Source organism: Paenibacillus sp. NPDC101420, from assembly GCF_050277435.1.
GTDB lineage: Bacteria > Bacillota > Bacilli > Paenibacillales > Paenibacillaceae > Paenibacillus_AQ.
On the sequence record NZ_JBNNSE010000006.1, the window covers coordinates 207895 to 323237 of the forward strand.

Consider the following 115343-nt stretch of genomic DNA (forward strand, 5'->3'; position numbering starts at 1 on the left):
GCCTATTGACATCATTTGGAGCTAACGAGTATAATCAGTTCAATTATACAAGGAAACGCGATGAGCGGAAGTAGTAAGGATACTCTGGGATAAGAGAGCTGCGGGTAGGTGCGACGCAGTCGAAGGGGACCTGAACTCGTCTGGGAGCGGAACGGTGGAAGCATTACCGGCAATTGTCGCCGGAACGTTCGTACACCGTCTACGGGTAACCTCCGTGAAAGGGTGGTCGAGTATCTAACATACTTGACCGTAGAGTGGATGTTCAATTGGAATCGGCAGTAACTTAACCGGTACAGAGCATCAACAAGAGTGGTACCGCGAAGGTTAACAGCCTGTCGTCTCTTGAATGAGATGGCAGGCTTTTTTGTATGGATTTTGAGTAGTGAGAATGTATATAATACACGCTAAGAACGGGAGTAGTAGGGAATGACGGTGAACAGAGAGCTGCGGGGTGGTGCGACGCAGTCACCGAAAGTCTTGAATCTCGCCCGGGAGCGGAGCGGCGGAAATAAGAGTACGCTGCCTACGGCTGTCCCCGTTATCGGACCTTTCCAGATATCCTGACTCCCTCAGGATGGACCGGGAAGAAGAGCTGGACGCAGCTTAACGGCTTGATTATATGAATAGCCTATGCGTCAAAAAGAGTGGTACCGCGGAGGGGTAACCCGCCGTCTCTTTATTAGAGACGGCGGGTTTTTGCGTTCTTATTGAAGCAACTCGGGTTATGGACTCAGGCGCTATATAAGACGCCAAGAGTGAACCTTCTGCACATTCCAAATTGTGCAGAGGATTCATTCGTATCAGCTGCCGGCAGCAGTGGGTGGGGAATTTAGCAGGGCCACAAGTCGACGTGTGGATCTGCGCTGAAGCATAGGTTAGGGTAAGGAATCCAATAAGAGGAAAACAGGAGGAATTCAGATGATTATTCCAGTAAAGAAACGTATACAAATTTTCGATACGACGCTGCGAGATGGTGAACAGGCTCCGGGTGCAAGTCTAACCCCAGAGCAAAAAATACTGCTGGCCTATAAGCTTGCGGATCTGGGTGTTGATGTGATGGAGCCTGGATTTCCGATATCGAGCCCTGGTGATTTTGCAGCAGTACAGACGATTTCTCGTAAGGTGCGAAATGTGGAAATTTGTGGTTTTGCACGGGCGGTTAAAGGGGATATTGACGCGGCAGTCCGGGCAACCCAAGATGCTGAACGCCGGCGGATTCACCTGTTCATCTCCTCTTCTGATATTCATTTGCAGCATCAATTGCGTATGAGCAGAGCTGAAGTCGTAGCCAAAGCCCGCGAGATGACGGCTTATGCGCGTCAATTCTCTGATGTCGTTGAATTCACGGCGATGGATGCTGCGCGAACAGGAATCGATGATCTGATTGAAATGATTGAAGCGGTTATTGAGGAAGGCGCTTCTATTATCAATCTGCCCGATACGGTCGGTTACGCATTGCCACATGAATATGGGGAAATGTTCCGGCGTGTGCGGCTAGGAGCAAGAGGTGGAGAAACGGTAAGCTACAGTGCCCACTGTCACAATGATTTGGGGCTGGCTGTAGCCAACAGTCTGGCAGCAATTGATGGAGGTGCGACGCAGATCGAAGTCACTGTGAACGGAGTCGGCGAGCGTACCGGGAACTGCGCACTGGAAGAGCTTGTGATGGCGCTCGAAACCCGCGGAGATGCGATTGGAGCAGAAACAGGCATTGTGCTTGATAAGCTGTATGATACTTCGCGGCTGATCAGCGGAGCGATGCATTTTCCGATCGCCTATAACAAACCAGTCGTCGGAAGAAATGCCTTCCAGCATGAGTCAGGGATTCATCAGGATGGTTTGCTGAAGGATCGTAGCACCTATGAGATTATGGACCCAGAGCGGCTGGGTATCCCGCGTAGCATGATCATTCTGGGCAAGCATTCTGGCAGACATGCGCTGAAGGACCGGGCGGCGAAGTATGGTATTACGCTGGAGCCTGCGGAGCTGGATGCACTTTATGAATCGTTTAAAGAGACCGCTGACCGCCAAAAGGTAGTGAGTGATGACCAGTTGCTGCAAATGGTGAGCAGTACAACTGGACAGCAAGCTCAGGTCTATGAACTGGGTGAGGTTCAGGTATTGGCAGGCAGTGCCCAGCGCCGGGTGGCCGCGGTTACGGTTCGCCATTTGAAGTCTGGACAGGAAACTTCTCATACTAGTACTGGAGATGGTCCGCTTGAAGCTATTATCGCTGCTATTGGGCAAGGCATCTCAGAGGATATCGATTTTGCGGGACTTGAGCTGCATTCACTTGGAAGTGGAGAGAACGCCCAGGCGGAGGCGGCTGTGATGGTAGAGTGGGAAGGTCTTAAATTTAGAGGCACAGCTACGCATCAAGATATTATCATGGCAGCAGGGATTGCCTATATTGCAGCCTGTAACGCTGCCCTGCTCTCTACACAAATCGTTTAATATACATCGACCCGCTGTCTGATTTAGAGATAGCGGGTTCTTTTTTAGCTTTTGATGACAGGTTTTAGGTGGGGTTATGTCTTTTGTCAAGTTGTGGACAACGTTATCCACATATTCTCTACGAATTGTGTAAAAAGTGCGTAAAATCAGCAATGTCAGCTCTTTTTAAAATGGCCTTATAACCATTTTTGTTAGCAATGAAACCTTGTGAGAATTGTGGATAATGTGGATAATTCGGTGGATAATAATTCCTGTAATTCGAAAATACCGATTTAACGCATAAAAAAAGCCCCTAAGGGGCTTTTTTTATAGGGAGTTATACACGAAACCTGTGCATAGAGCTGTGGATAACTCTTTATGAACAAAATAAGAAATATGAAAAAATATTTATGAAGCGGATTTTACATTATTCGTCAGCAAGGATTTCCCATTCGTTAAATAAATCGGTAAGCTGAGTTTTTTTGTTCTTCAGATCCTCTTCATGACCTTGAAGTGCTAAATAATCCTGATAAACTTCAGGTTTAGTCATTTCATTCTCTATAAAAGCGATCGACTCTTCTAGTGAGGCAATGCCTTCCTCTAGCTCAGCAATACGCCGCTTCCGGTTACGCTCTTCACGCTTGGCTTGCTTGTCCGCTTCGAAGGAGGAAACAGCGTTTTTTTCAGGAACTGCAGCATCCTTGTTGACGTTTTTGGCGGCTAATTCGGCGGCATCTTTCGCAATCTCTTCTAATTCTCGTTTTTTCTCGATATAGTCATCGTAGTTGCCAAGGTATTGATCGATCCCCTCGGGATGAAGCTCAAGCACCCGTTCAGCCATTTTATTGAGGAAATAACGGTCATGAGAAATGAAGAGCAATGTGCCCTCGAAATCAATTAAAGCTGATTCTAAAACCTCACGACTGACTAAATCCAAATGGTTGGTTGGCTCATCTAGGATGAGCATATTTGCGCCGCGCAGCATGAGCTTTGATAATGCAACGCGTGCTTTTTCGCCGCCGCTCAGCGCGGATATCTTCTTAAGAACATCTTCACCGCTGAAGAGGAAGTTGCCAAGGATCGTACGGATTCTGGCTTCCTCAATCATTGGATATTCACTCCATAGCTCTTCCATTACTGTGTTCTTTGGATTGAGGCGGGTCTGTTCCTGATCATAATAAGCGACCTTTACCTTAGTCCCCCAATTCACAGTTCCAGTTGAAGGCTCGCGGGTTCCGGTCATACACTGCAGCAGTGTAGATTTGCCAATACCATTGGGACCGATGAGTGCAGCAGTTTCTCCCCGGCGCAGTTCGAAAGAAGCGTCCTTGAACAAAGGTGGACCATCATTAAAGGCAACTGCAACATTACGTACTTGCAGCACTTCTTTACCAGACATGAAGTCAGGCTCGAAGGAGAAGCTGGCTTTCTTCAGATCGCCCATCGGTCGATCAATACGGTCCATCTTCTCAAGCGCTTTGCGTCTGCTCTGCGCACGTTTCGTGGTAGATGCTCGCACAATATTTTTCTGAACGAAATCTTCCATTCTTGAGATTTCATCTTGCTGTTTCTCATACTGCTTCATCCGTGTTTCATATTCGGCAGCCTTCAAATCTACATATCGGCTGTAATTGCCTGTATAACGCCGAGATTGATGACGCTCGATCTCTACAATAGTAGTTACAAGCCGATCAAGGAAATAACGGTCATGAGATACGACCAGAATTCCGCCAGCATAACTGCGAAGATAATCCTCAAGCCATGTTAATGTTTCGATATCCAGATGGTTCGTCGGCTCATCCAGCATTAAAAGATCGGGAGCCTGAAGCAAAATGCGGGCTAATGCGAGTCTAGTCTTCTGGCCACCACTAAGTGTGGAGATAGGTGTATCCGGTGGGAACTCGCCGAAGCCCATGCCGTGCAGTACACTGCGGATTCGTGTATTCATTTCATAACCGCCGTGATCCTTGAACCAATCTGATCGGCGGGCATATCTTTCGAGCAGTTCTTCGTACCGTTTTGAGTCCTCTGCCAGCTTAGGATCGGCAATGCTTACTTCCATCTCTCTTAGCTCAGCCTCGGCTTCGATCAGCGGTGCGAAAACTGCCATCATTTCTTCATGGATGGTTTTGTCAGATTGAAGTCCGCTATTTTGGGCTAAATACCCGATAGTAGTTTCTTTTGATTTATGAATTTGACCGCTGTCATAGGACATTTCACCAGCCAGAATTTGCAGAAAAGTTGATTTGCCGGCACCATTAACACCCACGAGTCCGACACGTTCCTTTTCATTTACCTGAAGGCTTATGCCGTCTAGTACGTTCTGTATACCATATGATTTTGTAATTCCTGTCGCTTGAAGAAGCATAACGATGAAACCTCCACCCTTGCATATTTCGCCTTGGCATTTATACCTCAGCCGTATGAACAACATATTCTATAGTTTACATGAAAAGCGTTTCCCAAGCGAGAGCTCGATATATCGGAAGCAGAGAATAACGACCTGGCCCAGAAACACAGTCCTATCCACCTTGGCGAACCGGGGAGAAGAGTGGTAAACTGGATTTACAAACAAGGATAAGCTTGGGATAAATATATGGGGGTGGCCGACGATGTCAAGCAAGGAGTCGGTGATCTCCAAAGCAAAGCAACAACTAAGAACTGAGAAGACCATCGCCCGAAACGAGCTCTCCTCGGACCAGAGAAGGGAATTGTCTTTTCTGGTCTGCAAGCATGCATCAGAGTGGCTGAAGACGAAAGACATAGCCTCACTGATGGCCTATGTATCTTTCCGTTCTGAACTCGATACCAACGCGCTTCTTACACAGGCGTGGAAGGACCAGCGCAGGGTACTGCTGCCGCGTGTCATTCCGGCAAGTGGTGCAATGAGTGTTCATATGGTAAACGCTTGGAGTGAGCTTGAGCCGGGGGCGTATGGTATCCATGAACCTATTGTATCCGGCAAAGATTCACAAGAGATTGAAGTTGTTACACTACCGGATGTTGTGTTTGTTCCGGGGCTGGCTTTTGATCTTCAGGGAGGCAGGCTTGGTTACGGCCGAGGATACTATGATCGATTGCGTGCGTCATGGGAGATGGAAGAGTATGCCGCTGCGAAGCCCCCTGTCTGGATCGGGCTAGCCTTTGGTATGCAACTGGTTCCGAAAGTGCCCATGGATGAGCATGATGCCTTTATGGACATGCTGATTACTGAAAATGGCATAGTGCACTGCCGAAAAGGAGAGTGAGCCGTGGAATTGACCCATTTTAACGAGCAGGGAAGAGCTCGTATGGTGGATGTGAGCGAAAAGGAGATTACGAAGCGGACAGCTGTCGCGCGGAGTAAGATCAAGATGGCAACTGAGACGCTTAGTGCCATCAAGGAAGGCAAGATCAGTAAAGGAGACGTACTTGCCGTTGCGCAGATCGCTGGAATTATGGCGGCTAAGAAGACGTCTGACTGGATTCCGATGTGCCATCCGCTCCCACTTACCGGTATTGACATCCGCTTCTCCGATAACAGCGAAGATGAACTTTATATAGAAGCAACAGTCCATACTACCGGAAAGACCGGAGTTGAAATGGAGGCATTGACCGCTGTTTCTGCCTCAGCACTAACGGTGTACGACATGTGCAAGGCTCTTCAGAAGGACATGATTATCGGACCAACGCTCTTAGTGTCTAAAAGTGGGGGCAAGAATGGAGATTACGCGCTTAAACCATGATCAGAGCTGACGTTCGATGCGCTGAAGCAAGTGGGCTGCACTGTACAGCCAATTATACATAGAGAGGGAGGACAAACCTATGGCGTGGAAAACAGCAATCCTAACGGCCAGCGATAAAGGGGCCAGGGGCGAACGGGAAGACACGAGCGCCCAGGTTATTCGGGAGCTGGTGGAAGAGGAACTTGGAGGCGAGATCGTTGAATATCGGATCGTGCCCGATGAACAAGATGAGATTATCGCAGCTTTGATAGAACTTACAGATTATTTTCAAGCAGATCTGGTATTGACTACCGGAGGTACGGATTTAGCGATACGCGATGTGACTCCAGAGGCAACCCGGCGTGTAATCGAACGGGAGGTGCCTGGACTTTCTGAAGCGATGCGAAGTACGGTGATGCAAAAAAACCGTGCGGTGATGCTGTTCCGCGGGATATGCGGCATTCGTGGACGCACGTTGATTGTCAACTTACCGGGCACACCGAAGGGTGTTCATGAGAATTTAGCAGCCATTATGGATCAACTACCTGAAGCGTTACTCATGGTAACTGGCCAATACCGCCAATAACATTGTCATATTCTTGTCACGTCACAAGGATAAACTATTTATAGAAGATAGTGGATGTAACTGTGACATAAGTTATGGTATTATTAGATTATCGTAATCGATACCATGATCGGATAGACGGACAAGGAGGAATAATAATGTTTAGTGGAATTGGTACTCCGGGTATTATCTTGTTGGTTATACTGGCACTGCTCCTCTTTGGACCGAATAAACTGCCAGAGTTAGGCCGCGCAGTTGGACGAACCTTCCGTGAATTTAAGGAAGGCGCACGTGAAATCATTGGTGATGGTGATCCGGTGAAGAAGAGCGAAGCTCCTGTGCCGACGGCCCCGCAGACGGTCGCTGCAGATATTCCTCAGGACAAACGCCTGCCGGAATAATAAATGATTTAACAATGGGGCAATCTCTCAAGTCTAATAGACTTAGGAGATGTCCCTTTTTCAATTTGGTTGCTGCTTTCTGCAGAAACGGGCACAGCTATACATAAAGTCGGTGTGGCGTTTCTATTCTTGTCATGGGATGGTGTCAGGATGTCTCTCGAATCGGAAGAAATGTCGGTGGTGGATCATCTCACCGAGCTGCGTAAACGGATTATTTATGTGCTGATTGTATTTATTTTGGGATTGGTAGGGGGGCTGTTCTGTGCCAAGCCAATCTACGATTATTTAATTAGTACAGATCTAGCGCAAGGTTTTGTTCTGCATGCTTTCTCATTCTGGGATGGTATCGGAATGTATATGAAGATCGCAATGGCGGTTTCATTAGTCATTTCAGTTCCTTTTATTGCTTACCAGCTGTGGGCGTTTATTAGTCCGGGCTTACGACCGGAAGAGCGTAGTGCAACACTACGTTATGTACCCTATGTTTTTGTTCTTTTTCTAATCGGTCTTTCTTTTGCTTATTATGTTGTATTTCCAATGGCGCTTTCGTTCACAATCTCTATCACCCGGAGTATGGGACTGGAAGAGACCTACGGAATTGCGCAATATTTCAACTTCATGTTCAGTCTGGTGCTACCTTTAGCGCTGCTGTTTGAGCTACCACTGCTGGTGATGTTTCTGACCAAACTGAGGGTTCTTAACCCGATACGCTTGCGTAAAATGCGTCGATACGCATATTTCACGCTTGTCTTTATTGCTGTAGTCATCACTCCTCCGGACTTCATCTCAGACTTTCTGGTGACGATCCCACTGCTTGTGTTGTATGAGTTTAGCGTATTCCTGTCCGCCTTCGTCTATCGCAAACAGCTTGCTGCGGATGCGGCAAGGGAAGCTCAGTACACCAAGAGTGAGGAATGATGATAAGAGGGCTGTCACTAAGTAGATTTTTCTACGAAAGAGACAGTTCTTTTGTTTTAAACCCCCGTTTTTTGAAATGTTCGGGCGTAGGTGGTACAGTTGAGACTACTGAAATCATACGCATATTTTCACACCCTGTGGATAGAATGTATAGAGTGTGTGCCTAGGACAACCAGTGAAACGTTATTTTTTACGAAAACAAATGCGAATTTGTGTAAAAGGACTTGAAATCCGGGCTCAAGTTGAGTATCATAAAAATTGTTGTTAGCACTACAAGCTGTCGAGTGCTAATGCTTATGGAAAATATGAGATGGACCAGATATTCATAGCGTCCAATTGATATTTTTCATAAACACCAGAGATTTTGAAGTAAGACAGGTAAGTTCTAAACTATGTTTTGAAGCAAAATAACATAATTTTAAAGGAGGCTATTTTTTCATGATCAAACCTTTAGGTGAACGCGTATTGGTGCTACCGAGCGAGCAGGAGGAAACCACTTCATTCGGGATTGTGCTTCCGGACTCCTCGAAAGAAAAGCCACAAGAAGGAACTATTATTGCAGTAGGTAGCGGAGCTTTGAAGGATGGAGTACGTGTAGCACTCGAAGTAAAAGAAGGCGACCGTGTTCTTTTCTCTAAATATGCAGGAACAGAAATCAAATACGAAGGTAAAGAATATTTGATTATGAAAGAAAGCGACATTCACGCGATTCTTGACTAAGCGAGAGTCGATTATAAGCTAAATCTAAACTACTTAAAGTAACGTGATATACAAAAAAATCTAGGAGGTAATTACACAATGGCTAAAGAAATTAAATTTAGTGAAGAAGCACGCCGCTCTATGTTGCGCGGTGTAGATGCTTTGGCAAATGCGGTAAAAGTTACACTTGGACCAAAAGGTCGCAACGTGGTACTTGAGAAGAAATTTGGTAGCCCGCTTATCACTAACGATGGTGTAACTATCGCTAAAGAAATCGAACTTGAAGATGCATTCGAGAACATGGGTGCTCAACTGGTTAAAGAAGTTGCTACTAAGACTAACGATGTAGCCGGTGACGGTACTACAACTGCAACGGTTCTGGCACAAGCTATGATCCGTGAAGGTCTGAAGAACGTAACTGCAGGCGCTAACCCAATGGTTATTCGCAAAGGGATCGACAAAGCAGTTCGTGCAGCAGTTGAAGAATTGCAAAAAATCGCTAAGCCAATCGAAGATTCCCAAGCTATCGCTCAAGTAGCTGCTATCTCTGCTGCTGACGAAGAAGTGGGCCAATTGATTGCTGAAGCTATGGAAAAAGTAGGTAAAGACGGTGTTATCACTGTTGAAGAATCCCGTGGATTCGCTACTGAACTTGAAGTCGTAGAAGGTATGCAGTTCGACCGCGGTTACATTTCCCCGTACATGATTACTGATACGGACAAAATGGAAGCTGTTCTGGAGAACCCATACATCTTGATCACTGATAAAAAAATCAGCAGCACTCAAGAAATCCTTCCATTGCTTGAAAAAATCGTTCAACAAGCTAGACCGCTTGTTATTATCGCTGAAGATATCGAAGGCGAAGCACAAGCCATGTTGATCGTGAACAAACTGCGTGGAACATTCAACGCTGTTGCTGTTAAAGCTCCTGGCTTTGGCGACCGCCGCGAAGCTATGCTGCAAGATATCGCTGCCCTGACTGGTGGTCAAGTGATCACTGAGAAGCTCGGACTTGATCTGAAGAGCACTTCCATTGAACAACTGGGTAACGCACGTCAAGTACGCGTAACTAAAGAAAACACAACAATCGTAGACGGAAGCGGCGACAAAGCGGACATCAATGCTCGCGTAAGCCAAATTCGTGCTCAACTGGAAGAAACAACTTCCGAGTTCGACAAAGAAAAATTGCAAGAGCGTTTGGCTAAATTGGCTGGCGGCGTAGCCGTTGTCAAAGTTGGCGCTGCAACTGAAACTGAATTGAAAGAGCGTAAACTTCGCATCGAAGACGCCCTGAACGCAACTCGCGCTGCGGTTGAAGAAGGTATCGTTTCTGGTGGTGGTACAGCTCTTGTGAACGTATATAATGCTGTTGCTGCTGTAGATGTAACTGGCGACGAGAAAACAGGCGTTAACATCGTGCTTCGCGCGCTCGAAGAACCAGTTCGTACCATTGCAGCTAACGCTGGTCAAGAAGGTTCCGTTATCGTGGATCGCTTGAAAAAAGAAGCTATCGGCATCGGCTACAATGCTGCTACTGGCGAGTGGGTGAACATGTTCGAAGCGGGTATCGTTGACCCTGCTAAAGTAACTCGTTCCGCGCTTCAAAATGCTGCATCCGTAGCTGCTATGTTCTTGACTACTGAAGCAGTAATTGCTGACAAGCCAGAACCAGAAAAACCAGGTATGCCTGATATGGGCGGCATGGGTGGAATGGGCGGCATGATGTAATAAGGCTGATTAAGCCTTGAAATAGGATTGATTAGAAGCCTTTCGTGAGTTCATTGAACTCATGAGAGGCTTCTTTTTGTGGTGTACCCAAATGCATGCACTAGCTGGTGGTATTAAGATACAGAACAGATAAATTTAAGGAAGTTAAATAAATACACTTGAACGTTCACTACAGTGAATATATAATAAATTCAAGAGGTCAGTGCTGAGCTGATTTTTTTGATTAATTATTTAACTTCATTTATTAATTATATTAATAATATAACGAGGAGGACATATGAAATCATTTTTGCCCAATGATATTAAAGATGAGAACAGGAAAATAGTTTTTGATATTTTGCTTCAACATCCTGAACTAGCGAAAGTCGAGATTACAGAAAAAACGGCAATGAGCTTTGTTACTGTGAGCAAGATTGTTACCTTTTTTGAACAGATTGGTTTATTGACTGTTACTGGTGAAAGTCGTGAAGGATCTGGCGGCTTAGGAAGAAAACGTACGGTTTACAGATTTAATGAAAACAGCTATACGACCATCGGAATACAGATTATTTGCAATACGATAACGGCATTACTCATTAATCTGCACAACAAGATATTAGAAACGTATTCGATTGAAACAGACATTCCTTTCTATAGCCAGCAGTTCACTTCGATATTCGTAGAGATCGTGGAACATTTGAAGAATAAAGCGAAGGAAATGAGTAGTGTTGTCTTGGGGATTGGTATTGGCGTAGATGGCGCGATCAATACAAGAAAGAAAACAATTCGGATGAGAACTCTTCCAAATAAAGAAAACGACTTTAAGTATGAAGAGATTATTGAAAATCTCAAGCGTGAAGTGAAATTGCCCATTCTGCTGGAGAATGATGTGAACGCAGCGACTGTGGCGGAATTTCGGAATCTTGAAAACTCAGATCAAGCACCGACAAGTCTCATTCATGTTGCGGCAGGTGATGGGGTCGGGGGCGGCTTAATCATTAACAAAGAGCTACATCGCGGTGTTCATGCAAGTGCGGGCGAGCTGGAGTATATGTGTTTTGATTCAGAATATAAGCGGACGCCATCTTCAGTCGGTTGGCTGGAAAGCAAATTAGCTATTAAGTATTTGTTAAGCACATATGATTTGAATTCAACGAATGACGTAGAAGCTTGCATTGATTATGTTTCGAAGAATCTGGCATTAACGATTACCAATATGATCAGCATCTTGGATATTGATCAGGTCATTATTAGTGGTAAAACAGTAGCGCTCTTCCCGGAACGTATATTGGACCGCACCAAAAGTTATGTCGAGCAATATACGGAGTGGACTCCTCAAATTTCAGTGAGTAAGTTAGAGCAATCAACAGCGATCGGATCAGCGATACTTATCCTTCAGCAAGAGATGATTAATGTTATTTCGGAATAAACAACAAGGAAGTGAACAACATGATCAAAATCTTTGATTGTGAAGAGGAAATAGCAAGTGAAATTGCTAGAGAGATGAAAGATCATTTAATGAACGATCAGCACCCCGTGTTCTGCTTAGCTTCAGGGAGTACTCCACAAAAAAGCTATCAGAAATTTTCCAATGATGCGGACCTCCAATTGAAAATCAAGAGGCTTAACATCGTTAGCTTGGATGAGTGGGTTGGCATTGACAAAAGCTCTGAAGGAAGCTGCTATCAGATGTTGAATCAAGATCTGTTCTCGCAGATTTCACTGGATAGCAGACAGATTGTGTTTTTTGATGGAACATCGCCGGATATGAAGCAGGAATGCTTGCGAATTGATCACTTTATCGAGCAACACCCAATTACATTCAGCTTGATGGGCGTAGGTATGAATGGGCATATCGGATTAAATGAACCGGGTAGCCCAGTATTAAATTACAGCAGTGTTGTGGAGCTGTCGGAAACAACAAAGACTGTCGCTCAAAAATATTTTCATGAGCAGACTGAATTAAAGCAAGGCATTACATTAGGTTTGGAACAGATTGCAAGTAGTAAAAGAGTGGTTGTCGTCATAACTGGAGAGCGCAAAGCTGAAATCGTGAAGGAGATTTTCACAAACTCTGACGCCCGGCTGCCTGCTCAGCAATTGCTCGGCTATGATCATATAGATTTCTTTTTAGATGCTGCAGCCGCCAAATATATGGATCAGTCATCATAGTTGAGGAGCGTAATATGGGTAACTTCGTTATTGGTGTTGATATTGGAGGTACAAATATAAGGGTTGGATTAGTGAATGAGCACCTTGAACTTGTTCGGAAGGAGTCGGCATTAACAAGAGATTTCCAAAATGCTGACGAAATTTTCAAAACCGTCAAGGAAATGACAGCGAAAGTCGATCATGAACAGCTAGCAAGCAAGATAGGTATTGTATTGCCGATTCCTTGGAATGATCAAACACAGTTTATTCGAGATATAACCAATATCCCTTGCCTAGAGAATGTTAGTATCGAAACTATCAGGAAGTTCTTTCCGAATTATGAAGTGTTTTTTGAGAATGATGTAAACGTGATCACAGTGCTTGAATCGGATCATGGAGCTGCCAAGCCGTATAATCAATCCATTTATATAACGGTTAGTTCAGGAATTGGATGCGGTATCATACTTGATAAGAAAATTATTCAAGGAGCTCATGGATATGCGGGCGAGATCGGAAGCATGATTATTTCCGACAGCAAAAGAAACCATTCAACGTTGTATAACGGCACTTTGGAATCCCTATGCAGCGGCATTGCTCTTGAAGCGGAAAGTAAGTTTTTATATGGCATTGATGCCACGTCGAGTTTGTTGTTTGAAAGATATCATATGGGAGATCGGCAAGCGATTGAAGTGATCGACAGGTGGGTTGAGTACTTTTCCAACGCAATTGTTTCTTTGATGCAAACAATTGATCCAAATATTTTTGTTATCGGAGGAGCGGTCATTCATCACAACCAGTGGCTGATTGATAGAGTGATAGAAAGCGCTAAAAAGAAAGTCCTTCCACATTTAAAAGAGAACATTAAAATCGTGTTGACTGAATTTGGACCTGACGCCGGAATTATTGGTGCTGGCTATAACGTATATAAAAAGGAAAAAGGAGCTTGAAGACAATGAAAAGGTTGAAGGTTGCGTTAATCGGAGCAGGAAGTGTTTCCTTTGGGCTAGGAGCACTTCAAGATATGGTGTTGTCAGAACGTTTAAAAAATCAAGTAGAGCTGGAAATCGCGCTTATGGACATTGTAGAAGAAAATGTGAATAGAACATACAAGTATGCAACCGAAATGTTCACGGCATTTTCTCATCCTGCGAAGATTTGGCAAACGACGAATTTGGAAGATGCATTAAGAGATGCTGACTTCTCCATCGTTGCGATTGAGGTAGAGAGATATCACTACTGGTCACAAGACTTCCATATCCCGCGGCGTTACGGCAGTAAGCAGCTATATGGTGAGAACGGCGGTCCAGGATCTATGTTCCATACATTGAGAAATCTAGGTCCAATGCTGGAAATTGCAAAGACGATGGAAAAGGTCTGTTCAAATGCCTGGCTAATTAACTATACAAATCCGGAAGCAAAGCTAGTGGAAGCCATTTCCAAATTAACTTCAATCAAAGTGGTGGGCTTGTGCCATGGTTTAGACATGGGTATTCATCAGCTAGCTGAATTTCTGGAGATGGATAGTAAAGATATTGCGGTTGAAGGCGGCGGATTGAACCACTTTGGCTTCTTTACGAAGATATGGAACAAGAACACGGGAGAAGATTTATATCCTCTATTCCACGAGAAAGAAAAGCTAGCTAACCGTTTGGCACATTTCGATCATATTGGATTATCCAGAACGTTGTACCATACGTACGGATACTATCCTTACCCAGGTACTAACCATTGCGGTGAGTATATCTCATGGGCTGAAGATTTCTATGCTGGACTACCCTTGCAGTTCCGTTACGACCCAATGAGTGAGCAACTGTGGAAGAAGGACTCCAGAACACCTGAATTTGTATACTGTGCAAGTGGCAGTACTTTGGATAAAGGCTTATTTGAGAATACGCTGAATCAAGAGCAGTGGTCTGAGCAGGCTTATCTATTTAATAAAGATAAGGTTCAAATCAGTAATGAATATGCAGTGCCAATTATCGAAGCGATCTTCTTCGACGATGAAATCGAGCTGAATGCTGTTAATATGCCAAACCATGGTGCGATTAAAGGACTTCCAGATGATATGGTCGTTGAAACACAAGCGATCGTTAACAAAAATGGTATCGAATTTAAGCCAATGACGGTTGAACTGCCAACTGCCATTATCGGAACGATCCATATCCAAGGTACAATCCATAAGCTGTTACTTGAGGCGTTTGTTGAAGAGTCGAGAACAAAATTGCTGCAAGCGATTCTGCTTGATCCGCAAGCTCCAACCTATTATCAAGCTTGTGCGATGATCGATGAGATGTGTGAGCTGCAAAAAGAATTGCTGCCAAAGCTTGAGTGGAATTAGGTTAACTTTAATAAAAAAGGCCTCCGTCTGATGAAATTCAGAACTGAGGCCATTATTTTTTATTACGAATTACTCTAATTCTTTATCTAAGAAAGGTTGCACCAATCGCCGCACCTCATCGGTTGAATTCGTCTCCATCAATTGATTTCTTAGTTCGTCGGCACCGTCAAATCCACGAATATAGATTTTGAAGAAGCTCCGAAGTGGATTAAATAGACGTGGTTCATGTTCTTTTGAATATTTATCGTGAAGATCTAAATGAAAAAGTAGTAAATGAAGAAGTTCCTCCACACTATGTTCTTTAGATTCTAGTTCAAAAGCGTATGGATTCTTGAAAATACCTCGGCCAATCATGACACCATCCACGCCGTATTGTTCGACTAATTTTAAGCCTGTTGCACGGTCAGGAATATCTCCGTTAATCGTTAACAACGTATTTGGAGCAATTTCATCGCGTAATTGTTTGATTTCAGGGATAAGCTCCCAGTGTGCATCTACTTTACTCATCTCTTTTTTTGTACGAAGGTGAATGGAAAGATTCGCAATATCTTGTTTGAATATATGTGTTAGCCACTCGCGCCACTCATCAATTTCACTATAACCCAATCTTGTTTTGACACTAACTGGTAAGCCACCTGCTTTAGTCGCTTTAATAATTTCTGCTGCCACTTCAGGATGTCGAATTAATCCAGCACCTTTTCCATTGGTTGCGACGTTTTTTACTGGGCATCCCATGTTTATATCGATACCACGAAAACCAAGCTTTTTCATATCCATGCTCATTCGTTCAAAATACTCTGGGTTATTGCCCCAAATATGAGCGACCATCGGTTGTTCATCTTCCGTGAACTTTAATCGAGTAAGCACACTTTCTTTTACTTTTACTTTAGGGTGACAGTAATATTCTGTATTTGCGAATTCCGTGAAAAACACATCCGGTTTTGCAGCTGCACTAACCACGTGACGAAATACAACATCTGTGACATCTTCCATAGGTGCCAATATAAAAAACGGCTTTGGTAAATCAAGCCAAAAATTTTGTTCGTTACTCATTAAGTTCTCCTTCTTTTACAACATTTTGCCCATCATACATAGTATCATTTTTTTTCGCTTGCTGCACAAAATTGTAGAGGGTCTCTTTTTTTTCTATAATCGCTCGGGGTTATACCAGTACTATTCTTAAATAAACGATAAAAATACGAACTACTAGTAAATCCAGTTTTTTCTGCGATATCAACAATGGTACATTCAGAGGTCTTCAGTAGCTCTTTGGCTTTATTCAACCGCATTTCACTAATTATATCGGGTAGTGCTTTTGTAGTTAATTGTTTATATAACCGGCTCAAATAGATTGGAGACATCGAGAGCTCGTCTGCAATTGAATTTATGCACAGGTTGGAATTGCTATAATCTCGCTCAATAATTTGATGTACTTTTCTAATGAGATCTTCTTGTTTTGTACTTCTTTTCTCTTCGAGTTTTTCACTTATTTCTTCAAATATCTTGAAATATGGAGTGTTGATTTCTTCCATGGTTTCAACATGATTTGGTAGTAAGAACGTTGTATCGAATTCGGGTAATGTTAAAATCGCATTGTTCTTTTTTAATGTTCGCAAGACGTTATTAACAGTAAGTGCTAAATGCGATACGACAAGTTGAACAACGGTAAAAGAATATTCTGATATTTCTCCTACGATATCAATATAGATGCTCCGTGCCTTTTCCGCATTTCCTGACATCAAGGATTCAATGAACTGTTTTTCTTTGTGAACTGGAAACATATATTCTTTGGTTTTTAAGTTCATAATGTCAACCGAAAAGAGGATGCTACCGTATCCTTTGAATAATCGATGGTAAGAAGCCTCAAGTACTTGCTTGTAGACTAAGATGCATTGCTCAATGGATTCCTTCACAGGACTAAAGGTAATCGTGATGGATAATTTTAAATGTTTGGCGATTGACAATTGCATAAGCTCTGCCATTTCAATCAGCGAATCCCGTTCCGTTATATAAAGCGGATCATGAAAGTTTAGCAAAAGTAAAAGACTATCATCCCCCATATCAATGGCTTCGACTTGAAAGATCGGTGAGGAAATTTCTGTACAAATGTTCATTATGGCATATTTGAGCAATTTTATATCTTCTTTGTATTTCTCGAGGACTGTGGGGAATTGATCGATCCTTATCAAAACAATCAGTGATTTATTATTAACCATAAGCTCTGAATTGAAGTAATGTAATTTCTGTTGTAATACCTCAGCATTATTCGTTTCTCTACCTAAAATCGTATTTCTAAGGAAATCCTGCTTGAGAATATGCTGATGGTTACGTCTTTCTGTTTCCAGGGTTTTGAACTTGCGTATGACTTTGTCAATCGGGCGATATACGCTATGGGATAAAGTTAACGAAATCAACAATCCTAAGAGAAGAATGCCAATACAGATAAATAATATTCGATACCTCATTTCATTTATTTCTTGAGTGATATTGCTATAAGGGGTAATCCGAACATATTTCCAGCCTAATGAATCGGGTGTAGTAAACGTTATTAAAGATTTAACTCCATCCACAGTGTCTACAAAATATGTAGATTCTGAAGTGTCCTGAATAATTTTCTGTATATAGGTTTTATCAGATATATCAGTTAGCATCTCTTGCTTATCACTACTGGAATATAATATTCCATCCTGATTAATGATAAACGTGTTATTCTCCGAGATCTCTTTCTCCGACTGATCCATTCGCAGGCCTAACCATGATGCCGAGATATTGACAACAACAGCTGTATTTAAATCTTTATTATCATCAATGACGCTATAACATAAGTAAGTGTAGCTTGATACTGGAGTGGTCTGAACCGAACCAATGTTATAGGTTCTGGGAATCGGTTGAAAGGGGCGATGTTCTTTGAATTTCATAAAAAGGTCTAGAATTCCATCATCATCCAGTTCGGACTTCGGTTGAATTCCGCTTCGTGAATTATTGGAACTAATATAGAACTGATTGGATTTCGCATTATATACATAAATGGATTCAATGAATGGTAAGGATGCGCGATAGTTATCAAGTTGTTGCTGTGCAAAAATGACATCATAGATATTCAAGTCCGCATAATACAACAACTTAGATACCGCAGAATCATAGTAAATCTGGGAGGACAGTGAGGTAACAGTCTCTGTCATAGTAGATAATTGTGTTTTAATTTGATTTAGACTATTTGAATCGGAACGATAAACTTGTTTAAGTGCGATGCTTGTAAAGTTCATATAAAGAATAGTTGAAGTTATTAAAAGGGTAATAACAACACATCCAATAGAGCCAAGGAGTATTCGGCTGTAAGCTTTTTTATGCTCTTTAGACCAATGTTTTATCATTTGTTGAAACCCCTTTCATCGCTGGTCTGAGTATAAATCATCAGTCTTGTGCTTTCAATCAAATTTATAAATCCAGCAGCCGAAATTAGGTTAAATGTAGTGAATATTCACAAAAGTACAGAAATTTCATACTTCACAAATACCGAGATTACAGCAATGTGTGTCATTGTACAGTATATTATCGAATCCGCTTCTTCTATGATTTGGAAGTAAGATTCACGAGCAATTCTATTCAGGAGGAGGTCAGTCATGTTTAAGAAGAAAGGTTTTTTTTATGAATTAAATAAGAATAAAATCATGTTTTTGATGATAGCACCGACACTGCTTTTTTTCTTAATAAATTCTTATGCTCCAATGGTCGGCATCTATTATGCATTCACAAGTTATGATTTTGCAGGTGGTTTATTTGGAAGTCCGTTTGTAGGATTAGACAATTTTAAATTTTTAACGCAATCTGGAATTCTGTTGAAGTTGACAATCAATACGCTTGGATACAACGTGGTTTTTATCATATTAGGTAACGCGGTATCTATAGGGGCAGCAATCCTATTAAGTGAAGTCCGAGGGAAGCTATTTAAAAAGTTATCACAATCCATTATGTTTCTACCCTACTTCGTTTCGTTTGTTCTGATTAGTGTTTTAGCGTTTAACATGTTTAATGCTGATTCTGGTTTTGTTAATCAGTTACTCAAATCGTTCGGATTGGATCCAGTAGACATATACAATACACCATGGCTCTGGCCATTTCTGATTACAGCATTTTATTTATGGAAGAACCTGGGTTATTCCATGGTCATTTATCTTGCATCCATCATGGGGATTAGCGATGAGTATTACGAAGCTGCCAAAATTGATGGTGCAAATATTTTTCAGCGAATCTGGTATATTACCATACCTATGCTGAAGTCAACATTTATCATTCTGCTCTTATTTGCACTCGGAAGCATTATGAAAGGTCAATTCGATCTGTTTTATCAGCTTGTCGGGAACAACGGAGTGCTCTTCAACGTTACGGATATTGTAGATACTTACGTTTATCGATCTTTGAAAGTTAATTTTGATATTGGTATGGCAACTGCTGCTGGTTTGTATCAGTCTATCTTCGGATTTGTAATGATTATGACAGTGAATTATATCATCAAGAAAATTAATGATGACTACGCATTGTTCTAAAGTAGGGAGGAGGGATTACATTGGATGACAACATTTTAAGTTCTAGAGTTTTCCGCATGATGGCTTACCTGATTATTATGATTTTTTCTTTGCTCTGTCTCTTTCCTTTCCTTCTGATCATTTCAGGCTCATTGACAGCCAATGAATCCATTATTCGCGACGGTTTTCACTTGATTCCTAAAGTGTTCTCGCTGGAAGGTTATGAAATGGTATTTATCTTTCCAACTCAGCTAATCAAGGCTTATGGTGTAACGATTTTTGTAACTGTGATTGGAACGTTGGTGGGATTGTTTCTTATTACGATGGCGGGTTACGTTCTGCAGAGGAAAGATTTCAAGTATCGCAATCATTTGTCCTTCTTCATTTATTTCACAACGCTGTTTGGAGGGGGGCTTGTGCCCTGGTACATCATGCTGACTACATACTTTGGGCTGGCAGACACCTATGCCGTACTGATATTACCTGGTCTTATGACACCTTTTCTCATTATTTTAATGAAAAACTTTATCAAATCTGCGATTCCGGAAGAATTATTCGAATCGGCCAAAATCGATGGCGCGAACGACTTTAGGATCTACTACAGTATCGTGCTGAAGCTTGCTATGCCTGGCATAGCGACTGTCGGTCTGTTCCTTGCTCTGACGTACTGGAACGACTGGTTCATGTCTTCTTTGTTCATTAATGACGTTAGCATGTATCAGCTTCAATACTACTTGTATAACACGATCAATACTATGATGTTCGTTTCTCAAATGGCCACTGGAACCGGTGTAACCCTAGGGCGTGACATTCCGACAGAGTCGACCAAGATGGCAATGGCGATCGTCGTTACTGGACCCATTATTTTCTTATATCCGTTTGTGCAGCGATATTTTGTGAAGGGATTAACGATTGGTGCAGTGAAGGGTTAGTACCGAAAGCAAACGAAAGGAACTCGTATGCGATCGGCTGACATAGATCATTTAATTAAGGGGAGGGTTAGTATGAGAAAAGGAAAAAAGAAATTGTTAACGATCGGCACTTCTTTATTCTTAACTGCAAGTTTGTTTGCTGGCTGCAGTAGTAATAGCACGAATACTAAGGAGGCATCGTCAGAATCAACAACGAATTCGAATTCGAATACCAGTACTCCAGCACCAGAAGCATCAGAAGCGACTGGAATCGACACATCCAAGAAAGTAGAGCTTCAGTTCTATATGCTGGGCGATGCCCCAAAGGATTTAAAGCTCATTCAGGATGAAGTTAACAAAATGGCATTAGAAGATTTGAATGCAACCGTCAAATTCAACTTCACAACCTGGACAGACTGGGAGTCGAAGTATAAGCTTCTGTTGTCCTCAGGGCAGCCGATTGACCTGATCTTTACGGCAGAATGGACAAATTACCAGTCATATGCGGTGAAAGGGGCTTTCCTTCCGCTAGATGATCTCCTACCGAAGGCTGCACCTAAGCTACAAGCATATGTACCACAGGATTTCTGGGAAGCAGTCAAGGTTGACAAGAAAATTTACACCGTTCCAGCTATCTGGAAGGAGTATGTAAATGATGGTATTGCCTATCGGGAAGATTTGCGTAAAAAGTATAATTTGCCAAAGCCGGAATCACTCGAAACGCTAGAGCAGTATTTGGATGGCATACGCAAGAATGAACCGGATATGCTACCTCTGGCGGATACTGAGGTTAGTCATGTAGATTCCATCCGTCAAATGACTACTAAAACTGTGAATACCAACGATAAAGTTCCATATGGACTTAGCATCATGTATGACACTCCAAGAGACGTAACCAGCTATTGGGGCTCTCCGCAGCATTTGGAAGATTTAAAAATGTTCAGGAGTTGGCAAGAAAAAGGGTACTTTATGAAGAATATGCTGAACATTAAAGATAGTGGTAGTGATATATTTGCTGCCGGTAAAGCCGCAGCAATTTTGGGAAGTGAGAATCCTAACCGCTTTGGTGATGCTGTTGTCAAAGTGAAATCACTGCATCCGGATTGGGAGCTAGGCTATTCCCCGTATCCGAACATGAAAGGATTCTCTTCACCCGTTCACCCGATTCATAATGGCTTTGCAGTTCCACGCAGCAGCAAAAACCCAGAGAGAGCTCTTGCTTTCTATGAGAAATTGGTCACGGATAAACGCTACAATTGGCTGACGCAATACGGTATTGAAGGCAAGCATTTTGAAATTGAAGATGGGAAATATTATAAAATGCTTGGTGATGCCCAATCAAATGGATTCACAAGAGAAGGTATGAATGGATGGGCATGGAGAAATCCGGAGTTCATGTTGTTTGATAAGAGCTATCAAGCTGTGCTAGACATGTTCGATGAAATGGATAAGATAGCAAAACCGAATATTTTCCAAGGTTTTGGAGAGGATTGGACGTCTTATCAAGCAGAGAAGGCGGCCCTTCTACAAGTTGAAAAGCAATACTTATATCCTTTGAATGATGGTATGGTTAAGGATGTTGAAGCCGGCTTGAAGTTATTTATGGAAAAGGCGAAAAAAGCTGGTCTCGATAAAATTCAAGCGGAATACACGAAGCAATGGTTGCAGTATTTGGATGATGCAAATATTAAGTGAGTGAGCCAGTTTAGAGTGTTACTCGTAGAGAACAACAGGATTAACCTCCTGTTGTTCTCTACTACAAGGGTGGTATATTTATGAAGGTTCTTTTTCATGGAACGGCTGCATTTGAAGGGATTCCCTCGTTATTCTGTCATTGCGAGACTTGCAAGCATGCCAAAGTACGTGGTGGAAAAAATATTCGTACACGCACTTCGGTCTTGATTGATGAAATACTTAAGATTGATTTTCCGGCGGACACCTTACATCATTCCATTCGTGATTCTGTAGATATGGATAAGGTTCGCGATTTATTGTTTACACATTCACATTCCGATCATTTGTATCCTGAAGATTTACTGATTCGTGCGCTTGGTTATGCTCAATTTAATGAAGAGGAAGAACTTCATCTATACGGTCATGATTTGCCTATTAAGCACTGTAGTCAATTGCTTGCCACGGAAAGGCATCGCTTCCAACTTCACAACTTGAAGCCCTTTGAAACCGTACAAACACAAACAGCTACGATTACGCCATTGCTTGCCAATCATGATTCTAAAGAAACTTGTTTATTGTATTACATAGAAAAGGATGAAAAAGCCATTTTCTATGGTCACGACAGCGGTTGGTTTCCCAAACAGACTTGGGACTGGTTGAAAGGAAAAAAACTGGATCTTGCTATTCTAGAATGTACGACTGGGAATGCCCCAAATTGTGAAGTTCACATGAATGTTGAAGATACTCTAAAAACACGGAAATGGTTAATCGAGAATTTTGTTATGAAAGCAGAAGGGCGAATCGTAGTCACTCATTTCTCTCATAATGCTCATCTGTTGCATGAAGATTTGGTTCATATTTTTGAGCCGAATGGGATTACAGTAGCATTTGATGGGATGCAACTGGACATATGAGTTAGCGCATAAGTGAAATGAGGATATTTCTATGATTTCAATGGCATTCTTTTTAGTTTTATTTTCAGGTATTACCCATGCGGTATGGAACCTATTTACAAAGAGAAGTTTGAATAAATACGTATTTCTCTGGTCGATTCATATTGTTGGTACACTTGCTCTATTACCTTATTTTATTATTGAGCTGCTCCAAGTTGAGCTTCATGCGGAGACACTTTGCTATATGGCGATATCTGCTTTATTTCAAGGGTCGTACTTCATTTTCCTCTCTAAATCGTATTCCTATGGTGATTTATCGCAGACCTATCCAATCATGCGAGGGACTGGTGTCATGCTAGTGACCTTGTTAAGTGTTGTGTTATTCGGGGATTCCTTAACTCTAGTAGGCTGGATAGGCTTTTGTTGTATCATAGTAGGGCTCTTTATTATTAGTGGAATCGTTAATCGTCATGTAAATCAAGGGGAAACGACTCATTCTATATCCATTTTTTATGCAATTGTAGTAGGGATGTGTGTTGCAGGCTATACATTAATGGACAAACTAATTGTCCAGCAATTATCTCCACTATCAACGCTTGAATTATCCAATATTAATTATGTAATCGTCGCTTTCTTCATGGTTATAAGAGCCGGTCGTGCACAAATTATAAGGGAATGGCAACAAAACTGGAAAATGATCTTGATTGGTTGCATTTGCTCGCCAGCTTCTTATTTTATGTTTCTGATGGCGATGAAGCTTGCTCCACTAGCTTCAATTGCGCCAATACGAGAAATTGGAACGGTTGTAGGTACGATTCTTGGCATACTTGTACTAAAAGAGAAGCAAGGAGTACGAAGAATTATCATGTCGGCTGTGATTACCTGTGGGATCATCTCCATTGCCATATGGGGATAAGTTGATTTACTAGAATTGAGGACTACGTTCTGACCGTATAGGGTAAAAATGAAAGGCCTCTCGTAGGAATACGAGAGGCCTTTCATTCTGTTAAGCATTAGATAGTTTTATACTGTCTAATTAACGGGGCAATTCACAGGTGAATATGCCTCATTCTAATTCTTGTTCTAAAACAGTTTTTACTAAACGACGTACTTCATCTGTTGATCTTGTATCCATTAATTGGTTTCTTAATTCGCTTGCACCTCTAAATCCACGAACATAGATTTTGAAAAAGCGAAGAAGTGGTTTAAATGAACGTGGCTCAAGTTCATTTGAATATTTATCGTGAAGATCCAACTGTAATAGAAGTAAATTGAGAAAATCCTTTGGACTATGTTCTTTAGGTTCTTTTTCAAAAGCAAATGGATTGGTGAAGATGCCGCGGCCAATCATGACACCATCAACGCCGTATTGCTCAACTAACTTTAATCCTGTTGCGCGGTCCGGGATATCTCCATTTATAGTTAATAACGTATTTGGAGCAATTTCATCGCGTAATTTTTTTATTTCAGGGATTAACTCCCAGTGTGCATCTACTTTACTCATTTCTTCTTTTGTACGAAGGTGAATGGAAAGATTCGCAATATCTTGCTTTAATATATGTGTTAACCAATCTCGCCACTCATCAATCTCAGAGTAACCCAATCTTGTTTTAACACTAACTGGCAATCCACCGGCTTTTGTTGCTTGAATAATTTCTGCTGCAACCTCAGGATGTAGTATTAATCCAGCACCTTTACCATTGGCTGCGACGTTTTGTGCGGGGCATCCCATGTTTAAATCGATACCGCGAAAACCAAGTTTTTTCATATCAATACTCATCTGTTCAAAAAATACAGGTTTATCACCCCAAATATGAGCGACAATTGGTTGCTCATCTTCTGTGAACGTTAATCGACCACGTACACTGTCTTTTCCTACAGGGTGACAATAGCTTTCTGTATTAGTGAATTCTGTGAAAAACACGTCAGGTTTGGCAGCTTCACTAATGACGTGACGAAATACAACATCTGTTACATCTTCCATTGGTGCTAATATAAAAAACGGCTTCGGTAAATCAAGCCAAAAGTTTTGTTCGTTACTCATATTATCTCCTCTTGTTGCGATATATAAAAACATATAAGTTATAGCAAAGACCTTTTACCCAACATACATATTATCATTTTTTTTCGTTTGATGCACAGAATCAATGATGTGAGCGACAGCCATGTTTGTGGTGGTAGTATCCACCAGCATATAAGGCCATGGCTTATTTGTTTATAATCTGTTTATTGATCCTTGTTATAATCCTGTAGACAAACGACATAACGCATCCAATGAACAGGGGGACAAGCAAGTGAACAAAAAGCAATGGATAAGCTCTATATTGGCTGCTGCTGTATTATCAAGCCCTATCCTTATGCCGACCAAAGGATCGGCTGCCGCTTCCTTTATTGATATTGATGGCTCATATGCAAAGAAAGCGATTTTTGAGCTATTCGATCAGGGGATAGTGACCGGTGTTGAAGAGAGTAAGTTCTATCCTACGTCGAATATTACACGGCAGGATTTTGCAATTATTTTAGCAAAAACATTGAAACTGGATGTTTCGAACCCTCCTGCGCTGCCAACCTTTCTGGACGTTCCCGCAAGCAACTACGCATACAGCTATGTAGAGGCAGCTGTCAAAGCCGGATTGATCAAGGGTACAGGCAGTAATCTTTTCGGTACGGGGCAAAATTTATCACGTCAGGATATGGTCGTCATGTTCGTGAGAGCATTGGGGGTCAATCCTACGGGTAAAGCTGGAACTTTGCAATTTGCTGATAGTAGCCAAATTGCTGATTATTCCAAAGATTTTATAGCTACCGCTGTAGAATATGGATTGATTACTGGATATAATAATTTTTTTAATCCTGATGCCAAAGTAGATCGTCAGGCTGTAGCTCTAGTAGCCTCCAAGTTTTTGAAGTTTAAGGAGAACGGGAATACTGAGCAGCCAAGCTCCACCCCAACTCCTCAGCCGGGTAAAGAAGTGGTAACAGTACCTACTCCTGTTGTTGGAGGGTCCTCCTCTTCACAAAGTGGGCATAGCAGCAATTCAGATATCAATGCACCTATGGTTGATAGCACCAAGTTCGAGGCGATCGATAACTACAACGGGACTCAAGATCAGCTTCGCGGTTTAGCGGGAGCCATTGGCGAGCAAGGAGCAGCAGTACAAGCCTTCCAGTGGACGGATGCGAATGAGAACGGTGAAGTAGATGCCGATGAATTAGGAACAGCCATCGCATTAGGCACCAGCGAAGCAGACGGATCTGTGAGTGCGGCCAATATTGGTGATCTGCGCGCAGGAACGTATCATTTTGTGATTACCGCTAAGGATTCATCAAATAATGAATCGGCGAAGGATGCTGCACATGCCGTTACGGTGACCTTAAGCAAGAACGAAGTTCCCGATACGACTGCACCGGTAGTGGACGCAGCCAAGTTCGAGGCGATCGACAGCTACAACGGAACACAAGATCAGCTTCGCGGGTTAGCGGGAGCAATAGGTGAGCAAGGAGCAGCAGTACAAGCCTACCAGTGGACGGATGCGAATGAGAACGGTGGAGTAGATGCCGATGAATTAGGAACAGCCATCGCATTAGGCACCAGTGAAGCAGATGGATCTGTGAGTGCGGCCAATATCGGTGATCTGCACGCAGGAACATATCGATTCGTGATTACCGCTAAGGATTCATCAAATAATGAATCGGCGAAGGATGGTGCACATGCCGTTACGGTGACCTTGAGCAAGAACGAAGTTCCGGATACGACTGCACCGGTAGTGGACGCAGCCAAGTTCGAGGCGATCGACAACTACAACGGAACACAAGATCAGCTTCGCGGGTTAGCGGAAGCCATTGGTGAGCAAGGAGCAGCAGTACAAGCCTACCTGTGGACGGATGTAAATGAGAACGGTGAAGTAGATGCCGATGAATTAGGAACAGCCATCGCATTAGGCACCAGTGAAGCAGATGGATCTGTGAGTGCGGCCAATATTGGTGATCTGCACGCAGGAACGTATCATTTCGTGATCACCGCTAAGGATTCATCAAATAATGAATCGTCGAAGGACGCTGCACATGCCGTTACGATTGAGCTTATTAATGGTGTTCTGATCACACCTACGGTTACTAGCTCCATATATGGCTTTGACGGAGGTATTTCAAAAACAAAACAGCTGGTAACTGGTTCTACGCAACGGACCATTCGCTTTGACTTTTTTTCCGGAGAAACCTTTACGAATGCTGAAGTTCAGGTAACGATAGAAGGCATGACCTTTACCACGAATGACTACTATAACATTAGTGGGTGGTTAAATCTTACGAGTGATCAAATTAGCAATGATGGGCATACGCTGACTTTCACAGGAAGCAACAGAGGTGTTTCGGATATCGCGTTTCAACTTGAAAATAAAAAGATGCCGGCCCCTGGGACCTACCTCATTAAGTTCAAAGCAGATGCGGATGGACCCGGAACAGCCAGATCTTATTCCGAAGAACAAGTCATTACCTTAATTATTTTGCCTCCGGCCTAAACTAGAAGCTTCTCATGAGTTCTTTGAACTTGTGTGAAGCTTCTTTTTTTATGAAAAATAGGATTGCTCAATATAGTCTAAATGAGTATTATGAGTAGGTATGTTCTTATAAAAATAGAGACAAATAGGATGGAGAGCACCATGACAACATCACGACAGAACGCATTGATTTTCTCGTTTACTTTTATGGCGTTTATTCTGGGTACGACGGAGTATATTATCGTTGGTTTACTCTCGGAAATATCCTCGAGCCTCGGAGTAACGTTAGCGACAGCCGGGGGCTTGGTATCTGGTTTCGCGATCGCTTATGCCATTGGCACACCCATTATGATGTCTTTGTTCAGCCGTATCCCGAAACGGATTACGATTCTTGTATCGCTTGTATTGATTCTGCTGCTGAATTTGTGGAGTGCTATAACTGGAACCTACAGTATGCTGCTAGTGACTAGAATAGTTACTGCCGTACTATGTGGTTTTGTTCTTTCTGTAGCCATTACAGTAGCGAATGAAGCGGTGGACCCGGAGAAAAGAGGCAAAGCGATCGCTACAATTTTGAGCGGTTTCGCTGTTGCGAATGTATTTGGTGTACCGATCGGCACTTTTGTAGGGCAGTATTTCAACTGGCCTGCAGCATTTGTACTAAATGGGGTATTAGCCGGAATTGCCGTAGCGCTAAATTATGCCTATATTCCACGCAAACTACCGAAGCCTGTGCCTAGCTCACTTAAGGATCAGATCGAACTGCTCACGAATGGACGCATTATTCTTGCGTTTCTCATTCCAGTTACGGCAGTGGGAGCGGTGTTTGTGATGTACACGTACATTACACCATTGCTGGAGCAAGTGATGAATATTCCTAAGAGCTCGGTTAGTGGCGTACTGTTTGTATACGGGATTGCCACGATTGTCAGCAACTGGATTGGAGGCAAGGTTGCAACCGGAAATGCGGTAAGTAAGCTTAGATTCGTATTTCTTATCCAAGCTGTGGTCTATATCATCTTTAGTTTGACCGCATCGATCTCGATTCTAGGAATGATCGTACTAATGATGCTAGCCGTAATGTCGAGTATTGTTAGCGCACCAGCCCAGCTCTATTTGATAGATTTGGCCAAGCAGTATTCACCAAGATCGAAGGACCTAGCTGCATCGTTGAATCCAGTAGCGTCTAACCTGGGAATCGCAGGAGGATCCGCAATTGGTGGAGTGGTTGCCCAGCATGGAGGATTAATCTCCCTTCCTATAGCTGCTTCCATCCTGGCGATATCAGCATGTGTGATTGCTTTGATATGTTATAAGTTGGATCAGCAAACTCAAGAAGGGGTTATTGCTCAGCATCATAACTTAACCTGAAGAGAAGTTATAGAGGTCGTCGGAAATCATCCGGCGGCCTTTTCGTATATCAACTAGTAATCTAGTAAAACAACACAAAAAATCCGTCGGAAGGAAAAATTCCATAGACGGATCGTGAGTTATTATATGCAAATCCAACCAAGGCCGGGGATTTCTTTCCAACTGCAGTTACCAGGGCCGCTGCCAGAACCACTACCAGAACCACTACCGGAACCACTACCAGGAGTAGCTGGCATTGTGGGAAACGGTCCTTCAGCCATGGATATCATTTTTACGTCAATGACAGCACTTTTGCCATCTGCAAATAGCACACTAATTGAATCAGTATTAACTGTATTGACATAGGCTACAACCTTTTGACCACTACTTAAGGTGAAAATCCCCCATTTTCCGAGGAAAGGTTGAATATCAGTGATGGTTAGATATGCAAATACTGGGCCACCACTAGAATGCGTCTGCATTCCTGGTTGTTGGGTGCCGCTTCCAGAATATATGGGCATGGGTCCGCCTGATTGCATGCCACCTGGAGTCATTGGTTGGAATGGGGGGAAACTACGACCTGGGCACACATAGTACGGATTTCTGAAGTAAAAATATCCCACTTATTAACCTCCTTAGATACCTCTAATTAACAGATACCTAAAGTCTATGCTCCTGCCTATGTATTGGTGTATGACACGAATAAGGGCTTCAACTTTACTATAATTGACTATATTCATAATTGTGTTATAATTCAAACATATGTTATTAATGTAACAATATATATTGGTAATGTAACAAATGAAATATCCTGGAGTTATTAGAAGGAGGAGTGTGATTCAGAACAGTAGTTGTTCCTGTGAGTTATTGGGGGAAAACCTGATTTGTAGCGGAAACTGAGGAATTGCAACTTAAACCGATACATATTAGGAGCACTTATTAGTTGCAGTTGCACGCACCCAGAGCTCGGTTCTTCACCTTCAATGGCTATGGAAAAAATAGTTACATGTAGTGCAATAACAATTGTTAGAATATTAACATTTTAAACGTTTTATAATTAATTATTAAGGGAGAAGTGAACAGAATGGACGTTAAAGATATATTAGGAAAAGTAGATCATACCCTCCTTGATGTTACTGCTACATGGGATGATATAAAGAATTTATGTGATGATGCGATGAAATACCAGACGGCCAGTGTTTGCATCCCAAGTGCTTATGTTAGAGAAGCTGCAAATTATGTAGAGGGCAAAATAGCAATATGTACAGTTATCGGATTTCCGAATGGTTATAGTACACAAGCCGTTAAAGTATTTGAAGCAACAGATGCAATTACAAATGGAGCATCGGAAATTGATATGGTAATCAATGTGGGCTTCTTAAAAAGTGGACGTTATGAGGAAGTTTGCGACGAAATACGTGCCATTAAAAATGCATGTGGAAGTAGAGTATTAAAGGTTATTGTTGAAACCTGTTTGCTCACCCAAGAGGAAAAAGTGAAAGTATGTGAGCTTGTTAAAAAAGCTGGTGCTGATTATATCAAAACATCCACTGGATTTTCAAAAGCTGGAGCAACTAAAGAGGATGTCAGCCTGTTTGCACAGAACATAGGTGAGAACGTGAAGATTAAAGCAGCTGGAGGCATTCGCTCTTTGGATGATGCTAAAGCATTTATCGATTTGGGTGCAGACCGTTTAGGAACTAGTGCCATAGTTAAAATTGTAAAAGGGCAGGAAGTATTGGGGTATTAGATATGGTATAATTCTGATAATTATACTTTATTATTAGTAGTTAGGATGAACCGGCATGGATAAGCAAGAGAGAGTAAATACAATTGTATCAATCCTAAAAAATAAAAGTGGCGCATCCATCAAAGAACTTTCACATCAACTTGATGTCACAGAAATGACTGTTCGCCGAGATATTAAATATCTAAAAGAAAATAAAATCGTTCAAGTTGTTTCAGGTGCGGTTATTTATAATGGTTCTGACCCTAATGAGAATAAACAAGATGAATATGATTTGACAACTCAAAAAAATAATCGAGCATCAGAAAAATATAATATAGGTAAGTTAGCAGCTTCACTAATCGAGCCTAACGATATTATTTTTATTGATATTGGTACAACAACTGCTCAAATCATCGAACATATTCCGTCAAATCATTCTGTGGAAATTGTTTGCTGTACTATGAACGCATTAATTGAGATTCATAAAAAAGGATTTAAGGATTTTATTCTTATTGGTGGTCATTACCGTCCAGAACTTCAAATGTTTGAAAGCAGAGAAGGGTTGGATTTAATAAGTAGAACACGAACAACAAAAGCATTTATTTCTGCTGCTGGAGTTAATGCTAAATTAGGCATTACTTGCACGAACAGTTGTGAAGTGGATACAAAGAATGCGGCAATTAATTGTGCTCTTGAGAAAATTTTAGTGATTGATTCCTCTAAGTTTGATATGGTTAAATCCACTTACTTTGCTTCGTTAAATGATTTTGATGCGATTGTAACCGATAGAGGTTTATCAGAAGAGTGGATTGAGAAAATCAAACAATTAAATATTTCTCTTTATCTAGCTTAGAAATTCAGCGCGTGCCGATACTCAATCGGTGCGCGCTGTTTGTTTTTATACTTTTAAACTACTTTCTTATATGTTATAACTAATGCTACATTCTGAAGATCATTTGGCATTTGATTAGTTGAGGGGAGATTTAGTTTTTGCATTCACCACAGACACAAGACAACAAGAATTCGTTATATATCATTTTACTCATTTCGGGGATTGTTCTGGTAGCCTTTAATTTACGCCCTGCAATTACATCGGTAGGCCCATTAGTGGGCATTATCCAAGAAGATGTGGGGCTTGCACACTGGAGTGCAGGTTTATTAATGAGTATACCTTTGATATCCTTCGCTGTTATGTCGTCTCTCGTTCCTAGAATCGCTGCTCGTTTATCCAACGAGAAGACGCTATTGTTAGGTTTGGTTATTCTTTTGGTCGGTATTTCAATTCGTTCCATTTCAATGACACTCTTTATTTTCGTTGGTACGCTATTGATTGGAGTAGGTATAGCCATCGGAAATGTTCTATTGCCGGTAGTTGTGAAGGAGAAATTTCCACAAAAGTTCGGTCTAATGACAAGTATCTATTCCACTTCAATGGGATTGTTCGCATCGTTAGCATCAGGTATTAGTATTCCTCTAGCCCATGGTCTGAAGCTTGGGTGGGACGGAGCCTTAATCGTATGGGGAATTCCGACAATCATAGCGATCGTGGTATGGATCCTTCTAATTAGATTAAATCCAGCCAAAGATAATGCAGTAAAAAGTGTAAGGATCAGTGCTAAGCAAATCTGGCGTTCACCACTCGCTTGGAAAATAGCGCTATTCATGGGATTTCAGTCTTCATTATTTTATATAACGATGTCTTGGTTACCTGAAATCTTATATAACTATGGCATAAGTAGGGGTACAGCAGGCTGGTTATTATCCTTCACACAAATTGTTGGCGTACCTGTTAGTTTTCTTGTTCCTATTCTTGCAGGACGACTACGCTCTCAAGTATGGATTGCATTCGCATTAGGCATGTGCTCCATTGTTGGTTATGGTGGCCTATGGATGGGCTCATCTTACCCCATAATGATCCTAAGTATTATCTTAATTGGTATCGCTTTGGGAGGGAATTTCCCATTGGCGCTAAGTTATATCGGAATTCGTGCCCGAAACGGAAATCAAGCTGCAGAATTATCTGGAATGGCTCAATCCATGGGATATATGCTTGCAGCCATAGGACCTATATTGATCGGTTATTTATACGATATGACCCAAGTGTGGACGATTCCACTGATCACACTGATCGTTATCTCTGGAGTAGTTACAACGTTTGGAATGTTGTCTGGCCGAGATAAGTATGTATAAAAAGACTCCCCATGTAGTAGACAGGTGTAATAATGAACCCTGCTGCTGTATGGGGAGTTTTTTTAAATCGTTTTATTTAAAATACTAAATATCTTTAGCGCTATTTGAATTCGTAGTAATTCTTCTGAATGCTTTAAGTCCAGATTTAGGATTTCCTTTATTTTCTCAATGCGATAGATAAGTGTGTTTCTGTGTAAAAACATAGCCTTTGAAGTTTCGGTGACATTCAGATTGTTAATAAAGTAATTTTCTAAAGTTAACATGTAGCTTGTGCCATGTAATTGATCATGATCATAGATTTTACCTAGACACTTCCGAAAAAATTCTTCTAAGGCAACGACTTTGATATTTGCTTCCAACAGATGGTAAACCGAATAATCTTCGAAATGTGAGACCTTGTTTTGAAGGTTTTTTTGTTGCATCAATTTAATCATTTCGTTCGCCTCAGAAAAGCTATTATGCAGCGAGCTGATTGTACTGTATTGCTGACCAATGCCTATTAAGAGTGTTTCCTTCGTTCTTTCAATAAGTACCTCAAGCAGTTCATTTGCATATAACTTGGCATCACTAATCGCAACAGGAGGTCTTTCTTCATTTTGCCCTACTAGAATGATGACTCTATTATTTCTATAAAAGCACTTTATTTCTCCAATCGCTTTATGCGACAAGTCATAAATGATGTCCACACATTTTTTTGCAATAGACTCCATTTTATACTTTCCGATAATCATATCTTCAAACTTGTCTGCTTCATTCATTTCAATATTTATCACCATACTGTAATACATATAACTTGGATTTAATCCATGTAAATAACATAAGGTTTGCAGCGCTTCATGGGATGATATTTTCCCCGAAAGTAAATCATCAATGGAGTCCTGCTTAATTCTTATTTCAAGTTCGCTAATTTCCTTTGCTTTGATCAGCTCGAGTGCCATGATGGTGGAGGCTTGCTGCAAAATAATGTAATCAAATTCTGATAGCTCTTGCACTGTCTGCCAAATCACAATATAGCCATAAATATAGTTTGAAGCAGCGACAGGAATCACTCGACATTTTATTTCTGCACCTTCTGAATGATAGGTCCTCTTAATAGACTTTTTCATTTCATTTAGATTGGTAGGAATAGTATCGATGAACGCTTTATTAAAAACAGGCTGTCGATTTGAAAAATCAAGATAATACTCAAGAGGACTGTTGTTCTTCGCATGTTCAGTGTGATGCAATAATCGCCAATCCTTGTCTACGACAATAATAGGATTACTAATCGTTTCGGATAACATGGAAGTTATTTTGGCAATACCACCGCCTTCGAGGGTGATTTTGAAGAACAAGTTATGTATATCTAAAGTCTTTCTATTGAGCAAATCATATCTTCCGGAAACCTTCTCATTAATGATCGAGATCATGTTAGAGAGTGTGTATTCAAAGGGCAGTTCTAAAAGGGGCAACCCATACTTATTGGCTTCATCAATCATGTTCTGAGGAAGCTTGTCAAAGTACCGTTTCATTTTTACAACCAATCCTGAACAGTTCAGCTCCGCAAGTTCCTTAATAATTCGATTTTGTAGTTCTGCATTATTTTTAAAGATGTAGCCTGTTGATAAGAGTAGTTCGTTAGGTGAAAGCCAGTCAAAGGCGTCAGGATTCTCAATAATGTTAACGATGGATATGGATTTATCAATGCCTTGTTCTCCAGCAACAATTTTTATTCCCTCTATAGCCTTGATCTTCATTAAGTCTTTAACAGTTAGCAATTTTTGGCACGCTCCTCAGACACACTTTTAACACATTCGCTTGTATAACATGCACAAATAGGATGCACTCTTTTTGGTTCGCTTAAACGATGACGATCCCTACCAGTATATTATATATTAAGTGCGTAAGGTAGTTACGCTCGTCGTTACCTTTGTATGATGTAACCAAATCATATTATTCAATGCATTCATCCATCTGTTGAAGTGAAAAGGAGGTCAATCACCTTTTTTTAAAATATAAGGAATTAAAACAGAGGTGAATCTAGTGAGATTTGCGAAATCCGGTGATGGAGAATTTATTCAACGAATCATTCATCATAAGTTTCATGGTTTTGTTCATAGCATGTTTAATCGCACAATCAATATTCAATGTTTGGATCGTGGAGATTTGTATACTATTGCGTGTAAGGGAATCGATAATGCTCCTAATACACTTATTATTGACTTAGAACACTTTGAAGAAGCAGATATCAGGGTGAATGACATTGTAAGTTCGGATCATTCCGTTTTATCAATTGCTAATAAGATGTCTATCACAATGAATGGTGTTAAGAAATGGAATTGTAAACTGCCTAAATATCCTTCAGAAGCTGATGTCTTAATAATGAATGTATCCACCATGAAGCAATATATCAAACTTCACGGAAATAACAGCAGAATTGAAAGGGCTTTCAAGAGTAGCAATCCTTTTGACGATGAAATGTCTAGAATGCTTCATGAACGGACGCAATTACTTGTATCGGATTTGCAAAACAAGCGAATCTCTACTGCAATCACACATGCAACTTCACTCATAGGCCTTGGACCAGGCTTAACGCCAGCCGGTGATGATTTCTTGGTGGGATTGTTTACCGTCATGGGCATCGAGAATCATCAATACTTTTCACACCAATCGTTTTGTGAAGAAGTCGTCTTACATGCGAAGGCTTTAACCAATGATATCAGCTATATGGCATTAGCTAAAGCAGCAGGTGGCCAGGTAAGAGAGTCTATAAGTGACTTAATGGAAGCTTTATTTAGAGGTAGCGAAGAGGAATTGCTATTGGCTTTAGATAGGGTACTGGCTATAGGGTCCACTTCGGGTACTGATATAGCTCTAGGAATTGTTGCAGGGCTGGAAATGAACATGTAAATGGGAGGTAAAAGTATGACTGTTAAAGTTTTAGTAAAACCAAACACGTATATCGATTCCGTATCTTTGATGTCACTTTCAACAAAAGCGAATCAGATCGAAATCGTAGAACAAGCCATTATTGCAATGGGTACTGAAATGAATAAAGAGGTCATTAGAAATGTGGGCTTGATGACACCTGAAGTAGAAAGTGCCAAAACAAGTGATTTAGTGATTATTGTGAAGGCTGCCTCTGAAGAACTATGTGAGGGTGCTTTCGAAAGCATCAATGATTTGTTAACGAAAAAGAAAGATTCCTCTAAAGGAAAGAGTGAGGTTAAATACTCAACCATTACCTCAGCTGTAAACGGTACTCCTGAAGCTAACTTAGCGATTATTGCCGTAAATGGGAGCTACGCTCCTAGAGAAGCAAGAAAAGCTCTTGAAAATAATCTTCACGTCATGCTGTTTAGCGACAATGTAAGTATTGAAGATGAAATTGAATTAAAGACTTTAGCCCAAGAAAAAGGCTTGCTAATGATGGGGCCAGACTGTGGAACTGCGATTATTGGTAATGTCGCTTTGTGCTTTGCGAATGCCGTGAGAAAAGGCAATATAGGGATCGTTGGCGCATCAGGAACAGGTAGCCAAGAGGTAACGGTTCGTATTCATGAATTTGGCGGTGGAATCACACAGTTGATCGGTACAGGCGGTAGAGATCTAAGTGAAGAGGTTGGCGGCATTATGATGCTGGCCGGAATTAAAGCGTTAGAAGAGGACGATGCAACAAAGGTTATTGTTCTCGTATCTAAACCACCAGCACCAAGTGTAGAAGAGAAAGTACTAGCACAAATTAAACAATGTAAGAAACCAGTCGTGGTTTGGTTTGTGGGTGGGAATGAAGAAAAGGTTACCCAAGCTGGCGGTCATTTTGCAAAAATGTCAAAAGAAGCGGCACTTAAAGCGGTACTTTTAGCTGGAGCAGACGAATCGAAGCTTAACAAACGTGCGTTAAATCTTCCGCTTATTGAAGAAGTGCGTGCGAAGTTAAATCCTCAGCAAAAATATATCCGTGGACTATTTAGTGGCGGTACGCTCTGTGATGAAGCGATGCACATTGCTATGGAGAAATTCGATAATGTCTACAGTAACATTCAGAGAGATCCTGAATATCGCTTAAAAGATGTTAGAGTAAGCCAAGATCATACCTTTATTGACTTCGGAGACGACCAATTTACACAAGGTAAGCCACATCCAATGATAGATCCATCCACTCGGATTGAAAGATTTATTCAAGAAGCAAAAGATCCTTCTGTCGGTGTTATTGTGATGGACTTTGTTCTAGGCTTCGGAGCGCACGAAGATCCTGTAGGCGCAATGCTTCCAGCGATTATCGAAGCGAAGCAAGCTGCTGAAGATGAAGGAAGACATCTAGAGATTATTGGATACATTCTTGGAACAGAGCTAGATAGTCAAAATATCGAAGGTCAAATTAATAAATTGTTAGCTTCTGGTGCTACACATGCTAGCAGCAGTCAGAACGCAGGTCTACTAGCAAGAGAATTCGTTGTGAAAGGAGAATAGTCATGAGTAAAATCAATGAACTTTTTACGAATAAACTAAATGTCATAAATGTAGGCATTGCGAACTTTAGAGATGATTTGTTAAAACAAAACGCGAATGTAACTCACTTGGAGTGGACGCCGCCAGGCAGAGGGAATCCAGAATTAATTGCTGCGCTGGATAAGCTTGAAGACCCAAGTGTTACAGATAAGATTGAAGCTGCTAACAAAGAGGCTGTTGAGCGAATTATTAACTCGCAACCGGTATTGATTGGCTTTGACCAAGCGATCAATGTGGTTCCTGGTATGACGAAAAATACGATTTTACATGCTGGCCCGCCAATCACTTGGGAACGAATGAATGGTCCGATGAAAGGTGCGATAACAGGGGCTATTGTATTTGAAGGACTTGCCCCCAATATTGACGAAGCAGCTGTACTAGCCGCGTCCGGAGAGATTATTTTCTCGCCATGTCATGAACATAACTGTGTTGGTTCCATGGCTGGTGTAACATCGGCTTCCATGTTTATGCATATTGTTGAGAATAAAACTTATGGAAATATTGCCTATACAAATTTAAGTGAACAAATGTCCAAAATCCTTCGCATGGGTGCCAATGACGAGAGTGTTATCCAGCGTTTGATTTGGATGCGAGATGTATTGGGTCCTATTTTAAGAGATGCGATGAAACTTAATCCAAATGGGATTGACTTGCGCCTAATGCTCTCACAAGCCCTTCATATGGGGGACGAGTGTCATAACCGAAATGTAGCTGGAACAACCCTGCTCATTCAAGCACTAACGCCTTATATTATCCAAACCGATTTCACGGTTGAACAGAAAAAAGAAGTATTTGAATTCGTTAGCAGCAGCGATTATTTCTCGGGTCCGACATGGATGGCGCTATGTAAATGTGCCCTTGATGCTGCGCATGGCATTGAGAATAGTACGATTGTTACCACAATGGCTCGTAACGGAGTGGAATTCGGTATTCGTGTGAGCGGAATAGCTGGAAACGTGTGGTTTACAGGTCCTGCACAACAAGTAATTGGTCCTATGTTTGCCGGTTACAAACCGGAAGATTCTGGTCTTGATATAGGAGACAGTGCGATCACAGAGACCTATGGAATTGGCGGATTTGCTATGGCAACTGCACCCGCTATTGTTTCGCTTGTGGGGGGTACCGTTGATGATGCAATCAGCTACACCACAAAAATGGCAGAAATCACAACCACTGAAAATCCTAATGTAACGATTCCAATGCTTGACTTTATAGGGATTCCAACAGGTATTGATATTCAAAAAGTCATCCAAACAGGAATTATGCCGATTATCAATACAGCCATTGCACATAAAGATGCGGGGATTGGAATGATTGGTGCAGGTATCGTTAACCCTCCAATCGAAGCATTTGAACAAGCATTACTTGCATTAAGTGAAAATATTAAATAAGAAGAGGGCTAACTTGCTTAGCCCACCATTCTTATTTCGAACTAGACGAACATCTTCGTGCTAGGCTGTGAAGGAGTGAACAATTTTGGATAGTCTATCCTTGAATACAAAACTTATTGAGGCGAGTGAACAGGGAGAACTGGCTTCTGTTGAGAAACTATTAGGCGAAGGTGCCAGTGTTGATTATAAAGATGCTGCAGGGCGAACAGCGTTAATGGCGGCAACTCAAAACAATCAAATCGCGATTGTTAAAAGATTAATAGAAGCAGGAAGTGACGTGAACACTAGAGATATTACACAACTCTCACCGTTTATTTGCTCAGCAGCAAATGGGTTTTATGAAATCCTGCGTCTCATGATTGCTGGTGGAGCTGATTTGAAGAGCGTGAATCGATTTGGAGGAACAGCGCTGTTACCATCGAGCGAAAAGGGCTATTTAAAAACAGTAGAGGTGTGTATTGATGCTGGGGTTCCAGTGAATCATGTCAACGACTTAGGCTGGTCAGCCCTACTTGAAGCAGTCATATTGGGGAATGGCGGACGACTATATTCTGACATTATTGAAGCGCTTGTTCATGCAGGGGCAGATATGCATTTGCCTGATCGAGATGGGCTCTCATCCCTACAACGTGCCGAAGAGAACGGTCAGCATAATGTCGTGAAGATTCTAGAACAAAGCTTCCAAGAAAATAATGAATATGTGAAGCAGGCAAAGGCTCTCGCTAACAACGATCAATATGAAGAAGCTATATCCATCATCAATAGAGCGCTAGAAATGGATGCTGACAACCTGGATTTCATCTATTATAAAGGGTATTTCTTGCAAGAACTAAAGAGATATGAAGAGGCACTTCGATGCTATGAAAGCGCTATCTCTATTGATTCAGCTAATTTAGAATTTTATTTCTACACAGCGAATTGTTTGAGACTGTGGAAAAAACCGGAGGAAGCTCTTCAGGAATATGATAGAGCCTGTGAGCTGGCGCCTAATGAAACGTTCTATCGCTACCACAAATCCAATTATTTAAGAGAGCTTGGGCGACACCAAGAAGCAGTTATCGAGATGGATAAGCTGCTAGCGCTTCAGCCGAATAGATATGACTTCTCCTTCCATAAGGCGAACAGTCTAAGATCGCTTGGTAAGCATAAAGAGGCCATTGAGGCTATCGAGAACGCAATTAAGAATGATCCAACAAATCCGTTATACCACTCACACAAAAAGCAATCTCTTGAGTTACTCGGTTAGCGCATAAAAATTGCAACATAGGAGGCATCAGATGAAAGAGACTGTAATCGTTGCTATTGGAGGGAACTCATTGGTCAAGGAAAATGGCCTGGATTCAATTCATGACCAATCTGAAGCAGTAAAAGAAGTTGTCGTTAATATTGTTGATATGGTGCAAGAGGGCTACAATGTCGTCGTTACACACGGTAATGGACCACAGGTAGGATTTGGGCTAAGAAGATCTGAGATTGCACATGAAATTGCCGGCATGTCTCCTGTTCCACTAGTGAATTGTGGAGCTGATACACAAGGTGGAATCGGTTATTTAATTCAACAAGCTTTAATTAATGAATTTGCAGTTAGAGGGATCCACAAGAATGTAGCTACGGTGATTACACAAGTCGAAGTAAGCTCAGAAGACCCTAATTTCAAGAATCCAACGAAACCAGTAGGATCCTTCTTTTCCAAAGAGCAAGCGGAAGAAATGAAAAAAGAACATCCGGAATGGAGCTTTGTAGAAGACTCTGGCAGAGGATACCGTAGAGTAGTTCCATCCCCAAGACCTATAGATATTGTGGAGAAAGACGCGATTAAGTCATTAATCGACGGGGGCTTTGTCGTTGTCGCTGCAGGTGGTGGAGGTATCGCAGTCGTGAAGTCTGATGATAACACGTACAAAGGTGTTGATGCAGTCATCGATAAGGATTTTGCAACGAGTCTTTTAGCAGAGCAAATTCATGCGGAGACCTTAATTATTACAACGGGAGTGTCTAGAGTATGCATCAACTATGGTAAGCCGAATCAAAAAGAGCTTTCCAAAATGACGGTTAATGAGACTAAACAATATGTGCTAGAAAATCACTTCCCAGCAGGAAGTATGCTGCCTAAAATTGAGGCGAGTTTAAGCTTCTTAGAGAACAACGGAACGCGAGTTATTATTACGAATCCGGAAAGCTTAAAAGATGCGATCAATGAACAGGCAGGCACTCATATCGTGAAGTAATTTAAGCGAGGGGAAGTGTAGATATGGATCAAGCAAAATTGGAACAAAATTATGATAGGTACAAATCATACGGTTACGGTGAGGAATTACTGCCCAAGAAGCCTGAGCAAAGAGACTGGGGAATGTCCAACTATATAACCCTTTGGATGGGTGCTGTTCATAATATTATGTCGTATATGACAGTCGCAGGTTTCTTCGTCTTAGGGTTGGATACAACACAGGTACTCTTTGCCGTTATGCTCTCGGCCATTATTGTCTCCGCATTTTATGCTTTAAACGGATATTCTGCCTCCAAATATGGGCTGCCATTCGCGATGTTGCTTCGTGATTCATTTGGGGTAAAAGGAGCAATTATACCGGCATTGATACGAGGACTTGTTGCCGGATTAGTATTCTTTGGAACCACTACCGTTGTTGGTGCAGAATCATTAAATGTTATATTTGCTAGATTTATTCCGAATTATATGGATTTAGGCGGTGGCTTCACACTCTTCGGGTTAGCATTCCCGACAATGATCTCCTATGCGATTCTTTGGACAGCAACGGTTCTGTTGTTCTTAGGTGGAATGAAAACATTAGGTAAGTTCGGTAACTGGTCTTCCCCAGTAGTGTATGTGTTTATTATTGGTGCTGCTGTTTGGGCGATCAAGATTGCCGGAGGGTTTGGACCGATTTTAGAGTATGTACCAGCGAACCCAAGCTCAAGTCCATTAGTCTTTATTGCTTGCGTGAGTGCATTGGTATCTAACTGGGCGGGTCCTGTTGTGAATATGTCGGACTTCACACATCGTGCGAAATCACCAAAAGCGGCTATGATTGGGTTGCCGGTAGGGTTTATCTTATCTTATATTCTTTTTGCCATCACTTGTGTGGCTTTAATCGCGGGTACTGAAATTGCGTTTGGTGAGCCGATTTTCAATATCGTTCATGCCATTGATAAAATTGAAAACACTTTCGCTGTTGTTGTATTGATTCTAGCGCTAAACGTAGGAGCAATCGCCTTCGTAGTGTTTGCAAACCTATTGCCAGCTGGCTTGCAAATGTCATCTCTTTTCCCGAAAAAATTCACTATAAAAACTGCAGGTGTCTTAACAGCCGTTGTTGGAACTTTGATTTTGCCATGGAAGCTGGTAGAAAGTACAACGACTTTATTCTACTTCTATAGCTTTATTGGGTCCATCTTTGGTCCAATTGCGGGTATTATGCTTTCAAGCTTCTTTATTCATCGGAAAAGAGTATTAAATCTTGATAATATCTATGTCCCAGCAGGTAGCAATGGTGAATATAAGAATGGTTACAATCCTGTTGCGATGGCTGTTTTAGCAGTCAGCTTCATCCTTCCTATGTCAGGTGCATTTCTTAAGGGTATCCCCTTCCTAGTTAGAATGAATGATTTTGCTTTCTTTAGTGGCTTAATTGTTTCGTTTGTTCTATACACCATCTTTAGCAAAACACTAAAATCATCCCAATTAAACTAGAGGAGGAATTTGAAATGGATTACATGAAATTGGCTGTAGACGCAACGATTGAGGGTATGAACAAGAAATTTGGAGGCCCGTTTGGTGCAACGATTGTCCGAGGCGATGAGGTAATTGCAGCGGTTAGCAATACAATGATGAGAGACACGGATCCTTCCGCACATGCGGAAATGGTAGCTATCCGAGAAGCTTGCAAAAAGCTAGACACGATGGACTTATCGGATTGTGTAATTTATGCCACCTGTGAACCGTGTCCGATGTGTATGGGCGCTATTATTTGGTCAGGTGTTAAGGAAGTTCATTATTGCAGCACAAGAGATGATGCGAAAGAGCATGGCTTCTCTGACATTCACCTTCGCGAATATTTTGTGGGTCATGATGAGAGTGTTGTTAATATGATTAAAGTGGAAGCTAGAGAAGATTGCGATCATTTATGGACGCATTTCCACGAATTAAACAAGAAATAATTCATGCGGTCTCCTATATTTTCCGGCACTATTTTAGTGCCGGATTTTCCTGTTCTTCTACAGACCTACTCAGCAAGATGAAGCTGAAGGAAATCAATCACCTGATGAAGAGCTTTTTGCACAACAGGGTTATCGAAATCTTTTTCAAATACATGCTCTCCGTTTGGAATAGTAATAAGCTTTGCCGGTACTCCTTCTTTCACTAGCGCAGCTCTCATGAATACCGATTGTTCATACGGCACATCTACATCGTTCGTTCCGTGCAGTAACAATGTAGGGGGGAATTCCTTAGTTACATGATGAATAGGACAGAATTTGAGGAGTTCTTCCTTATGTAGAGAAGGATTCAAGCCCGTCACTTCTTCGATCCAACGACCGGATTGTCTTGCATATAAATAGAGAAGAAAACGCTCGTCAACGCTTGCGCTCGTAATGATTTGATCGGACACTGTACCTTTTGCAATCTCCATGGAGACGATATCCTTTTCACAATAGAATTTACTTGGTTCGAGTGCCCATGGAGCGCTAATATCGCCATATCCATAGAAGGAGACAATCGCACGTGGCTTATAGGTAAACATTCCTGTGCTTAGTGCAAGGAAACCACCTGCTGAGCTTCCCACTACAGCAATCCTCGAGGGGTCAATGGAGAATTGTTTTGGTCCTTCATTCACTAACCAAAGAAGGCCATCTTGGACATCTTCAAGGATGTCAGATAGGGTTGACCTAGGAGCTAATCTATAATCAATTGAAAATAGCGCAAAGCCATTCTTGGTGTAAAGTTGTATCATTTCCTCGGATAGATCTTCTCGATCACCCCAAAGTAGGCCGCCTCCGTGAATGTACACAATAGCAGGGGCTTGGGGACGGTTTGTTTCATAAAAATCAGCTTTAATTGTAAATGAGTCATTTTCTTTAAAAATAATGGTCTTCTTCATAGCTATCCATTACACCTCATCAAGTAAGTAATTTTTAAAGACTAGCACTACCTCTATTGTATATCATTCACGAATTTTGATGAAACCATAATCATGAATACCCAGGATTGGAGATATTAGCATGGATAGAAAGAGAAGATATCAGGCTTTATTTGATAATATTAATCAATATAACTCGGGTGAGAAGGGCATCACTAGAATTGCCTATACAAATGAAGAGCAGACATGTACGAGTGCTTTTATGCGGATGTGTAAGGCTGAAAATTTAGATATCCGGATGGATCATTGCGGGAATGTGATTGCTAGAAGGAATGGGAAGATAGAAGGGCTCCCACCCGTTGTAATGGGCTCTCACTTGGATACGGTATATCAAGGTGGGAAGTACGATGGGGTAGTAGGTGTAACGGCTGCTTTGGAAGTGATCAAACGTCTAAACGAAAAAGGGATTGAAACGGATCATCCGATCGAAATTATCTCATTTGCCTGTGAAGAATCCTCGCGTTTTGGTATTTCTACAGTAGGCAGCAAAATAATGTCAGGGTTATTTCAGAAGGAGAAATATAGATCTTTGAAGGACAAAGACGGTATTACCATGGAAAAGGCATTTTCGCTATGTGCACTGGATTATAACAGTATTGATCAGGCGAGTAGAGAGAATGAAGAATTAAAAGCGTTTTTTGAATTACATATTGAGCAAGGTCCTGTCTTAATAAACAATAATAAAAGAATTGGAATTGTGACTGGAATTGCTGCACCCGTGAGGCTTCATATTCAAATATCAGGGAAGGCATCCCACTCTGGAACGACACCTATGAATATGAGAAAAGATGCTTTTCTGGGTGCCTCAGAAATAGCACTTGAGCTTGAGAAAGCAGCCAAACTCGAACAAGAATTTGGAACGGTTGCAACGCTAGGGGTGATAGATATCTTGAATGGCGCTATGAACGTGGTTCCGGGAGAGGTAGAAATTAAAATTGATATCAGATCTACTTCAGTGGCATCCAGGCACCGTGTGTTAGACCATTTGTATCAAACAATATCCTTAGTACAAGAAAATAGACAACTTGTAATTGAGAGTACGGAAATTATTTCGGAGGAACCCGTCCTATTATCTGATGAGATCAGTCAGGTTCTAGAATCCATTTGTGAAGAAAAAGGGATATCGAGTCAACGGATGATTAGTGGGGCAGGGCATGATGCCATGAACATGAACAAACTTTGCCCAGTAGGGCTTATCTTTGTTCCTTCTATAGATGGACTTAGTCATCATCCCAATGAATATACAGACTTGGATGATATCATTATGGGGATTGATATTTTAGAAGAAGCTGTTCTTCGTTATGCGTGTGTAAGACAAACATAGATTTTTTCACAGCCTTGTTCATTATTCTTTACATACTGAACAAGGCTGTTATCTTTTATAGTGTTTTGTTGACAACAACAAAGGAGTGTGCTAAATTTATCTTAAGTTAAAGATAATTAATGTAAAGATAATTTGTGAGATACATGTAATCGAATGTTGGAAAGATATTTTTTTTGGTGGATATCTTAACATTAAGATAATTCAATTAATCTTTCTTAAACTAGGGAATTATATTACAAAATCAAACTAAACTTTAGGAGTGTATAATCATGAGAAATTTAAAAGGGATTCACCACGTAACAGCCATCACAAGCAGCGCAGAGAAAAACTACGAGTTTTTTACTTACGTATTGGGAATGCGTCTAGTGAAGAAAACCGTCAATCAAGACGATATTCAAACGTATCACTTGTTTTTTGCAGATGATAAGGGCAGTGCCGGAACGGATATGACGTTCTTTGACTTCCCTAACATTCCTAAAGGTGTTCACGGAACCAATGAGATCGCCAAGACATCCTTCCGGGTACCAACAGATGCTGCATTAGACTACTGGGTAAAGCGTTTTGATCGCCTTAATGTGAAGCATAATGGAATTAAAGAGCAATTCGGCAAAAAGACTTTATCCTTCGTAGATTTTGATGACCAGCAATATCAACTTATCTCCGATGAATTTAATGAAGGGGTCGCATCAGGTACACCATGGCAAAAAGGACCGATTCCTTTAGAGTTTGCGATCACTGGTTTGGGGCCGATCTTTGTACGCATTGCTGACTTCAGCTATTTTAAAGAAATGTTGGAAAGAGTCATGCTGTTTAAAGAAATCGGACAGGAAGAGGCTTATCATTTGTTTGAAGTCGGCGAAGGCGGAAACGGGGCGCAAATTATTGTTGAGCATAACGAGGACTTACCGAATTCGCGTCAAGGCTTTGGTACGGTTCACCATGCGGCTTTCCGAGTAGAAGACCGTGCGATGCTGGATGAGTGGACTAAGCATTTTGAAGACTTTGGATTCCGTACTTCAGGTTATGTGGATCGTCATTTCTTCGAGTCGCTGTATACACGTGTTGCTCCACAAATCCTGTTTGAGCTTGCGACAGATGGACCTGGATTTATGGGAGACGAGGAATACGAAACGGTTGGAGAAAAGCTTTCATTGCCACCATTCTTAGAACCTAAACGTGAGCAAATTGAGAAGTTAGTACGCCCTATTGATACCGTTAGAAGTACGATTGATTTCGTGAAAGAGTGAAGAAGGAGCTGGGGAGATTGATTTCGATTGATCCGAAGCAAAATAGTGAGCGGGAAAATTATAAGTTATTAATTGGTACTGTTATTCCTAGGCCCATTGCTTTTGTCACTACACAATCAGAAGATGGCATTTTGAACGGTGCGCCGTTTAGCTATTTTAATATCGTCTCGTCTAACCCTCCGATGGTTTCACTGTCTATTCAAAGACCAGCGGGGCGATTAAAAGATACAGCCCGTAATATCTATAACAATCATCAGTTTGTTGTGCATATTGTAGATGATGAGAATGTTGGGAAAATCAATCAAACCGCTGCTTCATTGCCAAGAGCAGAAAGTGAAATTGAACTTGCCAATCTTACACCGGTCCCAAGTAAAAATATAGCTGTACCTGGTGTATTGGAAGCAAAGGTTCGAATGGAATGTAAGCTTGTACAAGCGATACCTCTAGGGGAAGAAGAACCTGGAAGTGATCTATTCATTGGCGAGATTGTTCAGTTTCATATCGATGAATCGATTTATCAGGAGGGGCGGATTGACCCTAGAGCCTTAAATGCAGTAAGTCGTTTAGCGGGAGCTAATTACGCTACGATTGGTGAGATTTTTGAAATTGAGAGACCGGAATAATAAACTAAGACCTGTTCGTAAGCGATGAAGCCTACCGAACAGGTCTTTTTGTGGGCTAATTATAGTTCATCAGCTATGCCAAGCAAACCGTAAGGTTTTCTCTCTAAATTTATCTGGACTGATCGTTCCAGATATGTTATATTGCCATTACGGGAGGTGTTACTCATGGCAAGGACAAGAGAGTTTAACGAGGATCAAGCACTACATCAAGCGATGCTGTTGTTTTGGAAAAAGGGTTATGAGGCAACAAGCATACCGGACTTGCTGCAGGTTATGGGCATTAGCCGATCTAGTCTGTACGATACTTTTTCTGACAAGCAAACGTTGTACATTGCCGCACTGGAACATTACAAAAAGGTAAGCTTCAATAGACAGGTCATTCTTGAACAGGCGTCAAGCGTTAGAGCAGGGATTCAACAATTTTTTGAGCAACATATTACTTCAGCGTACGATACGAGCTTACCCGGCGGGTGTTTTGTAACGAATGCAGCTACAACACTAGAGTCGCGGGATGAAAAAATAAATGAATTGATAAAGACTAGTTTTTTGAATTTAGAACAGGCTTTTTGCGAGCTTTTGGAAAAAGGCCGACAATCAGGCGAACTTGATAAAACCACTGATGTCAAAGCGTGGTCTTATTTATTGCTGAATTTACATCAAAGCATAAATATTATGGCAAAAGCAGATCAAGATCAGCAGCGTGCCAAAGAGATGATAAGCTTTGTAATTGCAGCAATATAAATTTTTTTTGGTTATTCTGGAACGATCGTTCCGTTATTGTAAATCATCCTTAATGCGGAGAAGAGACTTATGAAAATATCATTTATCGGGCTTGGGAAAATGGGCTTTCCAATGGCCCGAAATTTGTTGAAAGCTGGTAATGAATTAATCGTTTTTAATCGTACTCGTGAAAAAGCGCAACCCCTAATAGATCAAGGAGCGCATTATGCCGAGACACCATTGGAGGCAGCACAAAAGAGCGATATGGTCATAACCATGCTTTCTGACGATGCCGCTTTGGAGGAGATTGTTGAGGGTCCGAATGGAATTTTGAATGGATTATCAGAAAAAGGAATTCACATATCTGCCAGTACGATCAGTGTAGATCTGGCTCGGAAATTATCCGCGGCGCATGCGGAGAGAAAGCAATACTTTGTGTCTGCCACAGTGCTGGGGCGTCCGGATGCCGCTAAAGCAGCTAAATTGCGCATCATTTTGGCAGGTCCGGAGCAAGCCAGACGACAGTTAATTCCTGTTTTAGAACAATTAGGTCAGGAAATATTCGAGATTGGGGATTATAGTGAAGCAGGAAATGTTGTGAAAATAGGCGTAAACTTTTTAATTGCTTCTATGCTGGAAGCTTTATCAGAAACGCAGCTGATGGTAGAAAAGTATGGCATAGAGCCAGCCCGTTTTATGGATGTGGTGAATGCTCTTTTTCAATCTCCCTTATATCAGAACTATGGGGCGATAATGACAGAGCAGCGGTTTGAACCAGCTGGTTTTAAAATGAAGCTAGGGCTGAAGGATGTTGCACTGGCTATAGAGGCAGCGCAGTCCGTCCAAGCTCCTCTACCTTTGGGCCAACTTATCCATCATCATTTATCTGAAGGAATAGCCCATGGTTATGGTGAGATGGATTGGACCGCTTTAATCCGTTGTCTAGAGCATTCTTCTTAAAAAAATAGGGTTGCCCCAAATATCTGTTGGTTGTAGTGCAGGAGAAAAATTAAAAGAGGTGTGATAAATCATGGAAATAGGTGTTACTTCGTTCGTAGAAACAAAGCCTGATATTGAGACTGGAATTGTAATGAGTCATGCACAGCGATTACGAGAAGTAGTCGAAGAAATCGTCCTTGCGGATCAGGTGGGACTTGATGTTTTTGGTATCGGTGAGCATCATCGTGAAGATTATGCAGCTTCTTCACCAGCAATCGTGTTGTCCGCTGCTGCGTCCTTAACTAAACGGATTCGCCTGACTAGTGCTGTGACGGTCCTTTCATCTGCTGATCCTGTACGTGTGTTTCAGGATTTCGCTATGCTTGATGGCATCTCCAATGGACGAGCCGAGATTATAGCGGGCCGGGGTTCATTCGTTGAATCCTTTCCGTTGTTTGGTTATGGCTTACATGACTATGATGAGCTATTTAATGAAAATATCGAACTGCTTATGAAAATACGGGAATCCGAGAAAGTAACATGGAAGGGAGGCCATCGGCCAGCAATTCATAATTTGGGCGTATACCCCCGGCCCGTCCAGAACTCTTTACCTATATGGATTGGCAGCGGAGGTACGCAAAGCTCCGCCGTTCGTGCAGGACTTTTGGGTCTGCCATTGATGTTGGCGATCATTGGCGGGAATCCAATGAATTTTGCTCCGCTTGTAGAGCTGTACAAGAAGGCGGCGGCCCGCGCTGGACATGATGTATCGCAGCTTCAGGTGGGATCTCATTCGATTGGATTCGTCGCAGAAGATACGGAACGGGCAGCAGATATCTTTTTTCCATCTACCCAGTACGGCATGAACAAGCTCGGCAAAGAGCGAGGATGGTCGTATTACGACCGCTCCAGCTATGATGCCGCCCGAAGCTTTGAGGGTGCATTGTACGTTGGAGATCCGGAAACAGTTGCTCAGAAGATCATTCATCTACGGAAGCATGTAGGAATAACACGCTTTATGATGTATGTTCCACTAAGCACGATGCAGCATGAACTTGTGTTGCGGGCTATAGAACTGCTCGGAACGGAGGTTGCTCCACGAGTACGAGAGGAAATTGCCAAGTGGGAGGCTGAGAAGGAATAAGGATTATACAAGCAATCATTATTGTATTGGAGGGATTTTCTTGAGTATCGATAAACGTATACTACCAGAATTAAGAGAGGCATATTCACAATTTCCAGGGTTTCAATTGGAAGAGAATTTAGAGTGGAGCAGAAGTTTAGTGTCGGCTCCGTCACTGAAGAGGTCAGAGCATGTAAACACAACCAGTCGAAAAATTCCGGGTGTTGCAGGGGAGATAATGGTAAAAATTTATGAACCTGCTGGGCGAAATGCTGACAAGCTTCCAGCTATGTTGTGGATTCACGGTGGCGGATACGTGTTGGGACATCCTGATATGGATGATGAGTTGTGTGAACGCTTTGTTCAGACGGCTAGATGTGTTGTCGTGTCGGTTGATTATAGGCTGGCACCCGAGCACCCCTATCCAGCTGCAATCGAAGATTGTTATGCTGGCTTAGTATGGATGACGGAGGAGGCGGAATCGCTTGGCATTGATGAGAATCGGGTTGCGATTGCTGGTGCAAGCGGTGGCGGCGGGCTGACAGCAGCACTTGCGCTGATGGCACGAGACAAAGGTGGACCATCCATTATCTTTCAGATGCCGTTGTACCCGATGCTCGACAACCGTAACACTACGCCATCAAGCCATGAGATTACGGAAGAAGGTGCAATCTGGAACCGGACGGACAACTTAACGGCTTGGAACATGTACCTGGGCGAGGAGAACGATGCCAGTAGGATAACTTCCTATGCGGTACCAACGAGAGCGGAGAATTTAGCTGGACTGCCACCAACCTATACATGTGTAGGTCAGCTTGATTTATTCCGAGATGAGACTATCGAATATGTAACACGACTTGCGCATGCAGGTGTAGATATCGAATTTCACCTGTATCCCGGATGTTTTCATCTTTTCGAAATATTCGTTCCAGAAGCGGAAGTGAGTCAGCGCGCCGTTCAGAGCTATATGGATGCTATGGCCCGGGCACTTCACCCCAAACACTCGCCCTCCCCAAGCGAGAGCTGTTAATAATGCAAGCGCAAACCATATGATCATTGCTCCTTGTTGTAGATTGAAATCCTCGCCGATTATGCGAGAAAAGATTCTATACAAGGTGGTCATTTCATCACACACAAAAAATACACCCTTAGAATCGACCGGACAAACCATAGGTTTATCAATGTCTATTCTAAGAGGTGTATTTCATAATATTAAAGCGGGTGATCTTAACGAAGCGTCTTGAGCGCACCGCTCCAAGCCAATACTTGATCAAGCATGCCGTTTACATTGGTCAGGTGAAGATCCGCTGGTTTGAACACAGAACCGTTCTCGAAATCAGTGAACAGTGACAGGGCCGGATGTACACGAACGTCTGCTACTGACAGTTCTCCCAAAATTCCACGTAAATGCTCAGCTGCACGAGCGCCGCCTACAGAACCATAACTTACGATACCCGCTGCTTTGTTGTTCCAAGCTTCACGTGCGTAATCGAGTGCATTTTTCAGTGATGCGGAAATACTGTGGTTGTACTCTTGAACGATAAATACGAAACCGTCTAATGTAGCAAGCTTTGTATTCCAAGCGGTTGCTTGTTCAGTGGCATCAACTTCTCCCATTAGTGGAAGTTTGAAGTCCGCGATATCTACGATCTCATAATTAGCATCTCCACGTGCATCTGCTACCTTTTTAACCCATTCCCCTACTTGTGGGCTTAAACGACCTTGACGAGTACTTCCCAGAATGATTCCGATGTTTAATTTAGACATTGTTTGTTCCTCCTCGATTTTTGTTCTACCAAATAGTTTGTCTAGAAATCCCATGAATTACACAACCTTTAAATAAATAATATTAAGCGGGTTACGCTCTAGTTGTCTTTAAATTAAGTATCTTTAACATGAGATAATAATACCGTGTTTAGTTTACTTTGTCAAGCAACTTAATAATAGTTAGTTTATAATTTTGTCTCACCTTTACAAATTTAGTTGTCTAGAATATAATTGTTTAAGCAACTATTAAAAAGAAGATGAAATGAGAAGAGGTCTGATCATGACGACAAAGCATAACCAATCCGAACTTACGTTAGGATTTATGATGGGAACGACCTATCGTAAATTAAGCGCGTTATTCCAAAATGGGCTAAAGGAATATGATATAACACCTGAGCAATGGTCAGTGCTTTTTCAAGTCGACAGAACGGAAGGGCTGATTCAGAAGGATATCGCGAAGCGTTCGGGTAAGGATAAACCAACTACGACGCGAATTCTGGATCACTTGGAGGGAAAAGGACTGGTCTATAAAAGAACCGGGGAGAATGATCGGCGTTCTTTTAAGGTTTATATTACGGATAAAGGAAGAGCTCTGATTAAGGAGACCTTTCCTATTGAGGATCAAGTCACAGATGAGATTATGAACTGTATTTCCAGTGATGAATATGAGCTGCTCATGGGGTTGCTGCTAAGAATAAACAATCATATTGATCAAATAAATGATGGAGAGTAGGAACGTAAGTTATGCCAGAACAACAAGAACTACGTACGAAACTATGGACCAAGTCTTTTATTGCTTTAACGTTTAGTGCTTTATTTTTATTTATGAATTTACAGATGCTGCTATCTTCATTTCCGTCTTATGTTAAAAGTGAATTTCAAGCCGGAGATATTATGGTCAGCTTGGTTACAAGTGTATTTGCGCTAACTGCGATTGCTTCACGTTTTATGACTGCTTTTCTGATGCGGAGGGTTAGCCGCAATGTACTACTATATATTGGTTTAGCCATCGCGGCCGCCATAACCGGTCTTTATGTGGTAGCAGACTCAATCGGGTCACTATTGCTGATGCGGGTAGGCTATGGGATTGGGTTCGGGATTGCCAGCACGATTATTCCCACGATTGTTTCACAGATTATTCCTAGCAAAAGAATGGGCGAAGGGATCGGCTATTTCGGCTTATCAACCAGTCTTGCAATGTCCATTGGCCCTATGATTGGTTTGAACGTAATGAAGCAATCGGGGTTTGGAACACTGGCGATGATCGGAACATTCACCTTGCTTCTTGCCTTTCCAGTCTTATTGTTCTCACGTTCACTTCCAGCTGTACCGAAAAAACAGCCTATTGAGCGATCCATTGCACCATCCAAACCACTCAAGGTTCCTTTTAATACAAAGTTAGTATTGCCTGCAATACTGAATGTCTTACTCGCGATCACTTATGGTGGATTGCTTAGCTTTATCGCTTTGTTCGGCGAATCGGTGCATTTAGAGCAAGTGGGTTTGTTCTTCTTATTTAACGCGATTACGATCATCATTATTAGACCTATTTCCGGCAGATTATTTGATAAAAGAGGTCCGGCTGCTGTTCTGATTCCCGCAGCGGTTTGTGTCGTCGCGAGCTTAACAGTGCTCTCGTATACAACATCCATGCCAATGCTCATTATATCCGCATTGCTGTATGGACTCGGCTTTGGAGCTATCCAGCCTACTATACAGGCTTGGATGCTTCGGACATCTACACCTGCACAGTATGGTATGGCGAACAGTATGTTTTATAACTCAACAGATTTAGGGGTAGCCAGTGGGGCCATTATTCTTGGGGCAATCTCGGCGGCATCCGATTATGGGATGATGTATCGTTATTCTGCTGGGTTCATGGTGCTGTTTCTAATTATTTATATTGGGATTCAGATTACTAAGGCCAGAAATAACCCTTCAGCTTTAAGCCAATAAGGGATGATTTCAGATTAAGCTAATCTTTAGGTACTATTCATATCGTTTTAAGCTAAGGGGGTTATAGTAATCACATAACCCCCTTAAATATAGACCTTGACCCTGCCGGACGTTGGCAGGGTCCTTTTTTTGTTGATGAAGAGGACAGAGATCTGTAGATTAAGCCAATCTTTATCTACTATTCATATTCTTTTAAGCTAAGAGGGTTATAGTAATCACATAACCCCCTTATAATATAGACCTTGACCCTGCCATACGTTGGCAGGGTCCTTTTTTTTTGTTCTTGCGCCATCCCGAAAACATAGGTAGTATACAGATTTTACCCACTAAGGACGGTATAATGAAGAAATCAGGGATGGCCAAAGAAGTAGAGGAGAGGTTCACAAATGAATATGACATGGAATCTGGATAGCTTATATCCTTCCTTTGAGTCAGAGAAGTTAAAAGGCGATCGTGAGCTACTCGGTCAACTTATTATAGATTTGAAAGCCTGGGCTGAGGGCAATCTAAAGCTTGAGGGTGTTTCCGTCGCAGGGATCGAGGACTTTCTAAGACTCTACAACGATTATAAAAGCGTATATGTATGTTTATTAGCCTATGCAGAGTTAACCCTTAGCGCAGACAGCAGTTCTGAGGAAGCCATGAATCTTGCTGATGATATTGAACATATGAGCTCAGAGATTGCTGGGGTAGTTGCGGGTTTTAAACGATGGATTAGCACTTGTGAACACATAGATGAGCTTATCGTTAGCTCAACTTATCTTTTGAAACATCAATTTTATTTAAAGGAGCTTCTTCTGCAATCCCGTTATGTGTTAAATGAGGAAGTAGAAGTTGCGATTGCCAGAATGCAGAGCACGGGTTCCAAAGCGTGGGGAAGGCTCTACATGGAGAGCGTATCGAGTACACTTGCAGATGTGGTAATACAAGGGGAAACTAAGAAAGTAACGCTTGCGGAACTAAGGAGTATGGCCTATGAGAATAACGCTAAATTAAGAAAAGCGGCTTATGAAGCCGAGGCTGAAGCTTGCAGTCGTATTGCTGGGGTTTGTGCAGCTTGCATGAATGGAATAAGTGGTGAGGCGCTAACGATTAATGGCATGCGTGGATATCAATCTTCTCTGGAAAAGGTGTTAGTGGCATCGCGAATGGACAGTGAAACTTTATCGGCAATGCTCGCCGCTCTTCAGGAGAGTTTGCCAGCTTTTCATACCTATTATCAAAAGAAAGCCGAACGGCTGGGACATTCCACAAAGCTGCCTTTTTACGATATTTTTGCACCGATTGGCGAAGAAAGTGTAAAAATCTCTTACGAAGATGCTCAAAAAACAATTGTCTCTAGCTTCGGAACCTTTAGCGAGGAATTGGCCAATTTAGCTCAAAAGGCTTTTGATCAGCAATGGATTGATGCAGAACCTAGAGCGGGTAAGGGTGGATATGGGCTCTGCATTGATATTTTTCCGATAGGCGAGAGCAGAATCATGACACAGTTCACTGGAAATGCTATAGATATTAGTATTCTTGCCCATGAGCTCGGCCATGCATATCATAGCTCCTGTCTGGGAGAAGAAACGATGCTGAACACAGATTATCCGATACCGATTGCCGAAACGGCTTCGATCTTTTGCGAGACGATCGTAAATCAGGCACTACTCACTAGTTCGACCAAGAAGGAAACGCAGCTTATATTGGAGAGAAGTATTTCCGATGCTGGGTATTATCTTGTAGACTTCTATGCCCGTTATTTATTTGAGCTTAAACTATATGAGAGAAGAACCTCGGGTCCGCTTCCTGTTCAAGAGCTGAACGAACTGATGATTGCTTGTATGGTGGAAGCTTACGGTGAGAGCATTGATCCTGATACGATCCATCCTTACATGTGGATGAACAAGGCCGGATATTTTATGGCTGGTTATGAATTTATGAACTTCCCGTATTCTTTCGGACTGTTATTCGCTAAAGGACTCTACGCAGAATATTTAAAAAAGGGCGAGGAGTTTGTCGCCCGGTATCGTCAGTTCCTTAGTGCTACCAGCAAGCATAATATTGCAGATGTAGCAAAGTTTATGGATATTGATGTACACTCCATTGATTTTTGGAGAGGTGCTTTAATGCTGATTGAAACCGATATTGAGGCATTCATCAGTACGACCTAAACAACTCTCCAGTTGTGATCACAGGTAGCTTCAATTTGGCCGCGTTTTTCAATGTAATTCGTGACAATTTCAGACATGTCGATCAGTACTTCTTTGATAATCGGCTTGCCCTTATACATCTCATAATCTCCACCGCCGCTTGCTCTATAGTTGTTCATAACAACATCATATTCCTTAGAGTCCTCCACAGGCTGCCCACGATGCAGCAGATGGAGGACTCTTTTGCCTACAGGTTTATTGACATGAAGCTCGTAGTGGATGCCTTCCCACATATCATAATTGTAATGTTGCGATTTAGGTTCTACATAAGCAGGGTTAACAATTACATTTCCCTCTAGATCCTTTTGAAAATAGTTGGCGGTTTGTTCCAGTGCCTCTTTTATATCTTGTCCGGTCAGTCTTAGCACAGTTAGCGTGTTAGGATAAATGAAGTTGGAAAGAATATCTCTCCGGGTAATGGTGTTACTGAAGCCCTTGCAATCGTTGCTGAGTAAAGCTGCTGTCGAGATCTCTACACCTGTAGCTTCCATTTGTACCTTATTCATAAATTCTATAAAGGGATGGTCAGCCAATCGGCATTCATCTGCACTAGAAATAGAAAGGTCACCGATAACTGTACCTATTCTCTCATCCAACCAGGCTTCTGTTTCTGATTCAAGCGTGCTGCTAAGCTCTAGAATTGTATCATCTACAGCGGTCTTGTCGTCTACAGCAAGGAGTTCGGCTTGTTTACTCTTAATCTTCCAACGTTCGTTTTCTTTTTGAAAGACTACTGAAATCTTACCGAGGGAATGTCCATTACAACCAGGCTGTATGATCGTCACACCATTTAGCTCACTAGCTATGAAGCGATGCTGATGTCCGGTAATTAATACATCTAAGCCTTCAACCTCTGTGCACATTGCATAGGCTTGATTCTCTCCAGTTAGTCTCTCTACAGGTTCACCACTAAGGAGGTCGCGCTCGAACCCGCCATGATAAGCTACAACGAGTAAATCGGGCTGTTCTTCTTCTCTAATAGTGGCACACCAAATCTTTACAGTCTCTAACGAATCCTTGAATTGAAGTCCTTCTATATGGACAGGATTCTCCCAGTGGGGAATGTAATGTGTGGTAACTCCTAGAATGGCTACTTTGATTTTTTTGTCTATCCATTTGATGATATAGGGTCTACCAAATGCAGGTTTACATGTCGCGCGATCTATAATTCCAGCAGATAACCAAGGGAATTTTGAATCCTGAATGGCTTTATTAAGCAGTGGCTTACCAAAATTAAATTCATGGTTGCCAATAATTGCAGCGTCATATTTCAATTCATTCAATGCAGCTATGCCTGGATTTAGTTCGTCACTGTACTGTGTGGCTGCATAATAAGCTAGCGGTGTACCTTGAATAAGATCACCGTTATCGAGAAGTATTAGCTCTGGACAATGGGATCTTTCTTGTTTAATAAGGCTAGCAATGGTTGCTAAGCCTTTTTGTTGTTTCTCACCCGTGCGGTAATCAATGGGCCCTAAATGCCCATGTAGATCACTTGTTATGAGGATTTCGCAGGTTAAGGTGTTGTCTTTATTCATGGGTAGCCTCCTACGGATAATAAGTTCAGACCTCATTCTATCAGATAATTTGGAAATTTTAAGAGATTGAAATAAATTTTACATATATTTAATAGTTAGAGGCCTTAGATTTAATACAAAATATTTATAGTCTAGAAGTACTAAAAAAAAGAGAACAGTGGAGGTCTTTCGTTTGAGAAAAATAAGTAAATTCGTATTGCCGCTAATGATGTCTATTACTTTGCTTAGTGGTTGTGGTGCTAATAACACTGCTAATACTGCAAACCAAGGATCGACGGATGGAGCAAATGCACCGAAGGAAACGGCAGCTCCTGTAGCAGAGGGTTATGTTCCAGAGAAGCTCACAGTACAATTTGTCCCTTCCCAAAATGCGGATACGCTCGAAGCTAAGGCGAAACCTCTTGAAAAATTACTGGGTGATAAACTCGGTATTCCTGTAGAAGTAAGTGTCTCTACTGATTACAACACTGTTATCGAAGCTATGGCTTCCAAAAAAGTAGATTTAGGTTTCCTTCCTCCAACAGCTTACGTATTGGCAAAAGAAAAAGGAGCTGCTGAAGTTATTCTTCAAGCTCAACGTTTTGGTGTAAATGATGAAACGGGTGCTCCGACAGATGAATTGGCTGACTTCTATAAATCTATGATTATCGTTAAGAAAGATTCTGCGATCCAATCCGTTGCCGATTTGAAAGGCAAAAAAATCGCTTATCAAAACGTTACATCCTCAGCAGGTTTTGTGTGGCCGGCTGCAACACTAATGGATGCAGGACTTGATCCGTTGAAGGATGTACAAGCTATCACGGTTAAGGGACATGACCAAGGCGTTCTTGCTGTACTGAACGGTGATGTAGATGCCGCAGCTATTTTCCAGGATGCTCGTAATATAGTCGTTAAGGATTATCCGAAAGTATTTGAAGATACTCGTGTTCTCGCTTTTACTGATAAAATCCCTAACGACACGATTTCGGTCCGTTCAGATATGAATAAGGAATGGATTGAGAAGATTCAGCAGGCGTTTATTGATATCGCTGCTGACAAAGAAGGACATGAGATTATCAAAGATATTTACTCGCATGAAGGTTATGTGAAGTCACAAGATAGCAACTTTGACATTGTTCGTGAATACAACAATAAAGTAAAAACAGAGTAGTTCAGGCCGTTCAAGGATACAACGATGTTGGTGTATAACAGGAACTAAGGATAGCCAGCTCCGGATTCCCCCCCCGGACCTGGCTATCTCTTTTATACGAATATACGAAAACACAAAAAGGAATGATTTTCATGATAGAGCTTCGTAATGTGTCCAAGACGTATCTAAACGGAACCAAAGGCTTAAACAACATTAACCTGACTATTCCAGCTGGAGAATTTGTAGCTATTGTTGGTCTTTCGGGTGCTGGAAAGTCAACCCTGCTACGTTCCATTAACCGGCTTCATGATATTTCAGAAGGCGATATTCTTATAAATGGGCAATCCATCACGAAGGCAAAGGGGAGCCAGCTCCGAATGATCCGTAGAAATATCGGAATGATCTTCCAAAGCTTCAACTTGGTGAAACGTACGACTGTGCTTCGTAATGTATTGGCAGGGCGGGTCGGCTATCATTCCACAATACGGACGATAATTGGCAAATTCCCACAGAAGGATATTGATTTAGCTTTTGAGTCTCTCGATCGGGTCAATATTGCTGAGAAGGCCTACACACGTGCAGATCAACTATCTGGAGGTCAGCAGCAGCGCGTGGCTATTGCTCGTGTTCTTGCGCAGGAGGCGCAAATTATCCTTGCAGATGAACCTGTCGCTTCACTGGATCCACTGACGACCAAGCAGGTTATGGATGATTTGAAAAAGATTAATATGGAGCTTGGGATTACGACCATCGTGAATTTGCATTTTATCGACCTCGCTAGAGAATATGCCACCCGGATTATTGGGCTCCGGGCAGGAGAAGTGGTCTTCGATGGTCCTGTATCCGAGGCCACCGATGAGAAATTTGCTGAGATTTACGGCAGACCGATTCATCAGGATGAGTTGTTAGGTGAGCCTGTAAGCGGAGGCATGTGATATGAGTGTGAATGCAGAGAAGCTACATCCCAAACCACCAAGGAAGATAAAGCATTATTTTACAGCCATTATATTAGTAGTATTACTGTGGAGAAGTGCGGTCTTGACCGATTCATCCATTGGAGAGCTGATCTCCGGTCTGCCAAATATGCTGGATCTGCTTAAGGAAATGTTCCCTCCAAACTGGGGGTATTTTGACAATATTATAGATGCGATGCTGGAGACGATCCGGATGGCATTGGTCGGTACAACGTTTGGTGCCATTCTGGCGGTTCCCATTGCCCTGCTGTGTGCAAGCAATATTACGCAAAGCCGATGGCTTCATTATCCGGTACGTATGCTGCTGAATTTGATCCGCACAATTCCCGATCTACTGCTGGCTTCTATTTTTGTCGCCATTTTTGGCCTCGGTGCGCTTCCGGGAATATTTGCTTTGACGGTATTTTCGCTAGGGCTGATCGCCAAGCTTACCTATGAATCGTTGGAGACGATTGAACAGGGACCTTTGGAAGCAATGACTTCAGTCGGAGCGAATAAGACTCAACGAATTATGTTCGGCGTCATTCCGCAGGTACAGGCTCATTTCATGTCTTATGTGTTGTATGCCTTTGAGATTAATGTCCGTGCTGCAGCAGTTTTAGGTTTGGTAGGCGCGGGTGGAATCGGCCATTACTATGAAGTGACATTAGGCTTTTTAGAATACGATAAGACTTGCACCATCATCTTGTTCACATTAGCAGTAGTCTTGATTATTGATTATGTAAGCACTAAGCTGCGGGAGAAATTAATATGAGTAAATCATGGAATACCCTAGTACCCAAACCTCGTAAAAATCGTTTCCGATGGCTGATTTATGTAGCATTAGCGGCAGTGTACATCTGGGCTTTTTCGGGAGTGCCGTTTAATGGATTTAAAGAAACCGCTGGGATCATTACTAAGGCCATCTTTGCCGGGATATTCTCTCCTGACTGGGCCTTCGTTTATTTACCAGATGGGGAGGATCTGCTTCGAGGATTACTTGAGACGTTGGCTATTTCAATTTTAGGGACTTTTATCTCGACCTTCATATGTATCCCCTTTGCTTTTTGGGCTGCGGTCAACATGAGCAAGGGAAAGGCGATTTCGGGCTCCGGCAAGCTAATATTAAGCTTTATACGGACATTCCCTGAGATCATTATGGCTTTGCTGTTCATCAAGGCTGTTGGACCGGGTTCATTTGCGGGTGTACTGGCTCTAGGACTGCATTCTGTCGGCATGCTCGGCAAATTGTTCGCGGATGAGATTGAGAATATTGATAACGGTCCACTCGAAGCCTTAATCTCTTCTGGTGCCAGCCGCATGCAGGTGTTATGGTTTGCTGTTGTGCCGCAGGTATTGCCAGGCTTTCTATCCTACACTTTATACAGATTCGAAATTAACGTTCGCTCAGCTACGATTCTGGGTGTGATTGGAGCAGGCGGGATTGGCACACCGTTAATCTTCGCCCTCAGTTCACGGAATTGGGACCGTGTCGGAATTATCCTGCTAGGTATCATTGCGATGATTACGATTATTGATCTGATTTCCGGCATGATTCGGAAGAAGCTAGTGTAATAGAATCGCATAATTATATGTTAGACAAAGACCTCCTTAGGGTATGAATCGAGCCTATGGGGGTCTTTTTATGATTAGCGTACTATTCGGAAAAGCTATATAGAAGTAATAATACTTTTTGTGTTAACATATGTTGGTCTATCAGAATTGTAATGAAGGAGTTGAAGGTTTGGAATCTGCGCTTATTGGCAGCTTTGTATCAGCAATGGCTACGGTTCTTGGAGCGTTTCCGATCCTGTTCGTGAAGAGGTTATCTGAGAAATGGAAGGACGTTCTAGTTGCTTTTACTGCAGGTATAATGGTATCGGCTTCTACATTTGGACTCATGCCGCAAGCGATTAAAGAATCGGGAATTATCGCATTAACCTTGGGCCTGATTACAGGAGTTCTACTGCTTGATTTAATTGAAAAGAACATCCCGCATATCGACGTGGAGAATAAACCCGGATATACCAATATGGATTCCAAGGCGTTGCTCGTTTTGATTGCATTGTTCATTCACAATATACCAGAAGGTCTTAGTACGGGATTCAGTTATGCCAGTGAGCAGGCGAGTCTGGGTCCCACCGTGGCCATAGCGATTGGTGCGCAAAATATGCCTGAAGGATTGATTCTCGCAGTCTTTCTGATGAATTCTAGAACAACTAAGTTAAAAGCATTGGGAATCGTTACGCTTACCGGACTTATGGAAATGGTATCTGCGGTTATTGGGTATTTTACGGCGAGTTACCTACAGAATGTAGTGGGCTATGGTCTTGCTTTTGCCGCCGGGGCTATGCTATTCATCGTCTATAAGGAACTTATTCCAGAGAGTCATGGTCATGGTTACGAACGGCCTTCGACGTATTCGTTTATCTTTGGATTATTGATTATGGTGTATATTACGCAGATATTTGGGTGAGTAGGATAGAAGGGATTCCGGTGAATCCTGTCGAACAAGAGTAGTTCTGATGACAACACTTAAACTTGAAAAGCTACCTTTTTACACCTTACTTATTTTTATCGTTGCTGGATCTATAGGAGCGGGGTATTTTTATACCCGTTCCTTTTTGGCGTTGTCTGCTGTGCTCTATGGAGTAACGGCTACGCTGGAAGCGATCAATGTCTCTCTACTCTTGCCAGTATCCTTATTATTCTTATGTTGGTGGTGGTGGTTTTGCGGTTCTATTCCCTTCTGTATATGTAAATATGTACATCAATATAATTTGCAGATTGGATTGGACTGGATGTCGGAGTGATCGGGGTGTTGGTGTTCATCACAATGATTGGTATGTTGAAGAAAGTGGATGATAGTCGAAAATAACATGGTGTATATTAAAAAATGCATTGTCATTTGTTAGATTATACCTTACCATAGGTAAGTATTTCCATTGCATACATATTTAATGAGGAGAGGATTGTCTGCGGTTTTCATTCTACTGCAGGAACTCCTTTTTTGAAGAAGGTTGTGGGAGGTATTCAGCGAACGGTATGAAAAAGTTATTTGGTTCAGAAGAATCGTACTGAGATAATCCATTAGTAACCCAACGGTTAACCTAATGTTCTACATACTAAGGGATACATCAATTACATCTAGGGGGTAATATGTCTATGCAAGTGAAGAAGTCAGTATTCATCAGTTCATTAGTAGTATGCAGCTTAGTGTTCGGGGTAGTTGGAGCGGGAGCAGCAAATGGTATCACAAAGATCCAAGCCGCTTTAAATTCAAATATCAAGTTCAAAGTCGATGGTAATTCATGGCAACCAAAAGATGGTAATGGAAAGAATCTCTCCGCGCTTGTCTACAACGGTACTACCTATTTACCATTACGTTCTACAGCAGAGGCTCTTGGTGTCAACTTGTCGTTGAACAGCGCAACACAAGTGATTTCACTGGATAGTGGTTCCGCAAACGGGATTCCTTATAATGATGCGACGACCTCAGTCGCACCTCCGAGTACAAGCACATCATCGACTCCGGTCACATCTCCAAGTACAAGCACATCATCGACTTCTAGTGATATCAAGGTACTTTCTGGAACTACATCACAAATGACTAGTAAATTAAAGGAACAAGCTGTGATTCTTCTTAAAATGTACGGAGATTCCCTATTAAGTGGAGATACTTCCAACTACGCCGCTTATTTATCGAAAAATGTATCCACTTCTCGTGAGAATTCGGGAACTTCTTTGGGTGATGACTACTTTATAAATAATTATTCTGATTTGGTAACAGGCACAAAAAAAGCGAATTCGGCATCAACTCTCAATTCCTTTGCAAAGGCTTTACAGAATGCTAAACTTTCTGATATTGAGGTTGGGCTTATCAGTGATAAAAATGAGTATTTCCAACGTTTCAGCTTCTCTTTTCAGCCGAAAGACTTTAATGCTCTCAGTACTGTTTACGTCTATTTTTCATATGATGTAGAGACCTATAACAGTAGCAATTATATACTGTCAGAAGCCTACGTAGACTAGGAACTCGAACATAAATATCTTTCAATCAAGCCTATTCTTCGGAGTAGGCTTATTATTTTGACTTTAAAGTTGACTTCATTTATATACTGTAGTGAGATGAGAAAACGGACGTGCCAGATAATGTAGTACTTGAATTGAACTTTGTTATAAACGCTGTGCGCAGAAGTTTGCACCTGAGAAGGCAATTTCTCGTCAGGAAATGGTTGTCATACTAATGAGTGCAATTGATCTCCAAGCTTTAATCTAAAATGTTTAAAAAAACGGCCAATGAAATGCCAGAGCAGCTTAAGCTGCCTGACCTCATTGGCCGTCTTTATGGTTTAATCTATAATTATCCTCGCAAAATCGTCTCGATTTGCTCCAGCTCTTCTGCGCTTAGCTCCGGTGCATTCAAGGAAGCGACTGCATCTTCAATCTGGCTCACCTTACTTGCACCGATCAAAGCTGAAGTGACTTTACCTCCGCGGAGTACCCAAGATAACGCTAGCTGAGACATTTTTTGTCCACGTGCAGCAGCAATCTCGTTCAGTTTGCGAACTTTAGCGATCTTCTCTTCCGTAATGGCATCTTCGGACAGGAATACACTTGGTCCAGCAGCGCGAGAATCAGGAGCAATTCCGTTAAGATAGCGGTCGGTCAGAATGCCTCCTTGTAGTGGAGAGAACACAATCGATCCGATACCCTCCTCAGTTAATACATCCTGCAAGCCATCTTCAATCCAGCGGGACATCATGGAGTAGTTAGGTTGATGAATCAGGCATGGCGTTCCAAGTCGACGCAGAATTTGTGCCGCTTCACGTGTCTGTTCAGGGTTGTAATTCGAAATCCCAACATACAGCGCTTTACCTTGACGTACAATAAGATCCAGCGCAGCCATAGTTTCTTCCAGTGGTGTATTCGGATCTGGACGGTGATGGTAGAAAATATCTACATAATCAAGGCCCATACGTTTCAAGCTTTGGTCTAGACTGGAGACGAGATATTTCTTGGAGCCCCATTCGCCATAAGGACCGGCCCACATATAATATCCGGCTTTAGTCGAGATGACCATTTCATCACGATAAGGAGCAAGATCCTTCTTAAGGATTTGACCAAAGCTTTCTTCTGCGGAGCCAGCTGGAGGACCGTAGTTATTAGCGAGATCAAAATGAGTGATTCCAAGATCGAAAGCTCTTCTTGCCATGGCGCGACCATTCTCGAATAAGTCGTTTCCGCCAAAGTTATGCCAAAGTCCTAGCGAGATCGCCGGAAGGAGTAGACCGCTTTTTCCAGTGCGGTTATATTTCATATTGTCATATCTGGTAGCGCTTGCGTTATACATCATTATTTCCTCCTAAAAAGACTTTTTTTCTGATTACGTTACGTCCTTATTGTAGCGAAAGATCCCGGACAAACGTATGTCAGCAAGGAAGAAGTTTATAGCACAATGTCATTTTCGAGATGACGGATACGGTATTCTTTTGGAGAACAACCTTTCACCTTCTTGAACATTCGCGAAAAGAGTAAGGGGTCCTGATAGCCGACGGAACGCGAGATCTCACCGATAGTACAGAGGGTTTCTGTCAGAAGCTCGCATGCTTTAGCGACACGGTAATTCAATAAATACTGCTGTGGTGGCATACCAATGGTCCGTTTGAACAAGGAAGATAAATATTTGCGATCCAGCTTGAGAGAAGAAGACAGCATTTCCACCGAAATGTTCTCACAATAATGTGTATGCAAAAAGTGGAGACTTTGCTCGACGTAAATACTCTTTTGACGCGGTAAAGGTAGTACATCCGGAACAGCTGGCACCGCTTGTAGCAAGAGGGAGAAAAACTCATACATGATCGCTTTTAGCGGCAGGTCAAGACAATCCGAATTGTCGGCTGCTTCTGTCAGGCGTTCGTAGAGATTAGGCATAAGCTGTTTATCCATCGGGAAGATTGGCTGCTCAGGGGTCAAGGAGGTTTTGGATAAAATATATGATACCTGTTCTCCGGTAAAGGCTACCCAGGAATAGATCCAAGGATTGGTCAGGTCCGCTGCATAAGAAGTAACGATATGAGGGTAGGTAAGAAAAGCTTGTCCCGCTTGCAGGATATGGGTTTGTTCACCTACAGATACCTTTCCAGTTCCCTCATGAATGAAATGTATTTTGTACACGTCACGAACTCCGGGTCCGAAAAAATGCCCAGGTAGACACTGCTCCCGCCCCCAGTAATGGAGATGCAGATCGGGATTACCTCTGAAGGGACGCTCAGAATTATAATTAAATATCGCCATGAATGCTTCAGTCTCTTTCTTTTATAGAGTTAACCAAGGGCAAATTTGCCCGTCTTCTTTTATTATACAGTATATTTTAGCAGGGACATTACTTGGAATACTTTATGAATTCTGAGATAGAAGTTTATCCCTGCCCAGTTTGGTTAAGTAAGCTATGAAGCTGAACGTATGAGCTAACTTCGATCACTAGGAGGTAATGGAGATGAATAAGAGAATAGTGGGTGTCTTTGCTGCCGAATACGAAGCTTCGAGGGCTATTGAAGAGTTGAAACGTCAAGGCTGCAGAACAGAGGACATATCGATTATCGCGAGAAATTCAGAGAGTGCGGATACGCTTAGAGATGAATCAGGGACCCAAGCGCCGGAAGGAATAGCTACTGGTGCAGCTACGGGTGGTCTGCTGGGTGGATTAACTGGGCTCTTGATGGGGATAGGCGCTCTGGCTATTCCAGGCATCGGGCCGATCATTGCAGCCGGACCGCTTGCGGCAACACTTGCTGGAGCGGCAATAGGTGCAGGCAGCGGTGGATTAGTTGGCGGTCTTATTGGACTTGGCATTCCTGAAGAGGAAGCCAAGCGTTACGATAACTATGTAGATGAAGGCCATATTCTTGTAATGGTGGATGTGGAGGGCGAGCAGAAAGAGGAAGAAGTGAAGCGGATCTTCGTACAGCATAATAGTCTGAACGCAGACCGTTTTGAGGAAATTGCGAATATGAATACAGCTGAGAATCGAAATTATGATGGCAGTGTAAAGGAAAGTGATGCGCTCCGGGCAGCTGATCAACAAGAGGCGAGAAATTTGGCTCAAGCTACCGGAACCATGGATGCCATGGATACCTTAGCGAGTGAGCGCATTAGAAATAAATAAGAGATGATTATCTATTTAGTAATAAAAACAGACTATTTCACTAGCCAAGGGTGAGCTGGTGAGATAGCCTGTTTTTTTGTGTAATGCTATAGAGAGGCAACATTCTGTCTAACGGTTAGTCCATCCGGTATTTCTTTGCCAGGCAGGAAATGAATGCTACGGATGTAGCGGATTGTTCGACTCTGTGCCCGCATGATGACCGAATGCGTCTCAGCGCGCTCTTTGCCGATAAAACGGACACCATTCAGAAATTCACCTGAGGTTACGCCAGTGGCGGCAAAGAGTACGTCGCCTGTGCCAACCATGTCCTCCATGTATAACACTCGCGTAGGATTAGAAATTCCCATACGGACACAGCGCTGCTGCTCAAGAGGTCCATCAGGAAGCAAACGGCCCTGCTTTTCTCCACCAAGACATTTCAGTGCGGCAGCGGCAAGGACGCCTTCAGGTGCTCCGCCCGAGCCCATGTACAAATCGACATCGCTATCTGGTAGAGCTGCCGCAATAGCGCCAGCTACATCTCCGTGTCCTAGTAGTTTAATCCGTACACCCGCTTCACGAAGGCTATGAATGAGCTCTTCATGCCGCTTGCGGTCAAGTACCATGACGGTTAGCTCGGAGAGGGACTTGCCGCTGAAGTGGCATGCTTTCTGGAGAGTGACCTCTACAGGGTCTTCCAGACTAAGCTTTCCAGCAAGTTCAGGGCCGCAAGCGAGTTTCTCCATATAAATGTCTGGAGCATGCAGCAGACTGCCCTTATCTGCTATGGCAATCACGGATTGTGCATTGTGAAGACCACAGGCCACCACTTCAGTGCCTTCCAGAGGATCGACGGCTACATCGACAGACGGACCCTTTTGATTCCCGACTTTCTCGCCAATATAGAGCATTGGAGCATCATCCATCTCTCCTTCACCAATGACGACCGTTCCGTCGATGGAGACAGAATCAAACATGGAGCGGATGGCAGTCGTGGCTGCATCATCTGCCGCATTTTTATCTCCCCGCCCGATCCAGCGAGCTGAGGATAATGCACCTAGTTCAGTTACCCGTACAATCTCAAGAGCCAGTTCGCGATCCATTCTAATTCCCTCCAGTACATCCCATAAATTTTAACTGAATGTTAGATATAACCCATTATAATACCGGCGGTTTCTTCTATAGCTTTGTCGGTAATATCGATTACAGGACAGCCTAGCTTATTGAACAGAGAAGAGGCATATTCCATCTCCTCTGTAATCCGCTCCAGACTTGCATATTGGGAGCCAGTCGGTAACCCAAGCACCTTCAGCCGCTCGGAGCGAATCTTCAGCATATACTCCGGCTTCATGGTTAGTCCGATCAGTCGGTTCGACGGCAAGTTTAGCAGCTCTTGCGGAGGAGCAATTTCTGGAATAATCGGATAGTTAACGACCTTTTTCCCCCGATGGGCCAAAAAGATACTAAGTGGTGTTTTTGAAGTACGGGACATCCCTAGTAGAACGATATCGGCCTTCAGCATAGCGCCGAGATCGCGACCATCATCACAGGCAACTGTGAATTCGATAGCCTCCATACGGCGGAAGTAGTTCTCATCAAGCTGGTGCAATAAACCCGGTCGCTGCTGAGGAGCGTCGTCAAACGTATCAATGAAAGCTTGCATCATTGGGCCCATGATATCGACGATACGAAGGTCAAGCCGTACAGCCTCTTCTTTAATCATTTCTCTTAGCTCCGGCTGCACCAGCGTATAGACGACAAAACCTTTATGCTGCGCGGCTTCTTCCATAAGCTTCCGGAGCTCATCTTCATGTCTAATGTTCCCGTATCTTTTGATGGTGATCTGCTGATTCTGGAATTGATGAATGACGGCCTGCACGACAGCTTCCGCCGTATCTCCTATAGAATCTGAGCAGATCGTTATTAGGTTGGAAGATTGCTCGATGCTCATGAATTCCTCCTGTTATCCTTTGGCTTCTAGTTCGAGGAGAAGTTTTACGATAGCAGTTTTCGTCAAGCGTCCTATGACATCCAGTTTCGTACCATTGTCTTCTGTGGCGCTGGGAACAACTACCGGTAAACTATCTACCTCGTGAAAAATCATTTTATGTGCGGCATCAAGCACCGTCTCATCTGGTGAAGTTGTGACTACTTTGGGCTGGCGTGTCATGACCATGCTTACGGGCATGGAGACAGCACCCGGATTGCCAAGGGTTACTTTCAGGAAATCCTTACGTGAAGCAACACCGGTGAGCTTGCCCTCTTCGTCACAAATAATAAGGGTGCCAACATCCTGTAGAAATAGCGTAACTACGGCATCTTGAACCGTAGTAGTCTCACGGATAATAATAGGTACACTTTGAATCTCTTTTACCTTTGTCTCTTGCAACAAATAATTGCTTCCCAGACGATTAGATGATTTGAGTCCCGGGAAGTAACCGACTTTAGGTTTAGCATCGATATATTTGAGCATAACCAGAACAGAGAGATCGGAGCGAATCGTTGGCCGTGTTAAATTCAGACATTCGGCAATCTGTTCGCCGGTAATCGGAGCTCTTTTGTTCACAATATCAATGATTTCTAGTTGACGTGATGTCAGTTCGATCGCAATTCCCTCCACTTCAGATAAAAAGGCATTCCTCTTTAGAAAAGAAGCGCCGTTAAGCGAATCCTCCTTTTATATATGAGTCATATATAGATGTTTTTAATTTAACTTGGTTATATAATACGCAATAGTGGTCATAATTGCAATATATAGTACGTCATATATTCATTTTTTTTGACGCAGATGTTCGGACCCTACGCTTTAACATTAATTGTTTCAAGGCATCAGCATTGACCAGGATGGTCCCAGCAATGATAGTGAATACACCGAGGATCGTAACCCAATTCACGGCTTCATGATAAAAGAAAAAGCCAACCCCTACGGCAATCGGTGGAGAGATATAGAGCCAGGTAGAGGGAAACACAGGATTTGTCTTAGCGACGAGCCAGTAGAACAACGAATGACCGACCATCGAGCCGATTACGATTAGATAGAGCAGTGAACCTGCGATTTCGTAAGAGAGCAGAAACTCAGGATGTACATTTTCGGTGGCTAAGGAAAGAATGAATAACAGCACTCCACCATACATCATTTGGGCTGCATTTAGTGCGATTGGAGAGACCTCAGGCATACTGTTGATTACTTTTTTAGAATAAATCGCACCTACTGCGTAACAGCATTCCCCAATGAGGACAGCTGCGCAGCCGATGAGCCATAACGGTGAAATATCAACGACAAGATTAGGAAGAACGAGCAGCAGTACGCCGGTCAACCCGATGATACAACCATATAGGGAGATGGCAGGTGCTTTTTGTCGAAGAATAGAAGTTTGGAGCAACAGAATCATGATCGGACCTGTGGCAGAGAGTACAGCTGCTAACCCGGAAGATACATATTGTTCAGCCCAGTAGAGACCTGCAAAGGTGCCAAAGGTTAACGCAGATCCGGTGAAGAGCATTTCTTTACGCAGGAGCAGGGAGAAGCTAGCTTTTCGTTTCCAGACCATCCATAGAAATAGAACAGCGCCTGCAACAAAAAATCGCAAGCCTGCTGAAAAGAAGGGCGGCGCACCGGCATCCACACCGATTTTGATAGCTAGAAAGGTCGTGCCGAAGATCAGACATACAAGTGCATAAGCGAATAAGATCATTTTGAAAGTCCCCTTTAGTGTGTGTATATAACGATCCTTGAACCAGTTCGTTAATCATATAGGGGAGAACACAGAACAGATGATGTTGAATAGAACAGATGACTTCGAAAATCGTGTACAATACTGTAAATAGGAGTTGTTCGGAGAGGAGTTGCAGTGAGGTGAAAAAGTCAGCGAGCGTGGAGAATAATCATCCCTTGTTTCGGCAGGTATATGAATTTCTAGTGAATCGCATGGAGCGAGGGGAGTGGGGGGCACATGATAAGCTTCCTTCTATACGGCTGCTGGCGGAGGAATTACAGGTACATCGACTGACAGTATTCAAAGCGTATAGAATGCTGACAGAGGATGGAAAAGTTTATGTAAAAGATAAATCAGGTTATTACGTATCGCCTGTTAGCTTGGTTCCTATTGTAGAAAAAGGAGCAGCAGTGACTGCCTATGCGCTCACTAATCCTCTTTCGGATATACAGAGAATGCCTGCTAAGTATCAGTTCTCACAGGCGCTGATTGATCCAGGTCTTTTGCCAAATCTTTTTCTATCCGACTATGTCAAAAAAGTGTTCGATTTATATCCCAAGGTCATGGGGACGTACTCTTCGGTTCAGGGAGATGAGGAGTTACGGGAGACGCTAAGTCGTCATTTTCGGAAGAAGCATTGGCTACAGTTATCTTCGGAAGAGCTGCTTATTACTTCAGGTGCGCAGCAGGCGATCAATCTGATTGCACGAATTGTGCTCGGGCCTATGGACACGGTGCTTGTGGAGCGACCAACCTACAGTGTGGCCATGGATATTTTTCGCCGGGAGGGGGCAAGGCTGGTTCCGGTGGAGATCACTCCGATGGGCTACGACTTGGAGGAAGTTGAAGCGCTGATGAAAAAGCATAGACCGCGCATGTTCTATATCAATCCGACTCATCATAACCCAACTGGATATACGGTGCCAGCGCAGCAACGTAAACTGTTGGTCGAGCTTGCTGAGCGTTATCGCTGTCTACTGGTAGAGGATGACCCATTTCGCGATATGTATTTTGAAGAGGAGCCCCCGCCGCCTTTTTTTGCTTATGATACGGAGGGCTGGGTGATTTATATTAGCAGCTTCAGTAAATATGTAGCCCCAGGCTTACGGATCTGTGCGGTGGCTTGTCGCTATCCGTTTATGGAGCGCTTGATCACGGCCAAATCACTCGCGGACAATGGTACTCCGCTGCTTAACCAGAAGATATTCCTACATTACTACACGTCATCACGTTTGCAACAGCATCTCGGTAAGCTACGCATTGCACTTCAGGTGCATAAGGAGATTGTAGAGGAGGAGCTGGCTGGGACTGGGTGGGAGTGGACGCCTCCGCAAGGGGGCTTAAATTTATGGGTGAAGCTGCCGGACCATCTTTCGGCGGATCGACTGTTTGTCTCAAGTATGGCGCAGTCGATTGCTTTTGTGCCAGGAGAATTGTTTGATCCGCTTGGTGAGATGAGGTCGAGGATTCGAATAAGTTACTCCTTTGCAAGCGAAGGGGTGCTACGTGAGGGGATTCAGCGGATGATTGCAATTGCGCGAGGGTTATGAGTAGGTACAGTAGACATGAGGGACTTATGAAGACTATTTAGGATGGAAAAGATTAGACTTGTATAACTTGTTTGGAAATTGTTGTAACACTTTCTTCTTCTGTTCCGTCTGTAGAGTAAAGAAGGAGGTTATTATGATGGTTAAGACCAAGTTCCGCAGTCCATTTATGATGTTCCTAAGTATAACGTTAATATTTATGGCCTTACTGACGGTGCGTCCCTCCGTTACTTATGCGTGTTCCTGTGTTGTACCTGCGGAGCCACTTGAGGCGCTGGAGTCAAGTTCAGCCGTCTTTACTGGGAAAGTAGTGGACAAAAAGGAGCCAAAGGGGACTATAATCTCATCTGCGGATCCAGTAAAAGTAACCTTTGAAGTCGATTCCAGCTGGAAAGGAATTAAGGGGAATAAAGTTACCTTGAGTACTGCTTTATCGTCTGCCAGCTGTGGGTTTGAATTCGTGGAAGGGGAAAGTTATATCGTCTATGCGTATGCTAATGACGAAGATGACTCTGGTAAATTAGAGGCCAGTTTATGCAGCCGAACGAAGCTGCTTGCCTCGGCATCAGAGGATCTGAAGGAGCTTGGACCTAGTATATCGGCAGGTACTCCTACAGCTTCTCCGGAGGTAACATCAAACCATTCGCCGAAATCCGAAACTGGGAATAATGGGGCGACTGAAGTTGAGGGGAAACCAGCTGCGGAGAGTGACTCTTTTCCACTTGTTAATGTAGGGATCAGTGGAGTCATTATCGTTTTGATAGCGATAGCTGGCGCTGTACTCTACCGTCGTAGAGATGGTGGAACGCGTAAGAAATAAACTGTTGGTCTGATGAAGCGGTCGCCCGGGAAGTATTCGGGCGGCCGCTTATTTATTTGAGCTGATCTTAATGAGATCAATAATTAGGGAATTCCTCCCTGTAATTTATATTGTTTTAATCGATATCATCAATATTCAGGGAATTCCTCCCTGTAATTCAGCAGAAATTGCCCATTTTGGCAATAATCCGTTCATTTATAGGGAGAATTTCCGCAAAAAGTTCAATTTGCACTTATAAAGTCCGAATTAGAGGGAGGATTTCCCTAAAAATATTTCAAGGAGGCTAGGAATCTGTGAAGCCAGCTGAAGTTAGGTAATGAAGGTGATATAAGGTGCTGCCGGTAATGAAGGTGAAGAGGGGCAATTTCATGCCGCAGGCTTACGTCACACCCAGCCAAACAACCGAGCAAGCTGAGCGACAGCAAACGTAACACCAATGGCGATGCCGAGCGGGATGACTGCTGAGAGAACAGCCCACTTCATGCTTTTCGTCTCCTTATAGATGTTCACGAGTGTAGTGCCGCAAGGATAGTGGAGCAGGGAGAACAACATCATATTAAGTGCGGTCAGCCAAGTCCAGCCATGTGATAAAAAGACATCTTTGATGCTGCCCAAGCTGTCGATATCGACCATAGCTCCTGAGGACATATAGCCCATAAGCAGAATGGGCAGTACGATTTCATTCGCAGGAAGTCCTAGAATAAAGGCCATGATGATAAAGCCATCCATGCCGAGCATGTGTGCAAAAGGATCGAAGAATGCAGCCATATGATTCAGGACAGAATCTCCACCAACAAACAGGTTGCCAAGAATCCAAGTGATAATACCGGCAGGGGCAGCAACGACGATGGCACGAGTAAGTACGTTAAGAGACTTATCTTTAGAGGAAATAAGTATGGTCTTCCAAATTTGTGGACGACGATATGGCGGGAGCTCTAGTGTATAATGCGTTGGAACACCGCGTAGCGCAGTTTTGGACATGACCCAGGAAACCGTCAGAGTAACGATGATGCCGATCAGCACCATCCCCATAAGTACGGAGGCGGTGGTGAGGGTACGGAGTGCGCCTGTCGTAGCCGCTCCTGCCATGAATAAGGAAGACAATAGAATCAATGTCGGCCAGCGGCCGTTACATGGAACGAAATTGTTGGTCAAAATCGCGAGCATCCGTTCACGCGGCGATTCGATGATTCGTGTGGAGAGGATGGCGGCGGCATTACAGCCGAAACCCATAGACATGGTCAAAGCTTGCTTGCCGTGACCACCTGATTTTTTGAACAACCGATCCATGTTAAAAGCAACCCTCGGCAGATATCCGAAATTCTCAAGCAGCGCAAACACTGGAAAAAATATCATCATTGGTGGCAGCATGACGCTGATGACCCAAGAGGTTCCTCGATATAATCCCAGAACAAGTACACCGTGTAGCCAAGCGGGGGCATGGATCGCCTCAAATCCGGCAGTGAGATAGCCTTCGATGAAGCCGAAGAAGGAAGCAAGCCAGCTTGAAGGATAGTTGGCGCCGGCAATCGTAATCCAGAACACGATACCGAGGATGGCGAGCATAATGGGGAATCCCCATATTTTTGAAGTTACGATATTATCTAGCTTATAAGTGCTGTTCAGCTTCTTCTTATTCCTATAGGTGACTGCATCCCCGCAGATGCCTGCGGATACGCCATAGATACCACTGACAATCTCATCCCGTATCGCTCCGCCGTCAGCGAGCTTTTTCGCGGTGGACAGCAAGGAATCTAGAGGATCTAATCCCTTAGTGATATGCGGTGACTCCATGACCGATGACCTCCTTTGCTTCAGGTAATTCTTTATTCTTCATATTCTCTTTAAGTGAGGTAAGAAGGCTGTCATCACCATCTAACAGGCGCAATGCAATCCAGCGGGCCGGGTATTTGCTGCCAATGGTTTGTTCTACCAGCGGTGTAAGCTCTGCAATTCCTCGTTCAATCTCCTCGTTGTACGTAATACGCAGTGGCTGTGCAGTGAATGCGCCTGTAGCCACTCGCTCCACCTGATCCAATAACGCCTCAATACCGATTTTATTGCGAGCCGATATCGCTACAACAGGCACGCCGAGACGTTTGGAAATACGTTTTAGATTGATGTCGATACCGAGTTTACGGGCTTCATCGATGAGGTTGATGCAGACTACAGCCCGCCCGGTAATCTCCAGCACTTGTAAGGCAAGGTTGAGATTTCGTTCTAGCGAGGTAGCGTCAAGAACAACTAGTGTCACATCGGGCTGTTCAAAAATAATATAATCTCTAGCCGCTTCTTCATCAGCAGAATTCGAGTACAGCGAATACGTACCAGGAAGATCTACTGCGAGGTACGTATGGTCCTTATGCTTAAACTCGCCTTCAGCAGTAATGACGGTTTTACCTGCCCAGTTTCCTGTATGCTGGCGCATGCCGGTCAGCAGATTGAAAAGCGTGCTTTTGCCAGTGTTAGGATTGCCTGCAAAAGCGACTGTGAAATGACTCATGCTTCTACACCTCCGATGACTTCTCCAAATATTAAAGAGCTTTCTTCTCTACGTAATGCAATGGTCGTGTTGCTTACCCGAAAAGCTATAGGATCTCCTAAGGGACTACGCCGTAACACCTCAACGGCATTACCGACTACAAACCCGAGATCCAGTAATCTTCTTCTAAGCACACCCTGAACTTCAATGCCGCTGATACGCAGTGTGCTTCCTTTAGCCGCTTCTGATAAAGGAATACTAGCTCCAGACATTAGATCCCCTTCTTTCATTTATTATTATTTGTATTTTTATGGTTATTATTTTGTGCATTGGAATTTTTCTTGTGGTCTGACACAATATTAGTATATGTGAACAACTTTGTCCCTGCAACAAAAATGTTTCCCTAAGGCAAAATCAATTTAGGCGCAAAAAAGCCCCTAACGGAAAGAAGGCTTGCGCTCTCCAGCCGAGGGGCTAAGGTTGAGTCTACTTATAGGCTTGTCTTTAATTGGAATAGTCTGATCCAAGTTTTTATTAGTCGTGAAGTTATGTCCAGCTTCCAAAATCAAGCGTGCGTCCAGTCTCTACTAAAGTCTTGGTATTACTTAGAACCTGCCACCAAGCGCTGATGCTGCCTGCATACGAAGGATCTTCAGGATGCCATTCATCATGGATAAGCGTGAGCTTAGTAGTTCCGCCCACTGGTTCAAGCAGCCAAGAAATACGCGATTCATATCTTTCATACCCTTTATGATAGGAGGGGCCGACCTTATGTGTGAAACGCAGTGCTTTTTGTGGGGTGAACTCCAGCAGAGTCCCATAGACATGCAGCGTTTCATCTCCATCTGCACCCGGTCCGATGTATTCCAGTAATTCTCCTTCTTTGAAGGTTGAACGAATAACGCTGCCGTAATAAATCTGCTTCGTACCTTCCGGAGAGATTAAGGTTTCCCATACCTGCTCAGGTGTTCCGCCAATATAAAATTCATAGTGTAGTTCCTTCATTCGTTATTCCTCCTTGATTTATAGGTTCATTTATTCCCTCAGACTCATTTACACTATACAAAAGGATCACTGACAACTACGGTCAGTGATCCTAAAGTAATTTATGTCTTATAATGAGCTGCTAAATTGGAGGCTATGGAGGCTAGTCTTTCTCTTAGTGAGGAAGGCTCCATGATGCGTAATGTGGTTCCATAAGGCAACAAGAAATAGGGTGCATAAGTCAGTAAAGAAGTTTCGTCCACTTGAAAGCGGGCTTGTCCTTCCATGCGCTGTACCAGCGTATGTCCGAACAACCAATGGCTGCATAGATCATTCAAGACTCCCTCGTCGGATGCGATGACTACTGTAACTAGTTTCTCTTCAGTATTGCGTGCAGGCAGTAAGCTCTTTAACAAAAAATCACGTGCAGAGAAGTCAGCAGGACGAGCGAACACAGCTTCTGTACGATGTAGTTCAATGATTCTATCCACCCTGAAACTACGAATTTCATGTCGCTCGTGGCAGTAAGCTACGGTGTACCATTGGCCCTTCCAGAGTACAAGTCCGTAAGGATCAATGGCACGGGATGATTTGGTTTCTCCATTACCCTTACGATATTCCATTTGCAGGGTGTATCCGTTCGCTGCCCCCAATTCCAATTCTTGAATCAGATGGCTAAGCGACGGGGAAGGAGAATGGATCGTCTCAATGCCATTCTCATGGCGCTCCATTTGTTCTAATTGCTGGGCATTGCTATATCTTTTTAGCTTGGATAGGGCTCGGTCCAGAGCTTCAACATAAGGATATCCGGTGCCCCTGGCAAAAGAAGAAGCTTGTAGAAGGGCCCGCTGCTCTTCGGAGTCAAAGAATAATGGCGCCTCAATAAAATGCTCCGGTAAGCTGTAACCGCCACCAGGCCCGCTATCCGCAATAACGGGTACACCACTGATGCATAACGCATCGATGTATCTGTACACAGACCGAACACTGATCTCTAACGCTTCCGCTAGTTCTCCGGCGGTTCTTCCCCGCTGCTTAAGCATCCAAAGAATGGATAACATATGATCAGCCTTGGACATAAATTCGGAACCTCCTTGCTAGGTTTATTGAATAATATAGCAAGTGTAACGTGAGAGTCACTGTTCCGCCAACTGAAGAGAAGTCTTTTATACCATTATTTTTTTGAGACTATGAATGTAACGAGATCGAGCAATAATGAAATAGAGGGTCTGCACAGCAAGGAATGTACCGGATGTAATTAGTACGGGAAGAGTTACATCGGTGATATTCATTTGCTTCAGTATGGGACGAATCACGACAAGGGTCTGAATGGTGGCAATCACAATCGGAATATAAAAGAGCACAGAAATTTGTTTGGTAGCAGAAGCTGACATTTCTTTTGTACTTAAACCGATTTTGGATAAAGCATTGTACATTTGTTTGTCCGTATTCAGCTCGGTATGAAGCTTAAAAAAGAGAAAGCTGGCCGATGAAAGCGAGAAAATCAGCGCGATAAAAATGCCAATAAAACTAAATATGGCTGTTCCCTGTTTGGTTGATAAATAGCTGTCTGCTCGTGCTGTAAGTAAGGCGTTGTATTGATGGTTAGCACTGTTGGATGCTTTACTCCACTGGATAAGTTCTCTGGTGATCACAGCTTCAGGGGAGTTATCCTCAGGAGTAGGGCCGTCCCATGCTGGGATTTTATATAGGTATCTCACATATGGCCTGGTGTATTTCCCTGCTGAAGAAAACTTCTCATAGAAGCCGTCATCTACGATTAAGAGTGAGCTTGCCATGGGGTCCATTGGATGTATCTTGGGAGTTCGCAGTTCTTTTAGCAGCAGCTCTTCATCTTTCTGATTTTTCAAAAGAACCGTTTGATTAGCAGCATAATTCTGTGTCTGGATATGAGGGCTCAGCAGTAATACAGCTTCTTTCTCAGATAAGGGTCCCACTTCGGGCACATTCATTTGAGGAGCCAATTGATTGAACTCTGACCGTGAAATGATATCAATGTTAAGTATGGTTTTTTTATCGATTCCTTGAATGGAAGCGGAAATTAGATCAACTTTATTCTCTGTATACTCGACTTTGGCATTCTGTAATTTATTATGGATGTGTCCTAAATCAGGCATCTCTCCCTTTGGATTATAATTTGAATAATTCATTGCGAAGGAGGTTTTTTTATAGTGCTCCGTGTTCGCTTGATTGATGGACAAAAGAAATCCTGAAGCCATACAAGCAATCGAGGTAACTACCGTAACAAGAAATAACATTCTTGCATTGTCTTTGATCTTGTAGCTCATCTCGGAAATCCACAGCAGATTGGTTCCACGCCAAAGCCGTTTTCTGCTTAGCTTAAGCAATCGTATTCCTAGTACGGACAGCTGAGAGTAGAAAAAATAGGTTCCCGCAATACCTGTAACAGCAGCGACTAGGAGTGAACTGGGAGACAATTGCTTCCGTATAGCGAGAGCGCCGATGGTCAACAGTAGAAATCCGAAAAGCGAGAACAAGAAGGAGACACGAGGCTCTTTTTTAGGCTTAACATTTCCCTTAAGCAGTTCAAGGACTTGATGCCTGCGAATGAACAATAATGTGAAGATCGAAATGACCAGAAATAATGAAATGAAAGAGATAGAAGTAATTATTAACGCCTTCATTGGCCAATAAAATGGCAGTGGCTCCATGCCCATAATTGTCGTGCTTAGCAGCAAGAACAGCTTGGATAAAAGCATGCCAAAAGACGTACCTGTTACTATAGAGAGCATCCCGATCAGCATATTTTCTATAAGAATCAGCTTGTTGATCTGGCCGGGGCGTGCGCCTAAAATCATCAGTATGCCGAACTCCAGATTACGCATTTTCAGAAACGCACTAATCGAGTATAGAACGAAAAAGAACGCAAAGATAAACACGATATAAGAAGCAATTTGCATGCCGGAGGCTGAATTGGCACCCAGCGCGATGTTCGTAATACTAGGGTGGTAAATAAAGACTGAATAAGAGAAAAAGATCATGACCATAAAAGCACTGCTTAAGAAAAAGGCAAAATAAGCCCGTGAATTGCGCCGCACATTGTTAAACGCGAATTGAGGAAAGTTCATGACTATTCCCTCCCCAGAATGAAAGTGTATCGATAATCTTTTGGAAGAAGGCCTGACGGTTATCTCCCCGGTGAATTTCTGCCGCCAGTTTGCCATCTTTTATAAAGACGATTCGATTACAGTAGCTCGCTGCCAGTGGATCATGCGTTACAAGCATTAGCGTCGTGCCCTCTATGTGGTTAATATTCTCCAGCGATTCCATTACCGTCCGTGAAGAGTTGGAGTCAAGCGCACCTGTAGGCTCATCGGCCAATATAATCGAAGGGGAGGTGATGATTGCCCGGGCAATTGCGGTCCGTTGACGTTGTCCCCCTGAAATTTCATAGGTGCGTTTACTAAGAATATCGGTAATGTTTAAGCGTTCTGCGACGCTTTGAAGCAAGATCTCCATCTGCGAGAGTCTACGGTTATCCAGAGTTAGGGGCAGCACAATATTCTCAGCAACGGTTAATGTCTCAAGCAGGTTAAAGTCCTGAAACACAAAGCCTAGTTGTTTGCGGCGAAAATGGGCGAGCTCTTTTTTATTCAAAAGATATGGGTTGCTGCCATTGATATTCACCTCGCCAGAGGAGGGCTTGTCGATCGTGGAAACCATGTTAAGCAGTGTTGTCTTGCCGCTACCGGAGGGGCCCATGATGCCTACAAATTCACCTTTTTCAATATTAAGATGGATATCGGTGAGGGCTTGGGTCGCTATTTTGCCGGGGTATACCTTATGAAGTCCTTTGACCTCTAATACATTCATATCATACATTCCTTCCAATACAAAAGTGATTTTATCCCTCACGAAGCAGGGACGGTTTATGTATATAATTTATAAGATCGAGTGATAAGCTGCTATGGATTTACCTTAACGTTATCTTACAACGTGGTTAAGGTTATGTTCGTATCCTAACAAGAGTGGGGTATTTGCAAAAAAAAGGGACTACATAGCCATAAGTATGACTAGAAGTACCCTCTGGGCTTATTTCTGTAGATGATCACTGTTGCTGAATATAAGTCGCACGCGGGTTCCTTCTCCGAGCCGGGACTGAATAACCACTTTATGTTCGAGCCTGCTGCAAATCTCCCGAACGAGGTACAGTCCCATACCTGTCGATTCATGATAATGTCGTCCACGATCACCCGTAAAGTAGGGATTAAAAACCCGCTTCAAATCCTCAGGAGAAATACCGATGCCTTGGTCGGTAATATCCAGAATCGTGTCGGTGCCTGCACGCTGAGCTGAGAGGGTAACAGTTTTAGCGGTACCGGAGGTGGAGGTATAATTTACGGCATTGGTTAAGATTTGGGTCAGCATAAACATCAACCATTTGGCATCACTATATACAGCGAGATTGGCATCCACCTGTACATCTACTTTTATGCCTCGGCGTATGAAGAGTCTGCGATTCTCGGCTACCGCTTCACTAACTGTTTTGCGTAGAAGTAACGGTTCAACTTGAAAATCATCTTCAAATCGGTCAAGCCTTGCCGTATAAATAACCATCTCCAGCCCACCGCGTAGACGTTCTAATTCCTCCTGAATACTTGTAGCGGCTTCCTCTTCAAGATCCTTTAGCGTGAGCTGAATTACAGAGAGTGGAGTTTTCATCTGATGAACCCAGCGGTTCATGAATACGATATGCTGATCCATTTGGCGGACATGCCCATTTACCTGCTCCTGATACTGGCGGTCAATAAGCTGTAATAACTCATGGATCGCTTCGGCAAGTGGAGTGTCCCCTAAGGATACGAGATGCTTTTGGAGCATGTCCATAGGATCACTTAATGCTGCATACAATCTCCGGTGCTGAACATATCGGTAGCCTAAAAATAGTAAAAGAACTACGGTGCTCAGAGCGATTCCATAGAGCATGATAGAGATCGGTCTGTTCTCTCCAGACAGCCAATATAGCAAAGGAATAAGTAGCATTTGAAACAGATAGAAAAGGATTAGCGAAATCTGGTCTCTCCAAAATAGCTTCATGGCATATCCTTAGTGACAATAAGCCGATAGCCAGCGCCTCTTACGGTTTCCACAATATCGCCAAGACCGAGATCCTTGAGCTTTTTGCGGACACGGGTTATGTACACATTTAAAGTATTATCGTCTATAAAATGCTGATCCTTCCACATGAGATCTAGCAGACGCTCTCGGTTAACAACTCGTCCTTCTTTTAGCAATAAGGCTTCCAGTAGAACCGCTTCTTTCTGTGTCAGCTCGCTAGTATGTCCGCCATATTGAATCACATACCGCTCAGGATAAAGAATTAGTTCTCCGGCTTGGAGCGTCCGTTCCTCTTGAATTTGTGAGTAAGAGCCGTAAGCTCTGCGTAAATGGCTGCGGATTTTGGCAAGTACGACTTCATAATGAAAAGGCTTGGTGATGTAATCATCCCCGCCATTTTCTAGCGCCATCACCTGATCCATTCCACTATCCCGAGCGGATATGAAAAGAATAGGGCAGAGTGAGGTAGTGCGAATCTGGCGACACCAATAAAACCCGTCGTATTTAGGCAGGTTAACGTCCAGCAGAACAAGGTCAGGATGGTTGTCATTAAAAATCTCCAGTACCCTGTTGAAATCCTCTACTATCACCGTACGAAATTCATATTTAGATAGATACGTGCTTAGTAGGCTTGCGAGCTTAGCATCGTCCTCTATGATTAGAATAGTCTCCACAGTTGTGCTCCTTTGATCAAATATAAGAATGCAATGGTTCACACGGTTATACAGTAACACGGACTAGGAAAATTATGCAAAAAGGACGTCTAGCTGCCGAAAAATAATATGAGGAATAGTTGCACTTTGTACAATAGATTCTATCAAAAAGACATTGGAATTTGATTCTATTGCACATTCTGCAACCAATTGGTTACCAAAACGTCTTATTATTACAAATGGGTCGAATTCTAATGTACAAAGTACAACAGAATCCTATTTTCCTATAAAAAAGAATGCATCTATTGCACAAACTGCAATAGATGCATCAAAAAAAGTATTCTTAGAAGTAGAAGGCGAACCTAGCACAACGCTCGTTCGTGCCGCTGGCTAGATCATTCTATTGATATTTAACCACAATCGCGTTGCTAATCTGACGCCCAGGGGTCGTGAGATATTTGCCATTGTAGTATAATCCGCTCGATGCGCCGCCATCCAGATTCATGGCTTGATACGCTCCAGCCTGCTTCATCATTTCTGCCAGCTGTGGGATAGTAGCTCCACCAGTAGTTAGCAGAATTAGCTTGTGGTCGCGAGTGAGGCCGAGTGCGCTGCGGGCTCCGCCGCCTGTTAAGATTTTAGCATCTTTGAAGCCTTCTGCTGCAACATTAAGAGATACCTTACCATTCACAAGCAGACGTGGTCCGGCTTGGAGCGCCCCTTCCATAGATCCGGAAGCGAAATGGTTCGTAAACTCTAGTCCGGGAATAAGCGAGGCCAGGTGATTGCTGTCATAGGTGAAAATCGTACGGCGATCTCCAGAGCTGTTTTTGAGCATTTTTCCACCACTGACCATGTAACCGTAAGGAGCTTTGTAGGCCCCTTTAGTATAGGCATCAAAGAACGTACCATTAATAGCCACTACGGCATTATTGCGCTTGGCTAGACTGCTCAGGTCCTCAACTTTTCCCACCGTATTTCCTGCTAGTACAACGTCGAGCTTCACTTTAGGATGCAGTAGGGATACCGTAACCGTTTGGGCTTTGAAGGATCTTCCGCCCACCTTAAAAGTTTTGCTAGCACTGACAACGGGGGAGGAATCTGCTTTGATAAGTGCGCCAGTCAGTACAGGTACCGTTGATGAAATTCCGTTATTAGTAAGGGTTACAGAAGAGGCTTCCTGATTCCACTCTAATTGAAAGCCCAGCGTTTTGCTGATAAAGGACAAAGGGATATATACCGTACCGTTATCACTAAAAGCGGAATCGGTTAGTGTAACTGGCTTGTCGTTGACTAGCGCAGCTGCTTGTCCTACAGTAAGTGTAATCTTAGTGTCTGCGTTCGTAATGGTTATACGCTTGTCACTAGCATTCATTTCAGCATGTATACCAGTGAAATTATTTAAGAGACGCAGCGGGATGTACGAGTGATTATTCTTGGTCACATACACGGTGTTTTTTGGAACCGGAGCAGCATCAACAGTGGAGGAACAAACTGTATAAACCGGAACCAAACATAGTAGAAATGCGAGAAAGAACGGAAACAATAACTTTTTCATATTAACCAAAATCTCCTTATCCTGTAGCTGATGTAAAAAGCGGTAAGGTTTATTATACCTCAAGTTCTAAAACATGGATAACCTCATTTTTCAAATATCCATGGAAAGATTCTGATAGAATGTAGATACCATTACAAGAATAGTACTAGAACTCAACAACTAAAGGGAGATCTTTATGACTACAATAGGTTTAATTCGCCATGGAAGTACCGCGTGGAATAAAGAAGGCAGAGCGCAAGGGCATACGGATAATCCATTGGATGCTGAGGGTGTGCAGCAGGCGGTTCTTCTTGCTGAGCGGCTCAGCACTGAACAATGGGACTATTTATATTCGAGTGATCTGCTTAGAGCGAGACAAACAGCAGAGGTAATTGCAACAAGGCTTGGTATGGAGATCGCCGGTTTAGTACCAGGGATCCGTGAGATGAACGCAGGGCAGATTGAAGGTACTACGGAACAAGATCGCGTTGAACGATGGGGAAGTGAGTGGAAGAAGCTAGATTTGGGACTGGAAAGTCCGGAGGCCAGTGAGATCAGAGGCAGTCAGGCCATCGAAGATATCGCGGAGAAACATCCGGGCAGTCGTATATTGGTCGTTAGCCATGGTGCGATTTTACGGAGTAGCCTTAGAAGACTTTTTCCAGAACTGAATGTAACTGTTTTGCTGAGTAATACATCTATTACCCGGATTATTAAATCCGATTCGACATGGAATTGCGAACTATACAATTGTGCACGGCATTTGAAGATATAATTAGTGTTCAGATAATGTTCAGAGCATTTTAATATAGTAATTGCTCAGATAGTTAATCATTTTTGTAGTCAGAAGGATGTGCGAATTTAAGGTGGCAGAGGTCCAGATTTACTTACAAACGTTATTCTCCATTCTCATCGCAGCAGCGGCCGGTTATTTAGTGCTAAGACTTTACCGGGATATTTCTTCTAAAACGCCTCAAAAAAGAGCGATTCATACCGGTCTTTCCGTGATCATTATCGTCGCCTCCCTATGGATCATGCACCAGCTAGGTGTAGAAACCTTACTGGGAAATGAAGTGGCCGATGATGGGGTTATTATACCGCTGGTGGTCTATAGTCTTACGATAGCCCTATGTATGTTTTTACTTACACGCATGAATCTAGTATTGGCTGAAAGAGAGCAATTGAAAGAACTGGCGTATAAGGATGCTTTAACGGGGTTATTGAATAAGAATGGAATGGATCATTTTTGGGATCGATGCAAAGTAAATGAACAGCTTGCTGTTTTGTTTCTGGATCTGAATCGTTTCAAATCGATCAATGACAGCTTGGGGCATCATGTGGGGGACTTATTGCTGCAAGAAGTGGGTAAAAATCTAATTCAATTCTCCAGCAAAAGAAAACGTCATATTTTCCGCGTGGGCGGGGATGAATTTGTGATTGTCGCCAAAGGTAGCACTCAGAAGGAAGCGGAGCAGCTTGCTGTGCGGATTCTGGAGAAGACGACTAAGAGTTACCAGCTTGGCGAACATAACTTGTTCGTATCCATGAGTATAGGGATCAGCATAAGTCATGGTAAGGTGGATCATTTTAGGCTGCTAAATGAAGCAGATACAGCGATGTATGCTGCCAAACAGCTTGGTACGGGGCGTTACTCCGTCTATAAGAATTAGCATGAGTTGGTGTAAAATACAAGCGGCAGCCATGGACCTCTACAATAGGTCCACGACTGCCGCTATTTTTATTGGACTAACTATTCCCTTTGAAATGAAATTATGCGCCAGGCGAATGAATGCTGTTAGTCACATCCTTGCGGCCTTTCATGAGGAACAAGCAGACAAGAGCAACTGCCATACTAATCGCCGCCACGTAGAACAGGATCGAGTAATCAAAGATATCAATCATAAGTCCCAATAGTGGAGGCGAACTGATGGCCGCAAGGGAAGAGACGAGATAATACATCCCAGTTCGTGTACCAATGCTCTCTTCTGTCCCTGTTGCCACAACATAAGGATAGGAATTGATATTAATACAAGCCCAGAAGACTCCACCTAGCAACAGTAACCCTCGAAGGAGCAATAAGTCCTTTGCAAAACCGACGAGAGCAAAAATGGTCATTAGTCCGCATACGCCGATGATGATCATTTTTTTCTTCCCGAATCTTCCGCCCAGCCAACCGCTCGGAATGGCGAACAGCACAAAGGCCAAAGAGAAGAAAGTGAGCGAGAAAGAGGCCGCCTGTTCGCTTAGGCCGAGATGATGTTTGCCATATAAGGTAAACAGTGTCTCAACGCCTTGATATGCTACGAACCAGAAGAAAATCGCCGCTAGCAAAAATACTGTGGTACGGTCAAGCTGACTTCGAAAGGAAATACGAGTTGGCTTGGTGGCAGTCCCTGCTTCTGAAGGAAGCTTCATTTGCACGTTTACGCCATCCCGATTTTCTTTAATAAAGCGTGATACGATAAACAGACATAATAAGGTAATCAGTCCAGCAACGATAAACGGTAGCGCTGGGTTTGATTTATACAGGATCGAACCTACGCCAAAAGCGAGAATAGAACCGAACCCACCCATGAAATTAATCAGCCCGTTGGCCTTCGTACGCTGCTCTTCTGGCGTAATGTCCGGCATGAGGGCGACGGTTGGTGAACGGTATAAGCTCATGGCCAGATTCATCAGCATCATAAACAACAGAAGTGTAAATAGTCCGGTATGGAACGGAATCAGCATGGTTAGCACGGCAGCGAAAGGCATACCGATCATAAGATAAGGCATTCTGCGTCCAAAACGCGAGGTAGTGCGGTCACTACGGTTGCCAATCCAAGGCTGCAGGAATAAGGCAAAGTAATTATCAATCGTCATCAAGAAGCTGATAAGTGCCACACTATGTACGTATTTTTCTAGAAAAAAGGGTACAAATGCGTTATACAGACTCCACGTAATGCTGATGCTGAAAAAGCCGAATCCGAGCAACCAGACTTTTTTCACACAGTCACACTCCCTTATTATTTAGCTAGAAGCCCAGCCAGCACATCTGGATGATCTGTAATAATACCTGACACTCCAGCTTCGATTAAAGCCTTCATCCGCTCTGGATCATTAACAGTCCAAGGATGATAAGCGATGCCATGCTTAGCGGCTTCTTCGACGAATTCAGGAAGCACTGCTTGATGATAAGCATGTAGTGCGTTTGCGCCAAGCGTAGCTGCATAATCCCAAGGACGATACAGACCTTCCCCGTATAGAATTCCTGTCTTGATCTCAGGTGCGATCGTTTTACTGTGAGCTAGTGAATAATGGTTGAAGCTTGAAAAAATCACACGATCGCTCATCTTGAACTCCCGTACAGCCGCGATAACCTTTTCCTCCATACCCGGGTAAAAGAAAGTACCATTTTTAAACTCGATGTTCAGTACTGTATCTCGACCTTGCAGCAGATCTAACAAATCTTCTAGCAAGGGGAGTTTCTCGCCTTTGAACTCGGGACTGAACCAAGAGCCCGCGTCCACTTCCAGAATTTCTGCAAGGGTTTTATCCTTCACATAGCCACTTCCGCTTGTCGTACGGTTTAGGGTTTCATCATGAATAAGAACAAGCCCGCCATCCTTTGTCATTTGTACATCGGTTTCAATCCCGGTTGCACCTAACTCAAGACCTTTGCGGAACGCTGCCATAGTATTTTCCGGACACACTGCCGATGCGCCGCGATGCGCAAAATTAATAATGTTTTTCATCAGCTATTCATCCCTCCAACTTAGTGTTTGCTGTCGCCCTGTAGACGAGGGCTACTTTTCATATTCCACATGAAGATAAGAAACCCTGTCTAGAAATACTGACAGGGCTCTATTTCTTGAAATTTAACATGCAGTTAATCTTACTGCAAATTCTCGCCTCAATGATTCATAGCGCCATAAGGAATCCGTTCCAGCAGACCTGATCCATAGATGTTTTGCAGCTTCAGCTCTGGCATATGAATATAACCGATATAACAGTCGCATACCTTCATTCGGCAGGCTCTTACAGCGGATACACCTTCCAAGCCATCGCGGTAGAGATTGCCTATGATACCTCTGTCCTTATAGCAGCGTTTCACCAGTCCAGCGCCTTGTACATAAAAGACTTCATTTCCAGCGTTGCAGGTTTGACCAAGGCTCTCGTAATCCATAGCATTCACAGCAAAATGCGGATCAATTTTGCTCAGAATGGAAAGATCCTCGGCAGTATAGTAATCCGGTTTATCTTTATAAGCATTGACCCATAGATATACACTCTCCGGTAATGCTGCGCGAAGTGAGGCTATAGCAGGAAAGGCGCTGCGGATCCCAACACTCCCTACACTGAAAGGCATATTATTCTCATACAAGGTCATGCATTGCGTTAGAAACTTATCCTCGCTCACCTGTCCGGGGTGATAAGTAGCCCAAAAGGCAGCCTTGTTTCGATTCAGCTTATGAATGAAGTCAAGATTTGCTGAAAGGTTCGTCTGAATCGCTACCTTCTCCACATGCTCCATATTGGAGAGCGAGATCATCGCTTCTTTGTACCAGCGATGAATCAGCCCTTCGCCATAAGGATTGAAAAAGATAGACAGCCGATGGCCCGCTGTACCTTGCAGAGAGGCCCACTCGACAAAGGTCTCCAGTCCTTGTCGATCCTTCGCGAGAGTGGCTGCGCTGTCTCTTGTTTTGCCGAAAGGACAGTAGGGGCAGTCATAGTTGCAGGAGGTGAGAGACCCACGGTAGTAGAGGACCGCATTCATGGTAATACGAACCTTTCCATCTGCTCTCGTATCTCCCCTGAAATAAACCAATCACCGATGGAATCGGAGTAGCCCATGCCTTCAGTAGTGAGGCGTAAAACTCCATCTTCTTCTTTCCCTAAGCCGGTATGAAGCAGGTTAGACAGTTCAGGATAATCACTCCAGAGTGAATTTCCGAAGCGCAGACTATAATCTCCAAGCCTCAGACCTTCACTATGTAAAATCGCCTTTAGAATAAAGCGGCGCTTCTGTTCTTCCAGACTTAGCACAATTCCGTAATCTGCAGTATCGTAACGATCTGCACTGACGTAATCGGCAATAATGCTCTCGGTTGCTTTACGGCTCACCCCATAACGGGAAGCGTAATGCACATTGCGGGTATAGGACCTAGCCCCGCAGCCTAGCCCGACCATTCCTTCTTCCTGACAGCTGTAGTCAAGAATGCGTTTATCTGTTCCTGCGGTTTCCTTGGCGAAACGACGCATGGAATATTGGCGATAACCTCTGGCTTTAAGCAGCTGCCCAGCGGCCTTGTAGCAGTCTAGGCGAATATCCTCCTGACGCTGGATATCATCAGGCTTTACGATGGTATGCTCACGGGTATAGAGCGGATAAATAAAGATTTCCTCAGGATCATAGCTAAGCGTCTGATTTAGAGAATACAGCCAAGAGTCGACGGTCTGCCCTGGAAGACCATAGATCAGATCCAAATTTAGAATGGGAAAATCATATTTTCCCAGCAGCTCCAATGCGCGATACACCTCATCCGGATTCTGCGGGCGATAGATGGCCGCCGATTCAGCTGCGACAAAGCTTTGAATGCCCATACTGACCCGATCCACCGTATATTCTTTTAGAATATTCAGCTTCTCTTCGGTGATCGTCTCCGGTGAAGTTTCCACTGAGATGGAGGCTGAGCTCGTATCCATTCCCATCGTATCAACGGCAATGTGGAACAAACGACGCAGTTGATCTGCCGCCAATAATGTAGGTGTTCCACCACCAATCGCGAAACGGGCATACGGCTTATGTTTGGTGAACGCTGCCCACTGCTTGGCTTGGCGTTCTAGCGCGTCTACGTATGTAGCGTGAACATTCGCGCGTTTATCAGGCAAGGTGAACAGGTTGCAGAATCCACAGCGAGCACCGCAAAACGGGATATGCATATATAGAAAAAAGGATTCTGCAGGTTCATCTCGCCATAAGGTTTCTAGCGGCATCGGAGGCTGCAAATCCCTGTAAGCTGTTTTGTGTGGATAGGAATACAGATAAGATCGGTAAGGGTTAGCAGTAATATTGTCTTTCCACCCGTGAAGCTCTTCTAAAGAGAAGGACGATAACGTCATAACAGTTCTCCATCCTTTCCTTTTATAAAATAAATTCCCGATAAGGGACGTTCCATACGGTCTCGTGAGCCAAGCGATGCCCCTGATAGCCATCTTCGCCAAAAGCGGTTCCATGATCAGAAAACGCCAGACAGAAGGTAGGATTACCGCGTTCCCGGAAGGCATCGAATAATCGGCCCAGTTCACCATCCACATAGCGGAGTGCGGCGCGCTGGCTGTCTACGGAGTCCTTTTTAGCACCGGGTATAAAATAATGGTTTGGCCCGTGAATGGCTGAGACATTGAGGAACATGAACAATCTTTGTTCGCCCGGAGTATCCTTCAACAGCTTCAAGGCATGATTCACCTGATGCTCTGTGGAACGCGGATTGGTGACCCCGAACGTCATCCGCCAGTAGCTTTGCTGGAAATAGCTTGGTAACACACGAGCGAGTGGATTTTTTTTGGTGAAAAAAATAACGCCCCCAATACAAACCGTACGGTAGCCCTCGGCAGCAAGCCCGGATACGATATCGGGTGTATCGAACAGCCAGGTATGGGGATGCGTCTTCATTCCGGTGTTTCGGGAATGGAACATTCGGATATGTTCCGTCTTATCCGTTGTGGCTGGAGTAGGCAAAAAACCGCCGAAGAAGGCGTGATGAGCCGCATAGGTAAAGCTGCCTGGGGTATGTCTTTTCTCCCATGATCCGGTTCCGCACAAGTTCGGGCAGTTTGATTCTTCCATAACAGCAGCATCATAACGAAGAGTATCGAGTGTGATCATAAGAATGTCATGAGTGCCGACGATGGTGTTCATATCCATTAAGATAATCCTTCCTTTATAAGCGGTGTGGAGGGAGGTGTGATATAGTCTCTAGCCGACAATACCTTCATTTCCCATTCGTAGGTGCTGCAGCCGCGGTATTTCACATCGTACAGCAAGTCGCCAAATGGATTGACATCCGCGACAAAACATTGCTGTGAACCCCCGGAGACGAGTACATCGATTCCGGCTACCCCGGAACGGGGAAAAGCAGCCAGTGCTTGCACAGCGGTATTCCGCACCTGCTCCTGTACGGATTCAGACAGACCGGCTTCCGAAAGAGACATCCGCTGGTTGCGTAAATGCAGATTCGTAATTGGTGTAGGGCTGACCCGGGCAACCGCGTGGCAGGCCTCGCGGAGAACGACTAGCTGGCGAATATCGAATGCTTTACCCTTAAGCCCCGCTTTAGGGATCCATTGCTCAGCATAAGCACCGTGCTGGTAGATCCAGTTCATAATTCCCGAGATTGTGGCGGTATCCGTGTACCGTCGCAGTTTACCGGAATTATAGTAAATGGGTGGTCGAGTGATGTAATCCTCGACCCCCACTGTTGTTAAGGCAATTTCGGCCCCCGTCACAGGATGGATTTGATAGGCGATCACTCCAGAAGCGGCAGAACCAAAGGCCAGCTTAATGAATACCCGGTGCATGCGCCGGGATAACATCATCTCCCGGAGAGAGTCATAATCCGTAGGCTGCTGATCTTCGCCTACTGGGCGAGGGATTGGAATCCCTGCCTCGCTCAGAATCTGTTGTGTCTGGCGTTTATCGGTCATGGCCGCAATGTCAGTAGGGTCATTTAACCACAGCGAACCTGGACACGCGGTGTTGGCCTCTCGCTGTAGTCTAGCCAGCATTCGGCAGTAGCCACGGAACCATTGTGATGGATGATGCAGGACACCTTGCATTTCCTTCAATTGACGGGCTACCTTCACGCGGAGTGGTCGCGGATCAGGCCTATCGGCGAAGGGATGCAGGGAATCGTCCATATCTTCCGAATCCGGTGCACCCAGAGCGATAATGGCTCGTTCTATCTCGAAGCTGCTGCCAGGCGATTCCAGTCTCAGTAGCGGGGGAGCTGCACTGAGATCTACTCCGTTATAAACGGAGGACTGACGGGGTATCTGTTTCTTCTGCTCTTCCATAAGATCGCCTAACGATCTTCCTTGCAGAAACTCAGCGTACGATAAAATAATGGCAGGGGGCATTCCAAGATCGGAACGCGCTTGCTGGATGCCGCTAGTCCGTTTATCACCGGGAATACCGATAACGATCATCGGCCTCATGAGAGGCTCACTCTGTGATGGAAGGATAACGCCAGTCTTCCTCATCATCGCTTTCCTGCTTGTCGCTAACATCAACAGGCAATCCACTTTGCTTCCAGCGGCTAATCATCTCGTCAGACATATAATGATGGCTTAGGTTTAATGCTTTTAATTTTTTGATTCTGTCGCTGGCTAGTAGCAATTCTGCCCCCTCGTCGCTTAGGGTACCGAGTGATAGATCGAGCGTATCTAGCTGATCCAGAATAGGAGCATTTGCTAATGCACCTGCGATCTCATCTTGGATCTGGCTATTTTTTAAACCTAGATAAGTAAGCTTAGGGAACTTTCCTACTTCTATAAGAGGGAGAAGATCTGCTAGGCTGCCGTCAAATCCGTAGTTATCTACGCCGAGATATAGCTCCAGCTTGCGCAAATTCGGCAATTGGCTAGTTGCAATCTGTTCAAGAACGGCTTTACCTAAGCCTCCACTTATAATAATCAGTTCTTCTAGCTTGTCGTGTTTGAGTTCTGAGAGGCTCAGCTCATTCCCACCTTGAATCGTGAGTGACTGTAGCTCTGGAAAAGCAGGGAGCAACGGCGATAGATCACTTTGGGTAATCCAAGAAATCTCGCATTCCTCATAGCCCATCTCGCCTATGAAAAGCTTGCGCAAAGCAGGGAAACTAGCACTATGCGTAACCAGTGACTCTACAACTTCTTCTGAACTATTTTCGTAGGCTTGCCCCCAATCACCGATAATTAGACTTGTCAGCGAAGAACTTTCAGGGCTGCTACTAAGTTTCTCAATTTCAGTGCCAATTCTTTGGCCTTCTTCGAATTCGTCGTATCCGATACTAAGCTTTACTTCCGTCATGGGCATTCCCTCCCGGAAAAATTTAACTTCGAAAATACCCTATCATCTGTAGCCGAGGGAGTCAAATCACAGGTTTAAATAATTATAGTCAAATTCGTCATGTCCTTGAGCTAATCATTTATGGTAGGTTTATGCTAGGGAGAATTACATTATTTTGAAATATAAGAAAGTATACGTTTCACACTATATTTTATCCTTATATTTCTCGCTAAACGCTTACCGTCCTTATAAGGACGCCGAAGGCGATTATACTTGAAGGAGCTGTTCTGATGAAGATCAAAATTCAGGAATGGATAAAAGAAGCGGATATTGCAAAGCTGCAAGCGGCTATGGAAGCAGGCGTAGTCAGCTCAGAAGATTTGGTAGCAGCCTATTTGGAACGGATTCATAAGTACGATATAGACATAAACGCAATCTTAGAAATCAATCCAGAGGCTAAAGACATCGCTAGAGCACTGGATATTGAACGTAGGGAACAAGGAAGTCGGGGAAGTCTACACGGTATTCCTATATTGTTGAAGGATAATATAGATACCGCGGATAAAATGCATACGAGTGCTGGGTCAATAGCTTTAGCAGGATCATTCGCGGCAAAAGATTCCTTCGTAGCTGCGAAACTTCGGTCGGCAGGAGCTGTTTTGCTTGGAAAGGCGAATATGTCGGAGTGGTCTAACTTCATGTCTAGTTCAATGCCAGCTGGGTATAGTTCCCGGGGAGGGCTAGTGCTGAATCCTTATGGACCTGGGAGCGTATTTGTCAGCGGATCTAGTTCTGGACCTGCAGCAGCTATTGCGGCGAATTTGGCAGCAGCATCGATCGGAACGGAAACCGCGGGATCAATTGTTGGGCCAGCCTGTCAGCATGCTCTCGTCGGGATCAAACCAACGGTCGGATTAGTCAGTCGTACTGGAGTGATTCCTATTTCAGTTAGCCAAGACACTCCTGGACCTATTGCTAAAACGGTTATGGATGCGGCGATTATTTTGGGGGCATTAACGGGAGTGGATGACAAGGATGAAGCAACATTATCGAGCGAGAAGCATGCTTTTACTGACTATACTCCATTTCTAGATAAAAGCTTTATACGGCAAGCAAGAATAGGTGTCCCACGGCATTATTATAACCATTTAGATGCAGAGCGACTTTCAATTATGGAAGCAGCTATCCAGACTTTGAAGAATGAAGGGGCTACGATTATAGATCCGGTTACGCTTTACGTTGAACAACAAAACTGGAATAATGATGTAATCTGTTATGAATTTAAAAAGGGGCTCAACGCGTATTTATCTGGGGTAGATGATTCCGTTCCGATTCACTCTTTGCAAGAACTGATAGCGTATAATGAGCTCCATGCTGAAATCGCATTACAATATGGGCAAGACACATTAACTAGGTCAGAGGAAGTAACTTTAACAGAAGAAGAATATCAGCAAAAGAAACAAGAATACAGAAAGCTAGCGCTCGAGCAAGGAATAGATTACGTGTTGGAACAATATAGTTTGGATGCGCTATTACTGCCAGGTGATGTAGATGGTATGTATATTGCGGCACGCTTAGGGTATCCGTTAATTACCGTTCCGGCAGGGTATGTAGAACAGGGCATTATTGATGCTGATGGTGATCCTACTCGGGGTCCCTTTGGTGTAGTTTTTTCCGGAAAAGCCTATAGTGAGCCTACGCTCCTATCCATAGCCTATGGGTTTGAACAAGCTACGCAGCATCGTGTTCCACCGCAACTGGAATAGGTATTGACTACTTTATTATAGAAGGAAGAGATCAGCTTGAAATATTGTCTAGAGTGTGGAACAGCGTTAGTAATGAAAGAAAGCGATGGGGAAGGGCAGGTACCTTATTGTAATGCATGCGAAACGTTCAGATTCCCTATTTTTAGCACGGCGATCAGTACAGCAGTATTAAATCGGGATATGAATAAGATTCTATTGATTCAGCAGTATAACCGACCAGATTATATATTGCTTGCAGGGTACGTGAATAAAGGTGAAGATGCGGAAACCACACTTATTCGTGAGGTAAAAGAAGAGGTAGGAATTGATATTGTAGCTTATGAATATATGCGCAGCTTGTATTTCGCACCTTCTAATACGCTGATGCTGAATTTTATAGGTGTTGCAGATACGGAGGACTTAAGTCAGGTGAGTGCTGAGGTAGATCATGCAGAATGGTTTACTTTGGAAGAGGCCGCCATTGCTATTAAAAAGAATAGTCTAGCCGAAACCTTCCTATTGGCGATTATTGAAAAATTGCATGCAGATCAGGTACAGGTAAATCCAGTGTCGGTAGGAGGAACAATTTAAGATGATAGTATATAGCTTTCAGCTGAGAATTATGAGTTTGGCGATGCCGATGGTGCAGGAGATTCTTGAGCGGAGGTAAAACAATGTTTAATCAAGAGAAAAGAACAATTACGACCGAAAGATTGATACTGAGACCCTTTGAATTATCTGATGCAAAACGTGTCTCTGACCTCTGCAATAATTATAATATCTACAAAAGTACGTTGACCCTACCTTATCCATACACAATCGAATGTGCAATATCATGGATTGAAGCTCATGAAGAGAATTTTATCAATAATATGTATTATGAGTTTGCGATTACTGATAAAAGTACAAACGAGCTTTATGGAGCTATAGGACTGACAAATAAGCAATCACACAGAAATGGTGAAGTTGGATATTGGATCGGTGAGGAATATTGGGGTAAAGGATACGCGACTGAAGCAACAAAAGCGATCATTGCGTTTGCTTTTTCAGAAAAGCATTATCATAAAGTATTTGCAAGACATTTTGCTTCAAATCCCGGCTCTGGGAAGGTAATGCAAAAATGTGGAATGGTGGAGGAAGGCATATTCATGCAACATATCTATAAAGAAAATAAATATGATGACCTTATTCATTATGGAATTATTAACTCTGAGGATTAAGCTACATAAAGTGAATTTTAAAGTTTTTACAAGCATATAAAACAAAAAGGAGCCGAAGGGCTCCTTTTTATAGTTCTACCATTGACCTTTGCTGACAGATCGGATGGATTTTATTATTTAAGCTTATATACACGAGCTTCATAAGGACGAAGCTGAATTGTGTTTAGTTCTTCTTCTGGATTTACTTCGTAGTTGGCAATAAGCAATTCCTTCGCTTGGAATTTCACAGTAGAAGGAAGTTCGAAAGTCGTAGGCTCTCCGAAGAAATTCAATACAACCAGTAGCTGTTCTTCTCCAAGAGTACGTAGATAAGCGTATACCTGCTCATTCTCCTCGGCCAAGATTGAATAGTTTCCGTATACGATAATCTCATGCTGCTTACGCAGTTCAATTAGCTTCTTATAGTAGTGGAAAATAGAATCGGGATCAGCCAGTGCCTTCTCTACGTTGATATCTTTGTAGTTAGGGTTCACAGCCAACCACGGATTGCCGGTTGTGAAGCCTGCCTGCGGTTCCGAGTTCCATTGCATCGGCGTACGGCCATTGTCCCGACCTTTGATGTAAATGGAATTCATGATTTTTTCTTCCGAGTGTCCGGCAGCCAAGTATTCCTTATACATATTTACAATTTCAATATCCTTGTAGTCATCGATGGAAGCAAATTGTACATTTGTCATGCCGATTTCTTCACCTTGATAGATGTAAGGTGTACCTTGGAGCGTATGAAGCAGTGTTGCTAGCATTTTGCCAGACTCTTTCGGGAACAGCTTATCATCACCAAAGCGGGATAGCATACGCGGCTGATCATGGTTGTTCATATACAAGCTGTTCCAACCCTTACCGTCGAGTGCGACTTGCCACTTGGAAATAATGGACTTAATGTCCGCCAGCTTCCAAGGCTGTACATTCCATTTACCTCCAGGACCGGAATCGACGTCCATGAGCTCGAAATGGAATACCATGTTCAGCTCGTTACGATCCTCGGAAACATACAGTGAAGCTTCTTCTGGAGTAACATTAACAGCTTCGCCCACTGTCATGATATCGTACTTGGATAGCACCTCACGGTTCATTTCCTGCATATACTCATGTACGCGTGGACCGTTAACGAAATAGTCTCCACCGAAGTGGTACGTAGGCTGTTCTCCGTTACTTTCCCCAGAAACGCTAGGCAATTCCGGTACTTTGGAGATCAGGTTGATCACGTCCATGCGGAATCCGTCAATTCCTTTATCTAGCCACCAGGTCATCATATCGTAGATTTCCTTGCGGAGCTTTGGATTGTCCCAATTTAGATCGGGTTGTTTACGGGAGAATAGATGGAGGTAATATTCCTCCGATTTCTCATCGTATTCCCAAGCTGATCCACTGAAGAAGGAGCCCCAGTCGTTCGGCGGCTGTCCGTCTTTACCCGGACGCCAGATATAATAATCACGATAAGGATTATCCTGCGATTTGCGGGACTCTACGAACCAAGCATGCTCATCTGAGGAATGGTTGACCACAAGGTCCATAATCAGCTTCATGCCACGGCTGTGAAGACCAGCAAGCAGTTCCTCCCAATCGGAGAGCGTTCCGAAATCATCCATGATACTTTGATAATTACTGATATCATAACCGTTATCGTCATTAGGCGACTGGTACACTGGGCACAGCCACACCACGTCGACACCAAGATGGTTTAAATAATCAAGTTTCGAAATAATCCCTTGCAGATCACCAATACCATCCCCGTTACTGTCTTTAAAGCTGCGGGGGTAAATTTGATACACTACGCTTTCTTTCCACCATTTTTTATCCAAGGTTGTAATCTCCTATCTCTATATAGATCTTACTATTTTATTTAATGGATCCTGATGTAAGTCCGCTGATAATCCATTTTTGAGCGAACAAATAGACGATGAGCATCGGGGTTAATGCGAGCAAATATGAAGCGAAAGCTAAGTTAAAATCTGTACTGAACTGCCCCTGGAATACATATTGTACCAGCGGAAGTGTGTAGGAATCCTGATCGCCGAGCAGAACCAGCGGTAGCATAAAGTCATTCCAAGTGGATAGACAAGACAGGATACCGATCGTTGCACTAACAGGAGCAAGAAGTGGAAAAATAATCTTCCAGAACGTTCCGAAGGTCGATGCACCGTCTACAGTAGCCGCTTCTTCCAGTTCATACGGAATGGAACGGATATAACCGGTGTAAACAAACACGTTAAAAGCCAGACCATATACGACGTATAGAATAATAATCCCTACAATGTTGTTCATGTGCAGATCCGTAGTCACTTTGACCACAGGCAGCATGATAATCTGGAAAGGGATAAACATTGCGCTGATAAAATAGAAGTACAGCACTTTGAAAAATCTTCGCTTCATATTACGTGCAATAGCATAGGCTACCATGGAGTTGGTAAGCAATATGAACACGACTGTTGTAATGGTAATCACGGTACTATTTCCTAATGCATTGAAGAAATTCGTTGCTTTAATCGCATTGGAGAAGTTCTCAAAATGCAGGCCAGTTGGCAGCGAGAAGATTGATTGAGCCATTTCCTCGGGATTCTTGAGTGCGATGGCAATGGTCATGTACAGCGGAAACAGGATCAGTATTGAGCCTAGGGCGATAAGAATCGTTACAGGCCAGTTGGTTGATTTTTTGATCATAAGTCCATCTCCCGTTTCTGCAGAAATTTAAGCTGAAGGGCGGAGATAACGACAATCACGATAAAATAAATCACGGCGTTCGCCGATTGATAGGCAAATTCTCCGCCTTGGAAGCCGCCTGTGTAGATTAAGTGGGCAATGGATTGCGTTGAACGACCTGGACCCCCGCCTGTCAAGGCAACGATTTGGTCGAATACCATTAGACCGCCCTTCATCGCGAGCACCATATTGATGGTGAAGAAGGAAGCAAGCATTGGAAACGTAATGCTCCAGAATTCTCTCCAGCGACTAGCGCCGTCCAGATTGGAAGCTTCGTAAAGATCATGAGGAATGGTTTGAAGACCCGCCAGATAGAGAATCGTGTTATAAGCAATCCCCTGCCAAACGGCTACAATGACGATACCGATCCAAGCCCAGTCGGAGTTACCGAGAATGTTCTGTGATAGGAATTCGCTGCCGATTTTCGCACCCCAAATAGGGAATACATTAGCGAACAAGTAGTTAAAAATAAAACCAACAATCAATACGCTGAGGATATTCGGCAAGAAATATACGCCACGGAAAAAGTTTTTAGCTTTAATTTTGGCGTTAAGTCCAAGCGCAATCAACAAGCTGATGATATTGATAAGAATAGTGGTTAGAATGGCATATTTAAAAGTGAACACATATGAATTCAACACATTTTCATCTTGAAAAATGTTAATGAAGTTCTTAAATCCTACGTAATCAAAGCTGTCACTAAAGCCGTCCCAGTTCGTGAACGAATAATATATACCCTGGATTGCAGGAAAGGTATGGAAGGCAAAGAAAAGAAGTAATGCCGGTATAGTCATCAGATAAAAGGCGACTCGGCGTTTGGCCATCATGTAATCCTCCTCATTGTAAAAGCGAAAGAGAAGAGGGGAAGCCCCGTTCTCTTTCGCGGTTCATGTTTGTCTGATCAGTTTATTTCCGGTTAGCTACTTTATCCCATTCCTTATCAAGCTGTTCTAGGTAAGCTTTAATGTCTTTCTTTTGCAAGAAGGATTGGTTGATGGTATCCACTTTCATCGCACTTGGAATGTAGTGGTCAGCAAAGTCAGCCAAGTTGCCAGCGCTAAACGCTTCTTTGAAGCCATCCATCGTTGGATCATCTTGTGTTACACCTTTTACAGCTGGGAATGCTTTTTGCTCATTGATGTATAGGCTAACATTCTCAGGTTGAAGCAGGAAGTCTACGAATTTCTTTGCTTCTTCTTTATGTTTAGTGTTCTTGGAAATCGTCAGCAACGTATCTACGCCAGAAATGACTTTGTTATCGGCAGCATCATTTGTTGCTGGGAATGGGAATACGCCAAGTTCAATGGATGGATTGGCTTTCACGATTTCTGGGATCGCCCATACGCCTTGCAGGTACATTGCGGATTCACCTTTAGCGAATGCTGTGTTTCCGTCATTGTAACCTTTACCAAAAATATCTTTTTGTCCGTATTCCGTCAGCTTAAGCAGCTTTTCAGCAACCTCGTTAAAGCTGTCTGCGAAGGTTACAGTGCCTGCCGCACGCTCCTTGAAGAAATCATTCCCTTTAATGATCGTGGAGAGGGAGTTGAACGGCGTAAGTGTTGTCCATGAATCCTTAAGTGTCAGGTAAAAAGCATTTTTACCGCTGTCCTTGAACTTTTGAGCGACAGCCATGAACTCATCCCAAGTAGTTGGAACAGTAACACCGGCTTCAGCGAACATCGCTTTATTGTAAATGACACCACTTGCGTTTGAAGAGAATGGAAGACCATTCAGTTCGTCCGAACCCGTCAGGTCTTTCAGCATTTGAAGATATGCTGGCTGGATATTCTCAGCGAGTGGATCGCCTGTGAAATCTTCAAAAAGACCGCTGCCAGATAACGTCTTGTAGGTGTCAGTTGCTCCGATCCCTACCACGTCAGGAATATCTTTCTTCGCTGCACGAGTTTTCAATACCGTTTCAGCATCTGGCGGGTTAACCTGTGTGACAACAATATTTGGATTGGCTTCATTGAATTTCGCAACCAGCTTGTCGAAGGTGGCTTTGGCTTCGGTTTTATTTTGGAAAAACTCGACTTTTACCTTTTCACCGGAGGAGGCATTTCCACCACTATTTGCGCTCTTGTCAGCCGCATTGCTACCACAGGCACTAAGTACGGACATAGCCAGTACGCTAACCACTACGGGTTTGATTGTTTTTTTCATGATTAAATCCTCCTAATAATTTGTTGGTATTATGAACATGTAAGAGATTAAACATGTACGTAAATGAAAACTAATTGATATTCTGCTACTTATAGGCGGCAGATATGCATCACCAATAGAGAGAGTAAACGTTTACGTAAAAGGGGTAAAAAGACTCAGGTAAGTGATCTTACCGTTTGTCTTTCCACGATTAAGTGATCGACAATTTTACTATCCACAGTCTCGCCTGTTTCAATCATCTGAATAAGCTTCTCTACGGCGATCTTACCAATATCGTACAGTGGTTGACGCACTGTAGTTAACGGAGGAATAATCATTTTCGCCATTCCAAGATCGTCATAACCCATAATGGATATATCGTCGGGAACACTTAAACCATATTTGATGACCGTGGAAAGAGCACCAATCGCCATTTCATCACTAGCGGCAAAGACGGCAGTGACATCAGGGGCTTGCTCCAAGAGAGCTTCCATTGCAATGCTCCCGCTTTCATACAGAAAGTCTCCAAAGGTGAGATAGCGGCTGTCGAAAGGAATCCCACTCGCTTCAAGCGCTTTACGATATCCTTCGGCTCTGGGTGCACCAGCGATAGCATCGCTTGGATTTCCGCTGATCATGGCTATTTTGCTATGACCTTTGGAAATTAAGTAGAGGGTAGCATCATAAGCAGCCTGGTAATCGTCTACTTTCACGTAAGGTACACTGGCAAATTCCGTTTGAGAAGAAACCAACACAACTGGGATCTTCATGGTTTCTAGCACATCGTAATACTCTTTCTTCAAGACCTCACTAGAGTAAATAATGCCATCGACCTGCTTCTCCCTTAAGAGTTGTAAGTACTTTAACGTTCGTTTACCATCCTGGTCGGTATTACAGACCATTACACTGTAATTGCGGTCATTGGCCAATTCCTCAATGCCTTTAAGCAGATCGGAGGAGAACGCTCCAGAAACACTTGGAAACATTACACCAATCGTCTGCGTACGCTTATTGATTAGGCCACGAGCAATCGCGTTAGGTTGATAGCCGAGATCTTTGATAGCTTCATTTACCTTTTGTTTCGTCTTGTCGGAGTACCCACTTAAATTGTTTAGCACGCGAGAGACTGTTGCAATGGAAACGTTCGCTTTTTGTGCAACATCTTTAATTGTTGGGTTCATTCATACGACTCCTTAGATTACGGTTAGCCTTAGATTAAACGTTTACGCTTCGAAAATCAAATTACTTAAAAAGTATTACGTAAACGCTTACCCTGAATATAAATCCTGGCAGGTATGCTTGTCAACTCCACTTAAAAAATATGTGAATGATAGGAACCATGAAAGGTAATTATTTTTTAATAGAATGAAACCGATTAAATTACCAGAAAATCTCTGTTAAAGTGGTGTATAAGAGGGAGAAATGTAGTTGGAGCAGGATATTAAGAATACAGAGACCCAGAATTGACAAAAGAATATTAGAGGACTAACATTTAGACAGTAAACGCTTACGTCAAATCGGATTGACATGTTTATCGTTGGTTTAGTGTTTAACCGGATAAGGAGCTGCGCTTATGAATATTTATCTCGAAATTCCAGATGTGGATAAGCATTTTCCTTTTAGAAGTTTACTATGTGGAGGAGATACGCTGTGCTATCCGCATTGGCATAAAGAAATTGAAATTATATATGTAACTAAAGGAAGTCTAAATCTGGGAATAAACGATACCCCTATTCACATGGAGCAGGGTGAGGTTCAATTTATCAACGGTGGGGATGTCCATTATTTTCTCGCCTCACCTGAAAGCGAACGGGTAGTAATTCAATTCGATCTTAACCTGTTTCAGGAAGTCGCAGCTTTGAGCGGAAGTGATTATTCGCTTCGTGAGGTTTTTACGCTTATGGAGCATTCTAGTTCAAAATGGCCCGAAGCAACCGCCGTGAAGATCAAAGGGCTGATTGAGAGTATTTATGAGGAAGACGTGCAGCGAAGAGATGGGTACGCTTACTTAATCAAAGCTAGATTGTTTGAACTATTGACCGTTATTTTACGGGAAGTGCCGAAGAGTGCACTCAATAAACAGCCTAAGTTCTCGGAAGATACGCTGAACCAGTCCAGAGAAACACTGGAAAGATTAGAGCGAATTTTTATCTATGTAGAGCAGCATTACCAGGAAGCCATTACGCTAAATGAGGTAGCTAGCTATATGGGCTTTAGTCCGTATTATTTTACCAAGCTATTCAAGAAGAATACTGGTATGACCTTTATAGCTTTCTTAAACGAATATCGGCTTAACAAAGCTAAATGGATCTTAATCAATGAAGATTTGCCGATGTCTGCGGTGGCGGAAGCCGCCGGGTTTGGCAGCGTGAAGACATTCCATCATTTTTTCAAAGATGCCACGGGGATATCCCCCCTAAAATACCATAAGACAATATTCGGGAATAATACAGCAAGAATGCAGGAAGAAAGACGCCCCCGGGCTTTGTATGATAGAGATATCAAAACAGGAACAAGTGGAGGTTAGAATAAAAATGACATTAACAGTAGGAATTATCGGCTGCGGAGGCATTGCAAACGGCAAACATATGCCAGCGCTATCAAAAGTGGAAGGTGCTCGAATGGTTGCTTTTTGCGATATCGTTCCAGAGCGTGCTGAGAAGGCAAAAGCGGAGTTTGGGGATGAGGGCTCCGTGGTTTACACAGATTATAAAGAGCTTCTTAAAGATGCAAGTATAGATGTAATTCATGTATGTACACCAAACATTTCCCATGCAGAGATTTCCATTGCGGCAATGGAGGCAGGCAAGCATGTAATGTGTGAAAAGCCGATGGCTAAGACCACAGCAGAAGCGCAAGCAATGATCGATGCTTCAAAACGAACTGGGAAGAAGCTGACCATCGGTTACCAAAACCGTTTCAGACCAGATTCAGCTTATCTGCATACGGTATGCGAGAATGATGGTCTTGGAGAGATTTATTATGCTAAAGCTAAGGCGATCCGTCGTCGTGCCGTTCCAACGTGGGGCGTGTTTCTGGACGAGGAAGCGCAAGGCGGAGGTCCATTGATTGATATCGGTACTCATGCCCTTGATTTGACTCTTTGGATGATGGATAACTACAAACCAAAATATGTTGTCGGTAACGCTTATCATAAGCTGTCCGGTCGTAAAAACGCTGCGAACGCTTGGGGCCCGTGGGATCCTGAGAAATTTACAGTTGAGGATTCCGCCATTGGATTCATTACTATGGAGAATGGAGCTAGCATCGTTCTCGAAGCAAGCTGGGCGCTGAATACCCTTGATGTTGGTGAAGCTAAAACTGTGCTTTGCGGTACTGAAGGTGGAGCGGATATGGAAAATGGTCTGCGCATTAACGGAGAAGAATACGGCAAGACATTCGAGAAGCATATCAGCCTGGAAGCCGGTGGCGTTGACTTTTATGATGGCGCGGGAGATGATCCTGCATTGACCGAGGCTACTCAGTGGATCGAAAGCATCGTCAATGACACCGAGCCTGTAGTGAAGCCAGAGCAGGCGCTCGTTGTTACCCGCATCTTGGAGGCTATTTATAAATCCTCTGAAACTGGCATGCCTGTATTTTTTGAAAAGTAAGAAAGTATAAGTTCCACGTTATACTTAATCCTTACTTTTCTACGAGAAACGGTTGTCATCTTCTAAGGATGACAACGGCGTTTCTTCTTGAATAAACAGTCAAGTTTAACGACATAGATAACTATGAACTAGGAGTGTGTCCAAAGTGACCAGAGTAACGGTATGGAATGAATTCCGCCATGAACGGCAGGAAGAGAGAATTCTCAAGGTCTATCCGCAAGGGATTCACGGACAATTGGCCAGCTTCCTTCAGGAAGCTGGACTGGACGCTCAGACAGCTACGCTGGATGAACCGGAGCATGGACTGACACAAGAAGTGCTGGATAACACAGATGTACTGATTTGGTGGGGACATGTTGCCCATCAAGAAGTTAGTGATGAGATTGTAAATCGTGTTCACCAAAGAGTACTTCAAGGCATGGGGCTAGTAGTGCTTCATTCGGGTCATATGTCCAAAATATTCATGAAGCTGATGGGCACCAGCTGTGATCTAAAGTGGCGTGAAGCAGGGGAGAAGGAGCGACTTTGGGTTATGGACCCAAGTCACCCGATTGCTGAGGGCATTGGCGAATATATCGATTTGGAGCAAGAGGAAATGTACGGAGCACACTTTGATGTGCCAGCACCAGAGAGTCTAATTTTTGTCGGCTGGTTTGAAGGCGGCAATGTGTTCCCAAGCGGATCGACCTATCGTCGTGGGAACGGGAAGATCTTTTATTTCCAACCTGGTCATGAATCTTATCCAACCTACTACAACAAAGAAATCCAAAGAGTGATCATCAATGGTGTGAACTGGTGTGCACCAACGAAGCGTGATTATCCAGTTTACGGACATTCTGAAGCTTTGGAGCCAATCAAAGAAAAGGTGGTATTATAAATGAAATTAGGCGTATTTGATCCTGTATTTGGAAGTTTGACTCTCGATGAGATGCTTGATAAAATCGCTGCTGCTGGTTTGAATGCGGTAGAGATCGGTTCAGGAGGCAATCCCGGAAATGCCCACTGTCCAACAGATGAGCTGCTTGCCAGCGAATCAGCACGTAAGGAATATCTGGAGAAGTTCACGAAACGTGGCATTATGATCAGTGCATTCAGTTGCCATAATAACCCGATTTCGCCGGATAAAGAAGAAGCTCGTGAAGGCGACGAAATTCTGCGTAAGTCGATCAAGCTAGCTTCGCTAATGGGCGTTAAGGTAGTGAACACTTTCTCGGGAACCGCGGGAGACAGCGACGATGCAAAAGCACCGAACTGGCCAGTTACACCTTGGCCTACCGTGTACAGCGACATCAAAACCTGGCAGTGGGAGCATAAACTGATCCCTTACTGGAAGGAAATTGGTAAGCTGGCTGAGGAGCATGGCGTTAAGATCGGTATCGAGCTTCATGGCGGATTCCTCTGCCATACTCCTTACACGATTCTGAAGCTTAGAGAAGCAACCTGTGATGCGATTGGCGCGAATCTAGACCCGAGCCATCTGTGGTGGCAAGGCATCGATCCTGTAGGCGCGATCAAGATTCTTGGTAAAGCTGGTGCGATCCATCACTTCCATGCCAAGGATACGTACCTGGATCAGGACAATATTAATATGTATGGTCTAACGGATATGCAGCCTTACGGCGATGTACAGACCCGCGCGTGGACCTTCCGCTCCGTTGGCTGTGGACACAGCATATCTGAATGGTCGGATATCATGAGTGCGCTGCGTACTTACGGTTATGATTATGTGGTCAGCATCGAGCATGAAGACCCTCTTATGACGGTAGACGAAGGCTTCCAACGTGCAGTAACCAATTTGCAATCCATTCTTATTCGCGATCAACCACAAGGTATGTGGTGGGCGTAAGAATAGTTTAAGAACGAAAGGTCTTGATTCTCTAGTGTTTGTAGAGGATCAAGACCTTTTTTTGCGTGTTTATGTGGATGTGGGTTAGGATAATGTGCGGATGAAGAAAATAGCAGAAAGCAAGGTTCTAAGATGAATAAAGGAGAGACAACAATGTTACTAGAAGTTATTGCTACAACATTAAGTGATGCAGTAATGGCCGAGCGTTATGGAGCTGATCGAATTGAATTGATCACTGGGATCAGTGAAGGGGGATTGACGCCCAGTCTGGGACTTATTGAAAAAGTGCGCAATGCTGTCTCTATCCCGGTCAGGGTAATGGTTAGACCCCATGCCAGATCCTTTTCTTATGATAAGGATGACATAGAAACCATGGAGCAGGATATTCAGCATATCGTATCTATCGGCGGGTTATCTGTCGTAATGGGTATGTTACGCCCTGATGGAACAATTGACGAAGAGTCACTTCAAAGGCTGCTTCATACTGCAAAAGGTTTGGAGGTGACATTCCATCGTGCTTTTGATGAAGTGAGGGATCAATTTGAGGCGTTAGAAATATTGATGCGTTATCCTCAAATTACTGACATTCTAACATCAGGAGCCGAGAATACAGCCCCTAAAGGTGCGGAACGTCTTGCTGCACTGGAGCAGCTTACCTCGGAGCAATCTATATCTATTCTTGCTGGCAGTGGGTTAACGGCAGACGGGTTAAGTGATTTTATAAAACAAACGGGTGTGCGACGAGTGCATTTCGGTTCAGCCGTTAGAGAAGATGGAGATGCGCTAAAGCCGATAGATCCTCTTCGCTTGCAGGCTGTTCGAAACCTTCTGAATAAAAGGAAAGATCACTAGCTTACCGTCATTATTGATTCCATTCTTCGATAAACTTGTCAGCAGATTTCGATTTAATTTCCGTATATTGGATGATATTATAAAATTGGAATATTAAATTTGCAAATGTTGATCAAGTCAAATATGACAATCGGAGGATGATCCACAGTGAGTAAGGTACAGTTTTCGGTTCAAGTAAGGCTGGTATCCAATCTGGAGCGGTCCAAGGAATTTTACGCTACAGTGTTAAGCTGTGAAGTGAATGATTGGTGGGCGGTACGCGATGAATTTGCACTGGGATTTAAGCTAATTCAAGCAGCTCGTATTGAAGATGTACTACCCAATTCAGCAGGACAAGGTCAGATCATTCCGTGGGATACCTATGCTTATGTGGAGACTCATTCTGAGCTTGACGAGCTATATGAAGAGCTAAAGGGTAAAGGAGCAGAATTTGTTCAAGAGCCTGATCTTCAGGAAGCAGACTGGGGGAGCTGGAAGGATTTTGCGATTAAAGATCCGGATGGATACGTGATTGCATTTGGTTCAGGTAAGAAACATTAGTTGTCTAATCATGAAATACTGAGCATATAAAATATAGAGCTGATCTTTGGTTATCCAAAGGTCGGCTTTTTTAATGTGCGTTCACTTGGTTACAGTATTGCAATCTCTGCGTCAAATGTGGGGGACGAGTTGAAAAGAATAGGTACAGGTTGGTATGCAACAAAATTGAAATGATTTCGTCTTTATATATGGAGGTGGAGAAAATTGGGATTTTTCGTTTCGGGTGGCCGGTTTGAATCATTATTACAGCGGAACATGAAGCTGATGCTTGTATTTGGGCTTCTGTTCGCTGCATGTTTTACAGGTGTGGGAAAGGCGGAAGCTGCTGCTGGATCAGATCTGATTATCGTGAACAAAAAAACAAACAAACTCGCGTATTTCAGTGATGGTAAGCTTGTGAAGACTTTTCCAGTCGCAACAGGAAAATCAAAGGAACTGACGCCTGAAGGCAGCTTCAAAATGGTAGTTAAAGTAAAGAACAGACCCTATTACAAAGAGAAAATACCCGGGGGTGATCCGGCCAATCCACTTGGCGACCGCTGGCTAGGGCTAGAAGTGAACGGAACTTATGGTACCACATATGCGATTCACGGCAATAATAATGAGTCCTCCGTAGGAAAGTATGTCAGCGCCGGATGTATTCGAATGCATAATGATGACATCCACTGGCTGTACCCAAAAATAGCTAAAAATACAAGGGTCATTATTACAACAAGCACACTGGCTATGGAGAGTATTGCGACTAAAAATGGGTATTCCGTAGGAAGTAAGATGTTTGCTGGAGCTTTTGAGCTGGATGGAGTCACGACAAAGCTAAAAGATCCTTTTTTAATGGATAACTCCCGTGTATTTGTTCCGCTGAGAGAATCTGTAGCCTTGTTAGGTGGAACTTTACAGAGCAAAGCTGGAACAGGTGCACTGCTAATTACGATAGGAAATCGTACGGTGGCACATCAGCCTTTATCCGATCAGGCTGTTGTAAATGGAAAGACGTTTACGATACCAGCGTCCCGTAATGAAAATGGTCGATTGATGATTCCGCTGAGCATCTTGCCCGAATTATTTGGTATTCAGGTGCAATGGAGTTCACAGTCTCAGTCGGTAAAGATTATTTTATAACTATTCTTGAACTTTTAATTCTGGCTTAAATGGGTATATACTATATTCATTCAAACCAATTCGGACAATGACGGAGGACCACCGACTAATGAATAACTAACACGTTTCCTAGAAGAAGACCATAGAGCTTGTGAAGTGCATATGCACAAGTCACGGATCACCCGTTCAGGGTGATAACGGTCAGGGATACGTGTGTCGGTCGGGGGTCTTACGTTGCTTTTATATGAATAGATCTATCTATTGTTTGGTTTACTCTGCATAAAGCAGGTGATCACGGCCGTAGTCTATTCATGTTATGGCATATTTCCCCCCCCATCATACGCTATTTGACCGCAGACCGCTGGCTGCGGTTTTTTATTTGCAATATAATCGGAGGAATGAAATATGACCCTAATAAAAGCAAAAAATATACGTAAAGAATGGAACGGGACCCTGTTGTTCGAGAAGGTGTCCTTTGAGATATCAGAAGGAGAGCGTGTGCTCTTGTTCGGTCGTAATGGAATCGGCAAAACCACATTGCTTAAGGGGCTGATCGGTCGCCTCCTCTTTGAGGAGGGAAGTATCTATCATGGTTTGCCACGTGAGGAATGGGGTGTGCTGGATCAGCAGCTAGAAGTATCCGAAGAAGTGACCGCCTTGGATTACGTAATCGCCGGATCGCCAGAGCTCCCCCAATTGAAGCGCAGGCTTGAAATTCTCAGTCAGAGGTTGCAGGAGCAGAACGACGAGAGTGAAGCGGGACTTACTGAATACGCCGAAGTGTACGATCAATACTTGCAGCTTGGTGGTTATGACTGGGAGGCAAAAGCGGAAAAATGCTTGAAGCAGCTCAAACTTGAGCGTTCGGTTTGGAATGTGCCGTACCCATCGCTAAGCGGTGGGCAAAAGACGCGCGTTCAATTGGCCGCATTGTTAGCTCAGCAGCCGAAGCTGTTGATTCTAGATGAGCCGACGAATCACTTAGATGGAGAAACGATGGAGTGGTTGGAACAATGGGTCCATACCTATCCCGGAACTGTGCTTTATGTTTCGCATGATCGTACGTTCATCGATCGAACGGCGACGGCGTTGCTGGAGCTTAGTCCAGAGGGGTGTCGCCGGTATTCGGGTGGATATACGCAGTATCGGGAGCAGAAGGAGGTAGAGGCGCGAACGCTAGAGGGACAATATAAGAAGCAGGAACAGGAAAAGGAGAAGCTGCTGGAGAGCATCAGAAGGTATTCCGAATGGTTCCAACAGGCACACCGTGCTGCCGGACAGCATGATTTCCTGCGTGCGAAATCAAAGAAAAACGTATCTCGTCTTCATGCGAAGGAAGCTGCACTCGAACGCTTAAATAAGAACCGTGTGGAATTACCACGCGAGACAAGTAAGCTGAAGATGAAGCTTGAAAGTGAAGCGTTTATGGCGGACACTTTGCTGTCACTCCGTGAGATTGATTTTGCATATAAGGGTAGTGCGCCTGTACTGAAAAATTTCAGTTTGTCATTGAATCGAGGCGATCGTCTCGCTATTCTGGGTCCTAATGGTGTCGGTAAGTCTTCTTTGCTGAAGCTGATTGCTGGTATTCATCAACCTAGCAAAGGTGAAGTGCGGCTGCATCCGCGTACGAAGGTTGGTTATTTTGCGCAAGAGCTCGATAATCTAGCGGTGTCGTCCACCATTCTGGATAGTTTGCTTGAACTGCCAGGTATGACCCAAACGGAGGCACGAACGATTCTGGGCTGCTTTTTATTTTCGCGGGATGATGTCTTTAAACGAATTGGTGATTTAAGTCTGGGGGAGAAATGTCGTGTAGCTTTCCTTAAACTGTACTTTGGAAAAGCTAACCTATTAGTACTGGATGAACCCACCAATTATCTGGACATTGACACTAGGGAACGAGTAGAAGAAGCGCTAAGGGTATATCCGGGAGGAATTGTGATGGTCTCACATGACCGGTACCTTCACACTAAAGTAGCTAATCGTTTGGTAATACTAGCACCGACTCAGGCACCGAAGTTTTTTCAAGGCTCCTACGAGGAATACATCTCAAAAGACAGGAGTCGAGTGCTTACCCGTAAAGAACAGGCCCTTGAGGACGACCTCGTTCTTCTGCAGCTGCGTCTGGATCAACTGATCCAGAGCGGAACTAGGGATACAGAGGAGGAGAATGAAGCGTTAATGGCGGAAATCGTTAATCTGAGGGCGCAGATTCAGGAAATAGAGGGTAAGGAAAAAACTATACACTCATAGGGAAGAACCGACACAACCTAGCTCAGGATAGAAGGTATCTTGGGCTGGGTTGTTTTTTTATTCCGTTAGAAGTCATCACAGTCAAAGTGTATAATTGGGTGAATATGGATGTTTTGCGTACAGAAAATTTTGAAGGGGAGGCTCTAGAAATGAGAAAACTAGGTTCTTTTATATTGGAATTACTTCGAATGTGTGTATTGCTTGTGTTGACCTTGTTTATTTTAGGCGGGGTAGAGAGATTTATATATCAATCTATATTTGGTCAGCCTATGTATAACTGGAGTATGGCGCTCGGGAATTTATTGATATTTTTTATGCTGTATCGGAATCATTTTCAGTTTAAAGGTTGGTACAAATCGCACAAAAATCAAAAGCTAACGATCCTCACTACGAGAATCACAATGGTTGTATCGCTAGGACTTATCATCCTGCCGATCGGGCTCGGCTAAGCCTATGAGGATTAGAATCATCGGGGGCTGTGATGATTTTTGAATGGAATCGGGGATATGATCAGGAAGCGATACATAGAATAGTTGAATTAACGAATAATTTTTCTGATAGACGGGTGATTCTAAAGCATAATAAGGAACTGGAAACCATTATTGAAGAGCGGATAATCAGGATGAATGAATAAAGTAAGCATAGAGAGTGAGGCCCTAATATGGATAATTATAAGGTTGAACGTTTGGAACAGGAGGATTTCATAGGCTTTTGGAAAAGAGTTCTCGCTACTATTCTTGATCTCCTTATCATTCTGATACCTGCGGTTATTGTATACTGGATATTCAATTCATTAGCTGTATCCTTGCATTCGGAGATTCCCATCATCCTTGAGTATATTTTCTTCGTCGTGTTTGATGTTTTTATGATCGTTAGATTTGGAGGAACGCCTGGGAAGCTGGTTTTAAAGATGAAAATTGTCAATCAGCAAGGGAATATCCCAACGTTGAAGGAAGCTCTAATTCGAAATATTTTCCGAATCATTAGTACGATTTTTTCAATGATTGTTGGCGTAAGCCTCTACGATCTCACTGTGATTTCCACCACTCTTAATTTATGGGCACCTTTAGCTACTGACCTCAGTAAAATACTTGGCCTCATCATGCTTGTGGATTATCTATTTGTCGCATTTACTCCCCGTAAACGGGCGCTTCACGATATGATGGCTGGTAATTATGTTGTTGATAAATCCGCAATCTAAAGGATGCTTTTATAAGCATCCTTTTTTTAATATTAAGTATTTTACTATTAAATAATTTACTATTAAATATTTTAGTGTTAAAATATATCTCGAAGCAGCTAATAATTATGAATATCTAAGGAGGATGTCTTGGAAAACCCAGATATTTTTAGACTCATACATGCAGTTGAATTATTCACGAATGAAATTATTGTTCGATGGATGAATGCTTTTGACCACAATATTGGGATATCTCCTGTTCTCGTCTTGGGAGAATTGAATAAAAAGGGTCCCCAGAAGCAAACTACTTTGGCTAAGAAGCTAGGTTATACGCCGGGGGCGATGACGAATATTGCCAATCGCTTAATTAAGCAGGAAATGGCCGAGCGCAAATATAACGAGGATGATCGCCGAAATGTACTGCTGTCTATCACGGACAAAGGCAGAGATGTACTGAAGGAAGCACAGCTAAAAGGGCAGGAGCTCCGAGCTGAAATGTTTCAGAAGCTCGATGAAGAAGAACTGCAGCAATTCTTGAAAATCTATGAAAAGTTGTTAACGAGCTTTGATAGCTCTGAAACATAAATGAAGTCATCTAAGAATCTTAATCACATTATAAAGGGGTATGAATATGGGAAGAGTTCAAGGTAAGGTTGCATTAGTAACTGGAGGCGCTTCAGGTATTGGCTTATCAGCCGCTACTTTAATGGCTAGAGAAGGAGCCAAAGTTGTCATCGCCGATTTTAATGTAGAGGCTGCCAAAGAAGCAGCGGCTAAGATTAAAAGTGAAGGTGGAGAGGCGGAAGGTCTTTTCCTGGATGCATCCCAAGCGGATTCGATCAAGGAAGCTGTTGATTTCACAGTCGCTCAGTATGGCACAATTACAGTCTTATTTAACAATGTAGGTCTAACTAATCTGCAAAAAGACCTAGATGTCGTCAACATAGATTTGGAAGAATGGGATCGCTTGATGAATGTGAACACCAAAAGTGTTCTGTTAGGCAGCCGGTTTGCCATTCCACATATGATTAAAGCGGGCGGGGGTTCGATCATTAACACAGCTTCCATGTCAGCATTTGCTGGAGATTCATTGCGCACGGCTTATGGCTCCTCTAAGGCAGCTGTTGTGAACCTAACTCGTTACATCGCCACACAATATGGTAAAGATAAGATTCGTTGCAACGGAGTGGCTCCGGGCCTGATCTTAACACCTGCGGCTGCAAGAAATATGCCGCCAGCTGTGCTGGATATTTTTCAGAAGTTCAACGCTCTGCCTTACCATGGAGAAGCGGATGATATCGGAAACACAGTGTTGTTCCTGGCATCGGATGAATCTAAATTCATTACTGGTCAAACGATTGAAGTAGAGGGTGGTCACTATATGTCCAACCCGAGCATTACGGACTTCCAGAATTACATGATGGAAGCTAAAGGTAAATAAAATCATGCGTAATTAAAAAATCCGGTCCATGCTCGTGTTAATCGAGAGGGACCGGATTTTTGTTTGTATAAGTGAGTTAGGCTAAGTTAGCTTACCTTTTCAACAGCTTGCATAAAGGTCTTCAATGCGGAAGACTTTGCCCCTTCGATCCATTGCTTCAAAACATCTGTCTGACCATTTACATACCATCCGAGTTTTTCCTTCAGCTCTTGGTCAAAGTTGTTAGGCTGTTTTGTTCGTTCAGCTATGAGCTGTTTAATCATTTGTGGCCAACGATACCCATTAAGACCAAAGCTGTGTTCGGGGTAATGCTCAGCCAGTGTCAATACAGAAGAAAGCGACTCACCAGCGTATAATTCTGCCGCCAAATAGCTGCCAATAAAACGATGGCTGTTATCATGCTCTAAGGCGATAGCAAATTGCTCCCGAGCTTCTGTAAGCTTGCCTTGATGCATGAGAGCTACGGCGTTTATAGAGCGTACATAACTGTTTAATTCGATTGGGTTTAACTCGTTGTAGCGGGAATGAAATTCGTTATAAGATTTCCAGTCCTTATGGTCAAAATAATACTGTGTCAACGTGAAGGTATAATTAGAATAAGGATGCAACTGTATGAGCTTTTGGAGTAGCGGAATCGCCTGATCTTCTAATGAGTCATCCTTCGTCAGGGAGGATTTAGCGAGCATCAGCTTCACAAGCATATGCAGGGCATGAGCATCCTGTGGATCATCGGCAACATTCTGTTGGTACATTTCTATGGCTTGATCAGGTTTCTTATTTAACAATAGTCTATCGGCTATGGTTAATTCTCGTTCCTTGAGATAGAAGAAGGGCAGATTACCAACGGTGTCTTCGTTCAATCTGTAGCCATTACTGCGGGTAAGCAGATGTCCATCCGCATCAAATGCCTCGATATTCCAAGAAAAGCGTGCTTCAGGATTCATGAACACGAGAAAAGATAGAGGATCAATCGATTCAAAGCCCTCTCCGCCACTGCCGTAGGAGAAACCACTGTTGTAATAGAGTTCATCTACTGGAATAGAGACTTGATTGTCCGTGATATGGTCCCGAATCTGCGAACTGAAGGAGCTCCCCACCATTGAGACCCCACCGCTTAAACGATAGTAAGCCGCACCTTCAACAGCCTTCCAGTGGAAATCTACAGAATGACCCGTTATCGTCTCCTGATTAATAGGAGACTGAAGCTCAAGCAGAGGTCGTAGAACAATGCTCTCATTCAACCTATCATCCGGTTTAACTTCAATCCAATCGTCATTCTGTACAGGCCAAGTCCATCCGTCGATCTGATCATAGCTAAGTCCAAGCTGCAATTGATAGAAGCCCGGAATCACACCGTGGAATTCGAAACGCCCTTCATCGTCGGTAACGATTCGGTACGGTTCAGCAGCTGTGATGCTGTGATTAACCTCGCTTTCAGCACGGAGAAAAATACCTGCGCGTGAGATTGGTGTCCCATCGCTTCGGGTTAGGGTTCCAGATACGACAGCTGTTGAGGTACTTCCCATATCTACAGCTGACTGAATGGCAGATATTAGCGCTTCAAGCTGCATTTCGGCTTCTGAAGTGCCAATCGTTGGTGCTGAACTTGATAATGAGCCCGCTGCTTCGCTGTCTGCAGTGTCTTTATCAGAGTTACTAATGACAAGACTCATTTGTTTATGAATATCCTGCCAGTATTTTTTGTAGCTCTCCAAGCCATTGGTTACTACGGCAAGGGCTTCCTGCGCTTTGCCTTTCGTGAAGAGCAGGCGCCCGGTAAGCCATGCTTTTTGCGCTTCTAAATCTTTCTGATTCTCGTATGGAAATGTAGTTTGTTCAAGAATAGATTCAGCGGCTGTTGTATCCCCACGATTCAGGGCACGTTCTGCTTGAAGCAGCGCCAGTTCTTTTGCCACGCTAGAATTACTGTCTAACTGTTTCGCGGCGGTGTTTAGCGCTTGATCTCCGACGTCTCTACGACCAAGAGCATCATATTCGTAGGCAAGCAGCTTTACCGCAAATATACGTGTATTATTCGCTGGCCCATCAAGAATGTATTCCTCTAGCAACGCGATTTTATCCTCTGACAGCAAGCCGGAAATACTAGGTTCATCATGATTCCACTGACTCATAGAGGGGCCAATATTTACGTCGTATCTATACGGATCGTAGCCGTGCTCCTTATCGATGATATTTGTTTGAATAAGCTCCATACGTTTACTGCCAGTTGTAGACTCTAGCTTTTTCAGAAGTTCTGTACGGGCCAGGTTAGATTGAACAGCTGGGCTTTCCTCCATTTGTGCCTTTGAGGAGGGCAGAAAGTTAAATAGAAGAATGAGCAGTGAGGCAGGGAGTAGCACGAATGACACTAGATGTTTGACTTTGATCTTAATTCGCATGTCTCTTCACCGCCTGATCATAGATATCCTTCCAGTACGTATTGCCCCCAGCCTCA

106 protein-coding genes and 1 other annotated feature (2 of these 107 only partly in view) are annotated in these 115343 nt (G+C 43.2%); of the genes, 67 read left to right on the forward strand and 39 right to left on the reverse strand.

Going from position 1 to position 115343, the window contains the following annotated elements; genetic code table 11:
- Both tsaD and ACQKMP_RS23795 read left to right on the forward strand, forming a co-directional pair.
- Positions 1–9, forward strand: partial view of a tRNA (adenosine(37)-N6)-threonylcarbamoyltransferase complex transferase subunit TsaD gene (tsaD, locus tag ACQKMP_RS23790; RefSeq protein ID WP_339245206.1) — the 3' end only. 1041 nt of this gene lie to the left of the window's left edge; the window shows 9 of its 1050 coding nt (coding positions 1042–1050); its start codon lies beyond the left edge, outside the window; its stop codon occupies positions 7–9.
- Between the two features lie 388 nt (positions 10–397).
- Positions 398–679, forward strand: a binding site (T-box leader).
- Between the two features lie 239 nt (positions 680–918).
- Positions 919–2454 carry a 2-isopropylmalate synthase gene (locus ACQKMP_RS23795; protein WP_042185267.1) on the forward strand — a complete coding sequence of 512 codons (1536 nt, stop codon included), beginning with the start codon at positions 919–921 and terminating at the stop codon, positions 2452–2454.
- 406 nt (positions 2455–2860) lie between these two features.
- Here the strand turns inward: ACQKMP_RS23795 and ACQKMP_RS23800 are convergent, their stop codons facing one another.
- Positions 2861–4801, reverse strand: coding sequence for an ABC-F family ATP-binding cassette domain-containing protein (locus ACQKMP_RS23800; protein ID WP_427471343.1), 1941 nt, complete (start codon positions 4799–4801; stop codon positions 2861–2863).
- A gap of 244 nt (positions 4802–5045) precedes the next feature.
- Between ACQKMP_RS23800 and ACQKMP_RS23805 the strand changes: the two genes are divergently transcribed.
- From ACQKMP_RS23805 to ACQKMP_RS23855, 11 genes are all read left to right on the forward strand, one after another.
- Entirely contained in the window at positions 5046–5681 is a 636-nt protein-coding gene (locus tag ACQKMP_RS23805; RefSeq protein WP_427471345.1) for a 5-formyltetrahydrofolate cyclo-ligase, read from the forward strand.
- 3 nt (positions 5682–5684) lie between these two features.
- Positions 5685–6158, forward strand: coding sequence for a cyclic pyranopterin monophosphate synthase MoaC (gene moaC, locus ACQKMP_RS23810; RefSeq protein ID WP_339245379.1), 474 nt, complete (start codon positions 5685–5687; stop codon positions 6156–6158).
- Between the two features lie 79 nt (positions 6159–6237).
- A complete protein-coding gene (locus ACQKMP_RS23815; protein WP_020429419.1) occupies positions 6238–6723 on the forward strand; it encodes a MogA/MoaB family molybdenum cofactor biosynthesis protein in 486 nt (161 codons plus the stop codon).
- Between the two features lie 137 nt (positions 6724–6860).
- Positions 6861–7103, forward strand: coding sequence for a twin-arginine translocase TatA/TatE family subunit (locus ACQKMP_RS23820; RefSeq protein WP_042185275.1), 243 nt, complete (start codon positions 6861–6863; stop codon positions 7101–7103).
- A gap of 150 nt (positions 7104–7253) precedes the next feature.
- On the forward strand, positions 7254–8021 hold the full coding sequence (tatC, locus tag ACQKMP_RS23825; protein WP_339245385.1) for a twin-arginine translocase subunit TatC: 768 nt from the start codon (positions 7254–7256) through the stop codon (positions 8019–8021).
- Between the two features lie 438 nt (positions 8022–8459).
- On the forward strand, positions 8460–8741 hold the full coding sequence (groES, locus tag ACQKMP_RS23830) for a co-chaperone GroES (RefSeq protein ID WP_036676506.1): 282 nt from the start codon (positions 8460–8462) through the stop codon (positions 8739–8741).
- A gap of 78 nt (positions 8742–8819) precedes the next feature.
- Positions 8820–10448 carry a chaperonin GroEL gene (groL, locus tag ACQKMP_RS23835; RefSeq protein ID WP_042185277.1) on the forward strand — a complete coding sequence of 543 codons (1629 nt, stop codon included), beginning with the start codon at positions 8820–8822 and terminating at the stop codon, positions 10446–10448.
- A gap of 277 nt (positions 10449–10725) precedes the next feature.
- Positions 10726–11856: an ROK family protein gene (locus ACQKMP_RS23840; RefSeq protein WP_427471349.1), complete on the forward strand. Its 1131-nt coding sequence runs from the start codon at positions 10726–10728 to the stop codon at positions 11854–11856.
- A gap of 20 nt (positions 11857–11876) precedes the next feature.
- Positions 11877–12599, forward strand: coding sequence for a 6-phosphogluconolactonase (locus ACQKMP_RS23845; protein WP_427471351.1), 723 nt, complete (start codon positions 11877–11879; stop codon positions 12597–12599).
- Positions 12600–12613: 14 nt separating this feature from the next.
- Positions 12614–13525, forward strand: coding sequence for an ROK family protein (locus ACQKMP_RS23850; RefSeq protein ID WP_341126118.1), 912 nt, complete (start codon positions 12614–12616; stop codon positions 13523–13525).
- A gap of 5 nt (positions 13526–13530) precedes the next feature.
- On the forward strand, positions 13531–14916 hold the full coding sequence (locus ACQKMP_RS23855; RefSeq protein WP_427471353.1) for an alpha-galactosidase: 1386 nt from the start codon (positions 13531–13533) through the stop codon (positions 14914–14916).
- Positions 14917–14985: 69 nt separating this feature from the next.
- Here the strand turns inward: ACQKMP_RS23855 and ACQKMP_RS23860 are convergent, their stop codons facing one another.
- Together ACQKMP_RS23860 and ACQKMP_RS23865 are read right to left on the reverse strand one after the other, a co-directional pair.
- A complete protein-coding gene (locus ACQKMP_RS23860; RefSeq protein ID WP_042185288.1) occupies positions 14986–15969 on the reverse strand; it encodes a tRNA dihydrouridine synthase in 984 nt (327 codons plus the stop codon).
- Positions 15970–16013: 44 nt separating this feature from the next.
- Positions 16014–18290 (reverse strand): AraC family transcriptional regulator, encoded by a 2277-nt coding sequence (locus ACQKMP_RS23865; protein ID WP_427471356.1) that lies wholly within the window; start codon positions 18288–18290, stop codon positions 16014–16016.
- 249 nt (positions 18291–18539) lie between these two features.
- Between ACQKMP_RS23865 and ACQKMP_RS23870 the strand changes: the two genes are divergently transcribed.
- The 5 genes from ACQKMP_RS23870 (at position 18540) to ACQKMP_RS23890 (ending at position 23836) form a co-directional block, all read left to right on the forward strand.
- Positions 18540–19463 carry an ABC transporter permease gene (locus ACQKMP_RS23870; RefSeq protein ID WP_081951042.1) on the forward strand — a complete coding sequence of 308 codons (924 nt, stop codon included), beginning with the start codon at positions 18540–18542 and terminating at the stop codon, positions 19461–19463.
- 56 nt (positions 19464–19519) lie between these two features.
- The gene (locus tag ACQKMP_RS23875) at positions 19520–20374 is read left to right on the forward strand and encodes a carbohydrate ABC transporter permease (protein ID WP_371915721.1); all 855 of its coding nucleotides are present in this window, start codon (positions 19520–19522) and stop codon (positions 20372–20374) included.
- Between the two features lie 72 nt (positions 20375–20446).
- The gene (locus tag ACQKMP_RS23880; protein WP_427471358.1) at positions 20447–22048 is read left to right on the forward strand and encodes an extracellular solute-binding protein; all 1602 of its coding nucleotides are present in this window, start codon (positions 20447–20449) and stop codon (positions 22046–22048) included.
- An 80-nt stretch (positions 22049–22128) separates the two neighbouring features.
- Positions 22129–22941, forward strand: coding sequence for an MBL fold metallo-hydrolase (locus ACQKMP_RS23885; protein ID WP_427471360.1), 813 nt, complete (start codon positions 22129–22131; stop codon positions 22939–22941).
- A gap of 31 nt (positions 22942–22972) precedes the next feature.
- Positions 22973–23836 carry a DMT family transporter gene (locus ACQKMP_RS23890; protein WP_427471362.1) on the forward strand — a complete coding sequence of 288 codons (864 nt, stop codon included), beginning with the start codon at positions 22973–22975 and terminating at the stop codon, positions 23834–23836.
- A 150-nt stretch (positions 23837–23986) separates the two neighbouring features.
- Here the strand turns inward: ACQKMP_RS23890 and ACQKMP_RS23895 are convergent, their stop codons facing one another.
- Entirely contained in the window at positions 23987–24964 is a 978-nt protein-coding gene (locus ACQKMP_RS23895; protein ID WP_339245406.1) for a tRNA-dihydrouridine synthase, read from the reverse strand.
- A gap of 250 nt (positions 24965–25214) precedes the next feature.
- Between ACQKMP_RS23895 and ACQKMP_RS23900 the strand changes: the two genes are divergently transcribed.
- Positions 25215–27440 carry an S-layer homology domain-containing protein gene (locus ACQKMP_RS23900; RefSeq protein ID WP_427471364.1) on the forward strand — a complete coding sequence of 742 codons (2226 nt, stop codon included), beginning with the start codon at positions 25215–25217 and terminating at the stop codon, positions 27438–27440.
- A gap of 141 nt (positions 27441–27581) precedes the next feature.
- Positions 27582–28790: an MFS transporter gene (locus tag ACQKMP_RS23905; protein WP_427471365.1), complete on the forward strand. Its 1209-nt coding sequence runs from the start codon at positions 27582–27584 to the stop codon at positions 28788–28790.
- A 122-nt stretch (positions 28791–28912) separates the two neighbouring features.
- Here ACQKMP_RS23905 and ACQKMP_RS23910 read toward each other — a convergent pair whose 3' ends face one another.
- Positions 28913–29290, reverse strand: coding sequence for a hypothetical protein (locus ACQKMP_RS23910; protein WP_427471367.1), 378 nt, complete (start codon positions 29288–29290; stop codon positions 28913–28915).
- Between the two features lie 563 nt (positions 29291–29853).
- Between ACQKMP_RS23910 and deoC the strand changes: the two genes are divergently transcribed.
- The 3 genes from deoC to ACQKMP_RS23925 all read left to right on the forward strand — a co-directional run bounded on the left by deoC (position 29854) and on the right by ACQKMP_RS23925 (position 32688).
- Entirely contained in the window at positions 29854–30519 is a 666-nt protein-coding gene (deoC, locus tag ACQKMP_RS23915) for a deoxyribose-phosphate aldolase (RefSeq protein WP_427471369.1), read from the forward strand.
- A 55-nt stretch (positions 30520–30574) separates the two neighbouring features.
- The gene (locus ACQKMP_RS23920; RefSeq protein WP_042185310.1) at positions 30575–31351 is read left to right on the forward strand and encodes a DeoR/GlpR family DNA-binding transcription regulator; all 777 of its coding nucleotides are present in this window, start codon (positions 30575–30577) and stop codon (positions 31349–31351) included.
- 137 nt (positions 31352–31488) lie between these two features.
- The gene (locus ACQKMP_RS23925; RefSeq protein WP_427471371.1) at positions 31489–32688 is read left to right on the forward strand and encodes a CynX/NimT family MFS transporter; all 1200 of its coding nucleotides are present in this window, start codon (positions 31489–31491) and stop codon (positions 32686–32688) included.
- A gap of 62 nt (positions 32689–32750) precedes the next feature.
- Here ACQKMP_RS23925 and ACQKMP_RS23930 read toward each other — a convergent pair whose 3' ends face one another.
- Positions 32751–34445 (reverse strand): PucR family transcriptional regulator, encoded by a 1695-nt coding sequence (locus ACQKMP_RS23930; RefSeq protein ID WP_427471373.1) that lies wholly within the window; start codon positions 34443–34445, stop codon positions 32751–32753.
- 265 nt (positions 34446–34710) lie between these two features.
- Between ACQKMP_RS23930 and ACQKMP_RS23935 the strand changes: the two genes are divergently transcribed.
- The 7 genes from ACQKMP_RS23935 to ACQKMP_RS23965 all read left to right on the forward strand — a co-directional run bounded on the left by ACQKMP_RS23935 (position 34711) and on the right by ACQKMP_RS23965 (position 42743).
- A complete protein-coding gene (locus ACQKMP_RS23935; protein ID WP_427471375.1) occupies positions 34711–35577 on the forward strand; it encodes a DUF2877 domain-containing protein in 867 nt (288 codons plus the stop codon).
- A 15-nt stretch (positions 35578–35592) separates the two neighbouring features.
- Positions 35593–37140 (forward strand): acyl-CoA synthetase FdrA, encoded by a 1548-nt coding sequence (gene fdrA / locus ACQKMP_RS23940; protein WP_427471377.1) that lies wholly within the window; start codon positions 35593–35595, stop codon positions 37138–37140.
- A 2-nt stretch (positions 37141–37142) separates the two neighbouring features.
- The gene (locus tag ACQKMP_RS23945) at positions 37143–38570 is read left to right on the forward strand and encodes a DUF1116 domain-containing protein (RefSeq protein ID WP_427471379.1); all 1428 of its coding nucleotides are present in this window, start codon (positions 37143–37145) and stop codon (positions 38568–38570) included.
- Between the two features lie 85 nt (positions 38571–38655).
- On the forward strand, positions 38656–39816 hold the full coding sequence (locus ACQKMP_RS23950; RefSeq protein ID WP_427471381.1) for an ankyrin repeat domain-containing protein: 1161 nt from the start codon (positions 38656–38658) through the stop codon (positions 39814–39816).
- Positions 39817–39847: 31 nt separating this feature from the next.
- A complete protein-coding gene (arcC, locus tag ACQKMP_RS23955) occupies positions 39848–40798 on the forward strand; it encodes a carbamate kinase (RefSeq protein WP_427471383.1) in 951 nt (316 codons plus the stop codon).
- 23 nt (positions 40799–40821) lie between these two features.
- A complete protein-coding gene (locus ACQKMP_RS23960) occupies positions 40822–42276 on the forward strand; it encodes a cytosine permease (protein ID WP_427471385.1) in 1455 nt (484 codons plus the stop codon).
- 14 nt (positions 42277–42290) lie between these two features.
- Positions 42291–42743: a nucleoside deaminase gene (locus ACQKMP_RS23965; protein WP_042124600.1), complete on the forward strand. Its 453-nt coding sequence runs from the start codon at positions 42291–42293 to the stop codon at positions 42741–42743.
- Between the two features lie 65 nt (positions 42744–42808).
- On the opposite strand, the gene ACQKMP_RS23970 is transcribed toward ACQKMP_RS23965, so the two are convergent.
- Complete coding sequence (locus ACQKMP_RS23970; protein ID WP_427471387.1) at positions 42809–43681, reverse strand: alpha/beta hydrolase; 873 nt, start codon at positions 43679–43681, stop codon at positions 42809–42811.
- 121 nt (positions 43682–43802) lie between these two features.
- Here ACQKMP_RS23970 and ACQKMP_RS23975 point away from each other — a divergent pair, with 121 nt between their 5' ends.
- From ACQKMP_RS23975 to ACQKMP_RS24005, 7 genes are all read left to right on the forward strand, one after another.
- Entirely contained in the window at positions 43803–45044 is a 1242-nt protein-coding gene (locus ACQKMP_RS23975; RefSeq protein WP_427471389.1) for a M20 family metallo-hydrolase, read from the forward strand.
- A gap of 269 nt (positions 45045–45313) precedes the next feature.
- On the forward strand, positions 45314–46291 hold the full coding sequence (locus tag ACQKMP_RS23980; RefSeq protein WP_427471392.1) for a ring-cleaving dioxygenase: 978 nt from the start codon (positions 45314–45316) through the stop codon (positions 46289–46291).
- A gap of 17 nt (positions 46292–46308) precedes the next feature.
- The gene (locus ACQKMP_RS23985; RefSeq protein WP_427471394.1) at positions 46309–46914 is read left to right on the forward strand and encodes a flavin reductase family protein; all 606 of its coding nucleotides are present in this window, start codon (positions 46309–46311) and stop codon (positions 46912–46914) included.
- 165 nt (positions 46915–47079) lie between these two features.
- Positions 47080–47655, forward strand: a complete 576-nt coding sequence (locus ACQKMP_RS23990) for a TetR/AcrR family transcriptional regulator (protein WP_076283966.1) — start codon at positions 47080–47082, stop codon at positions 47653–47655.
- A gap of 69 nt (positions 47656–47724) precedes the next feature.
- The gene (locus tag ACQKMP_RS23995; protein ID WP_427471396.1) at positions 47725–48594 is read left to right on the forward strand and encodes an NAD(P)-dependent oxidoreductase; all 870 of its coding nucleotides are present in this window, start codon (positions 47725–47727) and stop codon (positions 48592–48594) included.
- 70 nt (positions 48595–48664) lie between these two features.
- Complete coding sequence (locus ACQKMP_RS24000) at positions 48665–49717, forward strand: LLM class flavin-dependent oxidoreductase (RefSeq protein ID WP_427471398.1); 1053 nt, start codon at positions 48665–48667, stop codon at positions 49715–49717.
- Positions 49718–49757: 40 nt separating this feature from the next.
- Positions 49758–50726 carry an alpha/beta hydrolase gene (locus ACQKMP_RS24005; RefSeq protein ID WP_042185343.1) on the forward strand — a complete coding sequence of 323 codons (969 nt, stop codon included), beginning with the start codon at positions 49758–49760 and terminating at the stop codon, positions 50724–50726.
- A 197-nt stretch (positions 50727–50923) separates the two neighbouring features.
- On the opposite strand, the gene ACQKMP_RS24010 is transcribed toward ACQKMP_RS24005, so the two are convergent.
- Complete coding sequence (locus ACQKMP_RS24010) at positions 50924–51463, reverse strand: NADPH-dependent FMN reductase (protein ID WP_042124617.1); 540 nt, start codon at positions 51461–51463, stop codon at positions 50924–50926.
- A 280-nt stretch (positions 51464–51743) separates the two neighbouring features.
- On the opposite strand from ACQKMP_RS24010, the gene ACQKMP_RS24015 reads away from it, so the two are divergent.
- The 3 genes from ACQKMP_RS24015 to ACQKMP_RS24025 all read left to right on the forward strand — a co-directional run bounded on the left by ACQKMP_RS24015 (position 51744) and on the right by ACQKMP_RS24025 (position 55575).
- Complete coding sequence (locus ACQKMP_RS24015; RefSeq protein ID WP_427471400.1) at positions 51744–52196, forward strand: MarR family winged helix-turn-helix transcriptional regulator; 453 nt, start codon at positions 51744–51746, stop codon at positions 52194–52196.
- 11 nt (positions 52197–52207) lie between these two features.
- Positions 52208–53419 carry an MFS transporter gene (locus ACQKMP_RS24020; RefSeq protein WP_341126096.1) on the forward strand — a complete coding sequence of 404 codons (1212 nt, stop codon included), beginning with the start codon at positions 52208–52210 and terminating at the stop codon, positions 53417–53419.
- A gap of 386 nt (positions 53420–53805) precedes the next feature.
- Positions 53806–55575 (forward strand): M3 family oligoendopeptidase, encoded by a 1770-nt coding sequence (locus ACQKMP_RS24025; RefSeq protein ID WP_427471402.1) that lies wholly within the window; start codon positions 53806–53808, stop codon positions 55573–55575.
- Here ACQKMP_RS24025 and ACQKMP_RS24030 read toward each other — a convergent pair.
- The gene (locus tag ACQKMP_RS24030) at positions 55572–57152 is read right to left on the reverse strand and encodes a bifunctional metallophosphatase/5'-nucleotidase (protein WP_339245458.1); all 1581 of its coding nucleotides are present in this window, start codon (positions 57150–57152) and stop codon (positions 55572–55574) included. The two genes, ACQKMP_RS24025 and ACQKMP_RS24030, sit on opposite strands and share 4 nt — an antisense overlap.
- Before the next feature lie 172 nt (positions 57153–57324).
- On the opposite strand from ACQKMP_RS24030, the gene ACQKMP_RS24035 reads away from it, so the two are divergent.
- The 7 genes from ACQKMP_RS24035 to ACQKMP_RS24065 all read left to right on the forward strand — a co-directional run bounded on the left by ACQKMP_RS24035 (position 57325) and on the right by ACQKMP_RS24065 (position 63266).
- Positions 57325–58302, forward strand: coding sequence for a phosphate/phosphite/phosphonate ABC transporter substrate-binding protein (locus tag ACQKMP_RS24035; RefSeq protein ID WP_042185354.1), 978 nt, complete (start codon positions 57325–57327; stop codon positions 58300–58302).
- A 131-nt stretch (positions 58303–58433) separates the two neighbouring features.
- On the forward strand, positions 58434–59216 hold the full coding sequence (gene phnC / locus ACQKMP_RS24040; protein ID WP_149646544.1) for a phosphonate ABC transporter ATP-binding protein: 783 nt from the start codon (positions 58434–58436) through the stop codon (positions 59214–59216).
- 1 nt (position 59217) lies between these two features.
- Entirely contained in the window at positions 59218–60009 is a 792-nt protein-coding gene (phnE, locus tag ACQKMP_RS24045) for a phosphonate ABC transporter, permease protein PhnE (protein ID WP_042185358.1), read from the forward strand.
- Complete coding sequence (gene phnE / locus ACQKMP_RS24050) at positions 60006–60809, forward strand: phosphonate ABC transporter, permease protein PhnE (RefSeq protein WP_042185360.1); 804 nt, start codon at positions 60006–60008, stop codon at positions 60807–60809. The genes phnE (ACQKMP_RS24045) and phnE (ACQKMP_RS24050) overlap by 4 nt, the downstream gene beginning before the upstream one ends.
- A 169-nt stretch (positions 60810–60978) precedes the next feature.
- Positions 60979–61710, forward strand: a complete 732-nt coding sequence (locus ACQKMP_RS24055; RefSeq protein WP_042185362.1) for a ZIP family metal transporter — start codon at positions 60979–60981, stop codon at positions 61708–61710.
- 49 nt (positions 61711–61759) lie between these two features.
- Complete coding sequence (locus ACQKMP_RS24060; RefSeq protein ID WP_427471406.1) at positions 61760–62047, forward strand: hypothetical protein; 288 nt, start codon at positions 61760–61762, stop codon at positions 62045–62047.
- A 352-nt stretch (positions 62048–62399) separates the two neighbouring features.
- Positions 62400–63266, forward strand: a complete 867-nt coding sequence (locus tag ACQKMP_RS24065) for a stalk domain-containing protein (protein ID WP_427471408.1) — start codon at positions 62400–62402, stop codon at positions 63264–63266.
- Positions 63267–63597: 331 nt separating this feature from the next.
- On the opposite strand, the gene ACQKMP_RS24070 is transcribed toward ACQKMP_RS24065, so the two are convergent.
- A complete protein-coding gene (locus ACQKMP_RS24070) occupies positions 63598–64587 on the reverse strand; it encodes an aldo/keto reductase (RefSeq protein ID WP_371915722.1) in 990 nt (329 codons plus the stop codon).
- A gap of 95 nt (positions 64588–64682) precedes the next feature.
- The gene (locus tag ACQKMP_RS24075; RefSeq protein ID WP_076283977.1) at positions 64683–65531 is read right to left on the reverse strand and encodes an AraC family transcriptional regulator; all 849 of its coding nucleotides are present in this window, start codon (positions 65529–65531) and stop codon (positions 64683–64685) included.
- Positions 65532–65733: 202 nt separating this feature from the next.
- On the opposite strand from ACQKMP_RS24075, the gene ACQKMP_RS24080 reads away from it, so the two are divergent.
- Positions 65734–66402, forward strand: coding sequence for a general stress protein (locus ACQKMP_RS24080; RefSeq protein ID WP_427471410.1), 669 nt, complete (start codon positions 65734–65736; stop codon positions 66400–66402).
- Positions 66403–66488: 86 nt separating this feature from the next.
- Here the strand turns inward: ACQKMP_RS24080 and glpX are convergent, their stop codons facing one another.
- The 4 genes from glpX to ACQKMP_RS24100 form a co-directional block, all read right to left on the reverse strand.
- Positions 66489–67484 (reverse strand): class II fructose-bisphosphatase, encoded by a 996-nt coding sequence (gene glpX, locus ACQKMP_RS24085; RefSeq protein ID WP_427471412.1) that lies wholly within the window; start codon positions 67482–67484, stop codon positions 66489–66491.
- 41 nt (positions 67485–67525) lie between these two features.
- Positions 67526–68332: a pyruvate, water dikinase regulatory protein gene (locus ACQKMP_RS24090; RefSeq protein WP_427471414.1), complete on the reverse strand. Its 807-nt coding sequence runs from the start codon at positions 68330–68332 to the stop codon at positions 67526–67528.
- Between the two features lie 12 nt (positions 68333–68344).
- Positions 68345–69001: a helix-turn-helix transcriptional regulator gene (locus ACQKMP_RS24095; RefSeq protein ID WP_042185371.1), complete on the reverse strand. Its 657-nt coding sequence runs from the start codon at positions 68999–69001 to the stop codon at positions 68345–68347.
- A gap of 142 nt (positions 69002–69143) precedes the next feature.
- Positions 69144–70076 (reverse strand): DMT family transporter, encoded by a 933-nt coding sequence (locus ACQKMP_RS24100; RefSeq protein ID WP_042185373.1) that lies wholly within the window; start codon positions 70074–70076, stop codon positions 69144–69146.
- 161 nt (positions 70077–70237) lie between these two features.
- On the opposite strand from ACQKMP_RS24100, the gene ACQKMP_RS24105 reads away from it, so the two are divergent.
- Positions 70238–71647, forward strand: coding sequence for a PLP-dependent aminotransferase family protein (locus tag ACQKMP_RS24105; RefSeq protein WP_042185381.1), 1410 nt, complete (start codon positions 70238–70240; stop codon positions 71645–71647).
- 133 nt (positions 71648–71780) lie between these two features.
- The gene (locus ACQKMP_RS24110) at positions 71781–72464 is read left to right on the forward strand and encodes a hypothetical protein (protein WP_427471417.1); all 684 of its coding nucleotides are present in this window, start codon (positions 71781–71783) and stop codon (positions 72462–72464) included.
- Positions 72465–72848: 384 nt separating this feature from the next.
- On the opposite strand, the gene ACQKMP_RS24115 is transcribed toward ACQKMP_RS24110, so the two are convergent.
- The 10 genes from ACQKMP_RS24115 to ACQKMP_RS24160 form a co-directional block, all read right to left on the reverse strand.
- The gene (locus ACQKMP_RS24115; protein ID WP_427471419.1) at positions 72849–74258 is read right to left on the reverse strand and encodes a nucleoside recognition domain-containing protein; all 1410 of its coding nucleotides are present in this window, start codon (positions 74256–74258) and stop codon (positions 72849–72851) included.
- Complete coding sequence (locus tag ACQKMP_RS24120) at positions 74236–74967, reverse strand: FeoB small GTPase domain-containing protein (RefSeq protein WP_042185385.1); 732 nt, start codon at positions 74965–74967, stop codon at positions 74236–74238. The genes ACQKMP_RS24115 and ACQKMP_RS24120 overlap by 23 nt, the downstream gene beginning before the upstream one ends.
- Positions 74964–75218 carry a FeoA family protein gene (locus ACQKMP_RS24125; RefSeq protein WP_042185387.1) on the reverse strand — a complete coding sequence of 85 codons (255 nt, stop codon included), beginning with the start codon at positions 75216–75218 and terminating at the stop codon, positions 74964–74966. The genes ACQKMP_RS24120 and ACQKMP_RS24125 overlap by 4 nt, the downstream gene beginning before the upstream one ends.
- Before the next feature lie 274 nt (positions 75219–75492).
- Complete coding sequence (locus ACQKMP_RS24130; protein WP_042185389.1) at positions 75493–75951, reverse strand: SRPBCC domain-containing protein; 459 nt, start codon at positions 75949–75951, stop codon at positions 75493–75495.
- A gap of 101 nt (positions 75952–76052) precedes the next feature.
- Positions 76053–77009: a YafY family protein gene (locus tag ACQKMP_RS24135; RefSeq protein WP_341049921.1), complete on the reverse strand. Its 957-nt coding sequence runs from the start codon at positions 77007–77009 to the stop codon at positions 76053–76055.
- 87 nt (positions 77010–77096) lie between these two features.
- Positions 77097–79040, reverse strand: a complete 1944-nt coding sequence (locus tag ACQKMP_RS24140) for an FtsX-like permease family protein (RefSeq protein ID WP_042185393.1) — start codon at positions 79038–79040, stop codon at positions 77097–77099.
- Complete coding sequence (locus ACQKMP_RS24145; RefSeq protein WP_042185395.1) at positions 79015–79785, reverse strand: ABC transporter ATP-binding protein; 771 nt, start codon at positions 79783–79785, stop codon at positions 79015–79017. Before ACQKMP_RS24145 ends, ACQKMP_RS24140 begins: the two co-directional genes overlap by 26 nt.
- Before the next feature lie 219 nt (positions 79786–80004).
- Positions 80005–81009: a sensor histidine kinase gene (locus tag ACQKMP_RS24150; RefSeq protein ID WP_042185397.1), complete on the reverse strand. Its 1005-nt coding sequence runs from the start codon at positions 81007–81009 to the stop codon at positions 80005–80007.
- Positions 81006–81704, reverse strand: a complete 699-nt coding sequence (locus tag ACQKMP_RS24155; RefSeq protein WP_042185399.1) for a response regulator transcription factor — start codon at positions 81702–81704, stop codon at positions 81006–81008. The genes ACQKMP_RS24150 and ACQKMP_RS24155 overlap by 4 nt, the downstream gene beginning before the upstream one ends.
- Before the next feature lie 379 nt (positions 81705–82083).
- Positions 82084–83241 (reverse strand): phosphodiester glycosidase family protein, encoded by a 1158-nt coding sequence (locus ACQKMP_RS24160; protein WP_405175779.1) that lies wholly within the window; start codon positions 83239–83241, stop codon positions 82084–82086.
- Positions 83242–83416: 175 nt separating this feature from the next.
- Between ACQKMP_RS24160 and ACQKMP_RS24165 the strand changes: the two genes are divergently transcribed.
- Both ACQKMP_RS24165 and ACQKMP_RS24170 read left to right on the forward strand, forming a co-directional pair.
- Positions 83417–83995: a histidine phosphatase family protein gene (locus tag ACQKMP_RS24165; RefSeq protein ID WP_042185403.1), complete on the forward strand. Its 579-nt coding sequence runs from the start codon at positions 83417–83419 to the stop codon at positions 83993–83995.
- A gap of 76 nt (positions 83996–84071) precedes the next feature.
- On the forward strand, positions 84072–84890 hold the full coding sequence (locus ACQKMP_RS24170; protein ID WP_427471423.1) for a diguanylate cyclase domain-containing protein: 819 nt from the start codon (positions 84072–84074) through the stop codon (positions 84888–84890).
- 100 nt (positions 84891–84990) lie between these two features.
- Here the strand turns inward: ACQKMP_RS24170 and ACQKMP_RS24175 are convergent, their stop codons facing one another.
- The 7 genes from ACQKMP_RS24175 to ACQKMP_RS24205 form a co-directional block, all read right to left on the reverse strand.
- The gene (locus ACQKMP_RS24175; protein ID WP_339269172.1) at positions 84991–86208 is read right to left on the reverse strand and encodes an SLC45 family MFS transporter; all 1218 of its coding nucleotides are present in this window, start codon (positions 86206–86208) and stop codon (positions 84991–84993) included.
- Positions 86209–86225: 17 nt separating this feature from the next.
- Positions 86226–86954 (reverse strand): glycerophosphodiester phosphodiesterase, encoded by a 729-nt coding sequence (locus ACQKMP_RS24180; RefSeq protein WP_076301059.1) that lies wholly within the window; start codon positions 86952–86954, stop codon positions 86226–86228.
- 158 nt (positions 86955–87112) lie between these two features.
- On the reverse strand, positions 87113–87979 hold the full coding sequence (locus tag ACQKMP_RS24185) for an STM4011 family radical SAM protein (RefSeq protein ID WP_427471426.1): 867 nt from the start codon (positions 87977–87979) through the stop codon (positions 87113–87115).
- Positions 87976–89325 (reverse strand): STM4012 family radical SAM protein, encoded by a 1350-nt coding sequence (locus tag ACQKMP_RS24190; protein ID WP_427471428.1) that lies wholly within the window; start codon positions 89323–89325, stop codon positions 87976–87978. The genes ACQKMP_RS24185 and ACQKMP_RS24190 overlap by 4 nt, the downstream gene beginning before the upstream one ends.
- A gap of 22 nt (positions 89326–89347) precedes the next feature.
- Positions 89348–90130 (reverse strand): STM4013/SEN3800 family hydrolase, encoded by a 783-nt coding sequence (locus tag ACQKMP_RS24195; RefSeq protein ID WP_042185413.1) that lies wholly within the window; start codon positions 90128–90130, stop codon positions 89348–89350.
- Complete coding sequence (locus ACQKMP_RS24200) at positions 90130–91467, reverse strand: STM4014 family protein (RefSeq protein ID WP_339269180.1); 1338 nt, start codon at positions 91465–91467, stop codon at positions 90130–90132. The genes ACQKMP_RS24195 and ACQKMP_RS24200 overlap by 1 nt, the downstream gene beginning before the upstream one ends.
- Positions 91427–92272 (reverse strand): STM4015 family protein, encoded by an 846-nt coding sequence (locus ACQKMP_RS24205; RefSeq protein ID WP_341049904.1) that lies wholly within the window; start codon positions 92270–92272, stop codon positions 91427–91429. The genes ACQKMP_RS24200 and ACQKMP_RS24205 overlap by 41 nt, the downstream gene beginning before the upstream one ends.
- Positions 92273–92541: 269 nt before the next feature.
- Here ACQKMP_RS24205 and ACQKMP_RS24210 point away from each other — a divergent pair, with 269 nt between their 5' ends.
- The 3 genes from ACQKMP_RS24210 to ACQKMP_RS24220 all read left to right on the forward strand — a co-directional run bounded on the left by ACQKMP_RS24210 (position 92542) and on the right by ACQKMP_RS24220 (position 95216).
- Positions 92542–94017: an amidase family protein gene (locus ACQKMP_RS24210; RefSeq protein WP_427471431.1), complete on the forward strand. Its 1476-nt coding sequence runs from the start codon at positions 92542–92544 to the stop codon at positions 94015–94017.
- A 36-nt stretch (positions 94018–94053) separates the two neighbouring features.
- On the forward strand, positions 94054–94587 hold the full coding sequence (locus ACQKMP_RS24215) for an NAD(+) diphosphatase (RefSeq protein ID WP_427471433.1): 534 nt from the start codon (positions 94054–94056) through the stop codon (positions 94585–94587).
- Between the two features lie 83 nt (positions 94588–94670).
- Complete coding sequence (locus ACQKMP_RS24220) at positions 94671–95216, forward strand: GNAT family N-acetyltransferase (RefSeq protein WP_427471435.1); 546 nt, start codon at positions 94671–94673, stop codon at positions 95214–95216.
- 113 nt (positions 95217–95329) lie between these two features.
- On the opposite strand, the gene ACQKMP_RS24225 is transcribed toward ACQKMP_RS24220, so the two are convergent.
- The 5 genes from ACQKMP_RS24225 to ACQKMP_RS24245 all read right to left on the reverse strand — a co-directional run bounded on the left by ACQKMP_RS24225 (position 95330) and on the right by ACQKMP_RS24245 (position 101242).
- A complete protein-coding gene (locus tag ACQKMP_RS24225) occupies positions 95330–97018 on the reverse strand; it encodes a glycoside hydrolase family 13 protein (protein WP_427471437.1) in 1689 nt (562 codons plus the stop codon).
- Between the two features lie 37 nt (positions 97019–97055).
- On the reverse strand, positions 97056–97877 hold the full coding sequence (locus ACQKMP_RS24230) for a carbohydrate ABC transporter permease (RefSeq protein WP_179085741.1): 822 nt from the start codon (positions 97875–97877) through the stop codon (positions 97056–97058).
- Positions 97874–98740 (reverse strand): carbohydrate ABC transporter permease, encoded by an 867-nt coding sequence (locus ACQKMP_RS24235; protein ID WP_042185429.1) that lies wholly within the window; start codon positions 98738–98740, stop codon positions 97874–97876. Before ACQKMP_RS24235 ends, ACQKMP_RS24230 begins: the two co-directional genes overlap by 4 nt.
- Before the next feature lie 82 nt (positions 98741–98822).
- Entirely contained in the window at positions 98823–100082 is a 1260-nt protein-coding gene (locus tag ACQKMP_RS24240; protein ID WP_427471439.1) for an ABC transporter substrate-binding protein, read from the reverse strand.
- Positions 100083–100237: 155 nt separating this feature from the next.
- Positions 100238–101242, reverse strand: coding sequence for a LacI family DNA-binding transcriptional regulator (locus ACQKMP_RS24245; RefSeq protein ID WP_042185431.1), 1005 nt, complete (start codon positions 101240–101242; stop codon positions 100238–100240).
- Between the two features lie 392 nt (positions 101243–101634).
- Between ACQKMP_RS24245 and ACQKMP_RS24250 the strand changes: the two genes are divergently transcribed.
- The 12 genes from ACQKMP_RS24250 (at position 101635) to ACQKMP_RS24305 (ending at position 112888) form a co-directional block, all read left to right on the forward strand.
- Positions 101635–102588, forward strand: a complete 954-nt coding sequence (locus ACQKMP_RS24250; protein ID WP_042185433.1) for an AraC family transcriptional regulator — start codon at positions 101635–101637, stop codon at positions 102586–102588.
- Between the two features lie 7 nt (positions 102589–102595).
- Positions 102596–103675 carry a Gfo/Idh/MocA family protein gene (locus tag ACQKMP_RS24255; RefSeq protein WP_042185435.1) on the forward strand — a complete coding sequence of 360 codons (1080 nt, stop codon included), beginning with the start codon at positions 102596–102598 and terminating at the stop codon, positions 103673–103675.
- Positions 103676–103820: 145 nt separating this feature from the next.
- On the forward strand, positions 103821–104552 hold the full coding sequence (locus ACQKMP_RS24260) for a ThuA domain-containing protein (protein ID WP_042124690.1): 732 nt from the start codon (positions 103821–103823) through the stop codon (positions 104550–104552).
- Positions 104553–105521, forward strand: coding sequence for a sugar phosphate isomerase/epimerase family protein (locus ACQKMP_RS24265; RefSeq protein WP_042185436.1), 969 nt, complete (start codon positions 104553–104555; stop codon positions 105519–105521).
- A gap of 153 nt (positions 105522–105674) precedes the next feature.
- Positions 105675–106373, forward strand: coding sequence for a copper homeostasis protein CutC (locus tag ACQKMP_RS24270; protein ID WP_042185438.1), 699 nt, complete (start codon positions 105675–105677; stop codon positions 106371–106373).
- Between the two features lie 147 nt (positions 106374–106520).
- Complete coding sequence (locus tag ACQKMP_RS24275) at positions 106521–106913, forward strand: VOC family protein (RefSeq protein WP_042185440.1); 393 nt, start codon at positions 106521–106523, stop codon at positions 106911–106913.
- A gap of 204 nt (positions 106914–107117) precedes the next feature.
- Complete coding sequence (locus ACQKMP_RS24280) at positions 107118–108032, forward strand: L,D-transpeptidase family protein (RefSeq protein ID WP_427471442.1); 915 nt, start codon at positions 107118–107120, stop codon at positions 108030–108032.
- A gap of 384 nt (positions 108033–108416) precedes the next feature.
- On the forward strand, positions 108417–110267 hold the full coding sequence (gene abc-f, locus ACQKMP_RS24285; RefSeq protein ID WP_427471444.1) for a ribosomal protection-like ABC-F family protein: 1851 nt from the start codon (positions 108417–108419) through the stop codon (positions 110265–110267).
- 149 nt (positions 110268–110416) lie between these two features.
- Positions 110417–110716 (forward strand): hypothetical protein, encoded by a 300-nt coding sequence (locus ACQKMP_RS24290; protein ID WP_042185444.1) that lies wholly within the window; start codon positions 110417–110419, stop codon positions 110714–110716.
- Between the two features lie 212 nt (positions 110717–110928).
- Positions 110929–111468: an RDD family protein gene (locus ACQKMP_RS24295; RefSeq protein WP_427471446.1), complete on the forward strand. Its 540-nt coding sequence runs from the start codon at positions 110929–110931 to the stop codon at positions 111466–111468.
- A gap of 129 nt (positions 111469–111597) precedes the next feature.
- A complete protein-coding gene (locus tag ACQKMP_RS24300; RefSeq protein ID WP_042185446.1) occupies positions 111598–112032 on the forward strand; it encodes a MarR family winged helix-turn-helix transcriptional regulator in 435 nt (144 codons plus the stop codon).
- 46 nt (positions 112033–112078) lie between these two features.
- Positions 112079–112888, forward strand: coding sequence for an SDR family NAD(P)-dependent oxidoreductase (locus ACQKMP_RS24305; protein ID WP_042185448.1), 810 nt, complete (start codon positions 112079–112081; stop codon positions 112886–112888).
- An 86-nt stretch (positions 112889–112974) separates the two neighbouring features.
- On the opposite strand, the gene ACQKMP_RS24310 is transcribed toward ACQKMP_RS24305, so the two are convergent.
- Together ACQKMP_RS24310 and ACQKMP_RS24315 are read right to left on the reverse strand one after the other, a co-directional pair.
- Entirely contained in the window at positions 112975–115287 is a 2313-nt protein-coding gene (locus ACQKMP_RS24310; protein ID WP_427471449.1) for a hypothetical protein, read from the reverse strand.
- Positions 115277–115343 carry the final stretch of a hypothetical protein gene (locus ACQKMP_RS24315; RefSeq protein ID WP_042185452.1) on the reverse strand. Its footprint extends 281 nt past the window's final position, so only the last 67 of its 348 coding nucleotides appear in the window; the start codon falls outside the window, past its right edge — the gene reads right to left on this strand; it ends in the stop codon at positions 115277–115279. The genes ACQKMP_RS24310 and ACQKMP_RS24315 overlap by 11 nt, the downstream gene beginning before the upstream one ends.

Bases quoted from the DNA above. Each gene is read 5' to 3' on its own strand.
- ACQKMP_RS23970 (WP_427471387.1), bottom strand. From the start codon at position 43,681: ATGAAGAAGACCATTATTTTTAAAGAAAATGACTCATTTACAATTAAA.
- ACQKMP_RS24230 (WP_179085741.1), bottom strand. From the start codon at position 97,877: ATGATCAAAAAATCAACCAACTGGCCTGTAACGATTCTTATCGCCCTA.
- ACQKMP_RS23975 (WP_427471389.1), top strand. From the start codon at position 43,803: ATGGATAGAAAGAGAAGATATCAGGCTTTATTTGATAATATTAATCAA.
- ACQKMP_RS24110 (WP_427471417.1), top strand. From the start codon at position 71,781: ATGATGGTTAAGACCAAGTTCCGCAGTCCATTTATGATGTTCCTAAGT.
- ACQKMP_RS24070 (WP_371915722.1), bottom strand. From the start codon at position 64,587: ATGTATAACGCAAGCGCTACCAGATATGACAATATGAAATATAACCGC.
- ACQKMP_RS23890 (WP_427471362.1), top strand. From the start codon at position 22,973: ATGATTTCAATGGCATTCTTTTTAGTTTTATTTTCAGGTATTACCCAT.
- ACQKMP_RS24115 (WP_427471419.1), bottom strand. From the start codon at position 74,258: ATGGAGTCACCGCATATCACTAAGGGATTAGATCCTCTAGATTCCTTG.
- arcC (WP_427471383.1), top strand. From the start codon at position 39,848: ATGAAAGAGACTGTAATCGTTGCTATTGGAGGGAACTCATTGGTCAAG.
- ACQKMP_RS23980 (WP_427471392.1), top strand. From the start codon at position 45,314: ATGAGAAATTTAAAAGGGATTCACCACGTAACAGCCATCACAAGCAGC.
- ACQKMP_RS23960 (WP_427471385.1), top strand. From the start codon at position 40,822: ATGGATCAAGCAAAATTGGAACAAAATTATGATAGGTACAAATCATAC.
- ACQKMP_RS24150 (WP_042185397.1), bottom strand. From the start codon at position 81,009: ATGAAGCTATTTTGGAGAGACCAGATTTCGCTAATCCTTTTCTATCTG.
- ACQKMP_RS24030 (WP_339245458.1), bottom strand. From the start codon at position 57,152: ATGAATAAAGACAACACCTTAACCTGCGAAATCCTCATAACAAGTGAT.
- phnE (WP_042185360.1), top strand. From the start codon at position 60,006: ATGAGTAAATCATGGAATACCCTAGTACCCAAACCTCGTAAAAATCGT.
- ACQKMP_RS23875 (WP_371915721.1), top strand. From the start codon at position 19,520: ATGATGGCTTACCTGATTATTATGATTTTTTCTTTGCTCTGTCTCTTT.
- ACQKMP_RS24010 (WP_042124617.1), bottom strand. From the start codon at position 51,463: ATGTCTAAATTAAACATCGGAATCATTCTGGGAAGTACTCGTCAAGGT.
- ACQKMP_RS24165 (WP_042185403.1), top strand. From the start codon at position 83,417: ATGACTACAATAGGTTTAATTCGCCATGGAAGTACCGCGTGGAATAAA.
- phnE (WP_042185358.1), top strand. From the start codon at position 59,218: ATGAGTGTGAATGCAGAGAAGCTACATCCCAAACCACCAAGGAAGATA.
- ACQKMP_RS23880 (WP_427471358.1), top strand. From the start codon at position 20,447: ATGAGAAAAGGAAAAAAGAAATTGTTAACGATCGGCACTTCTTTATTC.
- ACQKMP_RS24135 (WP_341049921.1), bottom strand. From the start codon at position 77,009: ATGTCCAAGGCTGATCATATGTTATCCATTCTTTGGATGCTTAAGCAG.
- tatC (WP_339245385.1), top strand. From the start codon at position 7,254: ATGTCTCTCGAATCGGAAGAAATGTCGGTGGTGGATCATCTCACCGAG.
- phnC (WP_149646544.1), top strand. From the start codon at position 58,434: ATGATAGAGCTTCGTAATGTGTCCAAGACGTATCTAAACGGAACCAAA.
- ACQKMP_RS24240 (WP_427471439.1), bottom strand. From the start codon at position 100,082: ATGAAAAAAACAATCAAACCCGTAGTGGTTAGCGTACTGGCTATGTCC.
- ACQKMP_RS24140 (WP_042185393.1), bottom strand. From the start codon at position 79,040: ATGAACTTTCCTCAATTCGCGTTTAACAATGTGCGGCGCAATTCACGG.
- ACQKMP_RS23820 (WP_042185275.1), top strand. From the start codon at position 6,861: ATGTTTAGTGGAATTGGTACTCCGGGTATTATCTTGTTGGTTATACTG.
- ACQKMP_RS23895 (WP_339245406.1), bottom strand. From the start codon at position 24,964: ATGAGTAACGAACAAAACTTTTGGCTTGATTTACCGAAGCCGTTTTTT.
- ACQKMP_RS24180 (WP_076301059.1), bottom strand. From the start codon at position 86,954: ATGAAAAACATTATTAATTTTGCGCATCGCGGCGCATCGGCAGTGTGT.
- ACQKMP_RS23840 (WP_427471349.1), top strand. From the start codon at position 10,726: ATGAAATCATTTTTGCCCAATGATATTAAAGATGAGAACAGGAAAATA.
- ACQKMP_RS24000 (WP_427471398.1), top strand. From the start codon at position 48,665: ATGGAAATAGGTGTTACTTCGTTCGTAGAAACAAAGCCTGATATTGAG.
- ACQKMP_RS23945 (WP_427471379.1), top strand. From the start codon at position 37,143: ATGAGTAAAATCAATGAACTTTTTACGAATAAACTAAATGTCATAAAT.
- ACQKMP_RS24025 (WP_427471402.1), top strand. From the start codon at position 53,806: ATGAATATGACATGGAATCTGGATAGCTTATATCCTTCCTTTGAGTCA.
- ACQKMP_RS24310 (WP_427471449.1), bottom strand. From the start codon at position 115,287: ATGCGAATTAAGATCAAAGTCAAACATCTAGTGTCATTCGTGCTACTC.
- ACQKMP_RS24060 (WP_427471406.1), top strand. From the start codon at position 61,760: ATGACAACACTTAAACTTGAAAAGCTACCTTTTTACACCTTACTTATT.
- ACQKMP_RS24210 (WP_427471431.1), top strand. From the start codon at position 92,542: ATGAAGATCAAAATTCAGGAATGGATAAAAGAAGCGGATATTGCAAAG.
- ACQKMP_RS24125 (WP_042185387.1), bottom strand. From the start codon at position 75,218: ATGTCTGGAGCTAGTATTCCTTTATCAGAAGCGGCTAAAGGAAGCACA.
- ACQKMP_RS24080 (WP_427471410.1), top strand. From the start codon at position 65,734: ATGAATAAGAGAATAGTGGGTGTCTTTGCTGCCGAATACGAAGCTTCG.
- groES (WP_036676506.1), top strand. From the start codon at position 8,460: ATGATCAAACCTTTAGGTGAACGCGTATTGGTGCTACCGAGCGAGCAG.
- ACQKMP_RS23795 (WP_042185267.1), top strand. From the start codon at position 919: ATGATTATTCCAGTAAAGAAACGTATACAAATTTTCGATACGACGCTG.
- ACQKMP_RS24090 (WP_427471414.1), bottom strand. From the start codon at position 68,332: ATGAGCATCGAGCAATCTTCCAACCTAATAACGATCTGCTCAGATTCT.
- ACQKMP_RS24160 (WP_405175779.1), bottom strand. From the start codon at position 83,241: ATGAAAAAGTTATTGTTTCCGTTCTTTCTCGCATTTCTACTATGTTTG.
- groL (WP_042185277.1), top strand. From the start codon at position 8,820: ATGGCTAAAGAAATTAAATTTAGTGAAGAAGCACGCCGCTCTATGTTG.
- ACQKMP_RS24130 (WP_042185389.1), bottom strand. From the start codon at position 75,951: ATGAAGGAACTACACTATGAATTTTATATTGGCGGAACACCTGAGCAG.
- ACQKMP_RS23995 (WP_427471396.1), top strand. From the start codon at position 47,725: ATGAAAATATCATTTATCGGGCTTGGGAAAATGGGCTTTCCAATGGCC.
- ACQKMP_RS24305 (WP_042185448.1), top strand. From the start codon at position 112,079: ATGGGAAGAGTTCAAGGTAAGGTTGCATTAGTAACTGGAGGCGCTTCA.
- ACQKMP_RS24255 (WP_042185435.1), top strand. From the start codon at position 102,596: ATGACATTAACAGTAGGAATTATCGGCTGCGGAGGCATTGCAAACGGC.
- ACQKMP_RS24290 (WP_042185444.1), top strand. From the start codon at position 110,417: ATGAGAAAACTAGGTTCTTTTATATTGGAATTACTTCGAATGTGTGTA.
- ACQKMP_RS23870 (WP_081951042.1), top strand. From the start codon at position 18,540: ATGTTTAAGAAGAAAGGTTTTTTTTATGAATTAAATAAGAATAAAATC.
- ACQKMP_RS24200 (WP_339269180.1), bottom strand. From the start codon at position 91,467: ATGATGAGGAAGACTGGCGTTATCCTTCCATCACAGAGTGAGCCTCTC.
- ACQKMP_RS24190 (WP_427471428.1), bottom strand. From the start codon at position 89,325: ATGACGTTATCGTCCTTCTCTTTAGAAGAGCTTCACGGGTGGAAAGAC.
- ACQKMP_RS24295 (WP_427471446.1), top strand. From the start codon at position 110,929: ATGGATAATTATAAGGTTGAACGTTTGGAACAGGAGGATTTCATAGGC.
- ACQKMP_RS23805 (WP_427471345.1), top strand. From the start codon at position 5,046: ATGTCAAGCAAGGAGTCGGTGATCTCCAAAGCAAAGCAACAACTAAGA.
- ACQKMP_RS24205 (WP_341049904.1), bottom strand. From the start codon at position 92,272: ATGACGGAAGTAAAGCTTAGTATCGGATACGACGAATTCGAAGAAGGC.
- ACQKMP_RS24120 (WP_042185385.1), bottom strand. From the start codon at position 74,967: ATGAGTCATTTCACAGTCGCTTTTGCAGGCAATCCTAACACTGGCAAA.
- ACQKMP_RS24245 (WP_042185431.1), bottom strand. From the start codon at position 101,242: ATGAACCCAACAATTAAAGATGTTGCACAAAAAGCGAACGTTTCCATT.
- glpX (WP_427471412.1), bottom strand. From the start codon at position 67,484: ATGGATCGCGAACTGGCTCTTGAGATTGTACGGGTAACTGAACTAGGT.
- deoC (WP_427471369.1), top strand. From the start codon at position 29,854: ATGGACGTTAAAGATATATTAGGAAAAGTAGATCATACCCTCCTTGAT.
- ACQKMP_RS24270 (WP_042185438.1), top strand. From the start codon at position 105,675: ATGTTACTAGAAGTTATTGCTACAACATTAAGTGATGCAGTAATGGCC.
- ACQKMP_RS23850 (WP_341126118.1), top strand. From the start codon at position 12,614: ATGGGTAACTTCGTTATTGGTGTTGATATTGGAGGTACAAATATAAGG.
- ACQKMP_RS23855 (WP_427471353.1), top strand. From the start codon at position 13,531: ATGAAAAGGTTGAAGGTTGCGTTAATCGGAGCAGGAAGTGTTTCCTTT.
- ACQKMP_RS24075 (WP_076283977.1), bottom strand. From the start codon at position 65,531: ATGGCGATATTTAATTATAATTCTGAGCGTCCCTTCAGAGGTAATCCC.
- ACQKMP_RS23965 (WP_042124600.1), top strand. From the start codon at position 42,291: ATGGATTACATGAAATTGGCTGTAGACGCAACGATTGAGGGTATGAAC.
- ACQKMP_RS24170 (WP_427471423.1), top strand. From the start codon at position 84,072: ATGTGCGAATTTAAGGTGGCAGAGGTCCAGATTTACTTACAAACGTTA.
- ACQKMP_RS23885 (WP_427471360.1), top strand. From the start codon at position 22,129: ATGAAGGTTCTTTTTCATGGAACGGCTGCATTTGAAGGGATTCCCTCG.
- ACQKMP_RS23920 (WP_042185310.1), top strand. From the start codon at position 30,575: ATGGATAAGCAAGAGAGAGTAAATACAATTGTATCAATCCTAAAAAAT.
- ACQKMP_RS24065 (WP_427471408.1), top strand. From the start codon at position 62,400: ATGCAAGTGAAGAAGTCAGTATTCATCAGTTCATTAGTAGTATGCAGC.
- ACQKMP_RS24015 (WP_427471400.1), top strand. From the start codon at position 51,744: ATGACGACAAAGCATAACCAATCCGAACTTACGTTAGGATTTATGATG.
- ACQKMP_RS23865 (WP_427471356.1), bottom strand. From the start codon at position 18,290: ATGATAAAACATTGGTCTAAAGAGCATAAAAAAGCTTACAGCCGAATA.
- ACQKMP_RS24220 (WP_427471435.1), top strand. From the start codon at position 94,671: ATGTTTAATCAAGAGAAAAGAACAATTACGACCGAAAGATTGATACTG.
- ACQKMP_RS23860 (WP_042185288.1), bottom strand. From the start codon at position 15,969: ATGAGTAACGAACAAAATTTTTGGCTTGATTTACCAAAGCCGTTTTTT.
- ACQKMP_RS24235 (WP_042185429.1), bottom strand. From the start codon at position 98,740: ATGGCCAAACGCCGAGTCGCCTTTTATCTGATGACTATACCGGCATTA.
- ACQKMP_RS23800 (WP_427471343.1), bottom strand. From the start codon at position 4,801: ATGCTTCTTCAAGCGACAGGAATTACAAAATCATATGGTATACAGAAC.
- ACQKMP_RS23845 (WP_427471351.1), top strand. From the start codon at position 11,877: ATGATCAAAATCTTTGATTGTGAAGAGGAAATAGCAAGTGAAATTGCT.
- ACQKMP_RS24185 (WP_427471426.1), bottom strand. From the start codon at position 87,979: ATGAATGCGGTCCTCTACTACCGTGGGTCTCTCACCTCCTGCAACTAT.
- ACQKMP_RS24250 (WP_042185433.1), top strand. From the start codon at position 101,635: ATGAATATTTATCTCGAAATTCCAGATGTGGATAAGCATTTTCCTTTT.
- ACQKMP_RS23905 (WP_427471365.1), top strand. From the start codon at position 27,582: ATGACAACATCACGACAGAACGCATTGATTTTCTCGTTTACTTTTATG.
- ACQKMP_RS24265 (WP_042185436.1), top strand. From the start codon at position 104,553: ATGAAATTAGGCGTATTTGATCCTGTATTTGGAAGTTTGACTCTCGAT.
- abc-f (WP_427471444.1), top strand. From the start codon at position 108,417: ATGACCCTAATAAAAGCAAAAAATATACGTAAAGAATGGAACGGGACC.
- ACQKMP_RS24100 (WP_042185373.1), bottom strand. From the start codon at position 70,076: ATGATCTTATTCGCTTATGCACTTGTATGTCTGATCTTCGGCACGACC.
- ACQKMP_RS23990 (WP_076283966.1), top strand. From the start codon at position 47,080: ATGGCAAGGACAAGAGAGTTTAACGAGGATCAAGCACTACATCAAGCG.
- ACQKMP_RS23910 (WP_427471367.1), bottom strand. From the start codon at position 29,290: ATGCCCATATATTCTGGAAGCGGCACCCAACAACCAGGAATGCAGACG.
- ACQKMP_RS24145 (WP_042185395.1), bottom strand. From the start codon at position 79,785: ATGAATGTATTAGAGGTCAAAGGACTTCATAAGGTATACCCCGGCAAA.
- ACQKMP_RS24195 (WP_042185413.1), bottom strand. From the start codon at position 90,130: ATGGATATGAACACCATCGTCGGCACTCATGACATTCTTATGATCACA.
- ACQKMP_RS24020 (WP_341126096.1), top strand. From the start codon at position 52,208: ATGCCAGAACAACAAGAACTACGTACGAAACTATGGACCAAGTCTTTT.
- fdrA (WP_427471377.1), top strand. From the start codon at position 35,593: ATGACTGTTAAAGTTTTAGTAAAACCAAACACGTATATCGATTCCGTA.
- ACQKMP_RS23815 (WP_020429419.1), top strand. From the start codon at position 6,238: ATGGCGTGGAAAACAGCAATCCTAACGGCCAGCGATAAAGGGGCCAGG.